Below are 96,954 nucleotides of genomic sequence, written 5' to 3'. Positions count from 1 at the left end.
GACGTCGAATAAATGTACAATACGTTCTAATGAGGATACTCATTTTTTTACCTGCTGCAAGGTATTATTAAAAAAAACCTTAGGGCGAATGTACAATTGGTTTCCCCAGTGCCTACGTGCCACCACTTGTTCGCGGTATCCATTGCTGAACCGCTGATTGATCATTTTCTGCAGTTTAAGTCTTAAAAAATATGCTAAGATAATTTTTTTAAAATTTGGATGTCATTAATGTTTCAAAATGCAATTGTTCGTAGTCCTTCAGCCTCTTTAGTACATGGATTAACTACTTCGACTGAATTGGGTAAACCAGATTATGGCCAGGCATTAATTCAACATCAAAATTACGTTAATGCTTTATCGCCATGCGGGCTGGAGGTGACGGTATTACCGCCCATAGAGGAATTCCCGGATTCCTGCTTTGTTGAAGATGTTGCTTTGCTTACCGAACGCTTAGGGATCATCACTCGACCCGGTGCTCAGACAAGACAAGGTGAAGTAGAGCAGATAAAACAAGCGATACAGGTGTTTTTTAAAGATAAAATCTCAAAAATTACCAGTCCAGGAACCTTAGAGGCTGGGGACGTACTTAGAGTAGGAGAGCACTTCTTTATAGGCCTTTCAGCAAGAACCAACCTGGCAGGCGCTCAACAGATGATTCAGACGCTAAACCATCAGGGGTTTACTGCTTCAACTGTTCAATTGAAAGAATTTCTCCATCTTAAGACCGGGGTAAGTTATTTGGATCAAGGATATTTACTTGTTTGTGGTGAACTGGTAAATCATCCGGCATTTGCGCACCTGAATCAAATTGTTGTTGATGCTGATGAGTCTTATGCAGCCAACTGTATTATGGTTAACGGAACGGTTTTACTGGCACAAGGATACCCGAAAACAAAAAAATCAATTACCGACCGAGGTTTTTCTGTAATTGAATTGGATGTCAGTGAATTTAGAAAAGTTGATGGTGGCTTAAGTTGCTTGTCTTTGAGATTTTGAGAGTTTAATGAAAAAACGATTATCCGTACTCAGTCTTACATTAATCACTGTATGTTCCGTAGACAGTATTCGAAATTTACCTGCGGCAGCCATAGCAGGAAGCCAGTTATTCAATTACTTCTCATTAGCTTTAATTTTTTTCTTACTTCCCTGCGCCATTATTTCATCCTGGTTTTCCAATCAATCTCAACAAGGGGTTTATGGGTGGGTAAAAAAAGGCCTGGGTAAACATGCAGCATTTATGGCCATTTGGTATCAATGCGTCCAAAATATATTAATTTATCCAACCTTACTGAGCTTTATAGCCGGAACCTTACTCTACAGTATTTCCCCGGACTTGGTTGAAAACAAAGGCTTACTGTTTCTCATCGTTATTTTCCTTATTTGGGGCTTAACCTGGATTAACTTGAAAGGCATTCAATTCTCCAGCCGCTTTAACTCTTTCTGTTCCATTACCGGCTTACTTATTCCTTTTACTATTATTATGGCAATGGGACTATATTGGTGGCTAACTGAAACACCGCAGGGAGATAATATACTTCCTCAAGCAGCGCCCTATTCCTGGACTTCCTTGACCGCAATTATTCTCTCATTCTGCGGCATTGAATTGGCTGCAGTTCATGCTGAAGAAAGCAAAGCAGGCGCCTTTCCAAAAGCCATAGTGATCTCGGTGTTCTTGATATTTCTCTCCATGTTATTTGGCTCCATTATTCTGGCCATGATCATTCCAGCAGAGCAATTAAGTTTTATCAGCAGTATCCCAAAGCTTATCCAATTATTTTTCACGAAAATGCACTGTGGCCATCTCTCCTTTCTTATTAATGGATTGATTGCTATAGGGTGTATTGGAACGGCTAACAATTGGCTCATTGCTCCAATTAAAGGTTTAGGTTTTGCTGCAGGAGAAGGATTTCTGGATACCAGACTGACTAAACTTAATGAGAATAAAGCCCCAGCAAAACTGCTAATCCTGCAAGCCCTGTGTGTTTCTGTTATTAGCACTTTATTTTTGATTATTCCTTCGATTAATGCCTCTTACTGGATTATGCTGAATGCAGCAACTCAAATTAATTTATTAATGTATTTACTTCTTTTTTTTAGCGCAATTAAAGTGATTTTCTCAGGAGGTTCGCATAACAGAATTAAAATATTAATCCCCTCCTGTTTAGGAGTCCTGGGTATCAGTGTTGCCTTATTAGTCAGTTTAACACCACCGCCATCACTACAGCTTGACTCTCAAATAATCTATGCCGTATTGGGAGGACTCTTCCTGGTACTAATGACTTTAATACCCATGTGGAGTCAACGAAAAGCACCTAAATTACAAGAAATTACTTAATTCACTTAAAGCATACTTCTTTTATTTTGAATAGCCGCAGGATTTTCTTAGTTCAACTATAATCATATTATGATAATAAAATCAGGGATCTCCCGGAGATATAATGAACATTTCACGGAATATGATATACAAGGCAGTAGATGCTAAAATAATCACCGAAGAGCAAGCTGACCGTTTAATTGAATTCATCACCAATCTCCCTGATCAAAGTCCAAATTTTAATTTAACTAATGTTCTTTATTATTTTGGGGGGCTTATTGCTATTGGGGCCATGTCTTTATTTATGAATTTAGGCTGGGAGATGTACGGTGGCTGGGGGATTTTATTTCTTTCTCTTTGCTACGGTGTTCTTGGACTTGCTTTAGCCCATTTATTACAAGCAAAAGGACATAGTGTTCCTGCAGGTATTTGTGCCACTTTTGTTGTTGTTCTGACACCTTTGGCTATTTACGGACTTCAAAGAGGAATGGGTTGGTGGCCAGATGAAATGGTATATCAAAATTATCACACTTATATTAAATGGCATTGGATGTTTATGGAGTTAGGAACTTTGATTGTCGGAATTATCATGGCCTGGATCTATCGCTACCCATTTATGCTGATGCCTATAGCGGTGACTCTCTGGTATATGTCCATGGATCTTACTTCCATGATTGCGGGAGGAAGCTACAATTATGAGCTTGGTGCCATGGTTTCCATGTATTTTGGACTGGTTACCGTTTTAATCGCTTTTTGGGTCGATATCAGATCCAGTAATTCAGCCGACTATGCCTTCTGGCTTTATATATTTGGCGTAATCGCTTTTTGGAGCGGTATGACAGCCCAACATTCTGATAGTGAATTTTCCAAATTTATTTATCTTTGCATTAACCTGCTTTTGATTTTTATAGGCGCCATTTTAAACCGAAAAGTCTTCGTTATCTTCGGAGGTTTGGGTGTCTGCTGTTACTTAGGACATCTAGCATTTCAGGTATTTCAAAACAGCTATTTATTCCCTGTTGCGCTGACAGTTATAGGATTTGCAATCATTTACTTAGGCATTCTATGGCAAAAACATGAGGCAGCGATGACCAATAAAATGCGTTCGATACTTCCTCAACCCTTAAAAGATTTGTTACAGGCAAGGGAACGGTTATAACGTTCCCTGGCAAAAAGAACAAATTACAGCAATACCTCTTGCTCAATTAACGGTTCCTTAAGTCGGCTATACACTAAATGTCCAGCCCAAAGAAGCTACGATATTATATTTAACCTTTGCTTGCTCACCATAGAAATGCTGAGAGATCGGCAGGGAAATGCCCAATTGAGCGATTAATTTTTCTGTGGAAAACCATAAAGATGGAACAATAAATACTAGATTTCCACCGCTATTTGGATTCGCCTGACCAAAAATTTTATTTTTTTCTGTATATTGTCCATTTAACTCTAATAATCCAGAAAAGATATATTGATTCTTAACGCTAAAAATATTGTGACCTATTCCCAATTGATAGAGGTATTGTGAACCAAGATGAACATTATTGTAAGGCGTAAATTTAAATAATCCGGGCGAAACAAACCACAACCAATCTATAAAAGTTTGATTAAAAGTCACTCCCCAAAAATAGGAAGGTGAACCAAATCCAGTTGAAGGAAATTTATTAAAAGTGCCTGAGGGCAATGTTACCGCTGTAACAAAAGAAGCAAACTCTGTCTTAGTTGAATCAGAACCTTGATAAAAGGCATATTCGAATTGCAAACTGGTATCTGATGCACCAGAGGAATGATGTATGTCATTATTATGGTCTGGGGCTCTATAATCTATAGCCCAGGGCGTGTAAAGGTAAAATGACGCCGAGTCAGTTAAACCATATAAAAGAGAAGGGGTAAATGCAAAATAATACTGATCATCGAGTTTGAGATAAGTGGGTGATAAATAAATTTGCAGCTTATTTTTCTCAATAATATTTTGACCAAATGAAAGAAAGGGACCTGGTTGTTGAGAAAATGGGAGTGAAAAAAGCCCCACACTCGGCGGGGATGCAGAGGGCGCGGGGGATTTCTGATTTGCTGCCAGCGCGGTGGAAGAAAACGGAGAAAATGCGATTAAGCATGAAATAAAAAATGAGCTACTTTTTTTCATGAGTTATAAGTCCCATCATGTCATAATTCACAATGATTTAACACGACCACAATCCATATAAAAAGCTACTTTAATTTATCTGGCCCACGCGATACTCCTAAAAAAACTTTCACTTTAACCAGTGATTCCTCTTGTCCCTGCTAAATGCGAATAAATATTTTATATCGGTACAAAAATGCAACCACCAAAAAATTCAAAAATAAAAAAACAATTGAATAAAATAAAGCCGCATTCTGTGCCCCGTAACTGCTGAATAGATGATCCGCTATAACGGCTCTTAAATTATCTAAATTACCGTTTTTCAAGGGCAAATAAAACATGGACTGAATTTTTAGCAAAGTGACATGTAATATGAAGGCAAATAAGGCATTCATGCCAAAAATCTTCAATGGCAAGGCCCATCTTGTGTAACCTAAAATATCGATAATTAAAAAACATAGAGCAAAAGTAATTAAGGCGTAGCCCCCTGTCCATAACACAAAAGAGCTGGTCCACAAATTTTTATTAATGGGAAAACTCCCCCCCCAGAGCCATCCCAGAAGCAAAAAAACGCAACCTGTAACACTCATGATGTACCATTTATTTTTATTACTCAGCGAGGTGAGTAATAAACGACCCGTTAAAAGGCCAGCCAAAGTAGTAGCAATAGAAGGAAGAGTACTTAAAAAACCCTCCGGATCATACACTTTTTCAAATAAATGAGCCGGGGCAAAAAGCATTTGATCAAAATAGCTAACCCAATTTCCTTCCACAGTTAATTGGTTAACACCATGCCCAGGAACCGGAATTTGAGTCATAATAAACCAATACCCTAACAAAATACCTAAAAATATTAAAATTTGAGTCTTGGTCGTGGTATTGAGATAGATAATAGCGCAAACCAAATAACATACCGCAATGCGCTGCAAAATCCCATAGACTCGAATGGTTTCAAGGTCAAAATGATAGGGAATAGCATTCAATAGAACGCCAACAAAAAATAAAATCACACTGCGTTGTACTATTCCGCTATACAAAGCAAATTTAGATTTTTGATGAATCTGATTTTTTAAACTTATCGCACTGCTTAATCCAACAATAAAGAGAAAACAGGGAAAAACTATATCTGCTAAAGTACATCCATTCCAAGAAGCATGTTCCAGAATGGCGTATGGGGTTCGAGTCCCCTGACTGTTTACTAAAATCATTAAAACAATAGTTAAACCTCTGAATACATCCAAAGATAAAATGCGATTGGTTTTAGGGGGAATACTGCTCATAATCGACTAATGTGCCCATAAAAAAATTAGATTAGCATTTTAGGCTGGAGATAAAAAGTTTAAAACTTAATAAATTGAATTAATTACCTTTAAACTATATAAAAATAGTTATTAAACTTGTATGTTATTAAAGTTCCTATTTAATTTTGAAAACCAACAGAATGTTTAATAAAAAAGAACGGACTTTATTATTTGCAAACAACTTATGGTACCTCTCTGAAGGCATGCTTGGTCCTCTATTTGGAATTTTTTGTGCGAAATTTCAATCGTCTCCCTTAGATATTTCCTGGGTTTGGGCTCTTTATCTCATTTCAGTTGGCATAGTCGTTATTGGATTAGGTTATATTTCGGATTTTATCTATAAAGAAAAACTCTTGATTGTTGGATATGCCCTGCAAACTGTTTTCACCTTTTGCTATATTTTTGTTACCACCAAAAAGCAGTTGGCATTATTACAAATTGGTTTAGGTATTTCGGGTGGCTTATCGACTACGACCTGGTATGCCCTCTACGCTCGCTGCGAAGACAAAACCCATGAGGGTTTAACATGGGGCCTGGCAAACGGTTTGGCAAGCATTTATACCGGGGTGGCTTTATTGTGTGGCGGTTTAATCATTGCATACGGCTCTTTTGAAACTTTATTTATCGTCATGGGGATCATCCAATTGATTGCTACCCTTTACGTAAGCAGGCTTAGCTCTTTCGAAAAACCTGAAATTTTACGTCGTTTCAAACTATTCAAAAAATACTCCCCTTCTTAAAATAGAGAAAAATAAATTTTTTTATTAAACTTCAAATTAAAAAGTTATAATGTAACTTCTCATCCGAGGAATTCATCCCGAACGTAGTGAGGGATCTTCAAATTAAGGCACAGAGCCGCTTTCAGGAGATCCCTCACTACGTTCGGAATGACGTTTCCCGGACTTATTGAGAAGCTACGTTAGAATTGCCCCGTATTTGTTTTATTAAACAAATTCAAGTGTAATTTTGCTCATTAAATTTTAAAGGATTAATGTCATGCCTAATTTTTTTACTAATTGCGTCGATACGATAACCGCACGTACTTTTGCATCGACACCCGCACACCGCAATACCCAAAGAACCAATGCAGTAACCGAAATAGCAGGAAGCATGATTGAATCACTCAATCCCCTTCTAGTGATTCCGCCCAAAGTAACGCAAACTTGTTTGTCAGTTTATACTCTATTTCGCCGCGACGTAAAATTAAGTGAAAAGGCGGTGCAATTATTACAAGGCAGCATTGCAGGAGCCCAACTCGGATTGGCAATTGCTTTGTATTTTAATTCAAATACCTGTGAAGATGACACTGAGATTCTTTGCAAAGCCGCATTGTTTTGCCAACTGGTCTATAAGGGAGTATTACTTACCGGATGGGTGCCAGGTGAGGTTGCTAAGGAACCCTATGAGGCACCAGCAGCACAGGTGTAACCCCTAACTATCCATTAAGACAGTGAGATCACGAGCATCAGACAAGCCGTGATCATCAACAACCCTGATCACAAATTTACCCGGTTTAGCCCGCCATAGAAAAGGCTGATCGGGTTTTGTTTCAGCAATAAACGTTTCATTAATGAACCAATATAAATGAGCAATACCAGCATCAGTGACCGCACTTAGAGGTATCTTATCGTTGAATTTTGAATTGGCGCGCACAATGTAACTTATCCCGGCCTGTGGAGAAGTAATTTGCGGATTAATACCTGTATTTCCTGTTAATGCACAATCCGGTTCGAAAAAAGGTGGCGTATGCCTTTGAATGCCTGCTTTTTTGAAAATTCGTAACAAATCTGAAGGCCAAAATTCAAAAATTTCAAAACGTGTGCTGTCATCAATATGGCAGGTACGTAGTCCGGTTTTATTATTGATTGCCACTTCTCTGAAGATAGTATCCGTTTTAATTGGTGATTTACCGGGAATAAACCAGGTCCATTCAGTATCCAGGCAATAACGTGTAGGCAACATACCAGAGGCCTTGCATACCTCTACTTTGCGAAGATTCAACTGCTCAGGTCGTTTTTCAACGCTGACTAAAGGACCGCGCTCCTGTTTAATCGCATCAACTAATTCAAAAAATAAAGGCGCGGCAATGTCTTTACCCACAAAGGCAGGATTTGCTTTATTATCAAAATTGCCAATCCAGACGGCCAAAACATAAGGACCAAAAGACCCCACCGTCCACGCATCTCGATAACCTGAAGAAGTACCTGTTTTCCATGATACTGGCAATTGAGAGAAAGCCTTGTAACTCAAATCAGTTCTTGGTGTATTTTTTAACATATCCAAAACCAAAAAACTTGCCTCTGGGCTAAGCAAACGACGCCCATTGTCTTTGCTTTCTTCTTTGAGTAAGTGAATGGGATACCAGATACCATCATTAACTAACATCGCATATAAGCCAACTAACTCTCTCATAGTCAGTTCAACACCGCCCAAATTTAAGGATAAACCGTAATAAGATTCAGATCGCAAATGACTTACCTGTGCTTGCTCCAATAATTGATGTAATGAGGGATTGGTGAGTTGACTGGAAAGATCAATAGCAGGAATATTACGGCTTAAAACCAAAGCATCTTTTGCTTTAATAGGTCCCATAAAATCATAATCAAAATTTTCTGGATTATAGCCATTAAAACTGTGAGGTACGTCTTTCAAAACAGTATTCGGATGGATTAAGCCTTGATCCAGGGCCAATCCGTAAATAAAAGGTTTCAGTGCCGAACCAGGGGAACGCTTTGTTTCCACTCCATTAATCTGCCCACCAATACTTTTATTAAAAAAATCTGCAGAGCCCATTAGCGCTTTAACACCCATATCTCGAGTATCAACCAGCAAAACCGCTGCATTATAAACGCCTAAACCTTTTTTCCTCGCTAAATAATGGCGTGTAATACGGTCTACAATGATCTGGGTTCGATAGTCTAAAGTAGTATCAATACTTTGGGCGTGCACAGAAGGATGATTAAGCACCATGTTAACCAAATGAGGCGCGTGAAAAGGCAAATTATGGCTGTTTTGCATCACTAGAGGTAAATGAAACATCATTTTTTTTGAGCCGTCTTCAGGATGCTTCACGAGCCATCGCGTAAATAAACGATCTCTAATTTTCTTTAAATCACTATTATCGGGAGTACGCTTTCCTGGATTTTGGGGAATAATGCTTAAAGTTAATGCTTCAGGCAAACTAAGCTTGGCAACGGGATTATTAAAATAGATCAGACTTGCAGCGCCTACTCCTTCAATATTTCCGCCATAAGGCGCCAAATTTAAATAAGCTTCCAATATTTGATCTTTGCTGTAATGCATTTCAATTTGCAAGGCTCTGATAATTTGCCACAGCTTTCCGGATATTTTTTTAGAATTTATTCCATAGCGTATACGAGCTAATTGCATGGTAATTGTTGAAGCACCTACCCTACGTGACTTTACTGCGTAGGTTTGCCAAACCGCTTTAAACATAGCAAAAGGATTGAGGCCCAAATGCCAGCGAAAGTATTGATCCTCCTGTAGTAAAGTGGCTTCAATTAATTGTTTGGGGATTTGAGGGAGAGGAGTAAACAATCTAAATTTATCATCTTTACTCAAAGTTAACCGTAATAACTGATGGTGATCATCGTATACCGCTTTAGAAAAACTGACCTCTTCCAACAGCAAAGGTCTTGGTGAAAAAAATAATAACAAATACCCACTGACAAATAGTGAAACAAGGATTATGCTAATTATCTTAATTATTTTTCTCATAACCGATATTATGCATCAAAAAGAGTAAATTATATTCAAATTTCATATAAATTACATTAGAATGCATCGATTATTGAGAAAAATAAATCCATGGAGCATTGTTTCGATGCAAAATGATTTAAAACAAACAAACAGTCATCTCAAATGGGATAAATCATGAATAAAAATCCACGTTCTTCAATTCTAAACGGGCTTTGCTCTGCATTTTCTTCCGTGTTTGGAAAATTGAATTGGAATAGCCCTCCCTGGATGACTCACTTACACCAAAAAGCAAAAAGCAAGCCTAAAACATTTTGGGGAACCACATCTCTAATTATTGTTTTTCTTCTTGCTGCGGGATATGGCGCCCATTGGTATAAAAATCGCCCTCAACCTACCTATATCACCGCATCAATAACCGTCCCCGAAATAACTCCGACGGCAGCCAATGATACACCCCTGGTGCCTAATAACTTAATTATAGATTTTGGTATTAAAAATAATAATGGCTTCACTAACCAGTCCGTTGCCCCTATCAATTTAATTGGTAGAACAATTACTGAAGGCATAGAAATGACGCCTAAAACAATGGGCCAATGGAGCTGGAATAGCGACAGTCAATTAGTCTTTGTCCCATCTGAAGATTGGCCAGCAGGACAAAAATACACCATTCATTTTGCTCAAAACTTCTTTGCTCCGAAAACGAATATGGAACGTTATGATTTTTCATTCGTTACCAAACCTTTTGAAGCAAAAATTACTGAGTTTAAATTCTATCAGGACCCTGTTAATTCAGAAGTTAGGAACGCTGTAGCAACTATCCAGTTTAACTTTCCGGTCAATCCTGAAAGTCTTGAAAAAAATAGCTCGTTAATGTTTCAGGCAATTAAAAATGGCAAGATAGATCTCAATGCGGAGCCCGTTAAGTTCTCTTATAGTTATGATGAACATAATCGAGTAGCCTATCTGCATTCAGAAAACATTAAAATAAAAGATGTAGCACGTTATTTGGTATTCAGTTTAAGTAAAAATATAAGCTCTTCAACCGGCTCAACAGAACTTAAAACAGATACAGCTTCCAATTTACTAATACCTGACGCCAGTAATTTCCTCAAAGTACTTTCAACTTCGGCCTCAATAGTAAGGAATGATAAAGACAGGCCAGAACAAGTTCTAACTGTTGAAACAAGCTTGGGGGTTAATGAGAAGGATTTTAATAAGTCAGTACATATCTACTTATTGCCACAAGACTATCCAGCTACCGCTGCAGAACAAGCCAAACAAAATTATCAATGGCAAAATCCAGGAGAAGTAACCAGCGCTATTCTTTCTTTAGCGACTCCTTTAACCAAAGAAGCAATACCAACAGAACAAAACTATGCCACGTTACATAGTTTTAAATTTGCTGCCCAAACACCACGATATTTATATATTAAAATCGATAAAGGCATGAAAGGATTTGGCGACTTTACTTTAAGTAATGATTATGCGGCTGTTATCGCCATACCTGAATTTCCCAAGGAAATCAGTTTCTTGCACAAAGGATCACTTTTGGCTTTAAGCGGAGAGAAAAAACTTTCAGTATTAGTCCGCGGCGTACCTGCTGTTAAATTCGATTTTGCGCGAGTTTTACCAAATAATATCAATCAATTGGTTACCCAGACTCAAGGAGATTTTAATAACCCCTATTTTATTAATCCTTCCTTTAATCAACAGAATATTAGTCAAATCTTTTCTGATGTCCAACAATTTGACAGCTCCGATTTAACAAAACAACAATACACTGCCCTTGATCTAAGTAAATACCTTACAGTTGATGCCAATACATCAGGACCACAAGGCCTATTTTTATTACAAGCCACTGGATGGGATGTTGCTAATAAATCACCACTGGATGTAAAAGCCAGTCGCTTAATCCTGATTACCGACTTAGGCATGCTAGTAAAGGATAATAACGATGGCAGTCATGATGTATTTATTAACTCCATCACTCAGGGAGTCCCTGTAGCTAATGTTACAGTTACCGTTTTAGGTAAAAATGGCTTGCCTATTTTGTCTCGGGTAAGTGACAGTCAAGGACGGGTTAACTTCCCTACCCTTAAAGATTTTGTTGAGGATAGAGAACCAATTGTTTATTTGGCAAATCTCAATAATGACGTTTCATTTATTCCATTCAATAACTTCAACAGACAATTGAATTTTAGTAAGTTTGATATTGGCGGCATCTATACAAACAATCAGGAATTACAAAGTTTGAGTGCCTATCTCTTCTCGGATAGAGGTATCTACAGACCTGGAGATACCGTACATATAGGCATGATAGTCAAACAAGCCTATGCGCAGCCACAACCTGCTGGCTTGCCTCTACAGGCTACCATTGTAGATTCCAGAGGAACAACGCTAAAAGATCAAAAAATCACTCTGAACGATACCGGGTATATGGAGCTTGATTTCACCACCAATGCCAACTCTCCAACCGGTCAGTATATGGTTAACCTGTTTTTAGTAAAAGACAATCATCCTCAAAACCTGTTGGGTAGCACATCGGTTCGCGTTTCAGAGTTTCAACCGGATAGAATGCGAATCACTTCAAATCTGATTCCAGCCCCATCTGACGGATGGACTTCACCGATGGGCTTAAAAGCTCACGTAGGACTTTGGAACTTATATGGAGCACCTGCTGCCGATCGAAAAATCAGTGCTAAAATCTTACTGACCCCTCAGCAAATTGAATTTGAAGATTATCCCGACTATATTTTTGCAGATCCCCTTCTGGATCCCAAAAAACCACCAAAAGTGTTTACCGAAACGTTAACTGACGTTAAAACAAACGACAAAGGAGAGGCCGAATTTGATTTAAATCTGGATCGGTTTGAAAAGGCTACCTATCAATTGTCATTTTTTGCTGAAGGTTTTGAAGCAGACGGTGGTCGAAGTGTCACCACTCAATCTAAGGCATTAATTAGTCCTTTACCCTATTTCATTGGATATAAACCCGATGGTGACTTATCTTTCATTAAGCAAAACAGCATTAGAAATATCAATTATATTGCTGTTAATCCGCAATTAAGCAAAGAAGCAGTTAAAGATTTAAAAATTCAATTGGTTTCTTTACACCCAGTTACTACCCTGGTTAAAAAAGCGGATGGGACTTATCAATATCAATCCATTATCCAATCAACAGTGGTTAGTACCAATCCTTTTGCCCTGGAAGAAGCAGGTACTAATTATCAACTGCCTTCACAACAAATTGGTGATTACTCCCTAAGTATTCTTGATAAAGATAATACGGTACTCAGCCAATTAAAGTTCAGTATCGTTGGAGCAAGCCAAAAGCCACTGGCAAAAAATGCGGAGTTGGCAATCAAATTAAATAAATCTGAATATAAAGCAGGTGATGATATAGAATTGCAAATCACGGCCCCTTATACGGGTTCCGGGTTAATCACCATTGAACGAGATAAAGTCTATGCTACTCAGTGGTTTAAAACTGAAACAACTAACTCAGTGCAAACTATTCGTATTCCTGCAGATTTTCAAGGTAATGGATACCTTAATGTGGCATTCATTCGAGATTGGGAGTCTCCAGAGTTATTCATTAGCCCTCTAAGTTATAGTGTCGTCCCCTTTACGGTGAACCATGACAATCATGATATTAAAATAGAATTAAAAACTGCCAAGGTGGCTCGTCCTGGTGAGCCGTTCACTATTGACTATCAGACGGATAAGGCAGGAAAAATAATTGTCTTTGCGGTGGATGAAGGCATCTTGCAAGTGGGACGTTACAGTACTCCAGATCCTTTATCCTTCTTTTTCCAAAAACATGCTCTGGAAGTATTAACACAACAAACCGTAGATCAAATTCTTCCCAAATTTATCCAGGATAGAGAACTATCTGCTGCTGGGGGTGATGGTGGTGAAGAAGATATGGCCAGCAGACTTAATCCTTTCAAAAGAAAAACGGATTTACCTGTAGTTTATTGGTCTGGAATCATTGATACGGATCAGACCAGCCGACAATTAGTATATCAAGTTCCTGATTATTTTAACGGCAGTATCCGCGTAATGGCTGTTGCCGTATCTACTGATTCTGTTGGCTCAAATGATACGTCTGCAGAAGTTCGGGGAGATTTCATCATCAATCCGAATGTCCCAACGTTTGTAGCGCCTGGGGATGAATTTGAAATATCGGCAAGTGTTGCTAACAACATTAAAGACTCCGGTGATCACACGCAAGTTAACGTGGATCTTACTGCTTCGCCCGAAATAGAAATTATAGGCAGCGCGAACCAAACCTTGGAAATTAAGGAGGGTCGCGAGCAAACCGTACACTTTAAATTACGGGCTAAATCATTAGGCGCGGCCAAAGTAACGTTCACTGCTAAAGCGGATGATAAATCCAGTAAAATGGATGCCACACTTAGCGTCAGGCCTGCAATGCCATTTATAACTAATATTGATAGCGGTAAGTCTCAAGATGCTAAAAAATCGCTGGATATCATGCAAACCCTTTATCCGCAATATCGTAATGTGGATGCAACCGTGTCTACCAGTCCTTTAATTCTGGTATTTGGTTTACAACGCTATCTGGATAATTATCCTTATGGTTGTACGGAGCAATTGACCAGTAAAGCCTTACCATTGCTGGCGATGAACAATCAGCCATGGTTTACGAAAGACAGTCAGCAAATCCATGACAAGGTAAACGCTACAATTCAAATGCTCAGTCAGCGTCAAATGTCGAATGGTGGCTTTAGTTATTGGCCTGGCTTGGGAGAGAATAGCGGGAATAGCTTTGCCTCTGTCTATGCCATGCATTTCTTGACTGAGGCCAGAGAGCAAGGCTTTACAGTACCTAGCGATATGTTCTCTAATGGTATTAGTTATCTTAAAAATCTGGCAAGTCAAAATGCATCTGATTTGGATACAGCAAGGATTCAGGCTTATGCAATTTATATTTTAACCAGAAATGAGATAGTAACAACTAATTATCTGGCTAACTTACAATTGTACTTACAACAAGACAGTACGAAAGCATGGCAAAAAGATATTACTGCTGTCTATTTAGCTGCTTCGTATCAATTGCTAAAGAGCTATGATGATGCGAATCAATTAATCGGCCTCTACCAACCGCAAAGTAAACAGACTTTTGATACCGATTTCTATGATAGCAATATTGCTGATGCTCAATATCTTTATATTGTGGCCAAGCATTTCCCTAATTTATTAGCGCAAGTGGGTGATAAATTGGTAATGCAGTTGGTTAAGGCCATCAATAATAATGAAATTAATACCATATTGTCTGGTTATACCAGCTTAGCGTTAAGTGCTTATCAACAAAATGATGCAACCGGTTCTCATCCGGCCCTGTCAATAACAGGGGTGCTGAATAACAATCAAGAAAAAACCTTCCCTACCGAAAAGGGTAATTATCAAAAAATTAGTATTGATGAGGACGTCAAAAAAATCAGTTTGAATAACCCAGAGAAGCAAACGTTCTTTTATCAGTTGGTACAAGCCGGTTTCGACAAAACGCTTCCAACTACGCCATTAAAACAAGGAATGGAAATCTTTAGAGAATATAGAGATGAAAAAGGGAATGTGATTAACACAACAACTTTAGGTAGCGAAATTGAGGTACATATCCAAATCCGTACCTTAGATAATGCCTATTTAACTAATATAGCGGTTGAAGATCTTTTACCCGGTGGCTTTGAGGTAGTTCGTGATTCAGTGAAAACTGATACTATGGATTTTTCTGATGCACGTGAGGATAGAGTAAATTACTTCGGCAGTATTGATTCAACAGCCAAACAAATTACTTATAAAATCAAAGCAATAAACACAGGAAAATACATCGTGCCTCCAGCCTATGCCGAAGCGATGTATGATCCCGCCACCAAAGCACGAGGTGCTGCATCAGAAATAACTGTAACCAAAGCTCCTTAAGGAAACAGTTCTCATTTAATAACAAATAAAAAGGCGTCTTCAAAGATGCCTTTTTATTTGTGCCACCCTATTCGAAATTTAAAGTTAAATTCCGGATGATATTTCATATTGATTACTGGGTTTTACAGATTTTAGGAGATCAGTTTATTAGATGTAACCTGGGTGAAAGCGAAAGCTAACCCGGGATTTGTTGGCACATCACCCAGGATTACGACTTCGTATCCACCCAGGTTACAATTGGTTCATCCAGTGTCTTGATCTGGCATTGCACTGTGCGAATACAAATAAAATTGCCTATTGGGGCATATCCGTCCACGGAGGCTTTTCACCCACGGGTATGCAAAACTTACTTAGCAAAATTTAATCAGAGCTGGTCTAGTATTAATAATATGGGAATCAGCTAAATTTTAAAGGTTAATTGAAATATTAAAATTTAGAATAAATAAAGTATACGTGAATAATCAAGGAATAGAATGATCTCACACAACGGCCAGACAAGATATGGTGGTATACACGTACGGCAATATCGTCTGATTCTCTATATTACTTTTGAACTAATTATTGTGTGTGCGATGATTGTTCCTTTGTACGCCTATAAAAAGCTATGGTACCTTGTTGCAATAATTGGTTTGGGAGGCATAATAATTTTACTCAATTCAATATTGCTTATTCGTAGCAGGAACACAAGCGTTTGTGGTCACATACTGATTTTAACTACCTTCTTAACAATAACCAGCGCAAATTACCTGGTTTGGGGCGTGGGAACATCTTACTCTTTATGGTTTTATGTAATTCCTCTTTTTGCCGCATCGCTTGTGGGATGGGGCGGGCTGTTTTTTTACTCGACAATTGCTTTATTAATGATCATAGGATTTAGCACCCTTTCAATCCCCCCTTTTTACCATCTCGCTCCACATCTTCTCACGATTATCGGACGGACAAACCATCTATTTGCCTATCTAATCATTGTCACTACAGTCGTCAATTTAATGCACGAAAATAAGCGATATGAACAAATATTACATTATAAAAATCATTTACTAGGTGTTGAAAAAGATAAATACCAACATTTGGCCTATTTTGATCCACTAACAAATTTGCCAAATCGCCAATACTTTAAAAAACATTTACAAGAAGTCATTGACTCATTATCTACCAATGACTGTGTGACAGTTTTTTTTATGGACCTCGATAATCTCAAATATGTAAACGACTATTGGGGACATGATATGGGTGACCATTTATTAGCGCAAGCAGCAAAACGGATTCATCTCTGTTTTCGTGAAAATGATTTTGTTGCCAGATTGGGCGGAGACGAATTTACCGGCATCGTATTGCACTCCCAAGATGAAATGACTCCACAAGAAATCGCCCAAAGAATTATCCATGCATTCGAACAGCCATTTACCTTAAAAAAAGTTAAGTACCACAGCTCAATTAGTATAGGGCTTTCTACTTGTCCCAATGACACACAAACTGTAGTTGACTTAATGATTAAAGCTGATCTTGCCATGTATGCTGCGAAAGAAATAAAAGGTAGCTCTTGCTGCAAGGCATCGCAATCTATCCCTGATTTTAACTAACCTTCACCTAGGCAAATCATGCTTCGACTTTTTTAAATCCTGGTGTAGAATAAATTACAATTTTTTTAAGGTGTTACGCATGTCAAATATTCTGGTAAGCATTCTCATGGGATCCAAATCAGATTGGGTCATAATGGAAGAAACTGCTCTCATGCTGGATAAACTAAACATTCCCAATGAAGCACGCGCCCTGTCTGCCCACAGAACACCTGATGCTTTATTTGATTATATTAAATCAGCCGAACAACGCGGTGTTGAGGTATTTATTGCGGCTGCTGGAGGAGCTGCACATCTCCCTGGGGTTGTGGCTGCAAAAACCTGCCTCCCCGTTCTTGGTGTACCTATGCCCTCTTCAACGTTCACTAATGGATTGGATGCACTGCTTTCAATAGTACAGATGCCTGCAGGCATTCCCGTCGGCACCCTCGCTGTAGGTAAGGCAGGAGCAGTTAACGCCGCCCTTCTTGCCGCTCGTTTTCTGGGGAACAAATATCCGGAATATAAAAATGCAGTTATTCAACATCTTAAAGAACAAGCGCAGACTGTTCTTGATAATTCGCTATTAAAGGAATAAAAAAGCACCTTTTTCTTCATATGAACTCAGCTCTGCAGCTGATATAAATCCTCTGTATGCCGCGACAAGTCGCGGCATACAGAAGAGTCGGTGGCCCATTTTCGGCACACATTAATCTAAAACAGATAAAGACTTCTATTTTTACCAAATTTATTGTTTATAATGACATCCCCAATAGGATATCCAACTCAACTCCAATGGCCTCAATAAAAAATGAAATTTTCTGATATATTGAATTTAAATAATAAAAAAGTCATCAAAGAGACTATCAATCTTATTATCCTCTTATCACAACAAAGTGATACTGCAAAGCTTTTACCTAAAGAATACGAAGTGGAAATAACGAAACTCCTGTCACCCACTCCTAAAAGAACGTTACCAGTTCTCGGGGCAGAATATGAACTAAGAAAAAACTGGCAGAATCTGGCTCCGGTTTTGTCTGTTGAACATTTACTGGAATTGCAGCAAGCCGTACAGCATCATCTTGATCTCCTAAAGCAAGAAAACATTGAGAAGGATCTGGAAGATTACACTAAATTAACTCCATTGACAGTGACATGGCTAAACAGTAAAAATTCGAGTCTAGTGGATCAGTTTAATGTAACGGAATATCGATATAATAAATGGAATCTTACTCTAGCTAAAGAAGAACGCCTAAGAAGAGAAAATCAGTTTAAACGCCAGTTTGATATCGAAGTGAAAAGCAAAGGACTGGAACGATTTAAAACAGCACAAGCCATAGAGACGGAATTCAACGCCAGAAAAAAAAATGACCCTCACTTGAATGAGTTAAATGCACGTATCCAAGACCTGGAATCCAAAATAGAGATAGAAAAACGATACAGGAAAATAAGTACGTTTATTGATCTTCTTAAATACGTCGGCTTAAATTTAACATCGAACATCCAGATGCTTGCTGAATATTGTGATGATTTACATCGCGACCAGGAGGAGGAGGTATTTAACATGGAGGATATACCGGGTTCCGTCTTCACTTTTCTCTAGGACTAGGTAGGTCGGCCCCGTTTGGCCTCACTGCCATTAAGCTAAGGGATTTAGGGTAATGCAACATGTCAAATGTCGCCTGGATTAGCGCGGCGCAATCAGGGAAATACCTTGTTATGGTAGTGACGTTAAGATGTCACATATTTAGTTGTAGTTTCTAATTTCCAATTGACACACACATTAATGGAACATAAAAAGCCTCTTTTTTCTTTCACTAATTCATTTTATCTAAGCCTATCTTTTTTGCTAAGAAATATTCAATAAAACCATCGCTTTGTGGAAATAGCCAATGCTTTTATCAGGGGGGAAAATTACGTAAAGAACATAATGTTAACTTAAGAAACACAACCTATACTCTATAATTACTTAGATTTTTTGAGAGATTTTAATGAGCTTTAAAGAGTGGATTGAAATAACATACGGGATAAAAGAAGTAGTTGAAGGTAAAATTACAGATTTAAAATTTGTTCCAAACACTAACCCACCGCCTGGTGGAGAATTAAGGACACTGAGACCTGAAGATGGAAGAATTTATGATTCCATGAGGAAAAAACTAAATGTTCAGCCCGGCAAGGAGATTCAGGGCTTTATATGCCCAGGATGGATGAAGCTAGATTCCAGCATTTATCCTAAAACTTATGAATATAAAGAACCAGCCCCTATTTATTTTAGATTGAGTAATAGGAACAAATTTAGTCAATTCACCAAAAAATACAATTTACACCCAGCGGAAAAAAGAGAGCCATTGTCTTTTGAGTGGGCTTATCTAGCAAAGCCAGTTTGTTTAGAACACCTATATACAGAATACAAAGCTGAATTAAAAAAAGAGCAAGACAACAAAATGACCTTAGAGCAACTAGAGGAGTGGGAAAAGAAAGTTGCTGCATTATTAGGGGTTATCAATAGAAATCCTCAATTAGAGACCTATGTTAATAAAGCACATCATTTATCAAAAGATTACAGTAATGATGACGATATCAATAATGCGGTATATGAGGCATGTTCTGGATATTCAGTATCGCTTCAAATTTATGCGGAATTAAATAAAGAGCTTTTATCTAAAAAGGAATACGCTTCGTTACAACATGCAATTGATATTTTAGGTCGAGGGGTAGAACAAGGCTTAAAAACAGATGCTAATTTTATGCATTACCTTGTTAGGATTCTTGGAAAACGTAATAAGGTAATTATAAACCCCGCCGCGCCTTATATGGGCATGAAAGATGCTCCACCAGAACAAAAAGATTGGGTACTTTGGAATGGTAAGTGGAGTGCTAACCCCATAAAACAAAGGGGGATTTATCCTTCCTTAGAAGAAAAAATTGATGAAAATATTAATAATTTGCTTAACGGTAATCCTAAGGTAGATTGGTGGGGGGGAGCAGCAGGTAAACCGCCCTACAAAATGAGAAGATTTTTACCTGATGCAAATATGATGTCAGAAACTAATGAAATAACCCTCCAGGGCGGGCGGATGATAAACCATTCCGCAATGCTTAGGATTATTAAAGTTGGCGTGAAGGTAAATGGCGGTATAAGCAATGATCCTAAAGAAATTCATCATTTTGACTATTATCATGTACAAACAAATTTAGGTGCTGAGTGTAATGAACTCAATGGTGGTACATGCACAGGGACTTACATTACTAAACTTGGACCTACAAGATTAGTAAATGATCAAATTGTTCCATTGGCGATAACTCCTGAAACCGACCCCAAGGGTTATCAGCAAGCCATGGAAACTACTATCCGTGAATTAATTAAGGCAGAACGCCATCTGCTTTTTTATCGCAAACCACAGGAAGGACCAAATGGTGAGGGTGCCTCCCCCGTCGGGAGCCCAGAGGCTGAAGAGTGGACCAGGGTAAATAACCGCCTTACCTTATTGAAAGGAAGCCCTATCGGTAAGAATCACGAATTGAATTATTTCTCAATCGGCTTGGATGGAAAACCTGTTAGAGCTGTAATGAAAAATCAAAAAAATTACGCACAGGGCGGTGGCAGTTGTACCATTTTTTCTATAAAGCAGTTGGTAACAAGTATTCTTGAAATGCATGCCACATCACTTCACAGTAATTTTTTACAGCATCATGATGGTAAAAGCCAGGTAGCTGCACTCAGCTCACTCCAAGAGGAAATCAAGCAGCGTAAAATTGCTCTTCAAGCTAAACCTAAACCGGTGGATGTTCCTAAGCCCGTTGTTCCAGAACCTATTGTGGATCAGCTTACCTATGATGAGTATTATGATGGGCAAATGCAGTTTTTTGATCGTTACATCCGAAAAGTGTGCACTGCTCAGGATGATGCTCGCTTACAAAGAATCGCTTATTTACAAAAACAACAGCGCATCTGCTTTCTGGACGAATTCCTTGAGGTTGAACCTGGAAAAGAGCTTGAAACAACAAGAATTGGCTATACTCCTTTTGATTCTGGTCTTTATACATCTGATCAGCTTACTTTAGCTCCGGATGCGGGCTTAATTGATGAAAGAAATAGACGTTTAACCCGCTACAGATTGGTATATGGACCTGTTGATTTCTACTTAGATAATCAGCTAAAAAAACCAACAGAGATTCCTGTAATAACTGCTTGCGCACCCAATATGATGGGAACCTCGAAAGTGGATATAGACGAATTTTCCGAAGCGGGGCTATTGAAAACTACGCAATATGAAAATGAATGTCGAAAATTGGCTGATTTTATTGTATTCCAAGCAAAAACAAATGGAAATCAACGATTGATTATGCCTACTTTTGGGGTAGGTGTTTATATCAACCAACTCAATCCTTATTCAATGTCACCAGATGTGGCAAAAAGAATTATGTATCTCGCTTTTGCCGAAGCAGCTAAAAAACATAGCATTAACGTCGATTGGATAATATGGAAAAATCCAGTGAATCTTAGTGGATCTGCTGCTGCGGTACAACAATATCAAAGTTTTGCTCCTAACAATAAATATATGAATACAACGCTGCATACCGACATGATCTCTTATGCGCAGGAGCGGCAACAACAAGGCGAAAAGGTGGTCCTGTTAAACCCAGGGAGTGATCGAACTGTTGGAGGAGCTTATACCCATAAGAATCCTAAAACAGGCGAAGAACAAATAGCTCAAAAGTCTGATCTAATCCTTCTACAGTCTGAACTTAACCCAGCTATGGTAAAAAGATTTAATGTCGACTTTAAACAGCGAAAAGCAGAGTTCATCCCCAAGGTTGAGTCTTCTTTATTTGTTAAGTTAAACATAAAGACTCCTGTTGTATCGCTTCAAAATGGGAAAGATTATCGGCTCTGTTTTGAAAATATAAATGCAGCAGATCAATTTTGTTCTCTATTAGCACTCAATGGTATTGAGGCTCATAAAGTAGCCCCTAGCAAGGATAATGTAGTTATTTTAAGCCAAGCACAATGGAGGCAGATACCTAAACTAAGTACACAAGAAGAGTTGATAAGTCGATCAAAACTCAAAGATACATTCAAAATGGTCTCTGCACACGTTATTAACACACAATTGGACATGCAAACTAGTCCTTTAATAGTGCAAAAGAATAACCTTTATTCCATAGGCTTTTTCAGTAAGGGTAAGGCGGATCAATTTAGTACTCTTTTAGCAAGTTATAGTATTAAGGATGTAAGTGGTAATGCAAAGTTTGTTCAACAGTATAAAGATCGCCATGTAGTTTACTTGACGATTGAAGAATGGAATAAATTACCAGAACTGGGTAAAAAATACGAAAATCTTAAAAATCAAGACAATCTTAAAAAGCAAGAAGAGCAAAGAAAACTTGAAGAACAAAAACGCCTGGCTGAGGAAGAAAAGCGCCGTCAGGAAGACGAACAACGTCAAGTTAAGGAGCAATTCAAACAAGTAGCGCTCCATATTCATCAACAATTGGAATTAAGTATTGATGCCCCTCTTCCCTTCATCACCAAAACCTCACAGGGGGATTATAAAATATCCTTTGTGAAAGAAGAAAGTGCTAAGAAGTTTAGTGAGTTTTTAGCCGGCCATAAGATTTTTGGCTCAGGAGGCAAGGCAAAATTTGTTGACACCAAAGGAGGTTATTCTGCGGTTGTTTTAAAAGACCAGCAATGGTTGCAACTTCCTGCATTAAAGAAACAGGACGGTTTAAACCAGCAGGATGATCAACTCAAGATTGAAGAAGAAAAACGTCGTCAGGAAGAACAAAAACGCCTGGCTGAAGTAGAAAAGCATCGTCAGGAAGAACAAAAACACCTGGTTGAAGTAGAAAAGCGCCGTCAGGAAGAGCAAAAACGCCTGGCTGAAGTAGAAAAGCGCCGTCAGGAAGAGCAAAAACGCCTGGCTGAAGTAGAAAAGTGCCGTCAGGAAGAGCAAAAACACCTGGTTGAAGAAGAAAAGCGCCGTCAGGAAGAGCAAAAACGCCTGGCTGAAGTAGAAAAGCACCGTCAGGAAGAGCAAAAACGCCTGGCTGAAGTAGAAAAGCGCCGTCAGGAAGACGAACAACGCCAAGTTAACGAGCAATTCAAACAAGTAGCGCGCCATATTCATCAACAATTGGAATTAAGTATTGACGCCCCTCCTCCCTTCATCACCAAAACCTCACAGGGGGATTATAAAATATCCTTTGTGAAAGAAGAAAGTGCTAAGAAGTTTAGCGAGTTTTTAGCCGGCCATAAGATTTTTGGCTCAGGGAGCAAGGCAAAATTTGTAGACAACAAAGGAGGTTACTCTGTGGTTGTTTTAAAAGACCAGCAATGGTTGCAACTTCCTACATTAAAGAGACAATCTGCTCCAACACCAGAAGAAATTAGAAGGCAGGAAAAGCTAACACTGTCTCTTTTAGAAATAGATGAGGCTTTAAATCACCTTAGATCAAAAATTGGCACAATTGAGCAGCATAATTTTTCTGAGGCTAAAGATGCAGCGGTAACTCTCTTAAATAATTTAACTCTTGCACGAAATGGATATGAACAGGCTATAAAAAAACCTGGCGCAGTCGATGTAGTTGTTGCGCGGCAGAACTTTAATGAATATTGTGAAAGAGCAATAATTGATGCAAAAGAAGTATTGATAAGAGATCTAGACTGGGGAAATTATCTCATAAATCTGCTGAAAACTCTGGCGAACGCTGTTATTTGGACCGTTAGTTTAGGAAACGTTAATTCATTCTTCACTAAAGAAAAACCAGCATCTTTAGAAGCGGTAGAAGAAGTAGAGCAAGATTTAAGATTCCGAAGCAATGATATTTAATTTTAAAAAAAAATAAATACCCTCGTTGCAAGGTTGGGGGCTTAGTCCAACAGAAGTTGTCGAGTTAAACCAGACCTATGTTGGACCAAGGCCCAATCTACATTTCTAAACGGTGAGCAATTAGTTGAATGGCTTCCACCAAGGCAGGACCTTCCAGTTCTTGCACTCTATGTTTTAGAGAATCAACTGTATCATTAACTAAAACCTCACATTTTTTTTGCAAAATAATAGGGCCGGCATCAACCTGCTGAGTCACGTAATGAATCGTACACCCTGTTTCTTTTATTCCTGAATCAAGAACAGCCTGATGTACCCCTGCATCCATTTTTCCGGCGAACGCTGGAAGTAATGAAGGATGTACATTAATGACTTTATTGTTCCACAAAGCAACGAAATCCGGTGACAGGATACGCATATAACCAATTAAAACGACTAAATCAACATGATAATGCAGTAAGCGTTCATTAATTTGCTTATCATAATCGCTGCGACTCAAGTCCCCTGTATTTAGAAACTCCGCTTTTAATCCATTGTTTCGAGCTCTTTCCAGGATCAATGCATTGGATTTATTACTAATGACTACTTCTATAGTTGCAGATAATGCCCCCTTATTAATTGCCTCAATAAGGGTGAGCATATTAGTTCCACGAGTTGATCCTAATATTCCTAAGCGAATCATAATGAACGCAGCCTTTGCATGGCGTCAATGCGTTTATTAATTAAAGCAGAAGTACCAATGTCCTTTCGGTGAAATAACGGGCCTTCCACGTAGCTGATCTCTTGTTCTGCAATTTGCTCAGCGCCACTAATGGTGTCTGCCACGCCAACATAAGCGGCTGTTCGTGAGCCTGTGGCGTATAACTTCCCATCCACTGCGTTAACTGCGGCTAAATACAAATAGTTTTTGTTCTCCACTTTGTTTATATCAATTTCTACCTGACGCACTGGATGATCAGGATAACCATCGGGTACAGCATATTTGCACACTGTTGCTTTTTTGGAAAATACAACCTGATCAGCTTGCAAATTACCTTTAGTTAAGGACACACATAAATCAACAAAATCAGACTCTAAAATACTAAGAACATTTAAAGACTCAGGATCACCAAAACGAGCGTTAAACTCAATGACATATACTCCGGCAGCTGTAGCGATAAAACCACCATATAATATCCCAATGTATTTTTCATTCATTTCAGTCATTAAAGCATTAAGAACGGACTGATTAATATTCCAGGCACTCTCTACATCAGATGGGTTTAAAAAAGGCAGGCTATGATCAGGAGCTGAATAGCTACCCATTCCACCAGTATTGGGCCCCTTATCATCAACATAAGCACGTTTATTGTCTTGAATAAGTGGCATAGGAACAAGCGTGTTTCCATCCGAAAAACACATAAAAGAAAATTCCTGACCAATTAATTTTTCCTCTATGACCAAAGATTGTCCCTGGGTAAAAATTTCCGTGCAATACTCGAAAGCTTCTTGATAAGAATGCAAATGGTCACCCGCGACCTTAACCCCTTTTCCTGCCATTAAACCATTTGCTTTAACGACATAATTATTGGGACCTAATTCCGTTAAAAAATCCATAACTCCAACTGGATTAGAAAATATTTTGTACTTGGGTAAGCCAGATATACCGTATTTTTGCATTAAATCTCTGGCAAATGCTTTACTTGTTTCTATTTGAGCCAGTTGCTTTTTAGGGCCAATTACTGCGATGCCACGCGCTTCTAAAGCATCAGCCAACCCATGTTCTAAGGGCGCTTCCGGGCCAATTATAGCCATCATTATTTGCCATTGGCTGGCTTGATGAGCCACTTGTTCAACATCCGTAATATCACCAACCCAATAAGCCTGAGCCATTTTCTCTATCCCTGGATTATGGGATGTGCCACAACAATAGATCTGTGGCTGATGCTTCGACAGGCTTAATGCGCGTACAACGGCATGCTCACGCGCACCAGAACCTACAACAAGAATATTCATCAGGATAACTCTCCTAGCTCAGTTTGTATCTCACTTTCATCCAGTCTTTTTTTCTCTAAAGACTTTATTTTTTCTTCGGTAATGTTGCCACTGATATAAATACCGTCCATGCATGCCATGCAGGGGCGCCCCATATGATGTTTTCCTCTACGAGTAACAGCCTCTACCAAGTCTTTCGGGGTTTGATATAATAATTTATCCACTCCTAAAAATTGGCGAATTTCTTCCTCTGTCTTATATGCAGCAATCAATTTCTTACGAGACGGAATATCAATACCATAAAAACATGGGTTTTTAATCGGCGGGCATGTAGATACAAAATAAATTTCTTTTGCTCCAAATTCTCGTACCATTTTTACAATTTCACGTGAAGTAGTGCCTCGAACAATACTGTCATCTACAATCAACACCTTTTTTTTATTAATTTCAGTTTTTTGCGGGGTTAATTTATAGCGAACCTGGCGGGAACGTGACTCCTGGTTGGGCATAATAAAAGTTCGACCAATAAAAGGATTTTTATATAAACCTTCGGAATAACGTATGCCCAACTCATTAGCGAAAGCTAATGCAGCAGTATTTGCTGTTGATGGTGCCGGAATTACAACATCGGGTAATAGATCAGGATATTTTTCTTTCCAACTTATAGCCAGATTTTGCCCCATGCGTAACCGAGATCGGTACACACTTACATCATCAAGTGTGGCATCAGGTCTGGCAAAATACACATATTCGAAAATACAAGGAGTAAACTCTTTAGTAGTGAGTACTTTACGGTATAGCTGCCCTTTATTATTTACATAAGCTACTTCCCCTGCTTGTAAATCACCTTTCGGCTCAAAACCCAAAGCATAAAAAGAAGTGGTTTCAGAAGCAAAAATATAATCTTTAGTTCCGTCTTCGCGTACTCGCTCTCCCCAAACTAAAGGACGAATTCCATGGGGGTCCCGAAACGCAACTAAACCTTTTCCAATCACCAGGCTTACAACAGAATAGGAACCTTGAGCACGTTCATAAATAGTATTCACGGAAGTGCACAATAAATTAAAAAACTGTTCTTCATCTTCATCTGAATAGAAACCTTTAGCTAAATTATCCGCTAAAAGCAGAAGCAAAGCCTCAGAATCAAGGGTTGAATTTAAATGCCGATGTTGTTTACCACAGATGTCGTCAACTAACTCAGAATAATTAACTAAATTACCATTATGGGCAAGGGCAATCCCACGAGGACTCCCTATCCATAGGGGTTGGGTATCGGCTTCGCTATAACCGCCTGCGGTTGGATATCGAGCGTGGGCAATTCCTACATTACCTCGGAGCCGCACAATATCGTCTGCAGAAATGGACTCTCTGACTAAACCTAATCCATGTTTAAAGTAAAACCGATCATCGCCAGTCAAAATTCCACAAGCATCTTGTCCTCTATGCTGTAAATGAATCAAACTATCATAAAGTTCTGCTGCAACGGGTTCATGACTGTAAATTCCAACAATACCGCACATAGGTCTTACCCCTGAAAAAATTCTCTCGGATAAATAAATCAGTCGTAACATCTCAATAAGTCAAGGAAAACTCCTCCGACAAGGTCTGACGGCTTGTCCGGGATCCAGGAATCTCACTCTGGTATTAAAGCTCTAGATCCTGCGGACAAACCGCAGGAAGTCGGGATATTATTTTTCCCCGAGGTTATTGAGAATTACATTTAGTCCTCTTCCAGAGAGAAGAACTAATTCCTTTACTTAATGACAGTGCAACCAGGCTTCTATATTACGCCTAATCCTTTGGTTTACGGGACCAGGATGTTTCTCATATACAAATTTCTCTTTGGTAATCATTTCATAGAGCTGGATATACCGTGAGGATAAAGTAACAATTAATTCCTCAGGAGCCTGAGGCAATATTTTATCCTGATAAGGATCGCAGTGATCAACGAACCATAACCGTAAAAACTCTTTGTCTATATTTTCTGGCTCTTTGCCCGCATCAAATCGTTCCTGATAATTATTAGATAACCAGTAACGACTTGAGTCAGGCGTATGAATTTCGTCAACAAGAACGATACGTCCCTCTTCATCTCGCCCAAATTCATACTTTGTATCTACTAAAATTAAACCATGTTTTGCCGCGACGTCCATTCCATGCTGAAATAGCTGCAAAGCATAGGAGCTAGCCTCATCCCAGTCTGCTTGAGTCATCCAGCCTTCAGAAACGATTTCTTTGGGACTAATAGGACGGTCATGCTCTGTTTCTTTAGTTGTGGGAGTTAAAATCGGCGCTTCCAGTTTTTGATTTTTCTTTAACCCCTCGGGAAAGGATAAACCACAATAATCACGTACCCCTTTTTGATATTGGGTCCATAAGGAAGTGCTGGTAGTACCTGAGATGTACCCGCGAACAACGAATTCAATAGGAAAAACGGTACATTTTTTTGCTATAACCACATTAGGGTCCGGCACAGCAATCAAGTGATTAGGGACTATTGATTGAGTATTATTGAACCACCAGACTGAGGTTAAATTCAGTACTTGTCCTTTATAAGGAACAGAAGCCAGCAGTCGGTCAAAAGCACTCTGCCTGTCTGTAGTCACCAGGATTAATTTATCGCCCAGATCATAGGTATCTCTTACCTTTCCTTTGTATTTTTTGCCAAAAGCAAAATCTGTTTCGGTTAAACAATAAGGAAGTACAGTACGTATTGCATCTTGATTAGGAGTTTTCATATTCATAGCAGGTATGCGCATTAGGGTTAAAAATAATATTGGTATTCAATATCGCATCGGTTAAGTCGCCAATCTTGGCGCCTTCACTTTTAAAAATCCATAAAATACCATGATGGATGTGTTCCACATCGTGAATCAAAAAATGATCCTGAAGCATCTGTTTCTTTTGTAGTCCTAATAAATCATCTATAGGTCTGACTAAGAAAGCCTTAACAGAAGGATTTGATACACTTTGAGGATCCACAAGATATTCTTTACGTTCGTTATATAAAACACCTGTTTGTTTTATCTGATCAATAACCGCAGCTGAATGACAATTTATTTGCCAATGCACCATTCGACTGACGCGGACAGAGATACCCAATTGCTTTAAAGTATTTTGCACCGTAAGTGCGTAATTATCAGTAATAACTAATTGGACAAGGAGTTCGTGACTGAGCTTTTCTTTACGATAATGAGTGAGTGGCGCAGCTGTAGGCTTATAAGATAAGAACGATGACTGAAATGGCTTCGCTTCCTTTATATAATCCCTCATGGAAAGGAATATCACATCTCCTGCGGGAGTACGCTCCGGATGAGGCATCATTGCCATGACGTTACCCGCTTTATTCATTATAGCTGCGATATTCAGCATGGAGCCATTAGGATTCACCGGAAAATTATCACTTATATTGCCTTGATCATCACAATATTGAAAAACGTTTAACCCCTCTTTCTCTATTTCCTGTACTAACGCTACAGGCATAACAAAACGTCCCTCAGCATGAGCTATAGGAACGGTGAGAATCGATTCTTTAGACATATGGCGAGTAAACGCATTATTTTTATCTTGAGTACGGGAACACATATGGATCCAGCTATTGTAAAAGCCGGTACCTAATATTTTTCCATCTACTATACGTTTATTTTCACTAAGAGCCATCCCTAACCGGTTATTTTCTAATCCAGGGACCAATCCTGTTTCAACCAGAATTTGTGCTCCATTACATATTCCTAAAACCGGTTTTCCTAGTTCGCTCTGTGCCTTAATTTCTCGCATGACAGGATCCAGCGCGGCTATTATTCCTGCACGGGAGCGGTCTTCATAGGAAAACCCGCCAACAATAATGTATCCATTCATTTCTCGCAATTTGGCATGCGATTCATTCCAGAGAAATTCAACTGGAATCATTCCTGCACGGCGAACTGCAAGCATGGTTTCACGCTCGCAATTAGAACCTGGGAATTGCACAATAGCAATCTTCATTAGCATAATCTCACTTCAGGCTTACCCGATACTACCCGTCCTATTTCATAAAGAGGAAAATCTGGATAATTCTTGAGTAGCGAATACATTTCTGCAACTGCATCGGGAGAGGCTATCATCACCAAACCAATACCCATATTAAAAGTGCGGTACATTTCTTGATCATCTAACTGCCCCAAGGAGCGTAGTACATTAAAAACAGGAAGCACTGGACATTTGTTTTTATGAATCTCTACAGAACAATGAGAAGGCAATACTCTGGGGATATTTTCTAATACCCCGCCGCCACTGATGTGCGCCATTCCTTTTATAGATATTTTATTATTAAGTAGATGAAGAACAGGATTTGTATAATTAATATGAGGAGCGAGTAAAGCTTCACCGACGGTCTGCTCCAACTCGGGAATTTTTGAATCAACAGTAAAACCACCTACATCAAAAAATAACTTTCTTGCCAATGAATATCCATTGGTATGTAGTCCACTAGATGGAAAAGCTAAAACCACATCACCAGCAGTTATATTTTTCCCTAAAATCGCATCTGCTTTTTCAACAACTCCGGTAATAATGCCTACTAAATCATGTTCACCTCGAAGATAAGTATCTGGCATTTCAGCGGTTTCGCCGCCAACGAGAGAGATGTTATTTTCGAGACAGGCTTTTGTCATCCCGATAATAATTTCCTCAATATGCTGAGGTTTTAAATGATCGGTTGCAATGTAATCTAACAGGGTCAAGGGCTTTGCCCCTAAAACAATAATGTCATTGGTCGTGGCACTTACCAAATCGATTCCTATAGTATCAAATTTTTGCATCATTCGGGCTACTATCATCTTAGTGCCAACACCATCTATGCTTTGCACCATAACCGGATGCTTGTATTGTTCCATCAGCGGCTTCAAATCATACATGGCACCAAAACTACCAATTCCTGTTAGCACTTGGGGGGAAAAGGTTTTTTCCACATTACGTTTAATACGTCGTACTGCTTCATTCCCTGCTTCTATATCTACTCCAGCAGTTTTGTAGTTGATAGTAGTCATTATAATAACCTCTCTCTTAAACCATGCTCCCATGCATATCTGGCTTTACTGATTTGCAGATTTATAACTGAATTTATCTGCAAAACGGGTTGGTTTATAGTGCGTCCAATGATCACGTACGGTACTTGATGCTGATTGAATAATGCATCAAGAACTGAACCGTGGTCTTTATCCACCTCAAGAATAAAACCACCTGACTCACTAAATAAAAGCTTTTCAGTAGATAAATCACCCTTTATATCTACCGTGATCCCGATGAAGTTTTTAAAGCTCATTTCAGCTAAGGCTACGGCAACCCCACCCTCAGAAATATCATGTGCTGCCAGAATCAACCCTTGTTGAATTGCCGCAGAAACACACTGGATCTCACGACTCAGCGTCTTTAAATCAGGTTTGGGTATTTGAGCGCCTAATTCCTCAAACAATTGATAATAAACACTTCCTCCACATTCATCTTTTCTTTCACCAACCAAGATTAGAAGACTATCGCTTTTTTTAATATCAAAAGTAACTGCATGATCAATATCAGGAAGGGTGCCTAAACAGCTAATCATTGGGCTGGGAGGAATGGAACCTTTTGTCGATTCGTTATATAAAGACACATTGCCGGCAATTACAGGTAAAGTGGCATCGGGATATTGTTTTAGATGAATCGCAGCACATGCATCAACAATGCCTCTCACTGCATCAACGAACTCTCCCATTTGTTCCGGTTTTTCTGGATTACCAAAACATAAGCAATCCGTCAAGGCAACAGGATCTGCGCCTACTGCAGTAATATTACGAACGGACTCCACTACAGCATTTACAGCCCCCCAGTAAGCATCAATTTTGTTATAACGAGGATTTTGATCCAGAGATAAAGCAATACCTGTTTTACGAATTTCCTCAGGATATTTATCTTCGTTAAAAGGCTGCAGTACACCGGCATCGGCCCACCCAGCTTCTATATGAGTTCGTCCCTGGACTTGTTTATCGTAAGTCTCAAAAACTGGAGCCCTGGATGCGATGTTTTCATGACCTAAAAGCTCTAATAAGATCTTGTTATAATCAGTTGGCGCAGCCAAATCAGGCTCTTGAATAACGGCTTCTTTCGATACAAAAGGTCTGTTATAGACTATCCCCTTAGTTACATCAGGCACTTTAGCACGAACCAACTCCCTTCCCTGGTAATTAACCACGTACAATCCATCATTACGAATTTTACCGATAACAGCAGCACGTGCACCTTCTGAAACCTGAGGTAATGCAAAAGTCTGGTTATAATGTTCGAGGATAGTATCTGCCAAATCGGGTGGTACTACCCACATAAAACGCTCCTGAGTTTCGGAGCAGAGTATGACTGATGATAAAAGATCGGCCATTCCAGTAGGGACTTTCTCCAAATCAATTTCAGCACCGTAAGCACCGCCCGCTTCAGCCAATTCAATACTGGCACAGGCTACCCCGCCGGCCCCTAAATCTTTGAAACCTACTTTATCAATTAATTGTTTTTCTCTAAGTAAATTAAATAAAGCGTAATTCGCTTTAAGAATATGCCTTTGCAAAAAGGCATTAGGTTCTTGGACTGCCCCTTTATTTCTTTCTTTTGAATCTTCTTCTAAAGTAGTCGAAGCAAAACTGGCTCCACCAAAACCACTATTGTCTGTAGGTTTTCCAACTAAAATGAAGACATAATCTTCCGCATTCATAGGGGCATAGGAATGGATGATCTGATCTTCTCGGACAATCCCCAGAGTCACTACCGTCACCAAACAATTTTCATTGTAGGCAGCATCATAATAAACATCGCCCGCGATGTTAGGAATCCCTAACGGATTACCATAACCGGCTATGCCTGATACAACCCCTTCCTGTATCCAATGGGTATGAGAACGATTGATATCACCGAAACGCAAACTGTCAGCCAGAGCAATCACTTCTCCGCCCATGCAACACACATCCCTCACATTACCACCGACTCCTGTAGCCGCGCCTTCATAGGGAACAATTTGAGAGGGATGATTATGTGATTCATGACTAATAATGACCCCGTAGCGGTGCCCTTGCTTGTCCTGAGCCACTGCAACAACCCCAGCATCCTCTTTTGCACCGAGGATTACATGAGGTCCATTGGTATTGAATTGTTTTAAATGAACACGGCTGCTTTTATAGGAACAGTGTTCTGAACCCTGAATAGACCAAAGCACACACTCAGCAAGCGTGGGCGGTCTTTTAAGAAATTCATTCTGTATGGTTAAAACTTCATCGACAGAAAGGCTCAATTGATGGTCGCGAAGCGATTGGGCAATCTCTTCACGTGATAAGGACGAAAAATCAAGAATTTCAGTAGGCTTTTGCATAAATCCCTTAAACAAGAAGGTATTAATTATTGGAGGTTAGTAATACCTCCCGCCATGTTTACTGTTCGTTTATTCGTTATTATGTTCTGGATTCCGAAATCCGAGCGTATTGTATCGGTTTAGTTAGCCAGTAAGCAATAGAATTTATTCATACTTTCAACTAATTATCCATTCAATCTGTTTTTTCAAATCGATGTTTATCTCTGAAAGCTCTTCAATGGCATAATCAGTATAAGGATTACTTGTTGTATCCATAGCTTGATGCTGTTGCATTTGTTTATCACGAGCATGATGTAACCACGAAATCTGAGGAGCAAATAAATGAAGCATACCCTCGACCCATCTATCTAAAACTTGCCAGTAGGGATCATCAATTAAAGTCATCTTGTAGCGTTTGAGAAAATAATCAATGTGCTTCGCCTCATACCAAACTTCTGAAGTAACCCAACGATTTACGGTGAATAAGCGTATCGGTTGTCCAAACTGATTCATGCTTATTGCGACCAAGTGAGTCATGGGATTATCCATATATTTATCCCAATCAGCTAATGGAGCAGGTTTTATACGTTTCGGTATGTGTTTGTATCTGATAAAACAGTGGAAATGACCATGTTCTGTGCTTTCTAAATTTTCTCTATGGCAATGATAAAAATATTGAGAACCGGTACTGTGATCAATACGATCACCTTGAGGGTAATGACTCATTCGTTCATGTCTACGCTTTTTTTTAAGCGTGTAATGCAGAATGTTTTTACCTTTACTGGTAGTCATCTGGTGTTGCGCTTCTAATACCTGAGTAGCATATTTCAAAAAAACCTTCTGGTGCCACTTACTTAACTTCGGCAAAACAAATTCTGAATCATTCAGCATAATTATTACTACATAAAAGATAATGATAGCGACGTAAAAGAAAGAGGTAGTAAATACTACCTCTTAATAGGATAAGACTAAATACTAGTCCCCACTGCAACCTTTGCAACCTTTGCAACCTTTGCAGCCTTGGCACCCTTTGCAGCCAGTACAACCTTTGCAACCTTTACAACCAGCACATCCTGAAGATGTAGTGGCAGAAGTATCATCAGCATATGCTACAGACACCACAGGAACTGTTGACAATGCAGTTAGCAATGCAGCTACAGCTAAAGTTGATTTTTTCATAATATTACTTCCTTGATAGTTAAATGTTTTTTATTTTGACTCACTAAGATATTAGCAAACAAATTAAGGTTTTTCTTCCTTTTTAAAAAAAATTATTGTTTATTTATTATTGGATTAGATCTCTATACCCTACTTATTATTTTATGGCTGACTCATTGAATATTACTCAATCAGCCGAGCCATATCTATTTTCAGTTCAAGAAGATTGATGTGCCTTATTTAATAAATCAAGCATAGATAATTCCGACACAAATCCGGCGGCCGCGAGTTTTGTAATTTGTGTTCCTCGAGCATCAAAAAAAAGCATGGTTGGTGTACCATAAATAGCAAAGGCTTTTTTGATCTCGTCCACTTCCCTACTCTTATCACTGATATCCACTTTAATATTTACTAATCCAGACATCGCTTGAGTTATTTTGGGTTGATTAAAGACTTTTGAGTCCATATCCTGGCAATCACCACACCAATTGGCTGAAAACTCAACAAAAGCTACTTTATGATTTTTTTTGGCCAACGCCAATTGATGATTAACATCACTTAGCTTGCTGACCTTAATAAATTGATTTTCAACAACCCTACTTTCTAAGGACGGATTAAAAATGGAAACTCCAAGACCATAAAGAATAATGCTTCCATAAATTATCGCCATGACCCCAATCGTTTGAAAAAGCAAACCTTTTTTACTTTTCTGCGATTGCAAGCTGCCTAAACTAATACTGCCAATGATGAGCAAAGCAGCCCATAAAATTTTAATCAGTGATGCATCAAGAATTCGCGAGAACATCCAGATGGAAATGCCTAACATCATCAAACCAAAAAAATATTTGATTTTTATCATCCAAGAGCCTGTTTTAGGTAATAGCGAGCCATAGCCAGAACCCACAATAAGTAAGGGGATCCCCATTCCTAGTGCCATGACAAATAGAATTAATCCTCCCATTAAAACCTGACCTTTTTGACCAATATAACTTAAAACGCCAATTAAAGGAGCAGTGACACAAGGAGAAACCACTAAGGTGGATAGCACGCCCATTAAAGCGACTGATATGTAGTTACGTTTAGTATTGGAATGTCCTGCTCCACATAATTTATCAGTCAAAGATGGGGGTAATCTTAACTCAAATAATCCAAACATTGATAAAGCCATAATAATAAAAATCATACTGAATAGTACGATTACCACAGGACGTTGCATCATAGTCTGAATCGTACTTCCCATTAACCCAGCAAGCATTCCTGCTCCAGCATAAGTTATAGCCATACCAATTACATAACTTAGTGATAACCTAAAGGCCTTAAGGGTAGATAAAGATTTTTGTCCAACAATGATTCCGGATAAAATAGGTACCATAGGTAAAACGCAAGGTGTAAAAGCTAATAATACACCTAAGCCAAAAAAAGCACTTAAATAAACAAAAGCATTGTTTCCCTGAATAAAATGCAGCACCGCATCTGGATTGGCACTCTCAAAACCGGGCGAAGACCAAACTACGTTGGCAAATAACATCAGCATCAAAATGCCGATATTCCTAATTGATGTTCTCATTTTAGTTTCCTAATTTTAAATAACATTAATGAATTGAATAAACACATTAAAAGTAGAATCTGTTGACAATTAATCTTTAAAGTGCGCCCCGTCATCTCTAGCCTCCGCTAGAGATCTCGGAAGCAGAAACGGTACTACATTCAGGAGATCTCTCGCTTACACTCGAGATGACGCAGTTGTGCTCGAGCTGAGAGCATAGAACAAGCCACTGGATGTCGAAGATCAATTGTCACAGTTAATGAACTAAATCAGGATGGGTGGTTTAAAAAGAGAAAAAATGGGGGAGTTATAAGTAAATTGTGTTACAGAGTAATAAAGCAGGCCGGCAAGAAGGAACAGATAAGCCTCGATTCCAAACTCATCCTCCGCCAGAGTATATAGCCAAGAAGAAGCACAAGAAGAGACAATGACCGTCCTACTTGAACAGGGGCTTGAAGTCGTACTGTATTGAGTCTTTTGTTGTACCTGATTTTCAATTAAATGTGATAGTACTGGTTTTACAGTAAATAAAACCATACTCAATAGGATCAAATAATTAATAAATTTAAGCTTCTCTTTCATGTTATTTATAGTATCTACTTGAAAGCTAAATGTACAGTGTTTTATCTGTTTCCTATGCCTTGAGGCTTGTCGGCAGGATCCAGTCTGGTACTCCATTTCTGAATGCCGCGAACAAGTCGCGGCAACGTAGGCGTGTGAAGAAATACGCCAGTGGGTAGGTTGCAAGCAACCAGTCTACGCTTAAGAAGACAATTCTTTTTTGGACAAAAATAAAAATAACTTATCGAGTAAACGAGTACTCAAGATACGTTTTAAAAAAATAAATAAATGGGCTGGGAAAGTCACCGGATATCTCGCTCTGGGTCTTTTGGCCTCAATAGCATGGATCAATTTTATAATGACAGTATCCGTTTTTTTAGTAAAAAAAGAGTTGGCTTTTACCTGCTTATAGCTCGTAAGCATAGCCTCATACTGCTTTTTAAAATAACTTTTTTCCATGTCTATATTTTGTAATGAACTGTCTACCGAATTATCTCTAAATCGACTTTCTATTGGTCCAGGCTCTATAGTAATGACATGAATACCAGAAGAATGTAATTCCAATCTTAAAGTATCGCTTAACCCCTCTACTGCATATTTTGAAGCATTATATGCACCACGAAAAGGCATACTAATAATGCCGAGTATCGAGCTAATGTTAATAATCCGCCCCTGCCCTTGCCTCCGCATAACCGGAACAGCCAGATTAATTAATTCCAGCAGACCAAATACATTGGTTTCAAACTGCCGCCTCAAGGTGTCACGAGTAATATCTTCTAAAGCCCCCGCTTGACCATAGCCAGCATTATTAATCAGAACATCTAATCTTCCTGATGTCATACTTAATAACTGAGAGAATGCATTATGGATAGAGGAGGAATTATTTACATCTAAAAGAAGGGTTTCAACTCCCATGGCGGATAATTTTTGTACGTCTTCAACTTTGCGGCAGGAAGCAATGACGCGATGGCCTCTTTTCTGTAAAGCAAAAACACTGTCAAAACCAATACCGCTTGAACATCCTGTGACTAAAATTACACTGCCTGTCATTTCCAAAACCTTAAAAAATACTTTAACGTTATGCTACTCGCCCCACTCCATAAAAGCTATCCTTGCAACCAGGAATTGCCCTATCAAATGCTATTTTTAAAAACTTGGTGACTTTAATTTGGTCTATAATGTGGGTGACACACCAAGAAAAAGGAATGCATCATGGAGAAAGCAAGAGTTAAAAACTACGGATTACTGCCTATACTCCTAGCATCTTTCATACTATTAATAGGTACCTTTTATAGTGTTTATTCCAATGCCAGTAACAATGCATCACAACCTCCTGGCACTCAATTGGCATATTTTATTGGCTATCATAGTTATGGTGGATATTATCTTCCAGGATATATTTATTATGGTCCAAGACATTATCCTCGCAGAGCTTATTGGACGGGTTGGCGCTCTATAGGTTATGGCTGTCGTCAAACTTGTCTTATAGATCGCTGGAGCGGTCGCGCTATCCGTTGCTCCAGGCGTTGCATATAAAGGACAACAGACGATTAAATAAGGTTGGATTCCTCCCCAACCTTATTTATTTTAATGACGCCTGCGCTAATAAACTCTAAGCAAAATAATCAATGATACCTTCTTGAGTCTTCTTGGTTAATGGAATTAATTGCACTTCATCATCAGAACTCATCGCGGGTATTTCTTCAGATGGTGCGTTATTATGCGAAAAATGACGAGGATTTGTATCAGAGCCAATATGAACATCAGATAAATTTAATCCTTGCTCGGCCATCATTTCCCTTAACTTTGGTAAAGCCTGATCTACTATGTCACGTACATGGCTGTTGTGGCTGTTTATATTAACTGAAGCGGAGTCCTTGACGACTTTGATGCTGATTTCTAATGGTCCTAAATCTTCTGGATGTATTTTAATTAATGCACTTTTAATCCCTTGGTGACCTAACCAAGTAATATGTTCAGAAAATTTATTGGCCCACTGAGAATTAGCCAGGTCAACAGGGATCTCAAGTGATTTTACGGGTATTTCTGTTGCTGTTTGACTTTCGTTATTAGCTAATGCATTAGGCTGAACCAAGTATTGGGTATTTTCTCCTGAGGGGGGGCTACCTATGGTGGGTTCTTCGGTAAGCTTTGAGCTATTTTTTTCTGAAGAAACGTTTGGCAGTTGCATACCCTTAGACAAATCTTCTTTGGCGTTTATTGTCGTCTTGGTATTTATAGGCTCGAGGACTTTATCATATTGGGTAGTCTCATCTTTTTTTAATTCTATTTCAGGTAATTGCGCTGACTCTAGCTGTAGAGTTTCTAATTCAGGCAAAAATTCTTCCGCAAATTCATTGGTTGTCGAAACTGACTGCGGGGGTTGAAAACTCTTCGAATTAATCCACACCATCGCAACATTGTTTTCTAAACTATTAAGAGAAGGTTGTTCTGACTGCACCTCTGTATTTAGTGGGGTATCGAGTAATACGGGTATTGTATCCGTTAGATGGTCAGCATTGTTCATCCGCGTGTTACTAGTTGTCTCTTGAATATCCTTATTTATTGGAAGTTCATTCTTTGAGTTTATTTGATTTTCAATACTTGTCACATTTATCTTGTTAGTGAAACTCGCTTCATTGACCACCCCTTCTTTATTGGTCAGCTCCTCCTGAGTAGATGTATTTAAAATAGTACTGTCGGCAAGAATACTATTTGAAAAAGTAGTACCTGAAACAGGAAGACTGGAATCGGAATCAACTTCACTTTTGACAGGGATATTCGCCAATATCTCGGCAAACAACAAAACAAAAGAAGAAGGATCGAGGATAAGATTATCTTTATCTACCGAGTCATCGGCTAATTCTAAAGCTTGATCAACCCCTGGAATATCCTGAGTATTTATGGGTGGTTCTGTCAGTGAAGAGGAATTAAGAATAAAGTGAGTCAAATCAAGCATATTAACACTCCTTGTGCGCTGTTTTTTTTACAAGCAATATTCGTACCACATTAAAAAAGGCCAAAAAAATTAAACCTAATGTTAATAAATATTTCTTCGGTGTAAATCTCCGCAAAAAGATCTATGGTACTCATAGAACTAATGTTAGCCTCTGCTCAAAAAATTATAATGAGAATAAAATATGCGAAACTTATTATTTCCTTCTCGAGTGACTAAAGAATCTGTAGTACAAAAAATTGAGCAGGCCAAATCTTTATTAGCTGATATCGAAGACGGGAAAAAGCGTTATTTTCTTTCACTGCTCCAAAAACGGATCAATGATTTTGAAAGTGAATTATCATCGCACACGATAAGCCCTTTTGAAAAAGAACAGGTTTTAGAACAATACTCCAGATTTGCCAAAACATTACATCAATGTCTGGAGTACCCATGGGGAGCCGGAAGCTCTATCTATTATTACCATAGGCAATACTATTATCTCGTTGGAAGCCATGACGCCGCAAAACCTAATCATCTAACTAAAGAGATTTGCCTTGCATCAGTGGGTCTTTGCATCAGTTTAGTCATTGGCTCAATTCCGGTTTGTGCATTTAATCCAGTAATTGGAGCCATTTTGCTTCTTGTAGCAATCCCCTTATTGTTTCCCAGTTGCTTTTTTCTGTTCATTCCGGACGCTCCAGATTCAGTGAAAAAGAAACAGGAAGAAATAACCCTCTTTCAGGAAGGAGCAAAATTAATAAGGCCTGATCTCGTATTCGAAGAGGAAAGCGACATCAATACGGAGTCTGATTTTTCTGAAATGAGTTTCATTCCGAGATAGATGCCTTATTTGTAACATAGAACTTAAAGATAAATGGAGGTACCTGTTCAGATGATAAGTTTCGAGAACTTTAATTTTCCCGTTCTTAATTCACAAGATCTCATGATAATTTGCCAAATATAAGCTATTATTATGTTTTTTGAATTGGGGAGTTCTTTTATGAAAGTGGGTCATGACAGTCTATCAACAAAATCTCAATTAAATGTTGATGGCAAAACCTATCATTATTACAGCTTGAAAGAAGCAGAACAGAAGAATTTTAAAGGGATTAGTCGCCTTCCCTACTCTCTAAAGGTACTCTTTGAAAATTTACTTCGTTTTGAAGACGATACAACAGTAACAACCAAGGATATTAAGGCGATTGCTGACTGGTTACAAACCAAAACCTCACAGCATGAAATTGCTTTCAGACCTGCTCGAGTTCTGATGCAAGATTTTACGGGAGTTCCTGCCGTTGTTGATCTGGCGGCCATGCGGACTGCCATAGTAAAAATGGGAGGTAATCCCGATAAAATCTCTCCACTATCGCCTGTTGATTTAGTTATTGATCACTCGGTAATGGTTGATAAGTTTGGTACCCAAGATTCTCTTGAAGTAAATACCGAAATCGAAATGGAACGCAACAATGAGCGTTATGAGTTTTTACGTTGGGGCCAAAAAGCATTCTCCAACTTCCAGGTTGTTCCCCCAGGAACAGGAATATGCCATCAGGTAAATTTGGAATATCTGGGTAAAACCGTGTGGAGTAGTGAAGATGATGGTCAATTATACGCTTACCCTGATACTTTGGTAGGTACTGATTCACATACTACTATGATTAATGGATTAGGAATCTTAGGCTGGGGAGTTGGCGGAATCGAAGCTGAAGCGGCCATGCTTGGACAACCAGTTTCCATGTTAATTCCTGAAGTTATAGGTTTTAAACTTACCGGCAAACTAAAAGAGGGTATTACCGCAACTGATCTGGTACTCACAGTAACCCAAATGCTTCGTAAGAAAGGAGTGGTTGGTAAATTTGTTGAGTTTTATGGTCCCGGACTTAATGATTTGCCACTTGCCGATAGAGCTACTATTTCTAATATGGCTCCCGAATATGGTGCTACCTGTGGATTTTTCCCTGTTGACAAAGAAACCATTCGTTATCTGGAATTAACTGGTCGCGATAAACATACTATTGCGTTAGTTGAAGCCTACGCCAAAGCTCAAGGTATGTGGTATGACAAAGACTGCGAAGATCCTGTTTTTACTGATACCTTACAATTGGATTTAAGTACAGTAGAACCCTCTCTCGCTGGCCCCAAAAGACCACAGGATAAAGTAAATTTAAGTACACTACCTGTTGAATTCAATGCTTTTTTAAAAGAGACAGGCAAAGAGTCAGAAAAAAATACTGACTTTATGGTAAAAAACAAAGACTTTAAAATGAAACATGGCAATGTGGTTATTGCAGCAATCACCAGTTGTACCAATACATCCAATCCCAGCGTTCTGATGGCCGCAGGCTTAGTGGCTAAAAAAGCAATTGAAAAAGGCTTGCAACGCAAACCTTGGGTTAAATCTTCTTTAGCACCCGGCTCCAAAGTAGTTACCGATTATCTTAAACATGCTGGTCTACAAACTTATCTGGATCAGTTAGGGTTTAATCTGGTGGGTTATGGTTGTACCACTTGTATTGGTAATTCAGGCCCTCTTCCTGATGCTATTGCTCACTGTGTTACAGATAACGATCTCGTGGTATCAGCAGTTCTTTCTGGAAACCGAAATTTTGAAGGCCGTGTACATCCACAAGTCAGAGCGAACTGGCTCGCCTCTCCTCCTTTAGTAGTAGCTTATGCACTAAGTGGTACTACTTGTACTGACTTAAGCAAAGAGCCTTTAGGCAAAGATAATCAGGGAAATGACGTATTCCTCAAAGACATATGGCCTTCTAATGCAGAAGTAGCTGCAGAAGTTGCCAAAGTCAGCGGCGGGATGTTCCGCAAGGAATATGCGGAAGTGTTCCAAGGCGATGCCCATTGGCAAGCGATTAAAACCAGCACAGGTAAAACTTATGAGTGGAATGCTGATTCGACTTACATTCAACATCCTCCTTTCTTTGAAAATCTAAAGGCAAAACCTGATTCAATTAAACCGATAAAAGGAGCATATATACTGGCCTTGTTTGGTGATTCCATTACTACGGATCATATTTCTCCAGCGGGATCAATTAAAGCAAGTTCACCTGCCGGTTTATATTTGAAATCAAAAGGCGTGAGTGAAAAAGACTTCAATTCATACGGTTCTCGTCGTGGTAATCATGAAGTAATGATGCGGGGAACCTTTGCCAATATTCGGATCCGTAATGAAATGACGCCTGGTCAAGAAGGTGGGATTACGCGTTACATCCCGACTGGCGAAATTATGCCAATTTATGATGCTTCCATGCTCTATCAAGCGAATAAACAGGAATTAGTAGTAATCGCCGGTAAAGAATATGGTACGGGCTCATCAAGAGACTGGGCAGCAAAAGGAACTAATTTGCTTGGTGTAAAAGCAGTTATTACTGAAAGTTTTGAACGTATTCATCGTTCTAACTTAATTGGTATGGGTGTTTTGCCTTTACAGTTTATTGATGGCATGACTCGCAAGACATTATCATTGGAAGGTAATGAGCGAATCAGCATTGCTCTATCTGACTCATTAACTCCAGGTGCAATGGTGGCTGTCACTATAGAGCGTGCTAATGGTCAACGTGAAGAAATTAAAGCACTCTGCCGCATCGATACAGCTGATGAATTGGAATACTATAAAAATGGTGGCATCTTACAATACGTATTACGTAACTTGTGTGCGTAATTTCAGCTATTGAGTTGTCATCATTGCTGTCTGATGTAGTAAACGTGGCCCGGTTGCAAGCAACCGGGCTACCCTGTAAATGAAGCATTGATTCGTCATCATTGAAATAATTGTTTTTTTTAAACTAAAATGCTACATTCCCCTGTTAATTTTTTATAGAGAATCCGTGTTCATGGGCGTTTTTTTATTTGTCAATTCCAATAGTTCTAGTAACAGTAATACATACATACCATTCAGTTTGTCTTCCTACACCCATTAAGGATCTCTAATTATGAATCATTCAAAGAGGGTTTTGAGCGTTTTTTCCTTGGTAATGATTAACATAATTGCTGTCGATAGCTTAAGAACTTTACCTATTAGCGCAAAACTTGGTTTGTCATTAATATCCTATTACATTATTGCTGCTTTCGCCTTTTTTATTCCCGTGGCACTGGTCGCTGCAGAGCTGGCAACGGCCTACCCCAACACCGGGGGAATTTATGTTTGGGTCAGAGAAGCATTCGGTAAACGAGCTGGATTTATAACTATATGGCTTCAATGGATATATAACGTTGTCTGGTATCCAACCATACTCGCTTTTATTGCCGCAACTCTTTCCTACCTAATTGCACCAGAATTATCCAATAATAAATTTTATCTATTGGGCACTACTTTGGGGTTATTTTGGTTATTTACATTGTTGAATTGCTTTGGAATGAGAATTTCCAGCATAGTGAGCATCATTGGTGCATCTATCGGCACCGTATTGCCTATGCTCATTATTATTGTATTGGGGATTAATTGGTGCTTTCAGGGAAAAACAGTAGCAGTTGACTATTCTGCATCGTGGCTCCCTGATTTTAGTTCTTTGGGAAATTTATCGCTCTTTGCGGCTGTCTTATTTGGCTTAATCGGCATGGAAATGTCCGCCGTACATGCTGAGGAAGTTAAAAACCCACAACGCGATTACCCTAAGGCATTACTTTATTCAACACTGGTAATTATTTCTACTCTTTCTTTAGGCTCTCTTGCCATTGTTATTGTGGTACCCAATGAAAGTTTAAGTGTGGTATCTGGGCTGATTGATGCTTACTCTATATTTTTCAATTCATATCATATGCCCTGGATGACCTCAGTCATTGCGGTATTAATTATTGTGGGTGGCATCAGTGGCGTTTCAGCCTGGATTATTGGCCCCACTAAAGGATTATTAGTTTCTGCTCGCGATGGTTCCTTACCCGCCCGATTTACTCGCGTTAATAAGTACGGAGCTCCTGTAACTATCCTGGTAACCCAAGCCATTATATTTTCTTTTTTAAGTTCCATCTTTATCTTACTTGACTCAATCAATGCAGCTTATTGGATGTTAAGCGATTTAAGTGCCCAGATGGCATTAATGGTTTATGTCATCATGTTTGCCGCAGCCATAAAATTAAGATACAGCAAACCCGAACAACCCAGGGGATATACTATTCCTGGTGGAAACATAGTCATGTGGTTAGTTTCAGGTACTGGAATTGTTTGCTGCCTGACAGCCATGTTCGTAGGTTTCATCCCCCCCACCCAAATTCCTATTGGGAATATATTTTTCTTTGAATCATTTCTAATCGGAGGATTGACCCTGTTTGTACTAATTCCATGGTTCCTTGCTAAAAAACACTAGTAAGAAATTACAGTACCTACTGATAAGTTCGAAAAACGTCATCTCGACCACTGTGACAGATCTCCTGAAATGAGCGCTCTACCTATATTTAGGACACCGTGTCAACTTAACATTCTACCTATCCTCTTTCTGACGTGGTCAAATGTTAAGTTGGAGGCGCCTATTTACAAGCCATTAAATTAATTTAGGAGGGGCTTGGCACATTGTCTATCTGTAAATCTTGTTCAGCTATTCTCACTGCATTTTCGAAGGCAGGCTGCACCAGCGTGAAAAAATTATTCCTATGGCCTAGTGTGACTACTTTAATTATCGCGTTTGCCATGATTTTCAAAAGATTAGTGAGATAGTCTCCCCAACCTAAAGCATTTTGCAATACAGGCATTGCGTTTTGTATTTCCTCTCTACAAGTATTTTTAAATAACTCATCTGATAATGAATCCCTGAGCGTCATATTATCTTTATAACGATCACGAGCATTCTTTAAATTATTCACTAAGGCTAAAGCCACGTCATAAGCATTTCTGAATTGATTTGGGTTAACTTCCCTTACTCTCTGAGCAAGGTTCTCTAATGCTGTATCAATGGATAGAAGTAGAGCGTTAATTTTTGCTTCTTTTTGCTTTTGATCCTTAAACTGTTGTGCTGCTGCGTTAATCTCTTCTCTTTTATTAGCCATAGCGCACTTAATAGCATCGGATTGTTTTCTGTCGATACCTGGCGTCGTTAATGCTTCAGATAAGTTTCCTTTATCGCCGGTTATTTCAGCCAGATTGGTTAGTAATTGTTGTGCTCTTGTTTTCACCCCATCACTGGTTCTAACTCCAGAAAAGTCTACAGCGAATTGATTTATTTTCTTAATGTAATTTGCTATAACCTGTTGGGCTTCTTTTTGAAGCTGTTGCTGTGCCGCTGCCTTAATCTCTGCTTGAGCGGGCGGTTCAATAGCGACTTCTTTTTCTATAGATTTTAATGAAGGAGTAACTGCACTTTTGCGTGAATAAAGAACAGTATATGAGCCTTGATTCCCGTAATCCCCTTTTCCTAATGAATTATCAAGATTATAAATATTATCTTTCGTAAGATCCTCGCTATCATGTCCATGAACAAAATTTATCTTATAATCGTAATGATCTTTCGGTCTATCAAGGGAGTAATACCTCCTGTTCCACATAATAAACTCAAAGGGCGCATCACTTAAATTTTCCCCGAGATAACCAGCCCACATATTTTCGGATGTATATAGTGTATGTACCGTATCATTTTGCACGTGTTTTTGGAATTGCTCATTAATCTTATTAATAGTTTGAGCAAGACATACTGCGGTTGTGTCTTTGTACTCTACTTCTAGTTTTTGAGCGAGGTCTTTGATGCTATCCAATCCTATACCAGCATGGCTATAAATAGTAATTTCTTTATTATCTTCGCTTAATGAATATGAAATTGCTCGTAAAGTTGGTTTATAGGCTTTTTCTGCAATATCTAGTATCTCGTCTCTAGTTACAATCCCTGACTCCACAAGACGTTGTAATTTTCTGATAGATTCAGAATGCTCTTCCAATAGTATGCGGGGGAGAAAATCCTCTTGCCTCTCATAGGCCTCAATAAATTCAATACTATGATTCGAAACAATTATTTCCACAGGAACTTTATGTTCCTTTAGTTTTTCAAGAATTTTAAGGGTGAAATAATCATTATTGCCTCTGTCAGCTAGTTCATCTCCAATTAGTCTTATTGTTGAGTCACTATTGAATTTTAGCTTACCTAATATTCCAGTAAACTCACCCAAGAGCTCTTTTGTTAAATTTTCTGTTTCGGTTTTATAAATTTTAACTAGTCTATTATAATCTTCTTTATTGATATTTGTTGCTATTCCGTGTTTAACAAGCATAAACATCAGTTTCATAGTATTAGCATGTAGGTCGCCAATAGTTATTTGAGCTCCCCCAGTTCCCTTGTGTGTAAGGTCAACGGAGGGTAACTGATAAATATCTACTTGCTCTTTAATAAATTCAATAGCCATACTGTGTTCTCTCAGGGAAAAATAAATTTTTACAGTATATATTATTTTTATTAACTAAATATTAACTAACCAAATAAAGAAAAATTTTTGGCAGGGCAAGCGCATATTAAAATTGCAAGCTGAATAAAAAGGATTATTCTACTGTTTTTCCATTAAAACAGATATTTAAGAATGATTGATATTCATCGTAGCAAAATAGTTTCTAGTATATTTAGTGACATCACCGATCCAAGAAGCCCGAGAAATAGTCAGCATTTACTTTTGGAACTAATAATTATCACTATATGTGCCGTTATTTGTGGTGCTAAGGGTTGGGAAGACATAGAAACATTTGCAAAAGAGCGAGAGGATAGGTTGCGTAGATATTTAACATTGCCCTATGGAATTCCTTGCCATGATACATTTCGTCGCGTTTTTTCAAGAATAAATCCAGAATACCTTGAAAAAATACTACAGGGAGCATAATTCTATATGCGCTTGACCTGAAATTTTTGGCTGCTGCAGAAAAAGAAAAGTCCCTTATTGGCTTAAAATCACCCGGCGGGACTCAGCACATCCTGGCGCTTAAGGGGAAAACCAGCGCTCTCTTTGCTGTAGCTGTCGGACGCCACAACCACCGGCATCACAGCAGAGAGTTCAATTTCAAAAGGCTAAAGAAATTTGGGAAGCGTGCGCGGCACGGATTTTTTGCGCCTACAAATTCAACCCCACCTGTGTCTGACGTGTTCAAATGTTAAGTTGACAGTGCCTTCGCGAAGGTTTACTTTTAAAGCTATTTACTCATGACGCAATGATCTGCCTAATGTTTATTACTTCAATAATAAACATCAGGCGCGACTTAACTTTGATAGTTATCTTAAATATCTTCTGGCAGAGACATCAAGCTGGCATTACCGCCTGCCGCTGTTGTATCTACAGTATAAGTACGTTCATGGCATAATCTTACCAAATAATTAGGACCACCCGCTTTAGGCCCAGTACCCGATAAACCTTCACCACCGAAAGGCTGTAAACCAACGACTGCGCCGACCATATTACGATTAACATAGCAGTTGCCGGCATGCACTCTTTGCCTGATGTATTCCACTGTATCATTGATACGGCTGTGAATCCCAAGAGTTAATCCGTAACCGGTCTGGTTAATTTGATCAATTACTTTATCAAGATCTTTTCTTTTGAACTGAATCACATGAAGTACAGGCCCAAATACTTCTTTTTCCAGGGAGTTGATATTGTCTATAGCTATTGCTGTTGGAGGCATAAAATAACCTGATTCAACCCCTTCATTAATCTGACATTGATACAGAATCTCATGGCGTTTTTTCATATTATCTACATGTCCTTTCAGCAAGGATAATGCTTCCTGGTCAATAACTGGACCAACATCTGTAGACAACCAACGAGGATCACCTACCACTAACTCAGCCATAGCTCCTTTGAGGAGTGCTACAGTTCGTGGATAGACTTCCTCTTGAACATACAATACGCGTAGAGCCGAGCATCGCTGTCCAGCACTACCAAAGGCAGAAGTGACCGCATCAACAACTACTTGCTCCAGTAATGCCGAAGAATCAACAAGCATCGCATTCTGACCACCTGTTTCGGCAATAAAGGGAATAAGTTCCCCACCTCGAGTAGCCAGAGTCTTATTAATGTGATTCGCAGTATCAGTCGACCCAGTGAACAAGACTGCTTTTATTCTCTTATCAGCAACTAATGCTGCTCCAATAGTCTCCCCTGCCCCTGGAAGTAACTGAACAGCTCCAACTGGAATACCTGCCTGATGCATTAATTTTACTGCATACGCAGCAATAAGAGGTGTTTGTTCTGCTGGCTTGGCTATAACACAATTCCCTGTTATCAACCCTGCCACTACTTGACCAGTAAAAATGGCCAAAGGAAAATTCCAAGGACTAATACAAAGTATGGTGCCCCGAGGATGTAAACTTAATTCATTTAACTCACCGGTATAACCATGTAAGCGAGTCGGATTTGCCATCAATTGTTGCCCCATCATGGCATAATAACGGCAAAAATCTATTGCTTCTCGTACTTCAGAAATACCATCATTCCAGGTTTTCCCAGCCTCAAGACAGGCTAAAGCCATCAATTCCACCATATTGGCTTGCAACAAATCAGCAAATCGTTTGATACAAGAGACTCTCTCCTCTACAGGAGTCTTGCTCCACGAAGCAAAAGTTAACTCGGCTTGAGCTAGTGCTTTTTCAACATCGTCTAAGGAGGAATTCTGCAATGAACCGACTACAGCATCAGGTTGTTGTGGAGAAGTGACCGGATGAGTTGAATCAAAAACCATGCGCCCGGCAACTATAGGCCCAGCCTTCCATTGAGTTAAATCAATTTTTTCTAATTCCTGTTGTAATTGGGCTCTCTCATATCGATTACTAAAATCAAAGCCTTTAGAGTTTTTTCTTCCAGGTAAAAATAACGCTTCTGGTAAAGGAATATTTTTATTCATATTACCAAATAACGATTTTGCTTTATTGATTGGATCCTCAACTAAATCGCTAATAGGCGCATTGTCATCCACTATACGATTTACAAAAGAGGAATTTGCTCCGTTTTCCAACAAGCGTCGAACCAAATAAGGAAGCAGGTCTTCATGGCTACCTACCGGAGCATAGATTCGACAAGCAATACCATAATGTTCTTTAGGTACAACCTGTTCATAGAGTTCATTCCCCATTCCATGCAGACACTGGAATTCAAAGTCTCTATACTCACCCACTATATTCAGGATCATTGCGACTGAATAAGCATTATGAGTTGCAAATTGCGGATAAATAGCATCAGTCAAAGTTAAGATTTTTTTAGCGCAGGCCTGAAAAGAAACATCGGTAAACACCTTGCGTGTAAATACCGGATATTCGGTTAGCCCTTGCATTTGTGTTTTTTTAATCTCACTATCCCAGTAAGCCCCCTTGATCAAGCGAACCATAATGCGTCTTTGTTTCTTTCGCGCTAAAGCAGCCACCCAATCTAAAACATAAAAAGCCCTTTTTTGATAGGATTGCACTGCCAGGCCAAAGCCATTCCAACCATTTAGACTGTCGTCACAGAATACCTTCTCAATGAGATCAAGAGATAAATCCAACCGCTCTGATTCTTCGGCATCAATGGTTAAAGCAATATCGTAATCTTTTGCTAAGCGAGCCAGTGTTAATAACTTCGCAGGCAGTTCAGCCATTACCCGCTCATGTTGACTCTCATTATAACGTGGGTGTAGCGCGGATAATTTTATAGAAATCCCCGGACGCCTATATACGTCTGAATTTTTATCTGCTTTTTGACCTATGGATTCAATAGCAACTTTATAAGCTTCCAAATATCGATCTGCATCAATGGACGTCAATGCTGCTTCCCCAAGCATGTCATAGGAATATCGATACCCTTTTTCCTCTTTCTTTTTTGCTCGAGTCAATGCTTCATTAATAGTACGTCCCATTACGAATTGTTTACTCATAATTCGCATGGCCTTATCAACCGCAGTACGGACCACAGCCTCACTACTGCGACTCACTAATTTCATTAACGATTTGGTTAAAGTATTCTCAGCTTTTTCTGGTGTTAATACTTTACCTGTTAACATCAAAGCCCAAGTAGTTGCATTAACAAAAAATGATTCACTTTGTCCTCTATGAGATTTCCAATCCCCGCCAGCTAATTTATCTTTAATTAAATTATCAATAGTAGCGTTATCTGGAACCCGTAATAAAGCTTCAGCCAGACACATTAGAGCAATCCCTTCATCACTGGATAAAGCATACTCTGTTAAAAATGAATCAATCCCAGTACTTTTTTTGCGTTCGGCACGCACCGCTTCAACCAATTTCGTCGCGCTGCTTTTGATACCGGCCATTTGTTGCTGTCCAAGTGCTGCCTTCTCGCATAGTTCAGTAATCAAAGATAACTCATCAGCACGATAAGCCTGATTAATGGCAGCGCGTAAACCTTCTGGTAAATTAATGGACTGCTTTTCCAGCATAGTATTCTCCGAAATCTTAAAAAGTGTAACAACAAAAGATCATAATGTAGAACCATATTAAAAGAAATGCATAGGTTCAATTTTTGGTGCATTATATGCCTAATATCATGTTTCATTAAAGCAAAAACACGCTTATAAGAGAAAAAAGATAGAACTAATTGTTTGCTTATTGAGTAAGTGTTATGCAATTTAACTATTTATTAAACACATAAACAGTATAAATTTAATACAAAAAGGGCTTGTTGTGGATGATCGCTTTTTAATAGCCTCTACTAAGCCCCTGAATTGATTAATATTTTACCCTGATGGACAAGGATCACCCTTATAATTTTACAATTACTTCATTTGTTAATATAATCACCATCTTTTTAATGACCAATAACGGTGATTTAACAAGAAGAAAGGAGCAGTATGAATACCTTATTAACTCTAATCTCAACCGTCATATTGACTAGCAATATCACATCCAGCACCCCTACTTTTGCTAAAACAGGGCCGGACCTAAACACTCAAGTACAACATCTAAGTCACAAGGCTCCCCAATTAAATAAAAACGTGCTGAAACTTGCTTTAACCGCCTATAAAAATGCGAACAAAAGAGGAGCGGTTAAAAAACCCGTTCTTACCGTAATCGATTACTCTTTGCCCTCGAACAAACAACGTATGTGGGTATTTGATGTCCGTAATGAACGCCTTTTATATAATACTTATGTTGCACATGGTAAAAATTCAGGTGTTAATAAAGCGCAGCACTTTTCGAACCGAGAGTCCAGTAAGCAATCCAGTTTAGGCACTTACATTACAAAAGACACTTATATAGGTCACAAAGGATACTCTTTAAATTTACAAGGTTTGGATAAAGGCTTTAATACCAATGCATACAACAGACGAGTGGTGATGCATGGGGCATGGTATATGGAACCTGATTTTATTAAAAGAGCGGGCCGTGCCGGCTTGTCTTGGGGCTGTCCTGCTATAGCACAAACCTTAGCTAAGCCCATTATCAATACCATTAAAAACGGTTCAGTAATTTTCGCCTATTTTCCTGATAAGAAATTTTTATCTCATTCAGGTTATTTAGTGGCCTAAAAAAGTAAAGCCAGGGCAAGCCCTGGCTTTTCGCAGTCATCCGCATAAGAACATCCCGTTCTTATAGTCATCCTGACAAATCAGATCCATCTGATTACAAATCCCTTTGCTTGACCCATATCCATACAAGTCATGTATAGAATTTAGCAACTGGAGATAAGAAGTGCAAGGAGACTTGATTGATATCAATTCTCATCTCAAGTACAACTCACCAAGGGTTTTTTATTGAAAATGATTATAAAACAATAGGTTACTTTTTTAATCCGCAAATGGATGTAGAGAAAACTGCTGTTCTCTTCCTTTGATTTGAGAAATCTCTTACAAAGAATAGAGCAAAAAATTCCATTCTTATTTATAGATTTTTAGCAATAAGGTTAAATTATGCCTATTATTATCAATCGAACATGATATTTTTATAGACTGAATGATGCTCTCTACCATTAAATATCTATTAAATTATCATTGTTGAATAGCTACAATGCTTCAAACAGATAGTGTAGAATCCATAAAACAATTCATTGCTGTTTGATTATGCCATGAGATATGGTAGTTTATTCAAGATATAATGTTGCAGAGTAAGACTATGAACCAACAGATTAATGCGAACCAACAGATTAATGCAGTAAAGAAAGATAAACTTCAAATTATAGACTGGCTTATAGAACATTTCCCCGGTGCTTTTTTTAAAAAAGGCAATCAGATTAAACCCCTTAAAATTGGTATATTTGATGATATTATCGATTTTTATGAGCGACTGGATTCCCCCCCTTTTAGTAAAAAGTCTCTTAGAGAAGCGTTAAGTTACTACAGCGCCTCTCCTGCTTACTTAAGCTGCCAAAAACCGGATACTGCCCGAGTAGATATTTATGGTAATGAAGTAGACGTAGTTACTCCTGAACAAGCTAAATATGCTCACCAACGATTCCAGGAACGTTACGCCAAGAAAAAAAATCCGGTTTAATCTTGGACTCAAATCGATATTAAATATTGATAATGTGCTCGCAGTGATGCGAGGGATCTCCAAAGTATGGCTCATGCCTATTTCAGGAAATCCCTCGTCACAAACTCCTAGGGATGACGGAATGCCGCTTAAGCCAATGACAGTGTCACTGGCCAAACAGTTCCAGGTAATACCTTGCTCTTGACTGTCCAAATTTGTGAGGTTCTTTAGAACACGTCACGAAAACTCATTGCAGCGCTAACAAATAATTAACCGAGACATCAGAGCTCAGGGAAGTTGTTCTCAAAATGGGGTTATAACTCAGGCCTTTCATATCAATTAAATTCAAATTAAACGAGCGAGCCATGGCAACTAACTCACTGGGTTTAATAAATTTATGATAATCGTGGGTTTGTTTAGGTAAAATATTCAACACATACTCTGCCGCAATAATTGCGCTGGCATAAGCTTTTAAAGTACGACTGATTGTCGATAGAAATAAGATCCCCGTAGGCTTCAGTAATCGTTTACAGTGTTTCAGCACCACTTCAGGATTTTGAACATGTTCTAACATTTCCATACAGGTTACGACATGAAATTTTTTGCTTTCAAATTCCTCTATGGGCGTACAATGATATTCAATGGTTAACTGATTTTCCCTAGCATGTTCTTTAGCAACCTGAATTGCTTCATCAGCTACATCAATACCTGTAACATTTGCCCCAGCCTTGGCCAAAGCTTCGCATAAAATGCCACCACCACAGCCTATGTCTAAAACGTTAATGCCCTTTAAATTGATATGCTGAGCAATAAAGGCAACACGGATATCATTAATATCATGCAATGTTTTTAGAGGGCCTTGAGTATCCCACCAATCATTAGCATGTTGGGAAAATTTATGCACTTCCTGATCATCAATAGTTGATTCAATATGCTTCATATGACAATAAATCCAAGGGTTGAAAAAATTCAATTACGAGCTGATTCGTAATAAAGCTTACATTATAAGGGTGCTCAGCGGCTAGGCCTACAGACAATTTATCTTGAGGAATAGTCTCTGCCATTTTACCCAATAAAATTAACTGGACAGTAGGCTTGACCACCGCTAATTGTTCCAAAAGGACTTTCATGAAAGGTTTCCACTGGCGAGCATGATAAGGAACCATTCCTTCACTATAAACCAAAGTAGCATTAAGCAATAAGATGCCCTGCCTCATCATGCCCCTAAACAGCTGTTCTGCAGTATGAACCAGACCTGTTTTATCTATTTGCGCTATAGCCTGTTGCGATGTATCAGTAGTTAAGTCCCCTCGAGCAACTAACAACATTTTAATCCAGTTTCTTAAAGAAGTAGCCCTGTTAACTGGTTTACTCAACCCTTGTGGACTCCATAAATCACCTACGGCATTATCCCAAAATGCATAACCATTAGCAGAAGAAGTACGTGGGTAAGGTGACTCACCTAAAAGTACATATCGAGTTTGAGAAAGAGATAAGCTAAAAGCGGCAAATAAATGGTTCAATCCGGGTAACCAGGTCCTATCATCCAACAATTGCTTTAAATAATTATTGTCCATCTGGTCTATGGCATTGCTTATTAATATTCTCCATTCAGGATGACAAGCATCAATAATACTATCCTGAATCGTTACTGCATTCATTTGATACACCAATTTTATAGATTCCGGCCATCTTACTGGATAACCGTTTTTAAGGCAAAAACGCAAAAACATGTTGCTAATTATGGGTACAAAAAATAAATGAATGTAATATTGCCATTATGAGGTATAATGAAGCACTTCTTAGATATGGGAACTACTATGATTTTAAGAGCCACACTGATGGGGATGGAAAAAACAGGTAAAACAGCAATTTTTAATAGACTTGGATCTGCAACATACACGGGTCCAATCACTCATCAATATAGGCCAACGATTGCTCCAGATTTTAATGTAATGCCCGTTTCGAATAGTAGCGAACCAATGAACATCCAAATATGGGATATGCCAGGAGAGGCTGCAAGAAAAGCGATGTCAATTCCACTAACTTTTAGTAGCTCTCGTTTTGGCCTCTATTGCGTAGACCTGTCCATTGAAATGACAGAAGAGATGGTCAGTGCCGCCCAAAAAGAGCTTAATGAATATAGGGCGTACAACCCTGATGCTCAATTAATTCTGGTCGGTACTAAAAGTGACATTGCTTTACCAAATGCCATGGAAACAGCGCAGAACTTATTAGCGGAGATACCCTTTGCGCGGATTATTTCTACTTCGGCTCAAGAGGAAAATGGCTTAAAAGATCTGCAAGATTTTTTGACTTTGGAAGCGAAAAAACTGATTCCGCAAAATAGAAGGCCCTGTTGTTGTCCGCAAACACCACCTGTTAATGCCATTCTAAAAGCGAGAAATCGCTGCCCTCAAGATTCAGACTTATATCATGCCCTGAATAATTTAAATAATAGGATGCAACACTTAGATGCAGGCCTAGTTGAAGCAATTGGAGAGGAAGCAAATATATTGCTTAACAATATAGCGGATCCCTCTGTAACGGATAAAACAACCAGCATTAATTTATTCATTGAAAAAAGTAATGAGCAGTTACAAGGTAAACATCACACACTTAGAAATATCATCTTATCCGTTGCCATTACTGCTGCTGTGACCATCATTGCAGGCACCATAGGGTTTGGTATTGGCTTTGCATTAGGAGCCTGGTCAGGTCCTGGTGCCTTCTTTACCGCTATAGCAACTGGCTGTGCCAGTGCGTTAGCTGTAACTGGAGGCGCATCCTTATTTGGTATAGGAGCTTTAGCTTATACCGCGCACCGCTTCTTTAAAACTACTCCAGTTCAGGAGTCAATTAATGAAATAGCAGAAGCAGCCAACGAAAGCACTCCAGTTCAACCTTACTAGAATTTGTCCTATTTTTGTTATCGCGTATCCTCTAATATGCCTCTTAAAGGATACACGATAGCAAAAAATCGTTACTCTCTGCAGTTAAAATCTAATACAAACCAGTTCCAGATTTACTACTCACTGTTCGTCAATCCCATTGAAAAATCATTAAAAAAACCTGCAAAATAAAAATATTCATCCATACTATTATCATAGTATTGTATTAGCTTACACTTTATAGGAAATAATAATATGGACTACATTCAACGTACTGATGAACAAGGAAAATCCTACTTAGAAGTAAAAACCCAAGGCTTTACTCTTATTTCAAATCCTATTTTAAATAAAGGAACTGCCTTTTCAGATCAGGAACGATTGGACTTTTTTCTTAATGGATTACTCCCCCCAGAAGTAAGTACCATTGATGAACAGCGTAATCGATCTTATGAAGCGTTTAAGAGTAAAGCTACTGATCTGGAAAAATATATGTACATGCGCGATCTGCAGGATTCTAACGAAACGCTGTACTACAACCTAATGAAAGAACATATAGTCGAGATAATGCCCATAGTCTATACACCTATTGTTGGTGCTGCTTGCCAAAATTTCAGTCATATCTATCGTAGACCTCGCGGGCTTTTTATTGCTTATCCTAACCGCGATAAAATCGATACCATTTTGGCAAATCCTCGTTTCGATCACGTTAAAGTAATTGTGGTATCGGATGGGGAGCGTATTCTGGGTTTAGGAGATCAGGGAGCTGGAGGGATGGGGATACCTATTGGTAAACTGGCATTATATTCTGCCTGCGCAGGAATTCATCCCTCATCAACGCTTCCTATCTTGCTCGACTCAGGAACTAACAATGCTGAGTTACTCAAAGATCCTCTCTATATGGGATGGCGACATGAACGGGTACGTGATGAAGAGTATGATGAATTTGTTGAGGCCTTTATTAAAGCCATTAAGAAACGGTTCCCTAATATACTTTTACAATGGGAAGATTTTGCTCTCCAAAATGCAACTCGTTTATTAGACAAATACAGAGATCAATTGTGTACCTTTAATGATGATGTGCAAGGAACTGCTGCAATTGCAACAGGTACTTTATTATCAGCAGTTCAAGTGACCGGTATCCAATTACGCGACCAAAAAATTGTAATCGTAGGAGCAGGATCAGCTGGTTGTGGTATTGCTGAACTTATTGTTCATGCGATGATTGACGATGGCATTTCAGAAGAAAAAGCACGCTCTCAAATCTATATGATCGATCGTAATGGTTTACTTATCGAGGGAATGGGCGGCTTATTGCCCTTCCAGGAAAAATTATTAAAATCGAAAGCAGCCATTGCGAACTGGAAATGCGATAATGGCAACATGGTAAGTTTAAAAGATGTCATTAAAAATTTACATCCCAATGCGTTGGTTGGTGTATCAGCTCAACCTGGAATATTTACAGAAGAGCTGGTTCGCGAAATGGCTTCTCATGTGGATAAACCCATCATTATGCCGCTATCAAATCCTATATCTCGCAGTGAAGCAATCCCCGAGAACTTAATGAAGTGGACTAATGATCGCGCTGTAATAGGTACAGGTAGCCCATTTGGCAATATTATTAAGGATGGGAAACCATTTCGAGTGGATCAAACCAATAACGTTTATATATTTCCTGGTATGGGTTTGGGCTTGATTGCTGTAAAGGCAAAGATCGTCACCGATAAAATGTTCATGGCTGCTGCAAAAGCACTTGCAAGCTGCTCACCGGCTAAGAAAAACTCCAAAGCCAATTTATTACCATCCCTGGATACAGTGAGAGAGGTCTCTTACCAGGTAGCCTTGGCTGTAGCCAAAGAAGCAGTTAAAAGTAAATTGGCGGAGCCTATGACAGATGAGCAATTAGAAAAGTGTATTCATCAACACGTTTGGGAACCAGTTTATGTTCCCTATCGCCGTGCCAAATCTTAAAAATCCTCAAATCATCAGATGATGGGCTTAACTGCTCTTCATTTGATGATTTTGCTTATAGATCAAGCATCTACTTTCTTATCTCTAATCTAATTAGAGCTTGAAATGGCAATTCATTTAGTACGATACTTTAACCATGGGCTCCAGAATTAGCCCCTCAGCTTCGTTAATCCAGGAAGGATGAATAAGCTGTAGTAATTATATGCAGAACTTTAACAAAGGAGCAGTATTATGCCAAGGAAGACAAACAGCAAAGAGCAGATCAATAAAGCTAAATTTGATGAGGTGTGTAACGAGCTGATACAAATCAGAAAAGACCTTAGCCCTAAAAAATGCCAGTCCTTAAATAGTTACTCAGCAATACTTATTCGATACAACCTCATCAATACTCAATCTGATGAAATCAAAGAATATACTACCAAGCATCCCTCCGCCAAAAATAAACTTCGTAGCTTAGAAAGTAAAATTGCCATTTTGATGGCCAACCACAATTTAAAATATGGAATACAGCCAGATTATGACTTTATTGAAGAAAAAAAAGAGGCTACCCCTAATAAAGAAGAACAGGAAAAAGAATATAAAAAACAACAATTCATTAAAGAAAAGACACTGCGGGAAAAAAAGTTAAGTGAATATACTAAGTTGATTAAACAATTAGAAGCAAAGCGTGACGAATTTCATACACGATATCCCAATGATTCATGTGATGACATAACTAATGCATATGGTGCCTCCTGCCAACTAGTCAATATTCTCAACGGATATGCTGAGTCTTATAAAAATCAAGACATCACTCTGACCCAATTTAAAGAAAACTCGTCCAGAGTCATTCAAAACAGGCGCAGTGGGGTGCTGGGTGAACATAGGGGCGTTAAAGAACTATTGATTAATATTTTATTGGTCATTGGTACTCTTGGAATAGGTTATGCGGTTGCCGCCCTGTTTACTCAAAATCTCTCACCAATAAAATGCAATACTGACACCGTAAATCTGCTTACTAAAACCAAGGAAATACTGGATGAAGTAGGCGAAGTTAATGGAGTAAGCATCTAAAATCACACTCAGTAAGCGAAGTCGTAAAGTATAGCATACAGTGCTTTCAACCTGAGGGCTCATCAGTTTTTAGATGTAGCTGAGGAAAATGCAAACTTGTAACCCAGGCTCGGGGTAGTACAACGTCATCCTGCACGTAGTGAAGGATCTCCACATGTGGACACAGTACTCAGATCAGGAGATCTCTCACTGAGTTTGAGATGACGTTAATTGCTTAGGATTTAATCTTTCAAGCTTTTTAGGTTAGTGTCACAATAACTATAAAATTAAATTTAAAACTTCTTTGCTAAGTGTTTTTTTATTACAATATAACCGATATTTAGGCTATGGTGAGCGCACTCATGGAAAATTTCGCACCACTAAAAAACACAATCACTAGTGATATGATGCATAACCGTAATTGCCATGCCTATCTTCTGCAATTAAAGCCTTTTATTCATCAAGAAATCCTCAACTTAGAACCGACTTTAACTCCTTTAGCGACTCTAAGCGAAAAGTACAATGAGCTATTTCCTTATGGCAATTTATACTCACAAGTCATTGAAACTTTAGAAAATCAGATTGACTCATTGTATCTTAATCTTAATGCAGAACAGATTAACATCCTGGATGACTTGGTTTTTGCTGTTTATCATAATGATAATTTAATCCTGGAACACACTCACTGGATAAATGATATAGGAGTGCAGACCAGACCGATGCAGACGGATACTAGTAGAAGAATCCAACGCAAATTAGAAGATAATAATTCGCGTATTAATAGACGCTCACCCAATCAAGCAGGAAATATTCTAAATCTGATAGGGGCATTCTTTTCATTAAACTATAAACCTCAGTTGGATACCAATCTCCCCTCACTCAAGAATTACTCGTACAGAAAAAATACCGAACCCACAGAATATCGTTTCAGTACTCAAGCACAACGTCATAACGGTACAGTTCGTATTAGTCCTTTATTCAAACGCTGGCTTACTATAAAAGCTCAAAAATCTCCCCCTGAGCAATCAATATGTCATATTTATTTTAATAATTTGGGTCTGGACCGAAGTGACTTTGATTTTGCTGGTTCAAAAGAAAGAAATTTTTCTTTAGCACTTCATGAATTAGAGGACGATCCCTCCCTCAAAATTGCAGTTATCACCTTCCCAGCCAGTAAATCGTTAATGGATGATGAGCTTTATAAAAAAACAACCGATCAGCTTGCTTATGCCTCAGTTTTTAAAGAGCTCATTGAAATAGCTAAAGGCAATGAACATCAAAGTGGTGTATCGGATTTTCATATTAGTAGCAAAATCCGAAACCAATTATTTGGTACTAAAGAAAATCAGTTAAAAATACTAAAAAAATTGCTGGCCCGCAGCTTCAAAGCTCAGGGAATTAATCCTTCAGACACTCTATCGACCGCGCAAAAGCAAGCAGTCTGGGTACATTTCACTAAATTTGAATTAACTAATTATATAATAAATACCTTAAAACCTCAGAGTTATAACTTTTCTTGTAAAGATGCAATTGACAGAGGGGCGGTATCTTCTATCTATTATAATTTATTCAAATCATTTCAATCAGAAAACCCCATACAAAAAGAAGAGTTTGAAAGAGCGATTGATGCTGCTGCAGCCAATGTTAAAGGACGCGGAATGAACTTTCATCGAAAAATTATTTGGAGCGCTCTGGATAATTATGTCGATGCACATTATGACGACTTGGTAAAAGACAGTCAAAGGGCATGGTTAATCTTCTGGCGCGATATGAATTGTCCTCACTCACGAGTTCAACAGCTGCTTAACACTAAAATCATTCAATGCCAGAAACAGCTTGATTCATTACCCTCTGAATACGATACGCTGAAAAAAACAGGGAACAGGCTGATATCTGCAATACAAAAACAATACTTGGCACAAATCAAGGGACAAAGATTATTACTGGAGTTAGTCTCCCGTACTTCTGAATTATTAACTACAAATTCCACATCGTTGCAGTCAATTCAATCCTATAGAAATCTCACTAAAGAATTGAAAATTAATCAACCCGCATTATATGTTATCGGGGGTTTAGCTGAAATCTTTTTAGGTATCCTTTTATATATTCCCTCCTTCGGCTATTCCAAATCTCTAATAACTCATGGTTTTTCTACATATGATACTGGTTTTTTTGCTTCCTCAAGAATACTAATGAATCAAGATATCATTGATTTTTCAGAGACTTACATAAGTGCCGCCATTGTCTGATGACTTAAAATGTATCTAAGATAAATTCCTCCGGTTTAACACGGATAAATTTTTTATAGGCAACGTTGAAATAATATAATAGTGACTAAGTAATGAGTCATTTGGCTATCCAGTTATGAGAGATAATAATTGGCCTGAATGTATTTCAGGCCAATCAAAATTCTTTAGTTTATATTGTTAGAATCGAGCCAGAGGGATCATTTTTACTGCCTTCCTCCGCTTTTTGCGGTGCAAAAAAACGACCGAACTCAAGACCTTTCTCTCCTGAAGCAGAAGAAATAGACTCTTTTTTCTCACTTACTTCATTAGACAGAATATTCTCACTTTTGGCGTCACATACAGGCACTCCAGGAAGTATCGATTTTTCTTTATCAACAGGATTTAACAAAGCCTCTTTCATTTTTAATAAGTCAGGGCCTAATTCAAAAATCAATTTTATAATTACTGACGCAATTATTTGTTGATGTTCTCTAGGTACAAGAGGTTGAGAGCAAACTTGCCCAGGATGATCCATCAAATGATCACCGTGTTCTATATAATTTCTTAAAGCCCTTAGATTCTCATACTCCTTACCGAGATATTTAGAAAGTTGAGCAACATCCAATTCGCGTATTCTGTCCAAATGCTGCAAGGCCTGACCCGCATTATATGCTAAGGCATCATTTAACTCAGGATTCGATGCTAAGAGCGCAGCTAACAAACTCTTTATTTTCGTCGAACAGTCCGATTTTTCAAGAACCTTCCAAGACTGTAACAGCTTGAGACACCCCATCTCTATTAAAAATTCTTCTAAATTATTAATTGCCTCTATAGCGGCGTTAATACGCTTCTTCGGATTTAGCATATGCTCTTGCCGGGGAGATTGAAGCAAATTTTGTGCAAGTGCACGTATGTTGTTTAATCCTTTATATTTACTTTCTCTTTCTAACTCTCGCTTTTTTGCTGCTTCTTCGATTTGCTGACGTTTCTGATTTCTCTCCTCCTGGCTGGATTTATTTGCAGTCGCCTTGGTCATAATTTTTGCCAATTGACTATATTTCTCCCGGTCGTCTTTTCGAGGAGGTAAATGCTGTAACAAAGTACCCACTTCCATTTTATTGGGCAGTGGACCTGTACCATCAAAAATAGCGCGGCAGCGATTTTGAATTTCCACGCTGGCTGTTTTATGTTCCATTAAAGCGCTAAGAAACTGTTCTTCTTCTTTCTCGGAAACCCGACGCTTTATTATTTCAACCTCTGCCTCTTCTATTTTAGGAGCACTTTTTTCTTGCTGCGCTGCTAATATTTTTTTCCAATAGGCTTTCGCGTCATTATCATAAGGTCCAATGAGCTTTTCACGTGATTCAAGAATGTTATGTAATCTGAACCATAGATCGCTTACTTCTTCACCAACTATCTTTTTCAATCTTTCTTGATCAGATAAAAGAGTATCTATTTTCTCTTTATTATCTCTTTCGTCTTGGTGAGTTATTCCATCTCGGATGGTAATCAATGCACGCCAATCAATACTGTCATCCAGGTCAAATAATTCACTGGAAAAATTTTTCCCCGTAAATAGCTCGCCAATTAATTGAAGTCTTCGCAATGCTGCATGACGACCTGATTTCTTCGATAAATCAAACTTTTGTTGGTACTCTTTGCCTATTGGGGGGGGATTTCCTGTAACCGGCGTGTAAGGACTAGAGCCTTTTTGAGGTGGGGAAATAGTATTTTCTGAGTAATTTAACAAGTTCAATAAACTTAGAATATTTTTATTATCCCCTATTCTACCGGTTAGGGCTTTAGTCGCGACTAATGATACAGGGGCCACTGAATCAGTGAGTTGATTTTTTTCTTGTGTATAGACCTCTTCAAAAAATTTCTTCATTGCTGGCATGTCCAGATTAATAATATCTGGAATAGCCTCCTCAAGAACTTCAGCTGTATCGGCAAGTTCTGCAAAAAAACGCTTTGTGAAAGGCAAACAATGTGAAGATTGTTTATCAGATAAATCTCTCACAGGTAAAGAAATAAAATTGTTTTGCGGCTCAAATTTCATTATACCGCCCAGTTGCTCTAGCGTGATCCAGGTAAAAGGTACCGGAGAGAATAGTTTACTATACTTTCCTCGTGTTTCACCCGATAAATTCTGAACGGTTGTACCAATTTCTGCAAGATAGTTTCTTGCCAATTGTACTCCCAGGTTATAAAGATTCTCTTGCTGATACTGGCTCAACTTACAAGTGACAGGCAGTTGGTTTCCATTATCAAGATTGCTGAAATATCTCACCAGAAAATCAACTCGCCGAGAAATATATTCAAGACGTTCCAAATCAAATTGAGCATTTTCTTCATCGGTGAGGAATTTATTTTTATCAGGTAACTGGGCATACAATGAATCTAACTCTATTCGCTCTTTGTTAAAATCTTCCTTCAACTGAGTTAATAAGAACTGTACTGCCTTTCCTCCATTTTCATAATAAATATCATCTGCACTTCTGCTATGTATATCTTGCAAATTAGCATTTGCACCAGCTTTTTTGAGTAAGAAAAAAAGTCCATTACTTCTATTTTCAGCGGCATATATAACTGGGGTCTTTTTATCTGTCACTTTCCTGGTATTCACATCGATGGATAGATGCTCTCTATATTGAAGCAATATTTCAACGAATTTAAACAAAGTCGAATTAGTACTCTTACAGTTTTCGCAAGCATACAACAATGCTTTGTTGTATCTCTTTTCCTTAACTAACTCTAAAAATTTTTGTCCTTTCTTATCCTGTCTTGTAATTCCTATGGCCTTTAATTCTTTGAGTAGGTTTTGATGATGCATTTATCTCATCTCCAATGGTTATTAATTGCAATAGCACAGCATCATATTGGTTATGATGAACATGCACTCTTCTCCATCATCCCTCAATAATATGTTGAGGCTGGCGGAGTTCAAATTTTGTTCTAAAAAAATCAGCCTATGGTACTTTTCAAACATTAAGAAAATATTAAGAAAATATAATTTTTTTGATTTTGAATAGCATTCAGTAGCCATATTTGACGGCCTCCCTCCTTTAAGCTATTGTTTAATCTTCAGTTTAGAGCTAAAAGTTATGGTCAAATCACATAAAGAACTAATTGATACAATAAATGCTAGTAAAAAAAATATGGTGGAGCAGCTCCATCAATTTTGTGAAATCAATTCAGGTACTGCCAATTTAGCAGGGCTTGCAGTCATGGCAAAAACATTGCACTCAGCTTATGAGTCAATCGCAGATACCATTCACAGTAAAAAATTAAATCCTTTGTCCCTCATTAATATGACAGGTAACAGTGCCGTACAGCACTTCGGCGATGTGTTGTTCATCAGCAAACGGCCCCATTTAAAAAGAAGGATTCTGTTAAGCGGTCATATGGATACCGTCTATTCGGCAACTCATCCTTTTCAAAAATTAACGTATGTCAATGACAATTATGTAAATGGGCCAGGGGTAGCGGATATGAAAGGTGGGCTTATTGTCATGTTGCATGCTTTGTCTGCCTTTGAAAAAAGTGACATTTCTTCGGAAATGGGTTGGGATGTATTGATCAATTCTGATGAGGAAATAGGTTCACCGGCCTCCAGTGTACTTTTTGATGAACTGGCCCCTAATTATCAAGCCGCATTAGTTTATGAACCGGCAATGACCGCAACAGGTACGCTGGCTAAAAATCGAAAAGGCAGCGGCAAATTAACTGTTGTTGCGACCGGAAAAGCAGCTCACGCCGGCAGAGCCTTTGATGAAGGAAGAAATGCTATTTGCTATTTGGCAGAAGCAGTTACCGCAATTCATGCATTAAATGGACAATGTGATGGCGTAACGATTAATGTGGGGAAAATTGCTGGCGGCGAGGCATTGAACATCGTTCCTGATAAGGCGGTAGCTCAGCTCGATATCCGGATTAGTTTACCTGAAAACGAATTTTGGGTTAGAGAACAGCTTGATAATATTATTAACCAATTAAAACGCTCTGATTATTCTTTAAGTGTTCATGGTGGTTTTGGCAGACCAGTAAAACGAGTGTGCCCAGGTACAGAACGCCTTTTTAAACGCGTGCAAAATTTAGGTAAAGAATTAGGTTTATCGATAGATTGGAAAGACAGCGGCGGATGTTGTGATGGAAACAATCTGGCCCGTCACGGATTAGCAGTTCTGGATACCTTGGGGGTTAGAGGAGGCAACATCCATAGTGCTGAAGAATATATCTTACTCGATAGTTTACCAGAGCGCGCCGCTCTTAGTGCTCTACTTTTAATTGATTTAGCGCAAGGCGGCCTGGAGGATCTAAAAAAATGATGCTTTTTCGCAGTGCCCGCAACTCAGATTTAGATGCTATTCATCATTTGGCTGAGCAAAGCGGTGTGGGAATGACCACTCTTCCTAAAGATAAAGAATTGCTCAAAAAACGTCTTGAATGGTCCAGTGATTCTTATAAAAAAAAGGTTCTCAAACCCACACATGAATATTATTTTTTTGTTCTGGAAGATCAAAGCAGCAAAAAAATAGTGGGTACCTCCGCCATAGAAGCCAAAACCGGATATGAAACCCCTTTTTATTCTTATAAAGTCTCCAAGCGCACCAGAATATGTCATTCATTGAATATACGCAGTGAATATCAAGTGTTAAGTCTTGTAAATGACAATCAAGGACGCACTGAAATCTGCACCCTTTTTCTGGAGCCGCAATATAGAAAAAATAATAATGGATTACTGCTTTCCAAAGGACGTTTCTTGTTCATGGCTCAGCATCCTAATCGTTTTACCCCCACAGTGATTGCCGAAATGCGCGGTATTTCTGATGAGAATGGTCAATCTCCTTTTTGGGAAAATGTTGGATTTCATTTTTTTCATATGCCCTTTGCAGAGGCCGATCGATTAACATTGGCAACCAATAAGCAATTTATAGCTGATTTGATGCCGCGAAATCCTATCTATGTCAAATTGCTTTCGTCAGAAGCTCAGGCAGCAATAGGAAAACCACATCAGTCTACAGTACCCGCAATGACTATTTTATTGAAAGAGGGTTTTCGCTATAACAATTACATTGATATCTTTGACGCAGGCCCAACCATTGAGGCACCAATTAATGAAATTAAAACCATCAATTTAAGTCGCATTATGGTGATAAAAAACATCAGTGATGAAGTCAGTAGTCATGAATTTCTATTAGCCACTACTCAATTAGATTTTCGCGCCACAATTAATTATGCCGTGTTTAATCAACAAGAGAATACCTGTATTATAGGTAAAGAAACAGCGGCTCTTCTAAAAGTTAAATGCGGGGACTCCCTTCGCGTATCTCCCATTCAAATTAATCAGGCTCCTTCATTCCAATAAGGAAAAAAGATGTCTAAATTTCAAATCATACAAAGCAAAGGCCAATACATTCAAGGCTCATGGGTGAAAGGAACTGGAAACACCCTGGAATCCATCAATCCAGCCTATGGCACCCTCCTTTGGCAAGGAAATAATGCATCGGAAAATGAAATTGTCACAGCAAGCGCAGCAGCACGGCATGCTCTTTCATCCTGGTCTTCTTTAAGCTTTGAACAACGAGCACAATATACTAAGGAATTTGCGCAACAAGTAGAAAAAAATCGCGCTCAAATAGCACAATTAATTTCTTTGGAAACGGGAAAACCGTTATGGGAATCACAAACGGAAGTCACTGCAGTTATCGGTAAAATCAGTTTATCCATTCAATCTTACCAAGAAAGAACCTGGCCTAAAGAAACACCTTCCGCTGAAGCCAATGCCCACCTTCGATTTAAGCCACAAGGGGTTGTAGTAGTGTTAGGGGCTTTTAATTTTCCAGCCCATTTAAGTAATGGACATATAGTTCCAGCTCTTCTTGCTGGTAACACCATTCTTTACAAGCCCAGTGAGCAGACTCCTGCCGTTGCCGAGCTGATTATGCAATGCTGGCACAATAGTGGTTTACCAGCGGGAGTACTCAACTGTTTACAAGGTGATGCAACTTGTGGAAAAACTTTATTATCCCAAGACATCCAGGGTGTTTATTTTACGGGCAGCTACCCTACTGGCTTGCGTATTCATCAACAATTCAGTCAAAGACCGGAAGTGATTCTCGCGCTTGAAATGGGCGGAAATAACCCATTAGTTATTGATGAAATCAGCAATCTAAATGCTGCAGTTTACCAAACCATCCTTTCGACATTAATCACCTCAGGTCAACGCTGTACCTGCGCCAGACGAGTCATGATTCCAAATTCGCACCAGGGCGATGAGTTTCTGAAGCGTTTTCTTAAAGTATGTGCTTCAGTAAGAGTAAGCCCCTTTGATAATCAACCAGAGCCTTTTATGGGGCCAGTAATTAGCCATGTTCAAGCGCTAAAACATCTTCATGCGCAAAAAAAACTCGTTGAATCTGGAGGCAAGTTATTACTTGCCATGAACCTTCTAGCAGAATATACGGGCTTACTGTCGCCAGGAGTCATTGATATGACTCAGGTAAAAAATCCTGCGGACGAAGAGGTTTTTGCCCCTTTTGTCCAAATCTATCGTTATGATGATTTTGAGCAAGCCATACAGTTAGCGAATCAAACACGCTATGGCTTATGTGCGGGCTTACTCAGTGATCATGAATCACACTACCAACATTTTTATCGCTCTGTTCGTGCTGGTTTAATTAATTGGAACAGACCGACTACCGGCGCTGCAAGCAGCCTTCCTTTTGGTGGAGTTGGATTAAGCGGTAACCATAGACCCAGTGCTTTTTTTGCAGCCGATTATTGTTCTTATCCCGTTGCCAGCATGGAGCAACCTCTTTTGAATACACCGGCACAACTGTTACCGGGCATTGCATTGGAAGAACATATATGAATATTGAATTAAACATGGATGGTCTGGTAGGTTTAACCCATCATTATGCTGGGCTTGCCTCTGGTAACGTTGCTTCCGCGACGAATGCATTAAGCCCATCTAATCCCCAGGCAGCAGCAAGACAAGGCCTGGATAAAATGCGTTTGTTGCATAATATGGGACTAAAACAAGGAATATTGCCGCCCCATCAGCGCCCGAATCTGCATTTACTGTACCAGCTGGGTTTTACAGGCACCGCTGTGGCACAAATAAATAAGGCCAGTAAAACAGCGCCGGAATTACTCAGTGCCTGTTACTCTGCCTCAAGTATGTGGACGGCCAATGCGGCGACTGTTTCCGCAAGCCTTGATACATTGGATAATAAAGTTCATTTTACCGCTGCAAATTTAGTGAGTAATTTACATCGACATCAGGAAGCTGATTTTTCTAAAAAACTATTACATACTATTTTTTCAAGTTCCAATTTTTTTTATCACCACCCGGTGTTGCCGAAATCCACTATTACAGGCGATGAAGGAGCGGCAAATCATAACCGTTTATGTCAAAGCCACGGTCATCCTGGTATTAATTTATTCGTTTACGGGAAAAAAGCGTTACGAACCCACTCATCTTATTCTGAACCTAAAAAATACCCAGCCAGACAAACCAAAGAAGCTTCTGAAGCGATAGTGCGTAGCCATCAATTAAATCCCGAACACGTGATTTTCGCCTGTCAAAACTCAGATGCCATTGATCAAGGAGTTTTTCACAATGATGTTATTTCTGTGGCGAACGAATCAGTATTTCTTATCCATGCTGAAGCATTTCACGATCAGGAGAATATTCTAAATACATTAAGAAACAAGGCTCAATTTCCCTTAACGATTATCGAATTATCCAAAGATCAACTCAGTATTAAAGATGCAGTAGAGACCTACCTCTTTAATTCACAATTGATAAGTTTACCTGACCAAAAGGGTATGATTTTAATCGCACCTTTTGAATGTCAAAATAATCCCCGGGTTAAAACATGTATTGAAACCCTATTATCTGATAGTTCCAATCCTGTTAATCAGGTGCATTACCTTGATCTGAAGCAAAGCATGCGTAATGGCGGTGGCCCCGCCTGTTTAAGATTGCGAGTTCCTTTAAATAAAGAGGAGCTTGCCGCAATGCATCAGGGAGTTTTAATTGATAACCAACTATTAGCTCGATTAGATCAATGGATTTTAAAACACTACCGTACTGAATTGCATGCTGATGATTTAGCCGACCCACAACTAATGAATGAAAGTTTCTATGCGCTGGATGAATTGACTCAAATTTTAGGGCTAGGCTCCATTTATCCTTTTCAAAATGAGTTGACTCAGTAAATGAGATGGAAAACAAAATTTGGTAAATGCATTTACGTCTCCCCATCAGGCTATAAAGTCTATCAAAATTTTTTTTATCGATGGCTAACTCTCGGCAGTAGTGCACTTCAAACAGTAATGAATAGATATAATCCTAAAAAACCTGTTTTATATTACATACCTATTCTTAGCCTCATGGCTCGTAAACTTCCTGGTGATAGCTGTTTACTTGGTCTTGGCGGTGCCAGTGTGGCGCAATTATTAGCCTCAGAGATCCCTGGTCACTCTATCACTGCGGTAGACAGTAGTGAGGAAGTAATTCAAATTGCGAAGCAATTTTTTATGGTAGACAGTATTCCCGGTTTAACTATAGTTCATCAAAATGCCAATGATTATGTTCGAGAATGCAACACGACCTACAATCACTTAATGGTTGATTTATACGATGCCAATAACTTCCCTGCTGAATGTAATAATGATGAGTTTTTTATTCAGGCAAAAAATAGATTAAAGGACAATGGATTTCTAACTGTGAATTTAGCCAATTATAAAGAACAATGGCCTATTTTTGAGATGATCAAAAAACAGTTCAAAAACACCTTGGTTATTCCGGTAAAAAAAAGTGCCAATATAGTCATCATTGCTTCTGCACAGGGAGACAAAGAAACATTTATTAAACAGATGCAATCCTATCCCGAAATAAAACGTATTATCTGGATGGACTCGTGGGACTATGTTGGGAAATATAAAAATTGATGCGTTGCTTATGATGCATTATCTCAAGTAAGTATTCCGGGACATATAAACTTCGTCATTGCAAGCCTTTAAACTTCGTCATTGCGAGCCTTGGCGAGGCAATCCAGAACGATGTTTTGTTATAATTCCGTACTGGATTGCTTCACTTCGTTCGCAACGACGACCATTTGGTCTGTGCTATTTTAATACAATTTATATTTCCATCAAATCTTTTTCTTTCTCAACAAGTACCGCATCTACTTCAGCAATATACTTATCAGTTAGTTTTTGAATGACTTCAGTTGCGCGACGCTCATCATCTTCAGAAATCGCTTTCTCTTTAACCAGCTCTTTCAATTGATTATTCGCATCTCTACGGATATTTCGAATTGATACGCGGCCTTGCTCGCCTTCATTACGAACTACTTTGATTAACTCCTTGCGACGCTCTTCGGTCAAAGGAGGCATAGGTACTCGAATGGCACTTCCTGCAGTTGCTGGATTTAAACCTAAATCAGAGGTCAAAATAGCTTTTTCAATAGCGGCTACCATAGATTTCTCCCAAGGAGTAACTGTGATAGTCCGCGCATCGCTAGTAGTTATATTAGCTACCTGACTCAGAGGAGTTAGGTTTCCATAATAATCAACTTGCACATGATCTAGTAAACCGGCATTTGCCCTTCCTGTGCGAATTTTGGTCATATCAGTTCGCAATACTTCAATGGTTTTCTTCATTCGCTTTTCTGAATCTTGCTTAATGTCATTGATCATGATTCGCTCCGACAATAGTTCCTACTCGTTCTCCAAGTACAATTCGTTTCAAGGCCTGAGGTGCTGCCATATCAAAAACCTGCAATGGCATTCCTTGATCCTGACATAAACAAATCGCCGTAGAGTCCATAACTTCCAATCCCTTTGTTAATACCTCTTTATAAGTCAAATAGTCATAACGAATGGCATTAGGATTTTTCATAGGGTCTTCTGAATACACTCCATCAACCTTTGTTGCTTTCAAAACAACATCAGCGCCAATTTCTATAGCTCTTAAGCAAGCAGCTGTATCCGTTGTAAAAAAGGGGTTACCAGTTCCAGCTGCAAAAATCACTACATGTCCAGTACGTAAATGGGTAATTGCTTTACGCCTATGGTATGAGTCAACTACCCCCATCATAGGAATAGCCGACATAATACGTGCTGGCAAATCAATACGCTCTAAAGAATCACGCATTGCCAAGGCATTCATCACGGTCGCAAGCATCCCCATATGATCACCAGTGACGCGCCCTACACCGGCTTTGGATAGTGCCTTTCCACGGAATAAATTACCGCCACCTAGAACCAGACCAACTTCTACACCCATATTTATTAATTCAGCCACATCCTTGGCTAAAGTATCTAACACCGAGGGGTCAATGCCAAACTGTGACTGTCCCATTAGAGCTTCGCCACTAAACTTGAGAAGTATCCGTTTGTATTTTAATTTAGGGTGACTGTCACTCATCATTTACGAACCTGAGCCATCACTTCTTCAACGAAGTTATCTTCTTTTTTCTCTATGCCTTCACCCACTTCATAACGAATAAATGAAATAACTTCAGCATTTTTTTCTTTTAACAATTGGCCGACTTTGATATTAGGATCTTTAACATAAGGTTGACCTAATAAGCTTACTTCATCAATAAATTTGTTAATTCGGCCTTCGATCATCTTATCAATGATTTCTTGTGGTTTGCCACTTTCTTTGGCTTGAGCTGTGAAAATATCACGTTCATTTTCGATTGCTTCAGCTGATACTTGATCACGATTAACTACTATCGGTTTGCTTGCAGCAATATGCATGGCTATATCTTTGGCAAGTGCTTCATCACCGTTCTTCAGCGCAACCATCACACCGATACGAGAACCGTGTAAATAATAACCGACAACACCACCTTCACAATGCATTCTTTCCATGCGACGCAATTTGATGTTTTCACCAATTTTAGCGACTAACTCTTGTCTTGCCTGTTCAACAGTAATACCAGTAGGCAGAGTTTGGTTGGATAATGCGGCAACATCGCTAACAGAACTATTCAATGCAGCTTCTGCAACTTTATTAGCAAAATCAGTAAAGTTCTCATCACGAGCTACGAAATCGGTTTCACTATTGATCTCAATCATGACTGATGTACGCTCATCAGCAGAACGAGCAATAACTATGATTCCTTCGGCAGCCACTCTATCCGCTTTTTTATCTGCCTTTGCCTGGCCAGCCTTACGCATTTCAGTTATTGCTGCTTCGATATCACCGTTAGTTGCTATAAGAAACTTTTTACATTCCATCATGCCAGCGCCTGTACGCTCACGCAGTTGCATTACTAATCCAGCACTAATTGTTGACATTTTCAATTCTCCACATAGCAAAAAGGGGGCTAGTTAAAATTAACGCCCCCTTTATTCAAATATTAATTATTCCCCAGATTTTTCTGCATCTTTTGCAGACTCTTTAGCGCCAGAGACTACTTCTACAAACTCAGCATCAGATGACATCCCACCGACAGTATTACTGTTTTTACCGTCTAAAATTGCGTCAGCAACACAACGAACATAAATATCAACAGCTCGCATGGAGTCATCGTTACCAGGAATAACATAATCAATGTTATCAGGGCTATTGTTAGTATCCACAACCCCAATAACAGGTATTTTTAATCGACGTGCTTCTTCAACAGCGATGTGTTCAAAACCAACGTCAACAACGAATAGAGCATCAGGCAATCCGCCCATGTTCTCGATTCCTCCTAAACCACGTTCCAGTTTTTCCAGTTCGCGGGTAAGCATTAATGCTTCTTTTTTAATCATGTCGTTAAACAGTCCTTTTTCTTTCATTTCTTTTAATTCCTTTAATCGGAATATAGATTGACGGACTGTTTTGTAATTGGTCAACATACCACCTAACCAACGATGGTCTACATAAGGCATACCACAACGTTTCGCATGTTCACGAATACTTTCTTGTGCAGCCCTTTTAGTACCAACAAATAATATTTTTGCTTTATTAGAAGCCAGACGACCAACGTAATTCACTACGTCATTCAGCATAGGCATTGTTTTTTCGAGGTTTATAATATGGATTTTATTTCTTGATCCAAATATATATTCGCCCATTTTTGGATTCCAAAAGCGGGTTCTGTGTCCAAAATGAGCTCCTGCTTCGAGCAATTCACGCATACTTACATTCATATTTAATCTCCAGGGTTAAGCCTCCACGCTTCCCATACGAAACCCACAAGGGACCCTATCGTATGTGACGAAACGTGTGTGTATTTAAAGCGCGATATTTATAACATATTAGAGTAAATTCAGCAATCAAATTAAACTCTAACACTATATTTAACAATATCTGTTGATTTATACTGTCCAAATCGATCAATAAAGATGGGAAGTGCAAGTCCTGAAGGATGCTATGCTCTCGGCTATATGAGTTTAACTAAAAATAAGAGGAAATAAATAATGAATAAGAAATCGGTCTGGTTATCTGCAGTTGCATTAAGCTTAATGATAGGTCAGGCAAGCTTTGCAACCACTGAGCCCAGCAAATCAAGACCTTGCACCTGTCACCATAATTCACCAAGATTATCGGAAAAACTTAACTTAACCGCTGAACAAAAAACTAAAATTAAAGCAATTAGGGCACAAACGTATAAGCAATTAAAAGCCGATGAAGAACAACTGAAAGCACTTAAACTTCAAATGAATGCCTTAGCCAATAATGATAAGGTAGATGAAGCCAAGTTAAATAGCTTGATCGACCAAAGAAATAAAATTAAAGGGGACATGTTAAAAAAAGAAGTGATGATGCAAAATCAAATTTATAATACGTTAACAGCCCAACAAAAAGCTCAATATAAAGAATTAAAAACAAAACCGACTGCAAAAACCAATAGCTGAGACTCAATTGATGAGTTAAAGATAAACCGCAATCAGCAAGCCTATTGCGGTTTATTTATTCACTCCATTCTAAAATCACACTGCTTGACATGTTTTAGCATGCCCCCTAGAATCACTATATATTTATCACCAGGGGTGCTGAACCTTAAATAAAGTTCGGCTGAGAAAAACCCTTAGTACCTGATCTGGATAATACCTGCGAAGGAAGAGTGAATTATGTTTTTTATTAAGCCTAGTGCGTCTTTTTTTAAACAAAAACAAAATCCCCCATTTTGGTCTGATATACTCTATGCCAACAGATCTAATTTAAAACAGATCTATAAGCACCCTTTCAATCAGCAATTATTTAAAGGAACACTGTCTCCTGTAATCTTTGGGCGTTATTTACGAGATGACTATTATTATTTGCATGAATTTTCATCGGTATTACAAACACTCTCCCAAAAATCAATAAAATTACATCCCGATTTGGCGAGTCATTTAGACTATTTGGGAAAAGACATCATTAGCAACGAATTAAGCATGCAACAACAATATCAAGAACACTTAAAGAATATCACTGCTATCATCCCTGGCTATACCATCTCTTCTTACACTGCTTATTTATCAAAAACTGCCTTGCATTCCGAATTACCCGTAGCACTTAGCGCAGTGCTGCCTTGCTTTTGGATTTATTATCAATTGGGAATGAAGCTTAAAAATGCTGCCTTATTAAATAAAAACTGCTATGAAAGCTGGATAGAGGCATACTCAAGTCCGGAATTTATTGCAGCAACACAACATTTAGCTACAACGGTAACAAGCATTGCTGAACAATCAACTCCTGAAATACAAATAAAAATGAAAGCGGCTTTTAGAATTGCCGTGCAATTTGAATTAGATTTTTTTGACGAGGTCTGTGTCCAGGAAAATAATATTAAATTGATAGCCTGACTGACAAAAGGATTTGCTCTGCCTCATTTTTTAGTAAGCCATGCCTATTTCGTCATTGCGAGCATTGGCGAAGCAATCCAGAACGATGCTTCGTTGAAAATCCGAACCGGATTGTCTCACTTTGTTCGCAATGACGACTGTTGTGCTGGTCGAGCCCCGACTCAAGTATGATATTTAAACCACACTGGCATTACTTTATTTAAATAGACCATAAATTTCCATAACCCAACCTGAGACTCAACACTTCCAAAAGGATCCGTTTTTACTTCAGGATAAGCGATGCCTAATCCAAAAAGACCTGGACCAATGATACCCACGTGGGAATTATGTTTCGTGTCTTCATAATCGCCAATAACAATATTTTGGCGTTTCTCAAAGCCTACTGCATAAATCACTTTATTACACTCAGGTAAATAACGTGAAATATTGGGCTGACTTGTGTTGTAACGAACTAAATTGGCAGGCAAGACACCATCTATATTTTCTCTGGCCCAAGCCGCAGTTTCCCCTTTAAGACCAGTATTATCAAAGAGTATCCAATCCCCCATGTCTATAGCATAACGACATGGAGATCGGTAAAAATTAATTATTTTTTTCACACCTAATTCCACAAGATAACGCACAATTATAATTGCAGAGTGAGATGAACCAAAAACAGCATAAGTCTCATTTTTATTCGCTATATTGGCCAGCTTTTCTTTATCTATTGCGAAATCAAAAGGAATAACTTCAACGCCAGGATAATTAAGAGATGAAGGGGAAGCACCGGTGGCCAAAAGAACATTTCGTGCCTTAAATGTGTGCGAATCAGAACATAAAGTCCAGGTGCGCTCAGACAAATGCATGGTAGTAATGGTTGTTCTTTGCACTTCTACTTTTTGGATTAGCTGATCTGAAACCCATTGCAAAGGCTCAACAACATATTTCAAAGTGCAAGTATCCCCTGGCGTTAATTCGTTTAACTGAAAATTTGCCGCAACATTTTTATAAGAAAAAGAAGGAGAAGCCAGCAAGAAATCATTAAAAAGTTTTACTTTGGTATTACTCGATACATTGGTCCAAAATTGACCAAGATCGCCCACCTTGAAATAGGGATCAATCCATAAAATAGCATCAGGGGAAATACCATTATCTAATAACCTGCCTAGCGCTGCGATTCCAGCTGGTCCAGCACCTACAATGGCCCATTGAAATGTTTTATTATTTATTTGATTCAACTTGTGCTTCCTTTTTAAGGCCTAATAAAATAGCAATCCAGTTCTTTAACTTTATAAAAAATAAAGGTTAAACTCAAACCATTTGAAATTCAAATTCGGAATGAGTTTAACCTGAATATATCATTTAAAATCAATTCAAAATACTTAGTAACAGCTTTGTTGTAACCAACAGCCTCCGTACGAATTGCATACACGTATTGTTTGACATCTATAACCATAATAATACGGAGCACCAATAACAACTCCACCGCCGTACCAGCCACCACCGTGCCAACCACCATCATGATACCAGCCGCCACCATGCCAGCCGCCGCCATGCCAACCACCGCCATGCCAACCGCCACCATGCCAACCGCCATAAGCACCAGCAGATGCACTAACCAAGACACATAAAGCAAGTACGAGGGTGCGCATCACACTTCCTTTCGCATAAGTATTCATGATTAGCCCTCACTATAAATTTTTATCCCTAACTTAATAATTATAGTTCATTTGGATCTACTCAAGACCTTTAAGGTCAAAATAAAGCCAACTATTTAAATCTTCCACTTCACTAAAATTCACGCTATATTCACCATTTTTTAGCAAATCAGCTTTTAATTAACTGAAAAAATCCCCAGGCTCCTCCACTCTCTTTGTAATTAATTTTTTATTAGATATAAGGAAATATAGTGTTCGAAAAAAATAAAAGTGATTTACATTGCCATCTAAATGGTAGTTTTAGTCTTCAATTTTTAGAAAAAACCGCAAAAAAACATGATTGTCTTGAAATATATCATCAATTTTTAAAGCTTAGACAAGAATATCTCGAGCAAACCGAAAATCAACCAGAATCAGGCTATTCTCAGGAGCTACTCAATAAAGCCTGGAAGTTATTTGGGCTAATTCATAAAATCATTCAGGATGTTGAGGATATTACTCTAGGGACTATTGATGTTGCGATAAACTCAGGTGCCAGATATATAGAAATACGGACAACCCCTAAAGAAATTGGAGGGAAATCATTAAATGCTTATATAGATGCCTTTGAAGCAGGCTTAAGTGAAATTAAAAAGGATAAGGAAATAAAAAAAGAAGTGTATGGACTTTTAAGTCTTGATCGGACAATTCATCAGGTCTCTGATGCTCAACATTTTATTGAGCGTGTATTAAAAAGCCCTAATAAAGTTTTGGTAGGTCTTGATATTTGCGGTAACCCTGAAGGAAACAGGACTTTATCTGGGGAGCATTTAGCTAAGGTAATTACCTTGGCACTGGAAAATCAGATTAGTATTGCTATTCACATGGGAGAAACCGATACTGACATTGAAAAACAAGATACTGATGCCGTATTAAATGCATTAGAATTGTGGAAAAACAAACAGTCCCCTCAAGAAAAAAATCCTTTTTTGGGAAAAGTACGACTAGGACATTGCATCTTCTTGACTCAGGAGCAAAAGGAAAAAATTCGCAGCCTTGGTCTTCCTGTTGAAGTTTGCCCCACATGTCATAAAAAGCTTAATTGGCATCTGGAAAGTAAAGAACATCCTGTTGCTTCTATTTATGATGATGTAAGTGGAAATCTTGTTGTAGGAACAGATGATGACGTAATCTTTGGGAGTCCTATAAAAAGTGAGTATAAAGAATTTATGCGTTTTTTCAAAAACATCTCTGCGATGCCGAAAGAGCAATTAAAAATTCACCAAGCTGAATTCCGCTTTGGAGGAATGACACACTAATAGCAAGAGTAGGCTGGGCTGTTAAGCCCAGCAGATTCTATCAACCAGCTCAAGTTTAGGCATTTTAATACGCTCAGTATAAGCCTATTACTCATTCAAGGGGACATGCTGGAATAAATCTAATTCAGCTCCATTTCGACGCTTGTGATATTCAAGGAAGATTGCTGGGCTTAACAGCCCAGCCTACACTTATTTCTAATACGAATCACCTCTCAGACTGAGGCCTGACTTACGATAAACTGGCTATAATAAATTGTTAATAGGGAACACGGATACCATAAGTTATCTTTGTACCCTCTTCATTTAAAACAAAATTTTTCCCCATCATAGTTTGCAGTAAGATATTGGGAGTTGGGGTGAGCTTGTCTGGCCAATTAAAAAGCATAATCGTTAAAATATTACGATGCTCCCCTTTATCAAGATCAAATGAATTTTTTTTATCCGGAATCATCCGATAGGCCCTATTGTAAACCGTACTTAAATAAGATTTAATTATATTAACCGTATTTAAATCACTGTTCTTAACTAACATAAGACAAACACCTACTTCCACAATCACATCATTCTCAGTGCGCGCTATTATTTCGCTGATATGGGTTTTAAAATAGGTAGTAATCCACTCAAACGAGTCAGAGCTAAGTCTGCTTTGATAAAAACGGCTAGCACTAATAATGAAATGAGTCATCCCATAAATTTTTGCTGAATACTCTAAATCAGTGAGATTGGCATCTTCTGAATCTGGAAATACCATTTTAAATTGGTTGGTATAGGGTTCCCTTAAATCAACAATTCCTAATTGATATAAGTAATAAACATAATTAACCAGCTGTGCGCCATAAATCTTAATGTTTTCTTCATCAAGAAGATAATTTTTAAGATCATTTTCTTTTGTTTTTAAAAAATTAATCATCGTAAGAGTATCTGGAAATAAAGGAGAGTCTTCCAAATGATAGGAATATATTTTATTTATCAAAATCAGTAAGTTAAGATAATAAGCGATGCGGGGGAACTTTAAACTTTTTCTTATTCTGTCTTTTGTTTTATCCGTATCAAGCTCTGTAAACGTCAATAATCTTTTATTCTCATTTTCTATCATTGCGTCGTTCTTTAGATTATCCAGGAGATATCTGTACCTATCACCGAGTAAATATAAATAACTTATAATCGGGTTAAGATACTCTTCATTACCAGTTAAAGCATACATTCTAATGGTAAAATGTTCTTGTTTAACAATAGGTAAGGTATACATTTTAGATTGGTAGTTTTTTAAAATCCTGTCCCCAATACTTGCATAACATGTTGAATTTAAGAAACATAAAATAATAATTAAATAATACATAGAAGCTCTAATAATCCCTTTGAGAGTTGGGTGGTAATTTAACAACCAATAATTAACGCAACATTAAGAGGCCATGTGAAAAATGGACGTAACAGAATGAACAATTGAATTTAAACCAGCGTATGGCATCTGCAACTTGATGATTTTAAACAACATATCGCTAATCCTGAAAATGTCTTGAAATAAATAAACAATAAACAAATAATTTATTCATTATACATCAAGTTTTTCTATGATGCCTATTTATAAATCATATTAAGCCCAGCAGATTCTCGCAGCCAGCTCAACTTTAGGCATTTTAATACGCTATTACCCATTCAAAATTTCTTGACTAAAGAGGAGGTGCTGGAATAAATCTAATTCGACTCTATCTCGACGCTTGTGATATTCAAGGAAGGTTACTGGGCTTAACAGCCCAGGCTACACTTGCTTCTAAAACGAACGACCTCTCAGACTGAAGCCTGACTTACGATAAACTGGCTAGAAATGGAGACCGAATTTTTGCATTGTTTAAGTGGCAGGAGGAGCCAAATGATTCACTTCCTCTACTTCCACTACCTCTTCATCTTCATCTTCGTGATCCACTTCAGGGAGACTTTCTAGAGTAGGTTGGTATTTGGGTTTAAAAAATACTTCTTTAGGATATTTTTCATTTATCAAGAGAGCAAGCTTTTCTGGTGTCATGTCATACTTCTACATCATCATCATGAATGCGGATTGTATCTAAATTAACTGGCAACTAGCAACTGCTTTATTCTCTTCCACCTCGTTTATCATATCAGTAAAAATAATTGAGTCGATGGATTCAATGGAATAATCATCTGCTTCAATATTGGATGGATTGATTGCAATGTCACTATCTCCGGTAAGCAGATTAATTTGAACAGATAAAGTCTCTTCATCAGAAGCAACCACAGGCGCCGTAAGACGAAACGTCACAGGAATTTTTTTCGCGATTTCCTTAGCAAATTTGATAAGATAATCACACATATCAACAGACCCTGGGAAAAACTCACGCCCTCCAGCAATAACTATAATTACCCCCGTCTCATCCAAAGATGATTGCTCTATAAACTGAGCCGCTAATAACTTTAAATCGTTTTGAACTTGTTTTAGATTAAAAAAATGAATCAACATAGCGGAAGAATCAAATGGATTAATTATTCCAAAAGCCACACAGGTCCTCAACCCATCAGTCCGAACATATTGATGTTCATCGGAAGCTTTAATCATAACTCCACGACTCGTTAATACTTGGTAAGTCTTTGATTTAACCTCTAGTGCTGAAGGTAAATCGTCGGCAAGAAAAAAATGATACATCTATACTCCCCACAAATAAGTTATCTTTGTACCCTCTTCATTTAGAACAAAATGTTGCCCTATTAGCCTTTTAAGAGTTTACAGTGAATATAATGTAACAAATAATAATTAATGTATTATTAAGAGATCACAAAGAGGGATTATAGCTGAATGAATAATTGAATTAACTAACGCTAGAATAGGCTCCTCTTAAGTCAAAATAAATAAGCAAGAGCCTAAGCCAGAATAACCTATAATCCTAATAACCCTTTTAAAATTTGATTACCTAATAAGGTCGCCTTGCCTTTAGCTTGGTTAGTTAAAACCACTACGCCAAGTTTTTTGGATGGTGAAAAACCAATAAACGTGCTAAACCCTATGTTGCCACCATTCTTGGTAATGAGCAATCCTTGGCCATGTCTGACACGCTGCCACCCTAAACCCATAACAAATCCGGGTTTAACAACAAAGTAAGGTTGTTGAGCCAATTCCATTGCAGATAGTAATTGCGGTGAAGCTTGCGCCACTTTAATCCCTAAATTCGCTTTCATAAACTTCAGTAAATCTGCTGCGGAGGAGCGCAAAGCGCCACCTCCCAAAAAATTGGCGGGAACATAACGAGGAGCAAGATTATGATTAGGGCGATAACCTTGCGCCTGAAGTGCCCACCTGTCTTGAGGTAATGTAAAATAGGTGTTATTCATTCCTAAAGGTTGGGTAATATTTTCACTGAGTAAGCGAGCTAATGGTTCACCTGTCGCTTTTACTAAAACAAAACCTAATAGTCCAAAACTGATATTGGAATATTTATATTGACTGCCAATAGGCACTTGAGGCTGCCAGGTTTTTAAGCGATTAAAAAAGGCCTTAATATTTCCTTTGCCAACTCCAAATTGTTCCATTTGTCGTGGGAAACTTGCCGTATGAGTTGCCAGATTGACAACCTGTACTTTATTAATTGGTAAACCTTGGGTATTTGCCAGTTTAGGAATGTACTTCACTATCGGATCATTCAGACTCAACTTGCCTGCCTGTACTTCAATCGCCAATAAAGTAGTAACAAAAATTTTGGTGATGGAGGCTAATTCGAAAATAGTGTTTTCAGTAATCGGGGTGGTTTTATTCTGATCTGCAAACCCATAATTAAAATAATAATCTTGGCCATTATAATAAATTGCAATCGCTGCCCCGGGAATTTGTTTATCAGAAATAAAAGGTTTAGCAGTTTTGGCCATCAATTGACTAACGGCATCATCGCCAGCGGCCTGAACAGACGGCGATAAAAAAATGGTTAATAAAATAACCAAAGAACCAATGGATTTAAGGGAACGCTTTAATATCATAATAAGTCTCTTCCTTAATACTTAAAATGGGAACTGTGGATAGGGTCAAGCCCCATAAATTAAGTCATTGTTTTTCCCCTCAGGCGGGAATCCATTCCTGTTTTAGTACAAAAATGGATCATCACCTATGCGGGGATGACATATATTCATGTAACTTGTTTGTAGTTAAACAACAAAAATTATTAGCTTGACACCTATAGCGCTCAGCCCAATCTACACCTACTTCTCTTATACAGAAAACCTGTATCGTCAGTATAGCATGCCTACATCATATGTATTTTTTTTATGCCGTGGCAAGATAGTCTTTGCCAAATTGCTCTAAATAGTCGTTATAATTACCCAAGTAATTCTGTACCCCATATTGTTCCGTTAACACTAAAACACGCGTTGAAATATGATCAATAAAATAACGATTATGGCTAACAAATAATACCGCCCCAGGAAATTGCTGTATGGCTTCTATTAAAGCATCAATAGATTCAAGATCCAAATGGTTCGTAGGCTCATCGAAGATGAGTACATTATGCTTCTCTAAAATCAATTTGGCCATAATCAGGCGAGCAGACTCTCCCCCGCTTAACATAGCAATCTTTTTATCTACATCAGTGCCTCGAAAGAGAGCCTGACCTAATACTTTCCTGATTTCTTGAGCTGGCGCGGCTATATTATCTTCCATCCATTCCCATACTGTTTGTTCAGGAACTAGTTGAGTTCGATAATCCTGAGCAAAATAACCAACACTTACGGTATCACTCCATTCGAAAGTCCCAAGATCCGACTGTAGCTCATTTAATAAGATTTTTAGTAAGGTTGATTTTCCGATACCATTGGGTCCAATAATGGCGCATTTATCACTGCGCTGTATGGTAAATGAGACATCATTTAACAATACTCGCTCATCAAACCGTTTATGGAGGCTCTCTACTTTAATAACTGATTTCCCCGAAGGTTTTTTCTGATGAAAATTGAAATAGGGTTTAAAAATATTGGACTCTTTAATTTCAACCAGCTCTATGCGGTCAATCATTTTTTGCCGCGAAGCGGCCTGGCTGGCTTTGCTTGCCTTTGCGCCAAAACGGTCAACAAATCCTTGCAACGCTTCAATTCTTTTTTCTTGATTTTTCAACTCACTTTGCTTTAGACGTAAACGCTCTTCTTTGGCAAAACAAAATTTGTCATAGTTTCCAGGATAATCAAGTACTGTATCATAATCAATATCGAGAATATTCGTGGATATATTATTAAGAAAGCTGCGATCATGAGATATAAAAATCAATAATCCTTTGAACGATGATTTCAGAAATTCCTCCAACCAGGCTATGGATAAAATATCCAAATGGTTAGTTGGTTCATCCAGTAACATAATGTCGGGCTGTTGGTAAAGTACTTGAGCGAGTAAAACGCGTAATTTATACCCCCCTGATAAGGCGCTAAGAGGACCATAGTGGAATTTTTCAGCGATACCAAGACCAAGTAATAAATTTTTTGCCACAGCTTCGGCTTCATAACCGCCCTGATTCATTACAATTTCTTCTAATTCACTCAGACGATAACCATCTTCTTCAGTGAAGTGTTCTTTAGAATACAATTGATCTTTTTCAATCAAGGCATCCCATAAAACATTATTCCCTCGAATCACAACATCGATGAGACGGTCTTCTTCATAACGAAAATGATCTTGTTTTAAAATGCCTATTTTAAGATCCTTGGCTTTTTCAACGCTACCATTTGAAGCTTGTTCTTCACCTGCTAATATCTTCAGAAAAGTAGATTTACCTGTACCATTTGCACCGACAACGCCATAACGCTGCGTGGGCAACAATATTAAGTCCACATTTTGGAACAATGATTTAGGTCCAAACTGCATACTTATACTTCTTACATCTAACATTTACCCAGCCTCATTTAATGAACCAGAATTAACTCAATAATTAACCAAAAAGATTAAATTAAATTCATTTCGTGCTTATTGTTGTGCAAGTTTAACACTATTTAGATCAATTAGCACGATAATTGAGGGGGAATGTTCATAACACGAAAAATAAAATCAAACACCGTAACACTCATGTTTTTAATTGTTTAGAACAAACCCTACGCCCCGCGGCCGCGGGGCGTAGGTAGCGATAGGAAAATTGTTCATCGTCTAAAGGTGACGCGCCCTCAGAACACTGGCCATGTTGGATGGATAAAATGAATCAGATGCTGTCTGTTCTTGTAATAGGCTATATTTATAATTAACCAAAGAAGGGTGTTTGACGTTCCCTTTTTAAAGTCTTAGAAAAGGAGTTTTAGCGATGAAAAAATCAATGATTACCAAATCTTCATTGAGCCTGCTATTGTTCTTGGAATATTCCATCCCTGCAATAGCAGGGACTCCGCAGCTGAATCTTGATTGCAAATCAACCTCTTCACCCAATATGATTATTTCTGGATATCCGCGCGGTGAAGGTTATGATTTAAAGATAAAAATGGAAAATGCCACTCTTAGTTATATTGATAAATGCAAGGATCCCAATTGTTCAAATCATGAAAAACAAGGTAACCTTTTTGTAGTTGAGGCCTTAAATAAAAAAGTGTTTACCCTATATTTTGTAGTGAACGTTGATGGAGTTGGAGATGTTTTTATGGGACAATTTTATGCTCTCCCAGATTCGGTAAAATACACCCAAACACCCCATGGCTATCGCGCTCAATACAAAGCAATATATGATGGGGCAGATCCACGCAGTAAATCCGACCCCAAAGCATATTTGAGCCACCCTATCGAATTAAGTTGTTCCCAACAAGAAGAGCTTTAGCAGTATAATTCTAATCGAGGTAAAAATAATGAATCGTGATATAAGGACTTACAAACGCCCTATCGGTCTATAAGCCCAACCATCCACTACACATTCATAAAGAATGAGTGGTTTCTTCGTACGTTATCCAACACTGAATGAAGATTCATCAGAATAGTCATTTTCTTCCTCAGGAGCTAGTGCCTCCAAAAACGCGGATGGAACTGTATATTTTTTATTCCCAAGAAGTTTCAAGAGAATAGCTTTTTCTCCTTCATCATAATCCTCAATTGCTTTTTTATATGCAACATTACAAAAGAGTTTTTTCTGCCTAGAACTGTTTTCTTTAAAATAAGTAGGGAACAGATCAAGTAAAATACGAGTCTTAACAAAAGATTTGTCCTTAAGACAAGACATGAAAATATCACAATCATCCTCATCAACATAATCAAACAAATGGGCAAAATCAATATGTCCTTGTTTCTTTATTAGAATCATTATTGTCTTGAAATCTTTATCAGAAAGAACAGAGACGGCACTATGAAGGAAGGTCCTGTCAGCTCGGTCATGGACGAATATATTAGCCTGTTTTTTTATCAAGAGTTGCATAATTTTTAAAAACGGCGTTGTGGAATCTGATGCTGCAGCATAGCCTTCTAAAGCAAAAAATAAAGCACAATTTCCTGAATGATTCTGTTGCTGGTCAATATTAGCATTTAGTCCAATCAACAGTTCTACGTTTTCTAATTGCCCAAGGTAACAAGCCAGCATCAGTGGAGTAAACGCATCAGCCACATCAAAGCCTAAAACAGCTTTAGTTGAGTTTGATTTTAAAAAAGGCAGATTAACACTCTCAGCATCGGGTAGTTCTTCTTTACCTGAAATGATTTTACCTTCCAGTATGGCCTTACCCATGCTGGTTACATATAAATTGCAGTTTTTCCTCAGTTTAAATAAATTCGAACTGAAGGGCGTTTTGATTAACTGATATAGCACTGAATGTTCTTCATATAATTCAGCTGCAGATTGCCATCCATCACACGGATTAAGGAAATAATAAAGCTTCGAAGCACGCTCGTCATATGTATTGTAATTGACAAGCAATTGTTGCCCTTTACTTATCTCCTTGGTTGTTTTGACTTTTACTACTTTATGACCGTTAAATATTCCTTCAACAAACTCCACATTGTCCTGACTGTCAGAGAAATTGATATAACGAGTAAAATTACCTTTTTTAGCAGCATCAATGACTCTCCCACCAATACTCATTGCATAACTGTTATCAGTCCCAATATGGGTTGCTAAGTACTCGTTAAATTCCTGTTGAGAAGAATAAACCTCACCTGTATAAACACCAATACAAGTGCCTGCGGGTATATCTTGTTCTGCAAATAAACCTCGGCCCCCATGCTTACTCAGCAAATTCACTGATTTAACAGAAACCCATCCTGACTTATCTAAATCTGAAGGAATATAATCTTTTGTCTCCATATTATCGATGCCAAGCTCTCGCACTATTCTCGCCCAATTAGTCACGCTGTCATTTTTTGATACCTTTCTTACTTTAGGCAAAGAAAAAAATGACTGGGGCACAATGACTGATTTCTTTCTTCCTTGCGTTTTTTTAAATTTAACTGAGGAAGTCGCTTTAGATGAAACGGTTTTTACCGTATTCTGCAGTGCTTTCTTTATAGGAAAGTTGGTTTCGTAATCTTTCAAGAAAGCAGGGGCTTTACGTGTTCTTATCGGTTTGGTCCGTTCGCTTTGTTTGGGCATAGTTAATTCCAAGAGTAAAAAATTGCAACATTATACATTGTGATGCAATTGTTTACAATAAGGGTATTTTGCTATCATTTATTGATTAAGTTCAGAGCTGTATTAAACTTTGGTACAGGAGTCTATTTTTCAACTCAATTAAAAATAAAATCTATCGCTCGACCACTATTTTCTTCAAGAATCAAGTTTTGAAATCATTAATTGAAGACTGTTGCTCAACTATTGCATGTGCTAACATTATTAAATGTCCCAGTATCAATGTTTATTTAGTGAGCTAGTGCTTAGATAATCAACTGGTTGAATTAAATTTTACAATGAACAATGGGCGCGTTTCTAAGTTTTAATTTTTTATTTTTGGATATAGATAATGGCCGTTACAATTAAAATAGCTGATGAAATAGAAAAAATGCGTGTTGCTGGCCGACTTGCAGGTGAAGTGCTTGAAATGATTGGACCTTATGTTCAAGAGGGAGTAAGCACTGATGAGCTAAATACTATTTGTCATGATTATATTGTTAATGTGCAAAAAGCCATTCCTGCCCCCTTGAATTATAACGGATTTCCTAAATCGATTTGTACCTCTATAAATCATGTAGTCTGTCATGGAATACCCGGAAAAAAGACTTTAAAAAATGGCGACATCATCAATATTGATGTAACCGTTATTAAAGATGAATACCATGGCGATAGCAGTAAAATGTTTATTGTCGGCACCCCTTCCGTTAAGGCCAAACATGTCGTGCAAATTGCTCATGATTGTTTGTTTATCGGAATCGATATGGTCAAACCAGGCGCTTTGTTAGGTGACATAGGTTATGCCATTCAGCAACACGCTGAAAAAAATCGTTGTTCTGTAGTGCGCGATTATTGCGGTCACGGTATTGGTCGCGTATTTCATGAAGATCCCCAAGTATTGCATTATGGCGTACCCGGAACAGGAATGAGTCTGGTACCCGGAATGACTTTTACCATTGAGCCCATGGTTAACATTGGTAAGCATCAAACACGCTTGTTACCTGATAATTGGACTGTAGTGACTAAAGATCATAGCCTCTCAGCTCAGTGGGAACATACCCTCCTCGTCACTGATACTGGTGTTGAAATTTTAACTCTGCGCAATGAAGAACGATAATCATAGCCTTAAAAATACCATTAAACAGTTCAAGGAAGAACTGTGCGCTGAGTTCACTCAAAAAGCTAATATCAGTACCATTACTCGTAAATTAGCTGTCTTTATTGACTCTATTTTAATTAATTTATTTGTTAACAACAAACTCGATCTGGGTGATCATTTTTGCTTACTTGCTCTGGGAAGCTATGGTCGTAGAGAATTGCAACTTCATTCTGATATTGATTTATTACTAATTCATACAGATAAAGTCTCTAAAACACAGTTGCATCGGGCACAAACATTTATTCAGGATTGTTGGGATGTAGGCCTGGAGGTAAGTCATCAAATAACTAATGTGCAATCCTGTGCTGAACTGGCAGCTCAGGATTTAAGTGTTATCTCCAGTATTATGGATATGTATTTATTATGTGGTCGCGGTGCTTTAATGGAGGAATTAATCTATCAAACGCACCCTCTTCACATGTGGCCAAGCCATGAGTATTTTTTCGCCAAACAAAAAGAACAGAAAAACCGTTATGCCAAATACGGGGAAACTGCTTATAACCTCGAACCGAATGTTAAATATGGACCTGGTGGATTACGTGATTTACAAGTATTACTCAGTATCAGTAAACGCCACTTTAATGTAAAAAAATTAGCAGATGGAATAAGCTATGGATTTATTACTGATAAAGAATATGAAGAACTGACCTATTGCCAACATTTCCTCTGGAGAGTTCGTTTTGCCTTGCATATGCTTGCAGAAAAACCGGAAGAACGTTTGTCCTTTGACTATCAAGTGAAGCTGGCTCAGGTTTTTGGTTATACAGATGGCCCCCACTCCTTAGCCATAGAACAATTTATGAAGGACTATTTTAAAGTCATTAAACGCAATAGAGAGCTCAATGAAATGCTCTTACAATGGTTTGATGAAACCATTGTTCATCATCAAAAACAAAAACTAACTCATCTGGATAACGAATTCCAATTATCAAATAACTATATCGAAGTCCGCAATATGCGGGTATTTAATCAGCATCCTCAAGCACTACTGAAGCTGTTTTTGTGGCTAGCAAAACGTCCAGATATTGCGGGAGTCAGAGCGAGTACCATCCGCTTAATTCGAGAGTCTTTATATTTAATAAGCAGACGCCTTAAAGCATCACCTGAAATCAAAGAAACGTTTATCAATATTCTGAAAACCGGTCATGACCCTTACGAAGCACTGCAAAGAATGAACCGCTATGGAGTTTTAGCCCATTATCTTGATTGCTTTGCGACAGTAACGGGACAAATGCAATATGATTTATTTCATGTTTATACCGTGGATCAACATACTTTATTTGTAATCCGTAATATATCTCGATTCAAACAAGAACAATATGCCAGACAATTCCCGCTATGCGCCAAAGTAATGGCGACTTTGGCAAAACCTGAAATTTTATATTTAAGTGCTTTGTTTCATGATATTGCAAAAGGTCGAGGAGGCGATCATTCAGAACTAGGCGCCATTGAAGCCCAACAATTTGCTCAACATCACCATTTGGACGAAGAAGATACCGAATTATTAATTTGGCTTGTTCGCCATCACCTGTTAATGTCGCAGACAGCCCAGCGACAAGATATTTATGATCCAAAAACCATAGAACATTTTTGCCAGTTATTACCCCACCCCGGATATCTGGATTACCTCTACTTGCTCACTGTGGCTGATATTTGTGGTACTAATCCTGCGCTGTGGAATGCCTGGAAAGACTCTCTTCTCAAAGAATTATATCGTGCTACAAAACACATGTTCCATAAAGAACAAGAATTGATGGATGAAACAGCACTCATTGCTGCTCGAAAACAATATGCTTTAAGTATCATGATTTCAGAAGGTATTTCGCCAGAAACCATTCAACAATTGTGGGATAAATTTAAAGGAAAATATTTTCTTCATGAATCACCAGAGGTCATCGCAAGACATAGTAAAGCGATTCTTATGGCAAAGCAATTTCCTTTAGTGATGATTATGCCTCATCACAGTCAAGGTGGAACTGAAGTGTTTATTTATATGCCTCATCGTGACGAGCGGTTTACCATAACTACTTCTGTTCTAAGTAATCATCATGTAACGATTCAAGAAGCAGCAATCATTACCTGTGATAACCAGTTTGATTTGGACACTTACATCATTCTGGATGAGCAAAACCAGGCCTTTTTCGATGAGCAAAGATCCACTGCAATCCAACAGGATTTGTGTCTTCATTTGGCCGATAAAGATCATTTACCTCCCGTTACACGAAAAAGACTATCAAGAGCTTTAGCGCATTTTAATGTTAAAACGCAAATCACTTACAATGAAGATAATCTCAATCATCACACCCGTTTGTTTTTGGTGGCTAATGACAGGCCTGGATTATTAGCAACAATAAGTAGTGTATTTCTTACCTTAGCCATTCATTTGCATAACGCAAAAATTGCAACGGCTGGAGAGCGAGCTGAAGATATGTTCTATATTACCAATAAAAACGGGCAACCGCTTGACGCGGAAGAAAAAGAAATCCTCCACCAAAAGCTGGTCGAAGCGCTTTCAAGTACTCGTTAGTTACCCCACCACACCGCCATCCCGAACGCGGTGAGGGATCTCCAGACGCGGGCACAGTGTTTATGTCAGCAGATCTCTCGCTGAAGCTCGAGATGACGTGGTATCGTCTCATTAGAAATCGGTACTGGGTTGCTTTATTTCGTTAGCAATGGCTTTTTCCGCTCTTAATCCCTGCAGCAGCCGAAGCACGCCACTTACTTAAGATTTTGTAGCCTGGATAAGGCAGCGTAATCGAGGATTTCAACACGCTAAGCCAGGACATTCCCGTATTAACTGCGCTAATCGAGCGCTACGATTTTCTCTTCCTAATGGTCAACTGCCCTCAACGGCACTTCTTAAAAAAATCAGCCAATAATTGAGAGCACTCTTGCTGCATCACTCCCTCATCAATAATTACCTTATGATTTAAAGGATACCCCTGCAGCACATTAAATACTGATCCCGCTGCTCCCGTTTTAAAATCTCTGGTAGCAAATACCAGGCGTTTGATACGGGCATGAACTATAAGTCCAGCACACATAACGCAGGGTTCAAGAGTAACATAAAGAGTGGTGTCTAATAGTCTATGATTTTTTAGTGTTTGTGATGCCTGCCTGATTGCATTGATCTCAGCATGAGCCGAAGGATCGTGACGGTTCTCAAGTGTATTCCTACCAAGACCTAACAACTCGTTGCTCTTGCTCACCAATACTGCGCCAACAGGCACTTCGCCTTCAGATTGGGCAAGAAGCGCCTGCTGATAGGCTTGTTGCATCCAATATTTATCACTCATTCCCATTCAATGGTAGCGGGTGGCTTACCCGAAATATCATAAGTCACACGCGACACGCCTTCGACTTCATTAATAATTCGGTTGGATACCGTTGCCAGAAAATCCCATGGCAAGTGCGACCAATGAGCCGTCATAAAATCAATTGTTTCTACCGCACGCAGACAAATAACGTAATCATAACGACGGCCATCCCCCATCACGCCAACACTTTTAACGGGTAAGAATACGGCAAATGCCTGGCTTACTTTATGATAAAGTTCTGCTGCATGGAGCTCCTCTATAAAAATAGCATCTGCTTTGCGCAAAATATCCGCATATTCCTTTTTAACTTCAGCTAAGATTCGAACCCCTAAACCGGGCCCAGGAAAAGGATGCCTATAAACCATACTATGAGGTAATCCCAATTCAAGACCAACTTTTCTCACTTCGTCTTTAAATAACTCGCGTACCGGCTCCAATAATTTTAATTTCATTTTCTCTGGTAAACCACCCACATTATGGTGTGATTTAATCACTACGGAAGCGCCGTGAGTACTCGTTGCTGCAGATTCGATCACATCAGGATAAATTGTTCCTTGAGCCAGCCAGCTCACCCCTGAAATTTTGTGTGCTTCATGATCAAATACTTCAATGAAAGTTCGCCCAATAATCTTTCTTTTTTCTTCGGGGCAGGTAACGCCCTTAAGCGCATTTAAAAACTGCTCTTCAGCATTTACTGCAATGATATGAATACCCATATGCTGACCAAACATAGTCATCACCTGTTCCGCCTCATTTAAACGAAGCAAACCAGTATCTACAAAGACACAAACTAATTGTTCGCCTATAGCTTTATGCAATAATGCAGCAACAACCGAGGAATCCACCCCCCCTGATAATCCAAGTAAAACTTTGTCTTTGCCTACTTGTTTTCTTATCTTACTAATCGCTTCATCAATAATATGGTCAGGGGTCCAACTCGTGGACGCTTTACAAATATCTACGACAAATCGACGTAAAATATGGAGTCCTTGTATCGTATGGGTGACTTCCGGATGAAATTGTAAGCCATACATCTGTCGGCTCTCATCAGCCATTCCAGCAATAGGGGCATTACGTGTTTCACTAATAATGCTAAAACCCGGAGGTAATTGAGTCACTTTGTCGCCATGACTCATCCAGACATCTAGTAAAGCATGTCCCTCTGATGATCGCCTATCTTCGAGTTCAACAAAAAGCTTATTATTTCCCAGTAATTTCAACTCGGCATAACCAAACTCTCGGACCAAAGAGGATTGAACTTCTCCGCCCAATTGTACCGCCATAGTTTGCATGCCATAGCAAATACCTAATATTGGTAGTCCAGCGTTAAACAACCATTGTGGTGCCCGAGGGTTAGCCTCATGAGTTACTGTTGCAGGCCCTCCTGACAAAATCACCCCACAAGGATGAAGCGATTCGAATTGATCACGCTCCAGGTTATAGGAGTGAATTTCACAATAAACTCCCATTTCTCGAACACGTCTGGCGATGAGTTGAGTGTATTGGGAACCAAAATCAAGGATGAGTAAGGGGCGTTCTTTTAAATCATTCATTATTAATTATCCACTTGATAATTAGGTGCCTGCTTGGTAATACTTACATCATGTACATGTGATTCCCTGATACCCGCATTAGTAACTTGCACAAATTCTGTTTTTGTATGTAATTCTTCAATAGTAGCACACCCGGTATACCCCATACAGGAACGCAAACCGCCTAACAATTGATGAACAATCGTTTGCACTGGACCTTTATAAGGCACGCGCCCTTCTATTCCTTCAGGAACCAGTTTTTCAGCCCCCTGAGAAATATCCTGGAAATATCGGTCACTTGAGCCTTGAGCTAGAGACATTGCCCCAATAGAACCCATACCTCTGTAACTTTTATAAGTACGTCCTTGGTATAATTCAATTTCACCAGGAGACTCTTCCGTTCCTGCGAACATGCCGCCAAGCATTACTGTATCAGCGCCTGCAGCCAGAGCTTTACATACGTCGCCTGAAAAACGAATACCACCATCAGCAATAACTGGAATTTTTCCTTTAAGTTCCGCAGCGACGTTAGCGATAGCACTGATTTGAGGAACCCCTACTCCAGTTACTATCCGAGTAGTACAAATTGAACCAGGACCTATGCCTACTTTAACCGCGTCAGCGCCAGCGGCATATAAGTCACGAGCAGCTGCTGCGGTAGCAATATTTCCACCGATTACCTGAACGTCAGGAAAATGTTTCTTAATCCATTTCACCCGATTTAAAACCCCTTGAGAATGGCCATGAGCAGTATCGACAACAATAACATCAACTCCGGCTTCCACTAAGGCTGCAACACGTTCATCAGTGCCTTCACCGACGCCTACAGCAGCCCCAACACGTAATTGTTCAGCTCCATCTTTACAGGCATAAGGATTATCCTTTGCTTTTTGGATGTCTTTTACGGTAATTAAGCCACGCAACTGAAAAGAATCATTAACCACGAGTAATTTTTCAATGCGGTGTTTATGCAACAAACTGCGAACCTCTTCTCTGCTGGCGCCTTCCTTCACAGTAACTAACCTGTCTTTAGGAGTCATTACTTCGCCAACGGTTAAAGACATATTCGTTTCAAAACGAATATCACGACTGGTTACTATGCCAACCAAGTTCTCCCCATCAACTACGGGTACGCCAGAAAAATTATAGCGGGTCATCACCTCAAGTAAATTCTGAACGGTAACATCTGGTGTTACCGCAATAGGATCTTTTACCATGCCACTTTCAAACTTTTTAACTCGTCTAACTTCTTCAGCCTGATCAATAATACTCATATTTTTATGAATAATTCCTATACCACCCTCCTGGGCTAAGGAAATGGCCAGTCGTGCTTCAGTAACAGTATCCATAGCGGCTGATAGCAAAGGCATATTCAGGTTTATTGTACGCGTTAATTTAGTTTGTAGTGAGACGTCTTTAGGGAGAATAAGCGAGTGGGCAGGTACAAGTAACACATCATCAAAGGTCAATGACTGCTGTACAATATTAAGAGACATTTTTATCTGACTCCAGTAGTTAAATTAACCGAATAGTTTACTACAAACATAAGAAAAGTTAAACATTTAAATCATAAATATTACACATTATTAGCAATTAGAAAGTTTAATTCTAATTGAAGCTCTTGACAGCTTGAATTAGTTATTCAATAGCGTGTAAACTGTTGTTTAAATATTGTGTTGAATCGAAGAATAGGAAGGGTTCAGCGTTGGCTAAAATAATTGTGATTACATCAGGTAAAGGCGGAGTAGGAAAAACTACTTCTTCGGCGGCTATTTCTTCAGGTCTTGCTTTGCTAGGCCATAAGACTGTGGTTATAGATTTTGATATCGGTTTAAGAAACCTGGATATCATTATGGGGTGCGAAAGACGCGTTGTTTATGACTTTGTAAATGTCATAAACGGCGAGGCGAGCCTTAACCAAGCCCTTATTAAAGATAAACGTGTTCCCAATCTTTACATACTCCCTGCATCGCAAACGCGTGATAAAGATGCACTGACTATTGAAGGGGTTGAAAAAACGCTTAATGATTTGGCAAAAGATTTTGATTTTATCATTTGTGATTCGCCAGCAGGAATTGAGACTGGCGCACTAATGGCAATGTATTTTGCCGATCATGCGATCGTGGTGACTAATCCTGAAGTGTCATCTGTTCGCGATTCAGATCGAATTTTAGGAATACTTGCAAGCAAAACCAAAAGGGCCATCGATAATGCCCCCCCAATTCAAGAGCACCTGTTATTAACACGTTATGATCCTGAGCGGGTTGAGCGCGGTGAAATGCTCTCGGTAAATGATGTTAAAGAAATTTTAGCTATTCCATTAATTGGTGTTATTCCAGAATCAAAATCAGTTCTAAGAGCTTCAAATACTGGTACTCCGGTAATTCTTGATGAAGGAAGCGATGCTGGTATTGCCTATCAGGATGCTATTGCTCGTTTTCTTGGTGAAGAAAGACCAATGCGTTTTATTACGGGTGAACGTAAAGGAATATTGCGTCGCTTATTCGGTAAAAATAAGGAGGAAGTGGCAATATGAGTATATTTAATTACTTACGTAGAAGAAATTCTACTGCGTCAGTTGCCAAAGAGCGTTTACAAATTATTATTTCTCATGAACGCTCCCAGCGTAATACGCCGGATTATTTACCTAAACTGCAAGAAGAAATTCTGGCAGTTATAGCAAAATACGTGCATATCACTCGTGATCAAGTAAGCGTCAATCTCGAGCGCTCAGGAGACAGTGCTGTATTAGAGCTAAATATTACGATGCCTGATGATGCTTTAGAGGAAGCATAAAAAAATAATACTTAATTTGGCAGCTATCAAATTATTGATATTACTATTAAGCCCTGTTGGGTTTATTGGTTTCTAATTGTTTTTTATCTCAAAAAAGTAACCCTCAACGTTCTAAAAGTTCCGACAAGATCTTAAACTCCTAACGCTTCTGCCAGAGCAACCAAGCTATCAACATATAAATCAAACCATGGTTCAGGAGCAAGATCGGGTTTAAAGTTTAGACCAAATTCTAGCGGACGTGCTACAAAAGCTGTACGCATTCCAAAAGCCCGTGCAGCGTTTAGATCATATTTGTGACAAGCGACCATTAATATTTCATGTGGTCTATAACCAAGATAATCCACCGCAAGCTGATACACCGTCGGAGAGGGTTTGTAGTTATGTGCCAGTTCAGCCGTTAGCAGTGCATCGAATGGCAGCCCAGCATGTTTGACGACAGAAACCATTACTGCCATGCCCGCATTAGAAAGTGTCGAAGTGACGAATTTTTGGCGCAGTCGGCTAAGTCCTTCTATACTGTCTGACCAGGGTTCCAAACGGCTCCAAATTGTGTTGAGCTCATCACGTTCAGCGATTGAGAAATACGCTGACAACTTCTTGTTTTCCAGTAAAGTATCCAATGTTTGGCGGTAGATGCTATCAACCCTCATCCATGAACGTTGTCCAGAAATAACTTCATCAAGCATGTTGCGGTACAGTCTGCGCCATTCAAAAGAAAAACTAGACCAATCGATTCCCAGACCTTTTGCGTGATTAATATGCTCCCCTGTGCCCTGAAGAGGTTGGACAAAATCAACACAGGTTCCCTGCACATCGAAAGTAATCGCTTTAATCGTTTGCAAGGTAAGCATATTGTCCTCATTCGTCTGATTCATTGATGACATCTTTATTTTAATTTTGTAGGGATGACTAGATGCTGTTAATCGCTGGATGCCACAAACAAGTCCTGAGAGAGCCTCACAAAATTTGACAGAAAACACTGTTGCTCTAGTATACTCTTAGACCGTTCAGACTGAGACAGCACTTTTGCTCCTCTTCAGGCCGAACGGATCCAGGTAATGACCCGCTCTCGATTGTCTAAATTTTTTGAGGCCCCTCAAAAGCAAGTCGCAACATGTAAGGCTTTATACTATTTCTGTTTCTACATCATCTTTAGCAATAATTTTACCTTTCGATTTGAGATCGCTAGCCAGAGAAGGACGGCGTAATTCGTCATCAGCAAAATCATCTACTTTGATAATGGCTTGTCTTGCCAATTCAGCTTCTTCCAATTGTTTGGCTTCATCTGCGGTTAAAATCTCGCAATGCCGAGCCTCTGTTATTTGCTCCAGGAAAGTAAGAGACTTTAATACATGATCTTTTGCTGCTTTCATGACTTTTTTCTCTAGTTCCTCTACGGCACAAACTTTATTGAATGCTTCTTCTAATCGGCCTAATGGACAATTTTCACCCGCTTCGCGATAAACCAGACGAGTTAAACGAGTTCGAGTTTCATTGGGTTCAATTAAAATCCTTGCTAATTTATGTCCCAAATGATCATCAGGTTTATTTCTTCTATTCCCGAAAGGCTTTAAAATTAAATGCAATGCAATTCTTGCCCATCGTGCAGGAAAATTAATAATAACGCCCTGCATGGCAGTTTCGCATTCATGTAATAACTGTTGGCAACTCCACTGGACCAAGGGTAGATCGGCTTGTGGCTCCCCATCCTCATAAAACCGTTTCAGTACTGCTGAAGCCATATATAAACAACTTAACATATCGCCTAAACGAGCAGACAATTTCTCCTTGCGCTTTAAATTCCCACCTAATACGGCCATAGAAAAATCAGCAAGAAATGCCAAGTTAGTACTGTATTTATGGATTAATTGATAATATCGTTTCACGCTGCTCGGAGGCGCTTTGGTCATCCATGCGTCAGTCCATGCAAAGATTAATGACTTGGTGAAATTAGCAATAACAAATCCGACATGGCCAAAGAATACCTTATCAAATTCCGTTAAATCATTATTTCTAACGCTTTCAAGTTCTTTAAACACATAAGGATG

The 96,954-nt window shown here is 38.7% G+C and carries 72 protein-coding genes and 1 riboswitch (1 of these 73 cut by a window edge); of the genes, 34 read left to right on the top strand and 38 right to left on the bottom strand.

The genetic code is table 11. From position 1 onward, the window contains the following. Positions 1–228 precede the first annotated feature (228 nt). From LOX96_RS06630 to LOX96_RS06620, 3 genes are all read left to right on the top strand, one after another. Entirely contained in the window at positions 229–996 is a 768-nt protein-coding gene (locus tag LOX96_RS06630) for a dimethylarginine dimethylaminohydrolase family protein (protein ID WP_250421685.1), read from the top strand. Positions 997–1,003: 7 nt separating this feature from the next. Further along, complete coding sequence (locus LOX96_RS06625; RefSeq protein WP_250421684.1) at positions 1,004–2,335, top strand: APC family permease; 1,332 nt, start codon at positions 1,004–1,006, stop codon at positions 2,333–2,335. Positions 2,336–2,438: 103 nt separating this feature from the next. Next, positions 2,439–3,473, top strand: a complete 1,035-nt coding sequence (locus LOX96_RS06620; RefSeq protein WP_250421683.1) for a DUF2157 domain-containing protein — start codon at positions 2,439–2,441, stop codon at positions 3,471–3,473. A gap of 66 nt (positions 3,474–3,539) precedes the next feature. Here the strand turns inward: LOX96_RS06620 and LOX96_RS06615 are convergent, their stop codons facing one another. Then, positions 3,540–4,457 carry a hypothetical protein gene (locus tag LOX96_RS06615; RefSeq protein WP_250421682.1) on the bottom strand — a complete coding sequence of 306 codons (918 nt, stop codon included), beginning with the start codon at positions 4,455–4,457 and terminating at the stop codon, positions 3,540–3,542. Positions 4,458–4,597: 140 nt separating this feature from the next. Then, positions 4,598–5,716 carry an acyltransferase family protein gene (locus LOX96_RS06610; protein WP_250421681.1) on the bottom strand — a complete coding sequence of 373 codons (1,119 nt, stop codon included), beginning with the start codon at positions 5,714–5,716 and terminating at the stop codon, positions 4,598–4,600. A 161-nt stretch (positions 5,717–5,877) separates the two neighbouring features. Between LOX96_RS06610 and LOX96_RS06605 the strand changes: the two genes are divergently transcribed. Beyond that, positions 5,878–6,477 (top strand): MFS transporter, encoded by a 600-nt coding sequence (locus LOX96_RS06605; RefSeq protein ID WP_250421680.1) that lies wholly within the window; start codon positions 5,878–5,880, stop codon positions 6,475–6,477. 256 nt (positions 6,478–6,733) lie between these two features. Continuing rightward, positions 6,734–7,165, top strand: coding sequence for a hypothetical protein (locus LOX96_RS06600; protein ID WP_250421679.1), 432 nt, complete (start codon positions 6,734–6,736; stop codon positions 7,163–7,165). A gap of 3 nt (positions 7,166–7,168) precedes the next feature. Here LOX96_RS06600 and pbpC read toward each other — a convergent pair whose 3' ends face one another. Further along, positions 7,169–9,475: a penicillin-binding protein 1C gene (gene pbpC, locus LOX96_RS06595; RefSeq protein WP_250421678.1), complete on the bottom strand. Its 2,307-nt coding sequence runs from the start codon at positions 9,473–9,475 to the stop codon at positions 7,169–7,171. Positions 9,476–9,631: 156 nt separating this feature from the next. On the opposite strand from pbpC, the gene LOX96_RS06590 reads away from it, so the two are divergent. The 5 genes from LOX96_RS06590 to LOX96_RS06570 all read left to right on the top strand — a co-directional run bounded on the left by LOX96_RS06590 (position 9,632) and on the right by LOX96_RS06570 (position 23,798). Next, on the top strand, positions 9,632–15,403 hold the full coding sequence (locus LOX96_RS06590; protein WP_250421677.1) for an alpha-2-macroglobulin: 5,772 nt from the start codon (positions 9,632–9,634) through the stop codon (positions 15,401–15,403). Positions 15,404–15,876: 473 nt separating this feature from the next. After that, positions 15,877–16,986, top strand: coding sequence for a GGDEF domain-containing protein (locus LOX96_RS06585; protein ID WP_250421676.1), 1,110 nt, complete (start codon positions 15,877–15,879; stop codon positions 16,984–16,986). Between the two features lie 79 nt (positions 16,987–17,065). Further along, positions 17,066–17,560 (top strand): 5-(carboxyamino)imidazole ribonucleotide mutase, encoded by a 495-nt coding sequence (gene purE, locus LOX96_RS06580; protein ID WP_250421675.1) that lies wholly within the window; start codon positions 17,066–17,068, stop codon positions 17,558–17,560. 213 nt (positions 17,561–17,773) lie between these two features. Beyond that, complete coding sequence (locus LOX96_RS06575; protein WP_250421674.1) at positions 17,774–18,565, top strand: hypothetical protein; 792 nt, start codon at positions 17,774–17,776, stop codon at positions 18,563–18,565. A gap of 388 nt (positions 18,566–18,953) precedes the next feature. Further along, positions 18,954–23,798: a sbcc family protein gene (locus tag LOX96_RS06570; RefSeq protein ID WP_250456355.1), complete on the top strand. Its 4,845-nt coding sequence runs from the start codon at positions 18,954–18,956 to the stop codon at positions 23,796–23,798. A 97-nt stretch (positions 23,799–23,895) separates the two neighbouring features. On the opposite strand, the gene purN is transcribed toward LOX96_RS06570, so the two are convergent. From purN to LOX96_RS06510, 12 genes are all read right to left on the bottom strand, one after another. After that, positions 23,896–24,477, bottom strand: a complete 582-nt coding sequence (gene purN, locus LOX96_RS06565; protein WP_250421672.1) for a phosphoribosylglycinamide formyltransferase — start codon at positions 24,475–24,477, stop codon at positions 23,896–23,898. Further along, the gene (gene purD / locus LOX96_RS06560) at positions 24,474–25,793 is read right to left on the bottom strand and encodes a phosphoribosylamine--glycine ligase (RefSeq protein ID WP_250421688.1); all 1,320 of its coding nucleotides are present in this window, start codon (positions 25,791–25,793) and stop codon (positions 24,474–24,476) included. Before purD ends, purN begins: the two co-directional genes overlap by 4 nt. After that, entirely contained in the window at positions 25,790–27,289 is a 1,500-nt protein-coding gene (gene purF, locus LOX96_RS06555) for an amidophosphoribosyltransferase (protein WP_250421671.1), read from the bottom strand. The genes purD and purF overlap by 4 nt, the downstream gene beginning before the upstream one ends. 237 nt (positions 27,290–27,526) lie before the next feature. Next, positions 27,527–28,513 carry a phosphoribosylaminoimidazolesuccinocarboxamide synthase gene (locus LOX96_RS06550; RefSeq protein WP_250421670.1) on the bottom strand — a complete coding sequence of 329 codons (987 nt, stop codon included), beginning with the start codon at positions 28,511–28,513 and terminating at the stop codon, positions 27,527–27,529. Next, the gene (gene purQ, locus LOX96_RS06545; RefSeq protein WP_250421668.1) at positions 28,494–29,753 is read right to left on the bottom strand and encodes a phosphoribosylformylglycinamidine synthase I; all 1,260 of its coding nucleotides are present in this window, start codon (positions 29,751–29,753) and stop codon (positions 28,494–28,496) included. Before purQ ends, LOX96_RS06550 begins: the two co-directional genes overlap by 20 nt. Then, positions 29,753–30,796: a phosphoribosylformylglycinamidine cyclo-ligase gene (gene purM, locus LOX96_RS06540; protein ID WP_250421667.1), complete on the bottom strand. Its 1,044-nt coding sequence runs from the start codon at positions 30,794–30,796 to the stop codon at positions 29,753–29,755. Before purM ends, purQ begins: the two co-directional genes overlap by 1 nt. Then, positions 30,796–33,138 (bottom strand): phosphoribosylformylglycinamidine synthase subunit PurL, encoded by a 2,343-nt coding sequence (purL, locus tag LOX96_RS06535; protein WP_250421665.1) that lies wholly within the window; start codon positions 33,136–33,138, stop codon positions 30,796–30,798. Before purL ends, purM begins: the two co-directional genes overlap by 1 nt. A 156-nt stretch (positions 33,139–33,294) precedes the next feature. After that, positions 33,295–34,008, bottom strand: coding sequence for a DUF6969 family protein (locus LOX96_RS06530; RefSeq protein WP_250421663.1), 714 nt, complete (start codon positions 34,006–34,008; stop codon positions 33,295–33,297). 84 nt (positions 34,009–34,092) lie between these two features. Then, the gene (locus tag LOX96_RS06525) at positions 34,093–34,296 is read right to left on the bottom strand and encodes a hypothetical protein (RefSeq protein WP_250421662.1); all 204 of its coding nucleotides are present in this window, start codon (positions 34,294–34,296) and stop codon (positions 34,093–34,095) included. A gap of 196 nt (positions 34,297–34,492) precedes the next feature. Continuing rightward, positions 34,493–35,842: a protein-disulfide reductase DsbD gene (gene dsbD / locus LOX96_RS06520; RefSeq protein WP_250421661.1), complete on the bottom strand. Its 1,350-nt coding sequence runs from the start codon at positions 35,840–35,842 to the stop codon at positions 34,493–34,495. Positions 35,843–36,085: 243 nt separating this feature from the next. After that, entirely contained in the window at positions 36,086–36,403 is a 318-nt protein-coding gene (locus LOX96_RS06515; RefSeq protein WP_250421660.1) for a lpg1681 family protein, read from the bottom strand. Positions 36,404–36,583: 180 nt separating this feature from the next. Continuing rightward, positions 36,584–37,432 (bottom strand): SDR family NAD(P)-dependent oxidoreductase, encoded by an 849-nt coding sequence (locus LOX96_RS06510; RefSeq protein WP_250421659.1) that lies wholly within the window; start codon positions 37,430–37,432, stop codon positions 36,584–36,586. Positions 37,433–37,594: 162 nt separating this feature from the next. On the opposite strand from LOX96_RS06510, the gene LOX96_RS06505 reads away from it, so the two are divergent. Next, a complete protein-coding gene (locus tag LOX96_RS06505; RefSeq protein WP_250421658.1) occupies positions 37,595–37,918 on the top strand; it encodes a hypothetical protein in 324 nt (107 codons plus the stop codon). A gap of 76 nt (positions 37,919–37,994) precedes the next feature. Here the strand turns inward: LOX96_RS06505 and LOX96_RS06500 are convergent, their stop codons facing one another. Continuing rightward, positions 37,995–39,341 (bottom strand): flagellar hook-length control protein FliK, encoded by a 1,347-nt coding sequence (locus tag LOX96_RS06500; RefSeq protein ID WP_250421657.1) that lies wholly within the window; start codon positions 39,339–39,341, stop codon positions 37,995–37,997. A 181-nt stretch (positions 39,342–39,522) separates the two neighbouring features. Between LOX96_RS06500 and LOX96_RS06495 the strand changes: the two genes are divergently transcribed. The 3 genes from LOX96_RS06495 to LOX96_RS06485 all read left to right on the top strand — a co-directional run bounded on the left by LOX96_RS06495 (position 39,523) and on the right by LOX96_RS06485 (position 44,638). Further along, a complete protein-coding gene (locus LOX96_RS06495) occupies positions 39,523–40,161 on the top strand; it encodes a lpg1689 family Dot/Icm T4SS effector (protein ID WP_250421656.1) in 639 nt (212 codons plus the stop codon). A gap of 159 nt (positions 40,162–40,320) precedes the next feature. Next, a complete protein-coding gene (gene acnA, locus LOX96_RS06490; RefSeq protein ID WP_250421655.1) occupies positions 40,321–42,996 on the top strand; it encodes an aconitate hydratase AcnA in 2,676 nt (891 codons plus the stop codon). Positions 42,997–43,267: 271 nt separating this feature from the next. Continuing rightward, entirely contained in the window at positions 43,268–44,638 is a 1,371-nt protein-coding gene (locus LOX96_RS06485) for an APC family permease (RefSeq protein WP_250421654.1), read from the top strand. A gap of 184 nt (positions 44,639–44,822) precedes the next feature. Here LOX96_RS06485 and wip read toward each other — a convergent pair whose 3' ends face one another. Continuing rightward, positions 44,823–46,658 (bottom strand): Dot/Icm T4SS effector Wip, encoded by a 1,836-nt coding sequence (gene wip, locus LOX96_RS06480; protein WP_250421652.1) that lies wholly within the window; start codon positions 46,656–46,658, stop codon positions 44,823–44,825. A gap of 171 nt (positions 46,659–46,829) precedes the next feature. Here wip and LOX96_RS06475 point away from each other — a divergent pair, with 171 nt between their 5' ends. Next, positions 46,830–47,123, top strand: a complete 294-nt coding sequence (locus LOX96_RS06475) for an ISAs1 family transposase (protein WP_250421651.1) — start codon at positions 46,830–46,832, stop codon at positions 47,121–47,123. Between the two features lie 391 nt (positions 47,124–47,514). On the opposite strand, the gene putA is transcribed toward LOX96_RS06475, so the two are convergent. After that, positions 47,515–50,664 carry a bifunctional proline dehydrogenase/L-glutamate gamma-semialdehyde dehydrogenase PutA gene (gene putA / locus LOX96_RS06470; protein WP_250421649.1) on the bottom strand — a complete coding sequence of 1,050 codons (3,150 nt, stop codon included), beginning with the start codon at positions 50,662–50,664 and terminating at the stop codon, positions 47,515–47,517. A gap of 411 nt (positions 50,665–51,075) precedes the next feature. On the opposite strand from putA, the gene LOX96_RS06465 reads away from it, so the two are divergent. Together LOX96_RS06465 and LOX96_RS06460 are read left to right on the top strand one after the other, a co-directional pair. Continuing rightward, positions 51,076–51,753, top strand: coding sequence for a murein L,D-transpeptidase catalytic domain family protein (locus LOX96_RS06465; RefSeq protein WP_250421647.1), 678 nt, complete (start codon positions 51,076–51,078; stop codon positions 51,751–51,753). Between the two features lie 583 nt (positions 51,754–52,336). Beyond that, on the top strand, positions 52,337–52,714 hold the full coding sequence (locus LOX96_RS06460; protein WP_250421646.1) for a ProQ/FINO family protein: 378 nt from the start codon (positions 52,337–52,339) through the stop codon (positions 52,712–52,714). Positions 52,715–52,940: 226 nt separating this feature from the next. On the opposite strand, the gene ubiG is transcribed toward LOX96_RS06460, so the two are convergent. Both ubiG and LOX96_RS06450 read right to left on the bottom strand, forming a co-directional pair. Beyond that, positions 52,941–53,633 (bottom strand): bifunctional 2-polyprenyl-6-hydroxyphenol methylase/3-demethylubiquinol 3-O-methyltransferase UbiG, encoded by a 693-nt coding sequence (gene ubiG / locus LOX96_RS06455; RefSeq protein WP_250421644.1) that lies wholly within the window; start codon positions 53,631–53,633, stop codon positions 52,941–52,943. Then, a complete protein-coding gene (locus LOX96_RS06450) occupies positions 53,620–54,339 on the bottom strand; it encodes a uracil-DNA glycosylase family protein (RefSeq protein WP_250421687.1) in 720 nt (239 codons plus the stop codon). The genes ubiG and LOX96_RS06450 overlap by 14 nt, the downstream gene beginning before the upstream one ends. Before the next feature lie 144 nt (positions 54,340–54,483). Here LOX96_RS06450 and LOX96_RS06445 point away from each other — a divergent pair, with 144 nt between their 5' ends. The 4 genes from LOX96_RS06445 to LOX96_RS06430 all read left to right on the top strand — a co-directional run bounded on the left by LOX96_RS06445 (position 54,484) and on the right by LOX96_RS06430 (position 60,833). Next, positions 54,484–55,605, top strand: a complete 1,122-nt coding sequence (locus LOX96_RS06445) for a GTPase domain-containing protein (protein WP_250421642.1) — start codon at positions 54,484–54,486, stop codon at positions 55,603–55,605. A 234-nt stretch (positions 55,606–55,839) separates the two neighbouring features. Next, entirely contained in the window at positions 55,840–57,552 is a 1,713-nt protein-coding gene (locus LOX96_RS06440; protein ID WP_250421640.1) for an NAD-dependent malic enzyme, read from the top strand. Positions 57,553–57,783: 231 nt separating this feature from the next. Beyond that, positions 57,784–58,605 carry a hypothetical protein gene (locus LOX96_RS06435; RefSeq protein WP_250421639.1) on the top strand — a complete coding sequence of 274 codons (822 nt, stop codon included), beginning with the start codon at positions 57,784–57,786 and terminating at the stop codon, positions 58,603–58,605. 341 nt (positions 58,606–58,946) lie between these two features. Continuing rightward, positions 58,947–60,833, top strand: coding sequence for a hypothetical protein (locus LOX96_RS06430; protein ID WP_250421638.1), 1,887 nt, complete (start codon positions 58,947–58,949; stop codon positions 60,831–60,833). Positions 60,834–61,002: 169 nt separating this feature from the next. Here the strand turns inward: LOX96_RS06430 and LOX96_RS06425 are convergent, their stop codons facing one another. Then, positions 61,003–63,645 (bottom strand): ankyrin repeat domain-containing protein, encoded by a 2,643-nt coding sequence (locus tag LOX96_RS06425; RefSeq protein WP_250421637.1) that lies wholly within the window; start codon positions 63,643–63,645, stop codon positions 61,003–61,005. Positions 63,646–63,916: 271 nt separating this feature from the next. On the opposite strand from LOX96_RS06425, the gene LOX96_RS06420 reads away from it, so the two are divergent. The 5 genes from LOX96_RS06420 to LOX96_RS06400 are packed head-to-tail and all read left to right on the top strand — an operon-like array spanning position 63,917 to position 69,773. Further along, positions 63,917–65,140 (top strand): hydrolase, encoded by a 1,224-nt coding sequence (locus tag LOX96_RS06420; RefSeq protein WP_250421636.1) that lies wholly within the window; start codon positions 63,917–63,919, stop codon positions 65,138–65,140. After that, complete coding sequence (gene astA, locus LOX96_RS06415) at positions 65,137–66,180, top strand: arginine N-succinyltransferase (protein WP_250421635.1); 1,044 nt, start codon at positions 65,137–65,139, stop codon at positions 66,178–66,180. The genes LOX96_RS06420 and astA overlap by 4 nt, the downstream gene beginning before the upstream one ends. Before the next feature lie 9 nt (positions 66,181–66,189). Then, positions 66,190–67,686 (top strand): succinylglutamate-semialdehyde dehydrogenase, encoded by a 1,497-nt coding sequence (gene astD, locus LOX96_RS06410; protein WP_250421634.1) that lies wholly within the window; start codon positions 66,190–66,192, stop codon positions 67,684–67,686. Beyond that, the gene (astB, locus tag LOX96_RS06405; protein ID WP_250421633.1) at positions 67,683–69,038 is read left to right on the top strand and encodes an N-succinylarginine dihydrolase; all 1,356 of its coding nucleotides are present in this window, start codon (positions 67,683–67,685) and stop codon (positions 69,036–69,038) included. The genes astD and astB overlap by 4 nt, the downstream gene beginning before the upstream one ends. Beyond that, positions 69,039–69,773, top strand: coding sequence for a spermine/spermidine synthase domain-containing protein (locus LOX96_RS06400; RefSeq protein ID WP_250421632.1), 735 nt, complete (start codon positions 69,039–69,041; stop codon positions 69,771–69,773). Between the two features lie 192 nt (positions 69,774–69,965). Here the strand turns inward: LOX96_RS06400 and frr are convergent, their stop codons facing one another. From frr to rpsB, 4 genes are all read right to left on the bottom strand, one after another. Further along, entirely contained in the window at positions 69,966–70,523 is a 558-nt protein-coding gene (gene frr, locus LOX96_RS06395; protein WP_250421631.1) for a ribosome recycling factor, read from the bottom strand. Beyond that, on the bottom strand, positions 70,513–71,256 hold the full coding sequence (pyrH, locus tag LOX96_RS06390) for a UMP kinase (protein WP_250421629.1): 744 nt from the start codon (positions 71,254–71,256) through the stop codon (positions 70,513–70,515). Before pyrH ends, frr begins: the two co-directional genes overlap by 11 nt. After that, entirely contained in the window at positions 71,253–72,134 is an 882-nt protein-coding gene (gene tsf / locus LOX96_RS06385; RefSeq protein ID WP_250421628.1) for a translation elongation factor Ts, read from the bottom strand. The genes pyrH and tsf overlap by 4 nt, the downstream gene beginning before the upstream one ends. Positions 72,135–72,200: 66 nt before the next feature. Continuing rightward, positions 72,201–72,974, bottom strand: coding sequence for a 30S ribosomal protein S2 (gene rpsB / locus LOX96_RS06380; RefSeq protein WP_250421626.1), 774 nt, complete (start codon positions 72,972–72,974; stop codon positions 72,201–72,203). Positions 72,975–73,244: 270 nt separating this feature from the next. Here rpsB and LOX96_RS06375 point away from each other — a divergent pair, with 270 nt between their 5' ends. Together LOX96_RS06375 and LOX96_RS06370 are read left to right on the top strand one after the other, a co-directional pair. Further along, complete coding sequence (locus LOX96_RS06375; protein ID WP_250421625.1) at positions 73,245–73,682, top strand: Spy/CpxP family protein refolding chaperone; 438 nt, start codon at positions 73,245–73,247, stop codon at positions 73,680–73,682. Positions 73,683–73,803: 121 nt separating this feature from the next. Then, positions 73,804–73,907: riboswitch (TPP riboswitch) on the top strand. Beyond that, entirely contained in the window at positions 73,899–74,615 is a 717-nt protein-coding gene (locus LOX96_RS06370) for a TenA family protein (RefSeq protein ID WP_250421624.1), read from the top strand. Its footprint overlaps the riboswitch before it by 9 nt. 161 nt (positions 74,616–74,776) lie before the next feature. On the opposite strand, the gene LOX96_RS06365 is transcribed toward LOX96_RS06370, so the two are convergent. Continuing rightward, on the bottom strand, positions 74,777–75,823 hold the full coding sequence (locus LOX96_RS06365) for an FAD-dependent oxidoreductase (RefSeq protein ID WP_250421686.1): 1,047 nt from the start codon (positions 75,821–75,823) through the stop codon (positions 74,777–74,779). Positions 75,824–75,976: 153 nt separating this feature from the next. Further along, positions 75,977–76,273, bottom strand: coding sequence for a hypothetical protein (locus tag LOX96_RS06360; RefSeq protein WP_250421689.1), 297 nt, complete (start codon positions 76,271–76,273; stop codon positions 75,977–75,979). A gap of 230 nt (positions 76,274–76,503) precedes the next feature. Here LOX96_RS06360 and LOX96_RS06355 point away from each other — a divergent pair, with 230 nt between their 5' ends. Further along, on the top strand, positions 76,504–77,550 hold the full coding sequence (locus LOX96_RS06355; RefSeq protein WP_250421623.1) for an amidohydrolase family protein: 1,047 nt from the start codon (positions 76,504–76,506) through the stop codon (positions 77,548–77,550). Positions 77,551–77,806: 256 nt separating this feature from the next. Here the strand turns inward: LOX96_RS06355 and LOX96_RS06350 are convergent, their stop codons facing one another. The 5 genes from LOX96_RS06350 to LOX96_RS06330 all read right to left on the bottom strand — a co-directional run bounded on the left by LOX96_RS06350 (position 77,807) and on the right by LOX96_RS06330 (position 83,422). After that, positions 77,807–78,889 (bottom strand): DUF3541 domain-containing protein, encoded by a 1,083-nt coding sequence (locus tag LOX96_RS06350; protein ID WP_250421622.1) that lies wholly within the window; start codon positions 78,887–78,889, stop codon positions 77,807–77,809. Between the two features lie 510 nt (positions 78,890–79,399). Continuing rightward, positions 79,400–79,573 carry a hypothetical protein gene (locus tag LOX96_RS06345; protein ID WP_250421621.1) on the bottom strand — a complete coding sequence of 58 codons (174 nt, stop codon included), beginning with the start codon at positions 79,571–79,573 and terminating at the stop codon, positions 79,400–79,402. Between the two features lie 39 nt (positions 79,574–79,612). Continuing rightward, a complete protein-coding gene (locus LOX96_RS06340) occupies positions 79,613–80,209 on the bottom strand; it encodes a hypothetical protein (protein WP_250421620.1) in 597 nt (198 codons plus the stop codon). A 230-nt stretch (positions 80,210–80,439) separates the two neighbouring features. Then, positions 80,440–81,531 (bottom strand): serine hydrolase, encoded by a 1,092-nt coding sequence (locus LOX96_RS06335; protein WP_250421619.1) that lies wholly within the window; start codon positions 81,529–81,531, stop codon positions 80,440–80,442. A gap of 283 nt (positions 81,532–81,814) precedes the next feature. After that, the gene (locus LOX96_RS06330; protein WP_250421618.1) at positions 81,815–83,422 is read right to left on the bottom strand and encodes an ABC-F family ATP-binding cassette domain-containing protein; all 1,608 of its coding nucleotides are present in this window, start codon (positions 83,420–83,422) and stop codon (positions 81,815–81,817) included. Between the two features lie 403 nt (positions 83,423–83,825). On the opposite strand from LOX96_RS06330, the gene LOX96_RS06325 reads away from it, so the two are divergent. Continuing rightward, entirely contained in the window at positions 83,826–84,329 is a 504-nt protein-coding gene (locus LOX96_RS06325) for a hypothetical protein (protein ID WP_250421617.1), read from the top strand. Positions 84,330–84,452: 123 nt separating this feature from the next. Here LOX96_RS06325 and ankI read toward each other — a convergent pair whose 3' ends face one another. Continuing rightward, complete coding sequence (gene ankI, locus LOX96_RS06320; protein WP_250421615.1) at positions 84,453–86,084, bottom strand: Dot/Icm T4SS effector AnkI/LegAS4; 1,632 nt, start codon at positions 86,082–86,084, stop codon at positions 84,453–84,455. 367 nt (positions 86,085–86,451) lie between these two features. On the opposite strand from ankI, the gene map reads away from it, so the two are divergent. Both map and glnD read left to right on the top strand, forming a co-directional pair. Further along, entirely contained in the window at positions 86,452–87,216 is a 765-nt protein-coding gene (map, locus tag LOX96_RS06315) for a type I methionyl aminopeptidase (protein ID WP_250421614.1), read from the top strand. Further along, positions 87,203–89,785 (top strand): [protein-PII] uridylyltransferase, encoded by a 2,583-nt coding sequence (glnD, locus tag LOX96_RS06310; RefSeq protein WP_250421613.1) that lies wholly within the window; start codon positions 87,203–87,205, stop codon positions 89,783–89,785. Before map ends, glnD begins: the two co-directional genes overlap by 14 nt. 322 nt (positions 89,786–90,107) lie before the next feature. Here glnD and tadA read toward each other — a convergent pair whose 3' ends face one another. The 3 genes from tadA to guaB are packed head-to-tail and all read right to left on the bottom strand — an operon-like array spanning position 90,108 to position 93,606. Beyond that, positions 90,108–90,557, bottom strand: a complete 450-nt coding sequence (tadA, locus tag LOX96_RS06305) for a tRNA adenosine(34) deaminase TadA (RefSeq protein ID WP_250421612.1) — start codon at positions 90,555–90,557, stop codon at positions 90,108–90,110. Further along, positions 90,554–92,131 carry a glutamine-hydrolyzing GMP synthase gene (gene guaA, locus LOX96_RS06300; protein ID WP_250421611.1) on the bottom strand — a complete coding sequence of 526 codons (1,578 nt, stop codon included), beginning with the start codon at positions 92,129–92,131 and terminating at the stop codon, positions 90,554–90,556. Before guaA ends, tadA begins: the two co-directional genes overlap by 4 nt. A 2-nt stretch (positions 92,132–92,133) precedes the next feature. Beyond that, a complete protein-coding gene (gene guaB, locus LOX96_RS06295; RefSeq protein ID WP_250421610.1) occupies positions 92,134–93,606 on the bottom strand; it encodes an IMP dehydrogenase in 1,473 nt (490 codons plus the stop codon). A 209-nt stretch (positions 93,607–93,815) separates the two neighbouring features. On the opposite strand from guaB, the gene minD reads away from it, so the two are divergent. Both minD and minE read left to right on the top strand, forming a co-directional pair. Continuing rightward, the gene (gene minD, locus LOX96_RS06290) at positions 93,816–94,646 is read left to right on the top strand and encodes a septum site-determining protein MinD (RefSeq protein WP_250421609.1); all 831 of its coding nucleotides are present in this window, start codon (positions 93,816–93,818) and stop codon (positions 94,644–94,646) included. Then, a complete protein-coding gene (minE, locus tag LOX96_RS06285) occupies positions 94,643–94,906 on the top strand; it encodes a cell division topological specificity factor MinE (RefSeq protein ID WP_250421608.1) in 264 nt (87 codons plus the stop codon). The genes minD and minE overlap by 4 nt, the downstream gene beginning before the upstream one ends. Before the next feature lie 131 nt (positions 94,907–95,037). Here the strand turns inward: minE and LOX96_RS06280 are convergent, their stop codons facing one another. Both LOX96_RS06280 and LOX96_RS06275 read right to left on the bottom strand, forming a co-directional pair. Then, a complete protein-coding gene (locus LOX96_RS06280) occupies positions 95,038–95,781 on the bottom strand; it encodes a haloacid dehalogenase type II (protein WP_250421607.1) in 744 nt (247 codons plus the stop codon). 249 nt (positions 95,782–96,030) lie between these two features. Further along, positions 96,031–96,954, bottom strand: the end of a protein-coding gene (locus LOX96_RS06275; RefSeq protein ID WP_250421606.1) for an acyl-CoA dehydrogenase. 1,560 nt of this gene lie beyond the right edge of the window; the window shows 924 of its 2,484 coding nt (coding positions 1,561–2,484); the start codon falls outside the window, past its right edge; it ends in the stop codon at positions 96,031–96,033.

Origin of the sequence: Legionella maioricensis (genome assembly GCF_023618015.1) — a bacterium.
Classification (GTDB): domain Bacteria; phylum Pseudomonadota; class Gammaproteobacteria; order Legionellales; family Legionellaceae; genus Legionella; species Legionella maioricensis.
Note: the sequence above shows the minus strand (reverse complement) of the source record. Positions and strands in the feature narration are given on the sequence as shown.

Bases quoted from the DNA above. Each gene is read 5' to 3' on its own strand.
- LOX96_RS06630 (WP_250421685.1), top strand. From the start codon at position 229: ATGTTTCAAAATGCAATTGTTCGTAGTCCTTCAGCCTCTTTAGTACAT.
- LOX96_RS06625 (WP_250421684.1), top strand. From the start codon at position 1,004: ATGAAAAAACGATTATCCGTACTCAGTCTTACATTAATCACTGTATGT.
- LOX96_RS06620 (WP_250421683.1), top strand. From the start codon at position 2,439: ATGAACATTTCACGGAATATGATATACAAGGCAGTAGATGCTAAAATA.
- LOX96_RS06615 (WP_250421682.1), bottom strand. From the start codon at position 4,457: ATGAAAAAAAGTAGCTCATTTTTTATTTCATGCTTAATCGCATTTTCT.
- LOX96_RS06610 (WP_250421681.1), bottom strand. From the start codon at position 5,716: ATGAGCAGTATTCCCCCTAAAACCAATCGCATTTTATCTTTGGATGTA.
- LOX96_RS06605 (WP_250421680.1), top strand. From the start codon at position 5,878: ATGTTTAATAAAAAAGAACGGACTTTATTATTTGCAAACAACTTATGG.
- LOX96_RS06600 (WP_250421679.1), top strand. From the start codon at position 6,734: ATGCCTAATTTTTTTACTAATTGCGTCGATACGATAACCGCACGTACT.
- pbpC (WP_250421678.1), bottom strand. From the start codon at position 9,475: ATGAGAAAAATAATTAAGATAATTAGCATAATCCTTGTTTCACTATTT.
- LOX96_RS06590 (WP_250421677.1), top strand. From the start codon at position 9,632: ATGAATAAAAATCCACGTTCTTCAATTCTAAACGGGCTTTGCTCTGCA.
- LOX96_RS06585 (WP_250421676.1), top strand. From the start codon at position 15,877: ATGATCTCACACAACGGCCAGACAAGATATGGTGGTATACACGTACGG.
- purE (WP_250421675.1), top strand. From the start codon at position 17,066: ATGTCAAATATTCTGGTAAGCATTCTCATGGGATCCAAATCAGATTGG.
- LOX96_RS06575 (WP_250421674.1), top strand. From the start codon at position 17,774: ATGAAATTTTCTGATATATTGAATTTAAATAATAAAAAAGTCATCAAA.
- LOX96_RS06570 (WP_250456355.1), top strand. From the start codon at position 18,954: ATGAGCTTTAAAGAGTGGATTGAAATAACATACGGGATAAAAGAAGTA.
- purN (WP_250421672.1), bottom strand. From the start codon at position 24,477: ATGATTCGCTTAGGAATATTAGGATCAACTCGTGGAACTAATATGCTC.
- purF (WP_250421671.1), bottom strand. From the start codon at position 27,289: ATGTGCGGTATTGTTGGAATTTACAGTCATGAACCCGTTGCAGCAGAA.
- LOX96_RS06550 (WP_250421670.1), bottom strand. From the start codon at position 28,513: ATGAATATGAAAACTCCTAATCAAGATGCAATACGTACTGTACTTCCT.
- purQ (WP_250421668.1), bottom strand. From the start codon at position 29,753: ATGAAGATTGCTATTGTGCAATTCCCAGGTTCTAATTGCGAGCGTGAA.
- purM (WP_250421667.1), bottom strand. From the start codon at position 30,796: ATGACTACTATCAACTACAAAACTGCTGGAGTAGATATAGAAGCAGGG.
- purL (WP_250421665.1), bottom strand. From the start codon at position 33,138: ATGCAAAAGCCTACTGAAATTCTTGATTTTTCGTCCTTATCACGTGAA.
- LOX96_RS06530 (WP_250421663.1), bottom strand. From the start codon at position 34,008: ATGCTGAATGATTCAGAATTTGTTTTGCCGAAGTTAAGTAAGTGGCAC.
- LOX96_RS06525 (WP_250421662.1), bottom strand. From the start codon at position 34,296: ATGAAAAAATCAACTTTAGCTGTAGCTGCATTGCTAACTGCATTGTCA.
- dsbD (WP_250421661.1), bottom strand. From the start codon at position 35,842: ATGAGAACATCAATTAGGAATATCGGCATTTTGATGCTGATGTTATTT.
- LOX96_RS06515 (WP_250421660.1), bottom strand. From the start codon at position 36,403: ATGAAAGAGAAGCTTAAATTTATTAATTATTTGATCCTATTGAGTATG.
- LOX96_RS06510 (WP_250421659.1), bottom strand. From the start codon at position 37,432: ATGACAGGCAGTGTAATTTTAGTCACAGGATGTTCAAGCGGTATTGGT.
- LOX96_RS06505 (WP_250421658.1), top strand. From the start codon at position 37,595: ATGGAGAAAGCAAGAGTTAAAAACTACGGATTACTGCCTATACTCCTA.
- LOX96_RS06500 (WP_250421657.1), bottom strand. From the start codon at position 39,341: ATGCTTGATTTGACTCACTTTATTCTTAATTCCTCTTCACTGACAGAA.
- LOX96_RS06495 (WP_250421656.1), top strand. From the start codon at position 39,523: ATGCGAAACTTATTATTTCCTTCTCGAGTGACTAAAGAATCTGTAGTA.
- acnA (WP_250421655.1), top strand. From the start codon at position 40,321: ATGAAAGTGGGTCATGACAGTCTATCAACAAAATCTCAATTAAATGTT.
- LOX96_RS06485 (WP_250421654.1), top strand. From the start codon at position 43,268: ATGAATCATTCAAAGAGGGTTTTGAGCGTTTTTTCCTTGGTAATGATT.
- wip (WP_250421652.1), bottom strand. From the start codon at position 46,658: ATGGCTATTGAATTTATTAAAGAGCAAGTAGATATTTATCAGTTACCC.
- LOX96_RS06475 (WP_250421651.1), top strand. From the start codon at position 46,830: ATGATTGATATTCATCGTAGCAAAATAGTTTCTAGTATATTTAGTGAC.
- putA (WP_250421649.1), bottom strand. From the start codon at position 50,664: ATGCTGGAAAAGCAGTCCATTAATTTACCAGAAGGTTTACGCGCTGCC.
- LOX96_RS06465 (WP_250421647.1), top strand. From the start codon at position 51,076: ATGAATACCTTATTAACTCTAATCTCAACCGTCATATTGACTAGCAAT.
- LOX96_RS06460 (WP_250421646.1), top strand. From the start codon at position 52,337: ATGAACCAACAGATTAATGCGAACCAACAGATTAATGCAGTAAAGAAA.
- ubiG (WP_250421644.1), bottom strand. From the start codon at position 53,633: ATGAAGCATATTGAATCAACTATTGATGATCAGGAAGTGCATAAATTT.
- LOX96_RS06445 (WP_250421642.1), top strand. From the start codon at position 54,484: ATGAAGCACTTCTTAGATATGGGAACTACTATGATTTTAAGAGCCACA.
- LOX96_RS06440 (WP_250421640.1), top strand. From the start codon at position 55,840: ATGGACTACATTCAACGTACTGATGAACAAGGAAAATCCTACTTAGAA.
- LOX96_RS06435 (WP_250421639.1), top strand. From the start codon at position 57,784: ATGCCAAGGAAGACAAACAGCAAAGAGCAGATCAATAAAGCTAAATTT.
- LOX96_RS06430 (WP_250421638.1), top strand. From the start codon at position 58,947: ATGGAAAATTTCGCACCACTAAAAAACACAATCACTAGTGATATGATG.
- LOX96_RS06425 (WP_250421637.1), bottom strand. From the start codon at position 63,645: ATGCATCATCAAAACCTACTCAAAGAATTAAAGGCCATAGGAATTACA.
- LOX96_RS06420 (WP_250421636.1), top strand. From the start codon at position 63,917: ATGGTCAAATCACATAAAGAACTAATTGATACAATAAATGCTAGTAAA.
- astA (WP_250421635.1), top strand. From the start codon at position 65,137: ATGATGCTTTTTCGCAGTGCCCGCAACTCAGATTTAGATGCTATTCAT.
- astD (WP_250421634.1), top strand. From the start codon at position 66,190: ATGTCTAAATTTCAAATCATACAAAGCAAAGGCCAATACATTCAAGGC.
- astB (WP_250421633.1), top strand. From the start codon at position 67,683: ATGAATATTGAATTAAACATGGATGGTCTGGTAGGTTTAACCCATCAT.
- LOX96_RS06400 (WP_250421632.1), top strand. From the start codon at position 69,039: ATGAGATGGAAAACAAAATTTGGTAAATGCATTTACGTCTCCCCATCA.
- frr (WP_250421631.1), bottom strand. From the start codon at position 70,523: ATGATCAATGACATTAAGCAAGATTCAGAAAAGCGAATGAAGAAAACC.
- pyrH (WP_250421629.1), bottom strand. From the start codon at position 71,256: ATGATGAGTGACAGTCACCCTAAATTAAAATACAAACGGATACTTCTC.
- tsf (WP_250421628.1), bottom strand. From the start codon at position 72,134: ATGTCAACAATTAGTGCTGGATTAGTAATGCAACTGCGTGAGCGTACA.
- rpsB (WP_250421626.1), bottom strand. From the start codon at position 72,974: ATGAATGTAAGTATGCGTGAATTGCTCGAAGCAGGAGCTCATTTTGGA.
- LOX96_RS06375 (WP_250421625.1), top strand. From the start codon at position 73,245: ATGAATAAGAAATCGGTCTGGTTATCTGCAGTTGCATTAAGCTTAATG.
- LOX96_RS06370 (WP_250421624.1), top strand. From the start codon at position 73,899: ATGTTTTTTATTAAGCCTAGTGCGTCTTTTTTTAAACAAAAACAAAAT.
- LOX96_RS06360 (WP_250421689.1), bottom strand. From the start codon at position 76,273: ATGAATACTTATGCGAAAGGAAGTGTGATGCGCACCCTCGTACTTGCT.
- LOX96_RS06350 (WP_250421622.1), bottom strand. From the start codon at position 78,889: ATGTATTATTTAATTATTATTTTATGTTTCTTAAATTCAACATGTTAT.
- LOX96_RS06345 (WP_250421621.1), bottom strand. From the start codon at position 79,573: ATGACACCAGAAAAGCTTGCTCTCTTGATAAATGAAAAATATCCTAAA.
- LOX96_RS06340 (WP_250421620.1), bottom strand. From the start codon at position 80,209: ATGTATCATTTTTTTCTTGCCGACGATTTACCTTCAGCACTAGAGGTT.
- LOX96_RS06335 (WP_250421619.1), bottom strand. From the start codon at position 81,531: ATGATATTAAAGCGTTCCCTTAAATCCATTGGTTCTTTGGTTATTTTA.
- LOX96_RS06330 (WP_250421618.1), bottom strand. From the start codon at position 83,422: ATGTTAGATGTAAGAAGTATAAGTATGCAGTTTGGACCTAAATCATTG.
- LOX96_RS06325 (WP_250421617.1), top strand. From the start codon at position 83,826: ATGAAAAAATCAATGATTACCAAATCTTCATTGAGCCTGCTATTGTTC.
- ankI (WP_250421615.1), bottom strand. From the start codon at position 86,084: ATGCCCAAACAAAGCGAACGGACCAAACCGATAAGAACACGTAAAGCC.
- map (WP_250421614.1), top strand. From the start codon at position 86,452: ATGGCCGTTACAATTAAAATAGCTGATGAAATAGAAAAAATGCGTGTT.
- glnD (WP_250421613.1), top strand. From the start codon at position 87,203: ATGAAGAACGATAATCATAGCCTTAAAAATACCATTAAACAGTTCAAG.
- tadA (WP_250421612.1), bottom strand. From the start codon at position 90,557: ATGAGTGATAAATATTGGATGCAACAAGCCTATCAGCAGGCGCTTCTT.
- guaA (WP_250421611.1), bottom strand. From the start codon at position 92,131: ATGAATGATTTAAAAGAACGCCCCTTACTCATCCTTGATTTTGGTTCC.
- guaB (WP_250421610.1), bottom strand. From the start codon at position 93,606: ATGTCTCTTAATATTGTACAGCAGTCATTGACCTTTGATGATGTGTTA.
- minE (WP_250421608.1), top strand. From the start codon at position 94,643: ATGAGTATATTTAATTACTTACGTAGAAGAAATTCTACTGCGTCAGTT.
- LOX96_RS06280 (WP_250421607.1), bottom strand. From the start codon at position 95,781: ATGAATCAGACGAATGAGGACAATATGCTTACCTTGCAAACGATTAAA.